Annotated in this window: 98 protein-coding genes, 3 tRNA genes and 2 pseudogenes (2 of these 103 running past the window's edge); 44 read left to right on the top strand and 59 right to left on the bottom strand. The window is 66.0% G+C overall.

Annotation, left to right across the window (positions count from 1 at the left end):
* The 15 genes and pseudogenes from MRBLAR12_RS13430 to MRBLAR12_RS13500 form a co-directional block, all read right to left on the bottom strand.
* Positions 1 to 368: pseudogene (locus tag MRBLAR12_RS13430) on the bottom strand (intradiol ring-cleavage dioxygenase); it reaches 554 nt to the left of the window's first position.
* Positions 369 to 800: 432 nt separating this feature from the next.
* Positions 801 to 2,291 carry an amino acid permease gene (locus MRBLAR12_RS13435; RefSeq protein WP_364746616.1) on the bottom strand — a complete coding sequence of 497 codons (1,491 nt, stop codon included), beginning with the start codon at positions 2,289 to 2,291 and terminating at the stop codon, positions 801 to 803.
* Positions 2,292 to 2,575: 284 nt separating this feature from the next.
* Positions 2,576 to 3,340, bottom strand: a complete 765-nt coding sequence (locus tag MRBLAR12_RS13440) for a response regulator transcription factor (protein WP_364746617.1) — start codon at positions 3,338 to 3,340, stop codon at positions 2,576 to 2,578.
* Positions 3,300 to 4,679, bottom strand: coding sequence for a sensor histidine kinase (locus MRBLAR12_RS13445; RefSeq protein ID WP_229991883.1), 1,380 nt, complete (start codon positions 4,677 to 4,679; stop codon positions 3,300 to 3,302). The genes MRBLAR12_RS13440 and MRBLAR12_RS13445 overlap by 41 nt, the downstream gene beginning before the upstream one ends.
* 35 nt (positions 4,680 to 4,714) lie before the next feature.
* A complete protein-coding gene (locus tag MRBLAR12_RS13450) occupies positions 4,715 to 5,605 on the bottom strand; it encodes an ABC transporter permease (protein ID WP_229991882.1) in 891 nt (296 codons plus the stop codon).
* Between the two features lie 3 nt (positions 5,606 to 5,608).
* The gene (locus tag MRBLAR12_RS13455; RefSeq protein WP_229991881.1) at positions 5,609 to 6,550 is read right to left on the bottom strand and encodes an ABC transporter ATP-binding protein; all 942 of its coding nucleotides are present in this window, start codon (positions 6,548 to 6,550) and stop codon (positions 5,609 to 5,611) included.
* A 149-nt stretch (positions 6,551 to 6,699) separates the two neighbouring features.
* On the bottom strand, positions 6,700 to 8,196 hold the full coding sequence (locus MRBLAR12_RS13460; protein ID WP_364746618.1) for a bifunctional phosphatase PAP2/diacylglycerol kinase family protein: 1,497 nt from the start codon (positions 8,194 to 8,196) through the stop codon (positions 6,700 to 6,702).
* Between the two features lie 52 nt (positions 8,197 to 8,248).
* Positions 8,249 to 9,436 (bottom strand): MFS transporter, encoded by a 1,188-nt coding sequence (locus tag MRBLAR12_RS13465; RefSeq protein ID WP_229991879.1) that lies wholly within the window; start codon positions 9,434 to 9,436, stop codon positions 8,249 to 8,251.
* Complete coding sequence (locus tag MRBLAR12_RS13470; protein WP_364746619.1) at positions 9,433 to 10,206, bottom strand: DeoR/GlpR family DNA-binding transcription regulator; 774 nt, start codon at positions 10,204 to 10,206, stop codon at positions 9,433 to 9,435. The genes MRBLAR12_RS13465 and MRBLAR12_RS13470 overlap by 4 nt, the downstream gene beginning before the upstream one ends.
* A gap of 129 nt (positions 10,207 to 10,335) precedes the next feature.
* The gene (locus tag MRBLAR12_RS13475) at positions 10,336 to 12,018 is read right to left on the bottom strand and encodes an ABC-F family ATP-binding cassette domain-containing protein (protein ID WP_229991877.1); all 1,683 of its coding nucleotides are present in this window, start codon (positions 12,016 to 12,018) and stop codon (positions 10,336 to 10,338) included.
* A 47-nt stretch (positions 12,019 to 12,065) separates the two neighbouring features.
* Positions 12,066 to 13,505: an amidase gene (locus MRBLAR12_RS13480; RefSeq protein ID WP_229991876.1), complete on the bottom strand. Its 1,440-nt coding sequence runs from the start codon at positions 13,503 to 13,505 to the stop codon at positions 12,066 to 12,068.
* Entirely contained in the window at positions 13,502 to 14,767 is a 1,266-nt protein-coding gene (locus tag MRBLAR12_RS13485; RefSeq protein WP_364746620.1) for a M20 family metallo-hydrolase, read from the bottom strand. The genes MRBLAR12_RS13480 and MRBLAR12_RS13485 overlap by 4 nt, the downstream gene beginning before the upstream one ends.
* A 45-nt stretch (positions 14,768 to 14,812) precedes the next feature.
* Positions 14,813 to 16,183: an MFS transporter gene (locus MRBLAR12_RS13490; protein WP_229991874.1), complete on the bottom strand. Its 1,371-nt coding sequence runs from the start codon at positions 16,181 to 16,183 to the stop codon at positions 14,813 to 14,815.
* 376 nt (positions 16,184 to 16,559) lie between these two features.
* Complete coding sequence (locus MRBLAR12_RS13495; RefSeq protein ID WP_364746621.1) at positions 16,560 to 17,477, bottom strand: LysR family transcriptional regulator; 918 nt, start codon at positions 17,475 to 17,477, stop codon at positions 16,560 to 16,562.
* A gap of 35 nt (positions 17,478 to 17,512) precedes the next feature.
* A complete protein-coding gene (locus MRBLAR12_RS13500; protein ID WP_364746622.1) occupies positions 17,513 to 19,207 on the bottom strand; it encodes a PucR family transcriptional regulator in 1,695 nt (564 codons plus the stop codon).
* Positions 19,208 to 19,319: 112 nt separating this feature from the next.
* Here MRBLAR12_RS13500 and MRBLAR12_RS13505 point away from each other — a divergent pair, with 112 nt between their 5' ends.
* On the top strand, positions 19,320 to 20,807 hold the full coding sequence (locus MRBLAR12_RS13505) for a CoA-acylating methylmalonate-semialdehyde dehydrogenase (protein WP_364746623.1): 1,488 nt from the start codon (positions 19,320 to 19,322) through the stop codon (positions 20,805 to 20,807).
* Between the two features lie 27 nt (positions 20,808 to 20,834).
* Positions 20,835 to 22,208: an aspartate aminotransferase family protein gene (locus tag MRBLAR12_RS13510; protein ID WP_364746625.1), complete on the top strand. Its 1,374-nt coding sequence runs from the start codon at positions 20,835 to 20,837 to the stop codon at positions 22,206 to 22,208.
* A gap of 88 nt (positions 22,209 to 22,296) precedes the next feature.
* Here MRBLAR12_RS13510 and MRBLAR12_RS13515 read toward each other — a convergent pair whose 3' ends face one another.
* The 3 genes from MRBLAR12_RS13515 to MRBLAR12_RS13525 form a co-directional block, all read right to left on the bottom strand.
* Entirely contained in the window at positions 22,297 to 24,321 is a 2,025-nt protein-coding gene (locus MRBLAR12_RS13515) for a penicillin-binding transpeptidase domain-containing protein (protein ID WP_364746626.1), read from the bottom strand.
* Between the two features lie 89 nt (positions 24,322 to 24,410).
* Positions 24,411 to 25,067, bottom strand: a complete 657-nt coding sequence (locus MRBLAR12_RS13520) for a response regulator (RefSeq protein ID WP_229993536.1) — start codon at positions 25,065 to 25,067, stop codon at positions 24,411 to 24,413.
* Entirely contained in the window at positions 25,064 to 26,452 is a 1,389-nt protein-coding gene (locus MRBLAR12_RS13525) for a sensor histidine kinase (protein WP_229993535.1), read from the bottom strand. The genes MRBLAR12_RS13520 and MRBLAR12_RS13525 overlap by 4 nt, the downstream gene beginning before the upstream one ends.
* 189 nt (positions 26,453 to 26,641) lie before the next feature.
* On the opposite strand from MRBLAR12_RS13525, the gene MRBLAR12_RS13530 reads away from it, so the two are divergent.
* Both MRBLAR12_RS13530 and MRBLAR12_RS13535 read left to right on the top strand, forming a co-directional pair.
* Positions 26,642 to 27,742 (top strand): ABC transporter permease, encoded by a 1,101-nt coding sequence (locus tag MRBLAR12_RS13530; RefSeq protein ID WP_229993534.1) that lies wholly within the window; start codon positions 26,642 to 26,644, stop codon positions 27,740 to 27,742.
* A gap of 45 nt (positions 27,743 to 27,787) precedes the next feature.
* Positions 27,788 to 28,570: an ABC transporter ATP-binding protein gene (locus MRBLAR12_RS13535; RefSeq protein ID WP_229993533.1), complete on the top strand. Its 783-nt coding sequence runs from the start codon at positions 27,788 to 27,790 to the stop codon at positions 28,568 to 28,570.
* On the opposite strand, the gene MRBLAR12_RS13540 is transcribed toward MRBLAR12_RS13535, so the two are convergent.
* The 5 genes from MRBLAR12_RS13540 to MRBLAR12_RS13560 all read right to left on the bottom strand — a co-directional run bounded on the left by MRBLAR12_RS13540 (position 28,567) and on the right by MRBLAR12_RS13560 (position 34,704).
* Positions 28,567 to 30,015, bottom strand: a complete 1,449-nt coding sequence (locus tag MRBLAR12_RS13540; protein WP_229993532.1) for a phytoene desaturase family protein — start codon at positions 30,013 to 30,015, stop codon at positions 28,567 to 28,569. The genes MRBLAR12_RS13535 and MRBLAR12_RS13540 overlap by 4 nt on opposite strands.
* Positions 30,012 to 31,490: a glycosyltransferase family 87 protein gene (locus MRBLAR12_RS13545; RefSeq protein ID WP_229993531.1), complete on the bottom strand. Its 1,479-nt coding sequence runs from the start codon at positions 31,488 to 31,490 to the stop codon at positions 30,012 to 30,014. Before MRBLAR12_RS13545 ends, MRBLAR12_RS13540 begins: the two co-directional genes overlap by 4 nt.
* Before the next feature lie 271 nt (positions 31,491 to 31,761).
* Positions 31,762 to 31,986, bottom strand: a complete 225-nt coding sequence (locus MRBLAR12_RS13550) for a hypothetical protein (RefSeq protein ID WP_229993530.1) — start codon at positions 31,984 to 31,986, stop codon at positions 31,762 to 31,764.
* A 654-nt stretch (positions 31,987 to 32,640) separates the two neighbouring features.
* Positions 32,641 to 33,225, bottom strand: a complete 585-nt coding sequence (locus MRBLAR12_RS13555; protein ID WP_091560715.1) for a histidine phosphatase family protein — start codon at positions 33,223 to 33,225, stop codon at positions 32,641 to 32,643.
* A complete protein-coding gene (locus tag MRBLAR12_RS13560; protein WP_364746631.1) occupies positions 33,226 to 34,704 on the bottom strand; it encodes a CCA tRNA nucleotidyltransferase in 1,479 nt (492 codons plus the stop codon).
* A gap of 171 nt (positions 34,705 to 34,875) precedes the next feature.
* Here MRBLAR12_RS13560 and MRBLAR12_RS13565 point away from each other — a divergent pair, with 171 nt between their 5' ends.
* The 5 genes from MRBLAR12_RS13565 (at position 34,876) to trxA (ending at position 40,842) form a co-directional block, all read left to right on the top strand.
* Positions 34,876 to 35,424, top strand: coding sequence for an NUDIX hydrolase (locus MRBLAR12_RS13565; RefSeq protein WP_229993528.1), 549 nt, complete (start codon positions 34,876 to 34,878; stop codon positions 35,422 to 35,424).
* A gap of 62 nt (positions 35,425 to 35,486) precedes the next feature.
* A complete protein-coding gene (gene murJ, locus MRBLAR12_RS13570) occupies positions 35,487 to 37,535 on the top strand; it encodes a murein biosynthesis integral membrane protein MurJ (RefSeq protein ID WP_364746633.1) in 2,049 nt (682 codons plus the stop codon).
* Positions 37,536 to 37,705: 170 nt separating this feature from the next.
* On the top strand, positions 37,706 to 39,262 hold the full coding sequence (locus tag MRBLAR12_RS13575) for an ABC transporter substrate-binding protein (RefSeq protein ID WP_229993526.1): 1,557 nt from the start codon (positions 37,706 to 37,708) through the stop codon (positions 39,260 to 39,262).
* 259 nt (positions 39,263 to 39,521) lie between these two features.
* Entirely contained in the window at positions 39,522 to 40,478 is a 957-nt protein-coding gene (gene trxB / locus MRBLAR12_RS13580; RefSeq protein ID WP_229993525.1) for a thioredoxin-disulfide reductase, read from the top strand.
* A gap of 37 nt (positions 40,479 to 40,515) precedes the next feature.
* Positions 40,516 to 40,842, top strand: a complete 327-nt coding sequence (trxA, locus tag MRBLAR12_RS13585) for a thioredoxin (RefSeq protein ID WP_091248528.1) — start codon at positions 40,516 to 40,518, stop codon at positions 40,840 to 40,842.
* Positions 40,843 to 47,226: 6,384 nt separating this feature from the next.
* On the opposite strand, the gene MRBLAR12_RS13590 is transcribed toward trxA, so the two are convergent.
* The 8 genes from MRBLAR12_RS13590 to rpmH form a co-directional block, all read right to left on the bottom strand.
* Positions 47,227 to 48,468 (bottom strand): ParB/RepB/Spo0J family partition protein, encoded by a 1,242-nt coding sequence (locus tag MRBLAR12_RS13590; RefSeq protein WP_364746636.1) that lies wholly within the window; start codon positions 48,466 to 48,468, stop codon positions 47,227 to 47,229.
* Positions 48,469 to 48,536: 68 nt separating this feature from the next.
* Positions 48,537 to 49,604 (bottom strand): ParA family protein, encoded by a 1,068-nt coding sequence (locus MRBLAR12_RS13595; protein ID WP_229993523.1) that lies wholly within the window; start codon positions 49,602 to 49,604, stop codon positions 48,537 to 48,539.
* Positions 49,605 to 49,691: 87 nt separating this feature from the next.
* Positions 49,692 to 50,342, bottom strand: coding sequence for a 16S rRNA (guanine(527)-N(7))-methyltransferase RsmG (gene rsmG / locus MRBLAR12_RS13600; RefSeq protein ID WP_229993522.1), 651 nt, complete (start codon positions 50,340 to 50,342; stop codon positions 49,692 to 49,694).
* 16 nt (positions 50,343 to 50,358) lie between these two features.
* A complete protein-coding gene (locus MRBLAR12_RS13605; protein ID WP_229993521.1) occupies positions 50,359 to 50,961 on the bottom strand; it encodes a protein jag in 603 nt (200 codons plus the stop codon).
* A complete protein-coding gene (gene yidC, locus MRBLAR12_RS13610) occupies positions 50,961 to 51,941 on the bottom strand; it encodes a membrane protein insertase YidC (RefSeq protein ID WP_229993520.1) in 981 nt (326 codons plus the stop codon). Before yidC ends, MRBLAR12_RS13605 begins: the two co-directional genes overlap by 1 nt.
* Positions 51,942 to 51,957: 16 nt before the next feature.
* Complete coding sequence (yidD, locus tag MRBLAR12_RS13615) at positions 51,958 to 52,353, bottom strand: membrane protein insertion efficiency factor YidD (protein ID WP_229993519.1); 396 nt, start codon at positions 52,351 to 52,353, stop codon at positions 51,958 to 51,960.
* On the bottom strand, positions 52,346 to 52,756 hold the full coding sequence (gene rnpA, locus MRBLAR12_RS13620; protein WP_364746640.1) for a ribonuclease P protein component: 411 nt from the start codon (positions 52,754 to 52,756) through the stop codon (positions 52,346 to 52,348). The genes yidD and rnpA overlap by 8 nt, the downstream gene beginning before the upstream one ends.
* 41 nt (positions 52,757 to 52,797) lie before the next feature.
* Complete coding sequence (gene rpmH, locus MRBLAR12_RS13625; protein WP_003800212.1) at positions 52,798 to 52,935, bottom strand: 50S ribosomal protein L34; 138 nt, start codon at positions 52,933 to 52,935, stop codon at positions 52,798 to 52,800.
* A gap of 462 nt (positions 52,936 to 53,397) precedes the next feature.
* Here rpmH and dnaA point away from each other — a divergent pair, with 462 nt between their 5' ends.
* The 11 genes from dnaA to MRBLAR12_RS13680 all read left to right on the top strand — a co-directional run bounded on the left by dnaA (position 53,398) and on the right by MRBLAR12_RS13680 (position 65,830).
* A complete protein-coding gene (dnaA, locus tag MRBLAR12_RS13630; protein WP_018775671.1) occupies positions 53,398 to 54,819 on the top strand; it encodes a chromosomal replication initiator protein DnaA in 1,422 nt (473 codons plus the stop codon).
* 586 nt (positions 54,820 to 55,405) lie between these two features.
* A complete protein-coding gene (gene dnaN / locus MRBLAR12_RS13635; protein ID WP_364746642.1) occupies positions 55,406 to 56,530 on the top strand; it encodes a DNA polymerase III subunit beta in 1,125 nt (374 codons plus the stop codon).
* Positions 56,531 to 56,634: 104 nt separating this feature from the next.
* Entirely contained in the window at positions 56,635 to 57,519 is an 885-nt protein-coding gene (gene gnd, locus MRBLAR12_RS13640) for a phosphogluconate dehydrogenase (NAD(+)-dependent, decarboxylating) (protein ID WP_229993517.1), read from the top strand.
* 45 nt (positions 57,520 to 57,564) lie between these two features.
* Positions 57,565 to 58,821 carry a DNA replication/repair protein RecF gene (gene recF, locus MRBLAR12_RS13645; RefSeq protein WP_229993516.1) on the top strand — a complete coding sequence of 419 codons (1,257 nt, stop codon included), beginning with the start codon at positions 57,565 to 57,567 and terminating at the stop codon, positions 58,819 to 58,821.
* Positions 58,818 to 59,378 (top strand): DUF721 domain-containing protein, encoded by a 561-nt coding sequence (locus MRBLAR12_RS13650; protein ID WP_229993515.1) that lies wholly within the window; start codon positions 58,818 to 58,820, stop codon positions 59,376 to 59,378. Before recF ends, MRBLAR12_RS13650 begins: the two co-directional genes overlap by 4 nt.
* Before the next feature lie 412 nt (positions 59,379 to 59,790).
* On the top strand, positions 59,791 to 61,893 hold the full coding sequence (gyrB, locus tag MRBLAR12_RS13655; RefSeq protein WP_414645512.1) for a DNA topoisomerase (ATP-hydrolyzing) subunit B: 2,103 nt from the start codon (positions 59,791 to 59,793) through the stop codon (positions 61,891 to 61,893).
* A gap of 60 nt (positions 61,894 to 61,953) precedes the next feature.
* Positions 61,954 to 64,692, top strand: coding sequence for a DNA gyrase subunit A (gyrA, locus tag MRBLAR12_RS13660; RefSeq protein ID WP_229993514.1), 2,739 nt, complete (start codon positions 61,954 to 61,956; stop codon positions 64,690 to 64,692).
* Complete coding sequence (locus MRBLAR12_RS13665) at positions 64,689 to 65,324, top strand: DUF3566 domain-containing protein (RefSeq protein WP_229993513.1); 636 nt, start codon at positions 64,689 to 64,691, stop codon at positions 65,322 to 65,324. Before gyrA ends, MRBLAR12_RS13665 begins: the two co-directional genes overlap by 4 nt.
* A gap of 98 nt (positions 65,325 to 65,422) precedes the next feature.
* Positions 65,423 to 65,496 (top strand) — tRNA-Ile (locus MRBLAR12_RS13670).
* 69 nt (positions 65,497 to 65,565) lie between these two features.
* Entirely contained in the window at positions 65,566 to 65,682 is a 117-nt protein-coding gene (locus tag MRBLAR12_RS13675; protein WP_216699097.1) for a DLW-39 family protein, read from the top strand.
* 72 nt (positions 65,683 to 65,754) lie between these two features.
* Positions 65,755 to 65,830 (top strand) — tRNA-Ala (locus tag MRBLAR12_RS13680).
* A 60-nt stretch (positions 65,831 to 65,890) separates the two neighbouring features.
* Here MRBLAR12_RS13680 and MRBLAR12_RS13685 read toward each other — a convergent pair.
* The gene (locus tag MRBLAR12_RS13685; protein WP_364746646.1) at positions 65,891 to 66,259 is read right to left on the bottom strand and encodes a cupin domain-containing protein; all 369 of its coding nucleotides are present in this window, start codon (positions 66,257 to 66,259) and stop codon (positions 65,891 to 65,893) included.
* Between the two features lie 132 nt (positions 66,260 to 66,391).
* On the opposite strand from MRBLAR12_RS13685, the gene MRBLAR12_RS13690 reads away from it, so the two are divergent.
* Positions 66,392 to 67,336 (top strand): DMT family transporter, encoded by a 945-nt coding sequence (locus tag MRBLAR12_RS13690; RefSeq protein WP_229993511.1) that lies wholly within the window; start codon positions 66,392 to 66,394, stop codon positions 67,334 to 67,336.
* 44 nt (positions 67,337 to 67,380) lie between these two features.
* On the opposite strand, the gene MRBLAR12_RS13695 is transcribed toward MRBLAR12_RS13690, so the two are convergent.
* Positions 67,381 to 68,253: a glycosyltransferase gene (locus MRBLAR12_RS13695; protein WP_229993510.1), complete on the bottom strand. Its 873-nt coding sequence runs from the start codon at positions 68,251 to 68,253 to the stop codon at positions 67,381 to 67,383.
* A gap of 153 nt (positions 68,254 to 68,406) precedes the next feature.
* The gene (locus MRBLAR12_RS13700) at positions 68,407 to 69,405 is read right to left on the bottom strand and encodes a hypothetical protein (protein ID WP_229993509.1); all 999 of its coding nucleotides are present in this window, start codon (positions 69,403 to 69,405) and stop codon (positions 68,407 to 68,409) included.
* A 155-nt stretch (positions 69,406 to 69,560) separates the two neighbouring features.
* On the opposite strand from MRBLAR12_RS13700, the gene MRBLAR12_RS13705 reads away from it, so the two are divergent.
* Complete coding sequence (locus MRBLAR12_RS13705; protein WP_229993508.1) at positions 69,561 to 70,106, top strand: peptidylprolyl isomerase; 546 nt, start codon at positions 69,561 to 69,563, stop codon at positions 70,104 to 70,106.
* A 9-nt stretch (positions 70,107 to 70,115) separates the two neighbouring features.
* A complete protein-coding gene (locus tag MRBLAR12_RS13710) occupies positions 70,116 to 70,985 on the top strand; it encodes a rhomboid family intramembrane serine protease (protein ID WP_229993507.1) in 870 nt (289 codons plus the stop codon).
* A gap of 1,151 nt (positions 70,986 to 72,136) precedes the next feature.
* Here the strand turns inward: MRBLAR12_RS13710 and MRBLAR12_RS13715 are convergent.
* Both MRBLAR12_RS13715 and MRBLAR12_RS13720 read right to left on the bottom strand, forming a co-directional pair.
* Positions 72,137 to 72,742, bottom strand: a complete 606-nt coding sequence (locus MRBLAR12_RS13715; RefSeq protein ID WP_290369353.1) for a DNA-3-methyladenine glycosylase I — start codon at positions 72,740 to 72,742, stop codon at positions 72,137 to 72,139.
* Between the two features lie 103 nt (positions 72,743 to 72,845).
* On the bottom strand, positions 72,846 to 73,100 hold the full coding sequence (locus tag MRBLAR12_RS13720; RefSeq protein ID WP_091560774.1) for a cell division protein CrgA: 255 nt from the start codon (positions 73,098 to 73,100) through the stop codon (positions 72,846 to 72,848).
* Between the two features lie 135 nt (positions 73,101 to 73,235).
* Between MRBLAR12_RS13720 and MRBLAR12_RS13725 the strand changes: the two are divergent.
* A pseudogene (locus MRBLAR12_RS13725) lies at positions 73,236 to 73,688 on the top strand (sortase domain-bontaining protein); the annotation flags it as partial.
* Between the two features lie 170 nt (positions 73,689 to 73,858).
* On the top strand, positions 73,859 to 74,500 hold the full coding sequence (locus MRBLAR12_RS13730) for an anthranilate synthase component II (RefSeq protein ID WP_364746649.1): 642 nt from the start codon (positions 73,859 to 73,861) through the stop codon (positions 74,498 to 74,500).
* 108 nt (positions 74,501 to 74,608) lie between these two features.
* Here MRBLAR12_RS13730 and pknB read toward each other — a convergent pair whose 3' ends face one another.
* Genes pknB through MRBLAR12_RS13765 form a run of 7 tightly spaced genes read right to left on the bottom strand, consistent with a single transcriptional unit; the run spans position 74,609 to position 84,332 of the window.
* A complete protein-coding gene (gene pknB, locus MRBLAR12_RS13735; protein WP_229993505.1) occupies positions 74,609 to 76,585 on the bottom strand; it encodes a Stk1 family PASTA domain-containing Ser/Thr kinase in 1,977 nt (658 codons plus the stop codon).
* Positions 76,586 to 76,591: 6 nt separating this feature from the next.
* Entirely contained in the window at positions 76,592 to 78,430 is a 1,839-nt protein-coding gene (locus tag MRBLAR12_RS13740; RefSeq protein WP_364746651.1) for a protein kinase domain-containing protein, read from the bottom strand.
* Positions 78,427 to 79,884: a peptidoglycan D,D-transpeptidase FtsI family protein gene (locus MRBLAR12_RS13745; RefSeq protein ID WP_229996076.1), complete on the bottom strand. Its 1,458-nt coding sequence runs from the start codon at positions 79,882 to 79,884 to the stop codon at positions 78,427 to 78,429. The genes MRBLAR12_RS13740 and MRBLAR12_RS13745 overlap by 4 nt, the downstream gene beginning before the upstream one ends.
* Positions 79,881 to 81,329, bottom strand: a complete 1,449-nt coding sequence (locus MRBLAR12_RS13750; protein ID WP_229996075.1) for an FtsW/RodA/SpoVE family cell cycle protein — start codon at positions 81,327 to 81,329, stop codon at positions 79,881 to 79,883. The genes MRBLAR12_RS13745 and MRBLAR12_RS13750 overlap by 4 nt, the downstream gene beginning before the upstream one ends.
* On the bottom strand, positions 81,326 to 83,101 hold the full coding sequence (locus MRBLAR12_RS13755) for a PP2C family protein-serine/threonine phosphatase (protein WP_364746654.1): 1,776 nt from the start codon (positions 83,099 to 83,101) through the stop codon (positions 81,326 to 81,328). Before MRBLAR12_RS13755 ends, MRBLAR12_RS13750 begins: the two co-directional genes overlap by 4 nt.
* A gap of 2 nt (positions 83,102 to 83,103) precedes the next feature.
* Positions 83,104 to 83,586 carry an FHA domain-containing protein FhaB/FipA gene (locus MRBLAR12_RS13760; protein ID WP_091560792.1) on the bottom strand — a complete coding sequence of 161 codons (483 nt, stop codon included), beginning with the start codon at positions 83,584 to 83,586 and terminating at the stop codon, positions 83,104 to 83,106.
* Positions 83,583 to 84,332, bottom strand: a complete 750-nt coding sequence (locus tag MRBLAR12_RS13765) for an FhaA domain-containing protein (RefSeq protein WP_229994283.1) — start codon at positions 84,330 to 84,332, stop codon at positions 83,583 to 83,585. Before MRBLAR12_RS13765 ends, MRBLAR12_RS13760 begins: the two co-directional genes overlap by 4 nt.
* Before the next feature lie 110 nt (positions 84,333 to 84,442).
* On the opposite strand from MRBLAR12_RS13765, the gene MRBLAR12_RS13770 reads away from it, so the two are divergent.
* A complete protein-coding gene (locus tag MRBLAR12_RS13770; RefSeq protein WP_290369371.1) occupies positions 84,443 to 84,577 on the top strand; it encodes a hypothetical protein in 135 nt (44 codons plus the stop codon).
* Positions 84,578 to 84,716: 139 nt separating this feature from the next.
* Positions 84,717 to 84,799: transfer RNA gene (locus MRBLAR12_RS13775), tRNA-Leu, on the top strand.
* A 308-nt stretch (positions 84,800 to 85,107) separates the two neighbouring features.
* Here MRBLAR12_RS13775 and MRBLAR12_RS13780 read toward each other — a convergent pair.
* Positions 85,108 to 85,779: a hypothetical protein gene (locus MRBLAR12_RS13780; RefSeq protein WP_364746657.1), complete on the bottom strand. Its 672-nt coding sequence runs from the start codon at positions 85,777 to 85,779 to the stop codon at positions 85,108 to 85,110.
* A 53-nt stretch (positions 85,780 to 85,832) separates the two neighbouring features.
* Here MRBLAR12_RS13780 and MRBLAR12_RS13785 point away from each other — a divergent pair, with 53 nt between their 5' ends.
* On the top strand, positions 85,833 to 86,885 hold the full coding sequence (locus MRBLAR12_RS13785) for a hypothetical protein (RefSeq protein ID WP_364746659.1): 1,053 nt from the start codon (positions 85,833 to 85,835) through the stop codon (positions 86,883 to 86,885).
* Positions 86,886 to 87,329: 444 nt separating this feature from the next.
* On the opposite strand, the gene MRBLAR12_RS13790 is transcribed toward MRBLAR12_RS13785, so the two are convergent.
* A complete protein-coding gene (locus tag MRBLAR12_RS13790; protein ID WP_364746661.1) occupies positions 87,330 to 87,545 on the bottom strand; it encodes a hypothetical protein in 216 nt (71 codons plus the stop codon).
* 429 nt (positions 87,546 to 87,974) lie between these two features.
* Positions 87,975 to 88,685 (bottom strand): TetR/AcrR family transcriptional regulator, encoded by a 711-nt coding sequence (locus MRBLAR12_RS13795; protein ID WP_229994280.1) that lies wholly within the window; start codon positions 88,683 to 88,685, stop codon positions 87,975 to 87,977.
* A 181-nt stretch (positions 88,686 to 88,866) separates the two neighbouring features.
* Here MRBLAR12_RS13795 and MRBLAR12_RS13800 point away from each other — a divergent pair, with 181 nt between their 5' ends.
* The 5 genes from MRBLAR12_RS13800 to MRBLAR12_RS13820 all read left to right on the top strand — a co-directional run bounded on the left by MRBLAR12_RS13800 (position 88,867) and on the right by MRBLAR12_RS13820 (position 96,447).
* On the top strand, positions 88,867 to 90,255 hold the full coding sequence (locus MRBLAR12_RS13800; RefSeq protein WP_364746663.1) for a flavin monoamine oxidase family protein: 1,389 nt from the start codon (positions 88,867 to 88,869) through the stop codon (positions 90,253 to 90,255).
* A 43-nt stretch (positions 90,256 to 90,298) separates the two neighbouring features.
* Positions 90,299 to 91,213 carry a universal stress protein gene (locus MRBLAR12_RS13805; protein ID WP_364746665.1) on the top strand — a complete coding sequence of 305 codons (915 nt, stop codon included), beginning with the start codon at positions 90,299 to 90,301 and terminating at the stop codon, positions 91,211 to 91,213.
* A gap of 14 nt (positions 91,214 to 91,227) precedes the next feature.
* Positions 91,228 to 92,760 carry an APC family permease gene (locus tag MRBLAR12_RS13810; protein WP_364747063.1) on the top strand — a complete coding sequence of 511 codons (1,533 nt, stop codon included), beginning with the start codon at positions 91,228 to 91,230 and terminating at the stop codon, positions 92,758 to 92,760.
* Between the two features lie 346 nt (positions 92,761 to 93,106).
* Positions 93,107 to 95,305, top strand: coding sequence for a multicopper oxidase family protein (locus tag MRBLAR12_RS13815; RefSeq protein WP_364746667.1), 2,199 nt, complete (start codon positions 93,107 to 93,109; stop codon positions 95,303 to 95,305).
* On the top strand, positions 95,302 to 96,447 hold the full coding sequence (locus tag MRBLAR12_RS13820; protein WP_364746669.1) for a hypothetical protein: 1,146 nt from the start codon (positions 95,302 to 95,304) through the stop codon (positions 96,445 to 96,447). The genes MRBLAR12_RS13815 and MRBLAR12_RS13820 overlap by 4 nt, the downstream gene beginning before the upstream one ends.
* A gap of 59 nt (positions 96,448 to 96,506) precedes the next feature.
* Here MRBLAR12_RS13820 and MRBLAR12_RS13825 read toward each other — a convergent pair whose 3' ends face one another.
* Positions 96,507 to 97,145, bottom strand: a complete 639-nt coding sequence (locus MRBLAR12_RS13825) for an NADPH-dependent F420 reductase (protein WP_229994275.1) — start codon at positions 97,143 to 97,145, stop codon at positions 96,507 to 96,509.
* 52 nt (positions 97,146 to 97,197) lie between these two features.
* Positions 97,198 to 97,830 carry a hypothetical protein gene (locus tag MRBLAR12_RS13830; protein WP_364746671.1) on the bottom strand — a complete coding sequence of 211 codons (633 nt, stop codon included), beginning with the start codon at positions 97,828 to 97,830 and terminating at the stop codon, positions 97,198 to 97,200.
* A gap of 186 nt (positions 97,831 to 98,016) precedes the next feature.
* On the opposite strand from MRBLAR12_RS13830, the gene MRBLAR12_RS13835 reads away from it, so the two are divergent.
* A complete protein-coding gene (locus MRBLAR12_RS13835; RefSeq protein WP_229994273.1) occupies positions 98,017 to 98,394 on the top strand; it encodes a VOC family protein in 378 nt (125 codons plus the stop codon).
* A gap of 33 nt (positions 98,395 to 98,427) precedes the next feature.
* On the opposite strand, the gene MRBLAR12_RS13840 is transcribed toward MRBLAR12_RS13835, so the two are convergent.
* Both MRBLAR12_RS13840 and MRBLAR12_RS13845 read right to left on the bottom strand, forming a co-directional pair.
* Positions 98,428 to 99,036 carry an NADPH-dependent FMN reductase gene (locus tag MRBLAR12_RS13840; RefSeq protein ID WP_364746674.1) on the bottom strand — a complete coding sequence of 203 codons (609 nt, stop codon included), beginning with the start codon at positions 99,034 to 99,036 and terminating at the stop codon, positions 98,428 to 98,430.
* Positions 99,037 to 99,177: 141 nt separating this feature from the next.
* Positions 99,178 to 99,582, bottom strand: a complete 405-nt coding sequence (locus MRBLAR12_RS13845; protein ID WP_229994271.1) for a DUF5997 family protein — start codon at positions 99,580 to 99,582, stop codon at positions 99,178 to 99,180.
* Between the two features lie 135 nt (positions 99,583 to 99,717).
* Between MRBLAR12_RS13845 and MRBLAR12_RS13850 the strand changes: the two genes are divergently transcribed.
* Positions 99,718 to 100,473: a LysR family substrate-binding domain-containing protein gene (locus MRBLAR12_RS13850; RefSeq protein ID WP_229994270.1), complete on the top strand. Its 756-nt coding sequence runs from the start codon at positions 99,718 to 99,720 to the stop codon at positions 100,471 to 100,473.
* A 24-nt stretch (positions 100,474 to 100,497) separates the two neighbouring features.
* Here the strand turns inward: MRBLAR12_RS13850 and MRBLAR12_RS13855 are convergent, their stop codons facing one another.
* Positions 100,498 to 100,833, bottom strand: coding sequence for a hypothetical protein (locus MRBLAR12_RS13855; RefSeq protein ID WP_364746676.1), 336 nt, complete (start codon positions 100,831 to 100,833; stop codon positions 100,498 to 100,500).
* A gap of 97 nt (positions 100,834 to 100,930) precedes the next feature.
* On the opposite strand from MRBLAR12_RS13855, the gene MRBLAR12_RS13860 reads away from it, so the two are divergent.
* Complete coding sequence (locus MRBLAR12_RS13860; protein WP_229994268.1) at positions 100,931 to 101,251, top strand: DUF6221 family protein; 321 nt, start codon at positions 100,931 to 100,933, stop codon at positions 101,249 to 101,251.
* Between the two features lie 101 nt (positions 101,252 to 101,352).
* Here MRBLAR12_RS13860 and MRBLAR12_RS13865 read toward each other — a convergent pair whose 3' ends face one another.
* From MRBLAR12_RS13865 to MRBLAR12_RS13890, 6 genes are all read right to left on the bottom strand, one after another.
* The gene (locus tag MRBLAR12_RS13865; protein WP_364746679.1) at positions 101,353 to 101,862 is read right to left on the bottom strand and encodes a flavin reductase family protein; all 510 of its coding nucleotides are present in this window, start codon (positions 101,860 to 101,862) and stop codon (positions 101,353 to 101,355) included.
* A 159-nt stretch (positions 101,863 to 102,021) separates the two neighbouring features.
* Positions 102,022 to 102,513: a DUF1097 domain-containing protein gene (locus MRBLAR12_RS13870; protein ID WP_364746681.1), complete on the bottom strand. Its 492-nt coding sequence runs from the start codon at positions 102,511 to 102,513 to the stop codon at positions 102,022 to 102,024.
* A 90-nt stretch (positions 102,514 to 102,603) separates the two neighbouring features.
* Positions 102,604 to 103,875 carry a metal-dependent hydrolase family protein gene (locus MRBLAR12_RS13875; protein WP_229994265.1) on the bottom strand — a complete coding sequence of 424 codons (1,272 nt, stop codon included), beginning with the start codon at positions 103,873 to 103,875 and terminating at the stop codon, positions 102,604 to 102,606.
* A 44-nt stretch (positions 103,876 to 103,919) separates the two neighbouring features.
* The gene (locus tag MRBLAR12_RS13880) at positions 103,920 to 104,828 is read right to left on the bottom strand and encodes an alpha/beta fold hydrolase (RefSeq protein ID WP_229994264.1); all 909 of its coding nucleotides are present in this window, start codon (positions 104,826 to 104,828) and stop codon (positions 103,920 to 103,922) included.
* On the bottom strand, positions 104,825 to 105,697 hold the full coding sequence (locus MRBLAR12_RS13885) for a fumarylacetoacetate hydrolase family protein (RefSeq protein ID WP_229994263.1): 873 nt from the start codon (positions 105,695 to 105,697) through the stop codon (positions 104,825 to 104,827). Before MRBLAR12_RS13885 ends, MRBLAR12_RS13880 begins: the two co-directional genes overlap by 4 nt.
* Before the next feature lie 132 nt (positions 105,698 to 105,829).
* Entirely contained in the window at positions 105,830 to 106,471 is a 642-nt protein-coding gene (locus MRBLAR12_RS13890) for a GntR family transcriptional regulator (protein WP_229994262.1), read from the bottom strand.
* A gap of 248 nt (positions 106,472 to 106,719) precedes the next feature.
* Here MRBLAR12_RS13890 and MRBLAR12_RS13895 point away from each other — a divergent pair, with 248 nt between their 5' ends.
* The 8 genes from MRBLAR12_RS13895 (at position 106,720) to MRBLAR12_RS13930 (ending at position 113,103) form a co-directional block, all read left to right on the top strand.
* A complete protein-coding gene (locus MRBLAR12_RS13895; protein WP_229994261.1) occupies positions 106,720 to 107,022 on the top strand; it encodes an urease subunit gamma in 303 nt (100 codons plus the stop codon).
* Between the two features lie 9 nt (positions 107,023 to 107,031).
* Positions 107,032 to 107,397, top strand: a complete 366-nt coding sequence (locus tag MRBLAR12_RS13900) for an urease subunit beta (protein ID WP_229994260.1) — start codon at positions 107,032 to 107,034, stop codon at positions 107,395 to 107,397.
* Positions 107,394 to 109,172, top strand: a complete 1,779-nt coding sequence (gene ureC, locus MRBLAR12_RS13905) for an urease subunit alpha (RefSeq protein ID WP_364746685.1) — start codon at positions 107,394 to 107,396, stop codon at positions 109,170 to 109,172. The genes MRBLAR12_RS13900 and ureC overlap by 4 nt, the downstream gene beginning before the upstream one ends.
* Before the next feature lie 19 nt (positions 109,173 to 109,191).
* On the top strand, positions 109,192 to 109,674 hold the full coding sequence (ureE, locus tag MRBLAR12_RS13910; protein ID WP_229994258.1) for an urease accessory protein UreE: 483 nt from the start codon (positions 109,192 to 109,194) through the stop codon (positions 109,672 to 109,674).
* Positions 109,655 to 110,344 carry an urease accessory protein UreF gene (locus MRBLAR12_RS13915; RefSeq protein WP_229994257.1) on the top strand — a complete coding sequence of 230 codons (690 nt, stop codon included), beginning with the start codon at positions 109,655 to 109,657 and terminating at the stop codon, positions 110,342 to 110,344. The genes ureE and MRBLAR12_RS13915 overlap by 20 nt, the downstream gene beginning before the upstream one ends.
* A gap of 46 nt (positions 110,345 to 110,390) precedes the next feature.
* Positions 110,391 to 111,008: an urease accessory protein UreG gene (ureG, locus tag MRBLAR12_RS13920; RefSeq protein WP_229994256.1), complete on the top strand. Its 618-nt coding sequence runs from the start codon at positions 110,391 to 110,393 to the stop codon at positions 111,006 to 111,008.
* A gap of 200 nt (positions 111,009 to 111,208) precedes the next feature.
* Positions 111,209 to 112,039 carry an urease accessory protein UreD gene (locus MRBLAR12_RS13925; protein WP_290369372.1) on the top strand — a complete coding sequence of 277 codons (831 nt, stop codon included), beginning with the start codon at positions 111,209 to 111,211 and terminating at the stop codon, positions 112,037 to 112,039.
* 17 nt (positions 112,040 to 112,056) lie between these two features.
* Entirely contained in the window at positions 112,057 to 113,103 is a 1,047-nt protein-coding gene (locus tag MRBLAR12_RS13930; RefSeq protein WP_229994285.1) for a HoxN/HupN/NixA family nickel/cobalt transporter, read from the top strand.
* Positions 113,104 to 113,123: 20 nt separating this feature from the next.
* Here the strand turns inward: MRBLAR12_RS13930 and galK are convergent, their stop codons facing one another.
* Both galK and galT read right to left on the bottom strand, forming a co-directional pair.
* Positions 113,124 to 114,296 carry a galactokinase gene (galK, locus tag MRBLAR12_RS13935; RefSeq protein ID WP_364746688.1) on the bottom strand — a complete coding sequence of 391 codons (1,173 nt, stop codon included), beginning with the start codon at positions 114,294 to 114,296 and terminating at the stop codon, positions 113,124 to 113,126.
* On the bottom strand, positions 114,293 to 115,343 hold the 3' portion of the coding sequence (gene galT / locus MRBLAR12_RS13940) for a galactose-1-phosphate uridylyltransferase (RefSeq protein ID WP_364747065.1). It continues 50 nt past the right edge of the window; 1,051 of the gene's 1,101 nt are visible here — the last part of the coding sequence; its start codon lies beyond the right edge, outside the window — the gene reads right to left on this strand; it ends in the stop codon at positions 114,293 to 114,295. Before galT ends, galK begins: the two co-directional genes overlap by 4 nt.

The following is a 115,343-nucleotide window of genomic DNA, read 5'->3' on the forward strand; positions in this document are numbered from 1 at the left end:
CCTCGAGGACGTTGGGCCCGTTGGATCCGTCACCGGGGTAGGGGCCGGCGGTTTCCTGCGGGATTTCAATGCCGCATTCGGCGATCGCACGGGTCAGGGCCGGAGTGGCCGATGACGAGGCGGACGCCGCTGCCGCGGCCGACGTCGTTGCTGTCGCGGGCGCTGCTGCCGCCGAAGTCGCTGCGGCCGGGGCCGACGTCGAACTGCCGCTAGTGCCGCCAGGGGTGCAGGCCGCCAGGGCGGCAGCCGTGCCCGCGCCGAGGAACATGCCCAGGGATCGGCGGCTCATGAGGGTGGAGAGATCGAAATTCCAGGCCGCGGTCATGGTTGGGGTGCGGCTCGTGCGGGGGCTGGGGCCTATTTGTCATAACCCCATCGAACCCGGCAGCGCTATGGGCTGGCTAGTCCCTTCCTGTGAAACGGCTGTGCCGCGGCTGGACATGCCCTCCTTTCGGGCCGGGGAATGGACATGTCCCCGCGGCAGGCATGGGCATGCCCTCCCCTCGCGCCGAGCAGTGGACATGGTGGCGCTATGTCCACTCGTGGGAGCAGAGGGAGGGCATGTCCGGATTTCAGACCTCAGAAAAGGCTCTCTGACCACGGCCAAGAACGGACATGTCCCTTCTCGGTACCGCCGGACATGCCCTCCCCTCCGCCAGGGGAATGGACATGTCCCCGCGGCAGGCATGGGCATGCCCTCCCCTCGGGCCAAGGCATGGACATAATGCCACTATGTCCGCTGGTTGGCGCCGGGGGAGGGCATGTCCGATGGTCCGGGGTCGCCGAGCGAGTCCTGGAAGCTATGCCCCCGGTCGGGCGCCCACCGTGGCGTCCTCGGCACGAGCCACAGTGGCGTCCTCGGCAGCTTCAGCCTGAGCCTCAGCAGCTTCGGCGCTCCCGGCAGGAGCCTCGGCGACACCTGCTGCGGGAACGGTGGCCTTGGAGCCGTTCCTGCGGTAGCGGAAGACCCCGATCCCCACCACGACGGCGGCGAGAGCCAGCGAGAGCAGGAGTGATTCCCGCGTGGATTCCAGGATCACCATGCCGATCAGCAGGGCCACGATGCTGACGATCGACGCCCAGGTCAGGTACGGGAAGAGCCACATTTTCAGCTGGAGATCCTTGGCGGCGGCGCCCATGCGGCGGCGCAGGATCAGCTGGGAGGCGGCGATCACGAGCCACACGAACAGGGCGATAGCGCCGGAAGTGTTGACCAGGAACAGGAAGACGGTGTCCGGGGCGATGTAGTTCAGGCCGACGGTGATGAAGCCGACCACCGTGGAGGCCAGTACCGCGGAAGAAGGCACGCCGCGCTTGGAAATCCGCATCCATGACTTGGGGGCATCGCCGCGGCGGGAGAGCGAGAACAGCATGCGGCTGGCGGTGTAGAGGCCCGAGTTCAGGCAGGAGAGCACAGAGGTCAGCACCACAATGTCCATGATGGTTCCGGCGCCGGGGATGCCGAACAGCTCGATGACCGCAACGTAGGGGCTCTTGGCGACGGAGGCGGAGTTCCAGGGCAGCAGGGTGACCACAATGGCGATGGAGCCGATGTAGAAGACGAGGATGCGCCAGACGGTGGACTTCACGGCCTTCTTGACGGCGTCGACAGGGTTTTCGGATTCACCGGCGGCGATGGTGGCAATCTCCGCGCCGAAGAAGGAGAACACGACAACGAGGATGCCGGCCAGGACGGCGCCGGGACCGTTGGGCATGAACCCTCCGTTGCCGATCAGGTTGTCCAGACCGGGTGCCGGAACGCCGGGGATGAGGCCGAGGATCGCGGCGGCGCCAAAGAGCAGGAAGAGCACGATTGCCGCCACCTTGATGGAAGCGAACCAGAACTCGAACTCGCCGTACGACTTCACGGACCCGAGGTTGGTCAGCGTCAGCAGTATCATCAGGGCAAGCGCCCACACCCACTGGTCAATGCCGGGGACCCAGCGGTGCATGATCGCAGCCCCGGCCGTGGCCTCGATGCCGAGGACAATGATCCAGAACCATGCGTAGAGCCAGCCGATGCTGAACCCGGCCCAGCGGCCCAGGGCCTTGTCCGCGTAGGTGGAGAATGAGCCGGTTTCCGGGTTGGCCGCAGCCATCTCGCCCAGCATTCTCATGACGAGGATGACGACGAGTCCCGCCGCGGCGTAGGCAACCAGGATGCCCGGGCCGGCCTGCTGGATCGCCGCACCGGAACCGACAAACAGTCCGGCGCCGATCACGCCGGCGATGGCGATCATGGACAGATGCCTGGGTTTCAGGGATTTTGAGAGCTGCTGGTCAGCGGGCATGGAAGCGCCGTCCTTTGTGGGGGTTCAGGCCCGCTCTTTGCCGGCACGGAATCGAATCCCTGCTGTGCGGCGGACCACAATGTCGTTTCACACTAGACCGCGCGGCACAGGCCCCGTCTTGTGCAGTCCCACAAATGACGGCCCGCGAGACCGGGCCATCCCCCAACAGGGAGGGCTTCAGCGCAACTAAAGTTGCCTCATAGGCAACTCGGCAATGTGCCTGAAACCACTGCTTCAGGCCTACCCGCCGGTAGCCGGCTCCCACGGCCGGCGGGCCGTTCCCGTCAGTAGTCCGCGTTGCTCGGCACCACGAGGCCGGTCTCGTACGCGTACACGACGGCCTGGACACGGTCGCGGAGGTGGAGCTTGGTCAGGATCCGGCGCACGTGCGTCTTGACGGTGGCCTCGGACAGGAAATACCTGTGCGCGATTTCGGCGTTGGAGAGCCCCTCCGCCATCGCCCCGAGCATCTCGTTTTCGCGGGGCGTCAGGTCCGCCAGCAACGGATCCCTCGCCGGGCGTGCCGTGCTGGCGGCGCGCTGTCCGCCGCCGTCCTCCGCCCCGGCGCGCTGTCCGCCGCCGTCCGCCCCGGCATGATCCATGCCGGCTCCGGCGCCGCGGACGTAGGTCTCCAGCAGCCGCTGCGTAACGCGCGGGGCCACCACTGCGTCGCCGCTGGCCACCACCCGCACCGCGCTGATCAGTTCCGCCGGCGCCACGTCCTTGAGCAGAAAGGCCGAGGCCCCGGCCCGCAGCCCGGCAAAGGCGTATTCATCGAGGTCAAAGGTGGTCAGGATGATGATCTTGGCGTCCGAATCCGAGGCCGCGATGGCCCGGGTGGCCTCGATCCCGTCCAGCACCGGCATCCGCACGTCCATCAGGACGACGTCGGGCGCGAGCTCCCGGACGTGGCTGACCGCTTCGGCACCATTGGATGCCTCGCCCACGATGCACAAATCATCTTCGCCCTCCAGGATGAGCCGGAAGCCCATCCGAAGCAGCGGCTGGTCATCCACCAGCAGAACGCGTACCGGTCCTTTGTCGAGCATTGTTCCCCCCTGTATCCGTGGCATTCTCGCCATTGCAGTTCAGTTCCGTGTGCACGCGCCAGCCGCGCTCACCAGTGCGCCCGGCGTGTACAGTGCCTGCGTAAATCCTGGCCCGCTCCCGCATCCCGGCGATTCCATGCCCGGTGCCGAAGGTATCCAGTGAGTCGGGCTTCGCCTGCGCGGCGGCCCCGGCACTGCCGGGGTCAACGGTGCCCCTGCCGTCGTCGACCACTTCGATGGTGACGCGTGAACCGTTGCGGACAATGCTGACGTCCACGCGGCTGAGCGCACGGCCGTAGCGCAGCACATTGGTCAGCGACTCCTGCACAATCCTGTACACGGTCAGCTGGAACGCCGCATCGGAGGGCAGGGACGGGCCGGTGTGCGTGTAGTGCAGCGGCAGTCCCGCGGTGCGGAAACCCTCAAGCAGTGTGGCCAGGCTGCCTCCGGCCACCAGCGGCTCGCGCGGGGCGTGCCCTGCGGCGGCGTCCTCGCGCAGCACGCCGAGCACCCGGCGCATGTCGGCCAGCGCGGTGCGTCCCGTCCGGGAGAGTTCGGCCAGGACGCCGGCGGCGCGCGCCGGATCCTTCTTGACCACGACGGCGGCGCCGTCCGAAAGGCTGATCATGACCGTCAGCGAGTGCGCCACGACGTCGTGCATTTCGCGCGCGATCCGGTTCCGTTCCGTGACCGAACCGAGCTGCTGGGCGCGGGCGGCCCATGCGGCGATCTCGTACTCGTGCTCGCGCCGCTGCCGCACCGAGATCCCGATCCCCGTGGCGATCACGTTGGAGAGCGTGATGCCGATGCCCGCCGCGATGCCCGTGAGCAGCTGGAAATTCTCCGGCGTGCGGACCGCCATGTCCGGGAGCCGCCCGTCCAGCGGACCAACGGCCAGCAGGAAGTACAGGAGCAGGAGCGGGGCGGTGGTCAGGGCAAGTGTTGCAAGGGCGAACCGCCGCGTGCGGACGACGGCGACGGCGTACAGCGAAAACCAGAGCCCGGCGGAGACATTGGATCCCCACGGATGCAGGAAGGTGACGGCCAGCTCCAGTGCCGCCACGGCGGCCGCCACCCGCACGGGATAGGCCCGCCGGAACAGCAGGACGGGCGCGGCCGCGGCGAGCAGGACGGCCACCGGCCAGTCGCCATGCAGGATCGACTCGATGGCCGTCGGCGTGACCAGGACCAGGTAGCAGAGCACCACCAGGACATCCATGACTCGCGGATTGGCCAGCAAGTAGCGCCGGAGCCGGCCGCGGCGGCGGGCGGTGAGTTCGGCGAGGGACGCGTCGGCCGGTCCGGCCGACGCGTCCCTCACAGGTACTGCATCGATCATGCTCTGAGCCTAGACGCTGGGCCTGTGCGCCCGGCTTAGACGTCCCGCTTCTTGAGCAGGATGGCGGCCAGGAGCACCGGGACCACAACCCAGGCGCCCAGCACCAGGCCGGCCTGCCAGGCCTCGAGCGTGTCCGGGACGTGCTCCACGGCGGTCAGGGGATCCACGGTGTTGCCGGGCAGGTACTTGCGGGCCTCCACGAAGAAGTCGCCCGGAATGAGCTGGAAGGCGATGGGCGCCACGAAGAACAGGCCGACCAGGCTCATGATGCCGCCCGCCGAGTTGCGGATCAGGGTGCCCAGCGCCATGCCGATCGCCGCGACCGCCGCCACATAGATGCTGTTGACAACGAGCAGCTTGACCGACTGCGAGCTGCCCAGGTCCAGGCCGAGGCCGTAGTTATCCAGGATCGGCACCGACACCAACCCGGCCACCAGGGTGGAGGCGGCGGTGATGACGAAGGAGGTCAGCACTACCACCACGAGCTTGGCCGCGAACGCCGGAATCCGTTTGGGCACTGCCGCGAACGTGGACCGGGCCATGCCCGTGGTGAACTCGGAGCTCATCAGCAGCACACCGAGGGAGCCCAGGATCAGCTGGGCAAACGCGATGCCGGAAGTCGGCACGCTGACGGCGATGTCGCCGCCCTGCGCCGCGAGCCTGGCCGCCACCTCCGGGTCCTGGGCCGCCGCCTCGGAGAACTGGCCCGTCCCCCAGGCCGAAAGCGCCCCGAACCCGACCATGACGACCACTGTGGAGCCGAGCAGGATCAGCGTGGAGAGCAGGGTGCGGAACTTGATGAATTCGGAGTTGAGGACCCGCAGGAAGCTGGGGCCGGGGCCGGAACTGCTGCCGTTTCCGGACCGCTGCGCGCGGGATTCGGCGCCGCGGGGCGATGGCGTGGATTCAACGGTTGTGGAGCTCATGGCTTAGTTGCCTCCGGCTTCGACGGGAACAGCGCCCGTGGTGATCAGCGAGTGGTATTCGACCTCATCCTTGGTCAGCTCCATATAGGCCTCCTCGAGGCTGGCCTGCAGCGGGGTGAGTTCGTAGATCATGACGTGGTTCTCCAGCGCTGCGGTGGCGATCTGCCGCGGGTCCAGGCCTGTGACTTCGAGGAGCTCACGCTCCTGGGCCTCCACGGAGACGCCGGTTCCGGCCAGCAACTGCATGAGCCGGTCCGGCTGGTCTGTGCGGACCCGCGTGCGGCCCTGGCCCTTGCCGGTGATGATTTCCTGGATCGGGGCGTCCGCAATGATCCTCCCGCGGCCAATCACGATCAGGTGGTCCGCCGTGACGGCCATTTCACTCATGAGGTGGCTGGAGAGGAAGACCGTGCGGCCCTCGGAGGCCAGATACTTCACCAGGTTCCGGACCCACACCACCCCTTCCGGGTCGAGACCGTTGACGGGCTCGTCCAGGATGACGGTCTGCGGGTCGCCCAGGAGCGCGGCGGCGATGCCCAGCCGCTGGCCCATGCCCAGTGAGAAGCCGCCGACCTTCTTGCGGGCCACCTCGGCCAGCCCGGTCATCTCAATGACTTCGTGGACCCGCTTCTTGGGGATGCTGTGGGTCGCGGCCATGGCCAGCAGGTGGTTGTAGGCGGAGCGGCTCGTGTGGACGGCCTTGGCGTCGAGCAGCGCACCGACATCGCGCAGCGGCGCGGCGTGCCCGGTCAGCGGCGACCCGTTGACGGTCACTGAGCCCGACGTCGGCCGGTCCAGTCCCATGATCATGCGCATGGTGGTGGATTTTCCGGCCCCGTTCGGACCCAGGAAGCCGGTGACCCGGCCGGCTTCGACGGTGAAGTTGACGCCGGCGACGGCGGTCTTGTCGCCGTAAACCTTGGTCAGGCCTCGTGCTTCGATCATGGAAGCTTTCCTTTGCGTAGCGGGAGATTATCCGGGGCTCCGCAGTCACGGGCCCGTCTGCACACCACGCTACCGAGGCCGGCGGCGTATTTCGCCGGTCTCAGGGATGATTCAGGGGCCAATCAGGGTAGTCCGGGAGGATGACAGGCTCAGTCGAGGGGCGAGTAGTAGGTCAGGGCGTCGCGGCGGACCGTGAACTCCACGCTCCGCACTCCTGGCATGACCTCCCCGTCGACGGCGAGGACCATGGGCCCGTTCCCGGGTTCCACCGTGATCCGGTCCGTTTCGCTGAGGTGGGTGATCCCGGAAGTGGCCACGGTGCCCGTGAGCACGGCCCAGAGCAGCCGCAGCCGGGCAAACGGCTCATCGGCAGTAATCATCCGCAGGTCCAGGACCCCGTCCGCCAGCACGGGGCGCACCAGCGGCGCGTGGTCGCTGGGGTAGTAGCGGCCGCGGCCGATATACAGGATCCACAGCCGGTGCCGCACCCCGTTGACGATCAGGGTGGTGGGGGTACCGGCCGCGAAGGTCCGGAACATGGCCACCACTCCGGCCAGGGGTTTTCCCAGAGCCGGCTGGAGCTGTTCGCGCCGGCGGACCAGGTTCGGGTAGAGACCGATGCTGGCCGTGTTGAGCATGATCAGTTCGAGGTGCTCCGGGCTGTCGGGGAGCCCGCGTTCGACACTCACGTGGCCGATGTCGGCCACTGCGGCCTCGCCGTGCGAGGCCGCCTGCACCGCCGCCCCCAGCGTGGGCGTCCCGGCGTCGCGGGCAAAGTGGTTGAGCGTTCCGCCGGGGAGCACCAGCAGCGGGAGGGAGCGTTCGACGGCGGCGGCCGCCGCGGCGCCCACGGTTCCGTCGCCGCCCCAGACGCCCAGGGCCGCAATGCCCGGCCGCGTCGCGACCTCGGCGATGCCCGCGTCAACGGCCTCATCATGCCCAATTTTCTTTATATACGCTTTGGGGAATGTTTTTTGCAGGGCGTCAACGGTCTCGTCGGCATAGGACCCGCCGAGGGTGTTGACGGCGATGCAGAGACCCTGTCCGTCCGGGAGTTCCGCGGCCCGGACGGCGCCACGGCGGGTTTCCGGGAAGGGCGGCCGGACGGGCCACCACTTCCGCGTCACCATGGCCGCGCCGGCGCCGATCGCGGAACCGAACAGCACATCCGAGGGCCAGTGGGCCCCGGTGTGGACCCGGGAGTAGGCCACCCCGGCCGCGACGGGGGCCAGCGCCGCACCGAGTGCCGGCCGGACCATGCCGACTCCGAGCGCGAAGGCCACCGCGGAGGCCGAATGGCCCGAGGGCATCGACGAACTCGTCGGCTGCGGATTGACGAAGCGGAAGACCGGAAGGTGTTCGGGCAGGGGCCGCGTCCGGGGCAGGAGGGTCTTGAACACCACGTTCGTGACTGCCGAGGCCACGCCTTGGGCCAAGAGCCCATGCAAGGCTGCCCGGCGCGTCCTTCCGGGCACCAGGGCCATGGCTCCGGCGACGCCGAACCAGAGTTTGCCTTTGTTGGCGGCGGCGGAGAGACGGCGGAAGAACTCGTCATGGCCTCCGCCCGGCAGATTGGAGACGGCGCGCACCAGTTTGAGGTCGAATTTCGACAGGCGGCCGGGGGCCTTCCTCAGCATGGTTCGCATTTGACCACCATACTGCCGGACGGCCCGCCGGAGGCAAGGGCGCGGCGGGCACCTACCTCGCGCGCAAGGGCTTCGCGGCGCCGGCGAGCACCAGGGCCACCAGAATCGGAATCCCGATCGCCAGCAGGGCGGCCCTGATACCGGTGACATCGCCCAGGTAGCCCAGCAGCGGCGGCCCGGCGAGGAAGGCAATGTAGCCCAGCGTGGACACGACGGACACCCGGGCGGCCGCCTTCCGGGGGTCATCCGCCGCGGCGGACATCCCGATCGGAAATGCGAGGGCGGCGCCCACGCCCCAGAGCACGGCGCCGGCAGCGGCCAGCCAGATGGTGCCGGCGAACACGAAGAGGCAGAGGCCCGCGGCTGCCGCGGCCATGCTGGCGCGCAGCACAGCCACGCGGCCGTAGACGTCGATCGCGCGGCCGCCGAAGAAGCGCATGGCGGTCATTGCCAGCACAAAGGCGGCGAACAGCAGCGCCCCCGTGGATTGTTCAGCGCCCAGGCCGTCAACCGCGGCCTTGGCAATCCAGTCATTGCCGGCGCCTTCAGTCAGGGTGGCGCCGAGAACGACGACGCCGATCAGCAGCGTGCGCCCGTCCCGCCAGGCCGACCCGCCCTTGCCGTGGTCCGGGTCCCCCGCGGCGGGCGCCGCGGCGGGCAGATGGGGCAGGAAGTACCGCGGGGCCACCGTGGTCAGGACGGCGACGACGGCGGCTATGACCAGCAGATGCTCCGGGAGCCCGACCCCCAGGGTGGACAGGCCGGCGCCGATCAGGGCCCCGATGAATGCGCCGCCGCTGAAGGCCGCGTGGAACTGCGGCATGATGGTGCGCCCGAGCCGGTGCTCGACGTCGGCACCTTCAATGTTCTGCGAAACATCCCAGAGCCCGACGCCGATCCCGAAGAAGAACAGGGCAATCGCCGTCCCCGGGACGGAGGCCGCCATCAGGGACAGCGCGACGCCGACGCCGGCCGCCGCGGCCACAAGTCCGGCGCTCCGGACGGTGTTGGCGGTGCCGATCCGGCCGACGACAAACCCGGCCGTGGGCAGGGCGATCAGCGAGCCGACCGCCAGGCACAGCAGCAGCGTTCCCATCTGGCCCGCGGTGATGTGCAGGATCTCTGTCACCGCGGGGATGCGGGCAGCCCAACTGGCGAAGACTAATCCGTTGATCCCGAAGACAAGGAAAGTCGCCCCGGTGGCAGCCTTCAGTTGCGGGACGGTTGCGGTACTGGTCATACGATCACTGCTTCCACCGAGCGTTGTGAGAGTTGGTCAAGTTCTTCCAGGCTGAGCTGCCGGTCGGTCACGACGGCATCGACGGCGTCCAGGGATGCGACGAGGGCGACGGCGCTGGCGTTCCATTTGGATCCGGCGCAGGCGACGATCACCCGGGCCGCGGATTCCAGGCCAGCGCGCTTGACGGCGGCGTCGTCGAGATCGTGGGCCAACAGCCCGTCCTTGAGGTTCAGGGCGCAGGGCGTGACCACGGCGGCGTCGAAGCGCAGCGAGCGGATGTTGGATTCCGTCATGGGCCCGCGGAAAGACAGTTCACCGGGAACGAGGCTGCCGCCCGGCATCAGGAGCTCGGGGCGGCGGCCGGCAGGCACATCTTCCAGGGACAGCGCGGTGACGGCTCGCAACGACATCGGCATGATCGTCATCTCGCGCTGGCGCAACTGGCGGGCGATCTCCGTAGCGGTGGTGCCGCTGTCCAGCCAGACGTGACTCCGGTCCTGGAGCATGGCCGCCACACCGGCGGCGATCCTCACCTTGGCGGTGTGGTCCTCCAGCTCGCGCTGCCCGTATTGGGGGTTTTCACCGCCGAAAACCAGGCTCTTGGCTCCGCCGTGGACCCTCCGCAGCACGCCGTGCAGGGCCAGGATGTCGAGGTCGCGCCGGATGGTGGCACCGGAGGCGCCGCAGGCGGCCATCAGGTCGTCCACCGTCACCTGCTCGCGGTTGCGAAGCAGTCCGCCGATCAGGCGGTGCCGCTCATCAGTGTTCATGATCAAATGCTAACGGTTTGTGATCATTTAATCATTTGTTGCGCGACCCAAAGAGCAAACGCGGGGTCACTTGGCGCCCCAGAAACCCCTCGGGGATGGGCGTTAAGTGACGCCGCGTTGCTTGTTGGCTTAGCGGGCGCGCTCGACGCGCTTTTCGTCCCAGACCGGTTCGGCGGACTCGTAGACCCTGCCGTCGGAGCCGAAGACCAGGAAGCGGTCGAAAGTGCGGGCGAACCAGCGGTCGTGGGTGACTGCCAGGACGGTGCCTTCGAAGTGGTCGATCGCCCGTTCCAGGGCCTCGGCCGAGTGCAGGTCGAGGTTGTCCGTGGGTTCGTCAAGCAGCAGCAGCGTGGCGCCGGAGAGCTGCAGCAACAGGATCTGGAACCGCGCCTGCTGGCCGCCGGAGAGGGACTCGTACTTCTGCTCGGACTGCGCTGCCAGCCCGTAGCCGTCCAGCGCCCCGGCGGCGGCTTCGCGGCCCATGCCGGAGCGGTGCTCGTCGCCCCGGTGCAGGATTTCGAGCAGGGTCTTGCCCAGCAGGTCGGGCCGGACGTGGGTCTGGGCGAAGAAGCCGGGCCGGATCCGGGCGCCGAGTTTCACGGTGCCCTCATGCGGCACCTCCGCGATCTCGACGTCGGACACCGGCAGGTGCTCCCGTTCCGGATCCGTGCCGCCGGTGGCGAGCAGGCGCAGGAAGTGGCTCTTGCCCGAACCGTTGGAACCAAGGACGCCCACCCGGTCGCCGAACCAGATCTCGGTGGAGAACGGCTTCATCAGGCCCGTCAGTTCCAGTTTCTCCGCCACGACGGCGCGCTTGGCGGTGCGCCCGCCCTTGAGCCGCATCTGCACATTCTGCTCGATCGGCAGGGCCTCGGGCGGACCGGCCTCGAGGAACTTCGCGAGCCGGGTCTGGGCCGCGTGATAGCGGTTGGCCATGTCGGAACGGAAAGCGGCCTTGTTCTTGTACATGTTGACGAGTTCCTTGAGCTTTACGTGCTCCTCGTCCCAACGCTTGCGCAGCTCCTCGAAGCGCGCGTTCCGGTCGGCCCGGGCATCCACGTAGGAACCGAAACCGCCGCCGTGGATCCAGGCCCCGGCGCCGTTGATGCCCGGTTCCAGCGTGACGATGCGGCCGGCGGCGTTGTTGAGCAGTTCACGGTCGTGGCTGATGAAGAACACGGTCTTCTTCGACTCGTTCAGCTTGGCCTCGAGCCAGCGCTTGCCCGGGACGTCGAGGTAGTTGTCCGGCTCGTCCAGGAGCAGCAGTTCGTCCGGGCCGGCGAAGAGAGCCTCGAGCACCAGCCGCTTCTGCTCGCCGCCGGAGAGGCTCGACGCCGGGCGGTGCTGCGCCCGGTCAAACGGCAGGCCGAGGGCGGCCATGCAGACCTCGTCCCAGACGGTCTCGACGTCGTAGCCGCCGGCGTCTCCCCAGTCCACGATGGCCTGGGCATAGGCCATCTGGGTGGGCTCGTCGTCGTGCTCCAGCATGGCGAGTTCTGCCTCGTCGACGGTGCGCGCGGCGGCGGCCAGGGCGGGCGGGGCGGCGGAGACCAGGAGGTCGCGGACGGTGGACTCATCCCGGACCTGGCCCACGAACTGGCGCATGATCCCCATGTTGCCGGAGCGGCCGATCACGCCTTCATCCGCAACGAGGTCGCCGGAAATGATCCGGAACAGCGTGGTCTTGCCGGTTCCGTTGGGCCCGATCAGCGCCGTCTTGGTGCCGTCGGGGACCTTGAACGTCACGCCGTTGAGCAGCTGGGTGCCGTCGGAGAGGAAGTAGTCGATGCCGGAAACGTCAATATGAGCCACGCGTTCAATCTTCCCATGGACGGACGGACCGGCCGGGGCCCGGGCGCCTAGCTGTTCACCAGGAGCTCCGGACGGCGTCCTGCCCAGGGCCGCACCGCCTCCACGGCGGCACCCACCGTGAAGACTGTGGCGTCCTCGAATGGATGGCCCACGATCTGCACACCCGTGGGGATGCCGCAGTCGGCCATGCCGCTCGGCACGGCCAGGACGGGGCAGCGGTTGCTGATGTTGAAGGGCGCCGTCATGTGCCCCTGCCAGTAGTGCCCGAGCCGCTCGCCCCCGGCGTCGATCCCGTCAAGGTACATGCCGTCCGCGTCCAGGGCGGCCACGGCCGAGGCCGGGCAGAGAAGGGCGTCGAAGCCGGACATCGCCGCGGCAAGCTCGGCCTGGATTCTGGTTTCCGCCCGGATGCCGTCGACGAACCGGTTTTCCGCGGCGGCTTTCCGGGCGTCCGCCATGAACCGCCGTGTGTACGGGGCCAGCAGCTCGGGAGACTCCGAGGTCTCGTCCTCCATGGCCGGACCGAGGAGGTAGCCGAAATGTGTGAACATTGTCCGGCTGATGTCCTCGGTGGTCCAGGGCAGCTCGATCTCTTCCACCACGGCGCCGGCATCACGCAGGGCCGTTGCCACGCCGCGCGTATTGGCCTCAACATCCGCGGCGACGGGATAGTTCCCCAGCCGGATGCAGAGAGCGATGCGCATGCCGGCCACTGCCGAGGCGGTGTCAGCACCCGGCGGGCAGGACAACGCCGGACTCCCGGCGAGGGAGGTGTGGTCGCCCGGATGACGGCCCGCCATGACGTTCGCCAGCAAGGCTGCGTCCGCCACGGTCCGTGCCATCGGGCCGTCGCCGCGGTAGTGGTCCGCGGAGAGCGGGGCCAGGCCGGGAATCCTTCCGTAGGGCGCCTTGTAGCCGACGGTCCCGGTGAACGACGCCGGCAGGCGGGTTGAACCCGCGATGTCGGAGGCGGTGGCCAGCGGCGCCAGCCCGGCGGCCAGTGCCGCCCCGGAACCGCCGGAGGAGCCGCCCGGGGAATACTGCCGGTTCCAGGGATTGCGCGTGACTCCCCACAGGGGACTGTGGGTGACGGTGGCGCAGCTGTATTCGGGCGTGGTGGTGCGGGCATGGATGATGCCGCCGGCACGCCGGATTCGGTCGATGACGGGATGGTCCGCGTGCGCGAGCTCCCCCTTGCGGGCTACGAGCCCCTGCGAAAGGGTGCGTCCCCGGAGCCCGTGCTTTTCCTTGGCGGCCACCGGCAGCCCCAGCAGGGGTGTGAGGTCCCTGCCCCGCGCATACCGGGCAGCGGCCTGCCGTGCTGCCGGGAGCGCCTCTTCGAACAGGGTCTCCGTCAGGGCGTTGATGCCGCCGTTGACGGCCTCGGTCCTGGTGATCACCGCTTCCATGAGCTCCACCGGCGAGAGCTCCCGGGAGCGGAAAAGCCGCAGGGCCGTGCCGGCGTCGAGGTAGTGCAGCTCGGTCATGCCAAGGCCGCTGCCGGCTCGGAGGAGGCTTCGGCCAGGGCGCCGGCAACCAGGTCCCGGGCCACCCCAGTGAGCATGTCCACGCCGGCAACCATGTCCTCGTCGGTGCTGAACTCCCGTTCGCAGTGCGAGACGCCGTCCACGCTGGGGATGAAGAGCATGACCGACGGCGCCACTGTGTTCATGGCAACGGAATCGTGGCCGGCCATGGTCTGGATCCGCCGCGCGGAAAGGCCCAGGTCTGCAGCCACCTTGTCCGCGAGTTCGATCCCGCCTTCGGGGAAGCGGCGGATCGGCCGGATGTCGAAGTCCTTCACATTGACTTTGATGTCGTGCTCGCGTGCCAGCGCATCGATGTCCTCGATGAGTTTGGCGCGGGCCGCCTTGACGATGTCCGGATCGCCGGAGCGGAGGTCGGCGACGAGGTGGACCCTACGGGCCACCACAATGGGCGAGTTCGGTTCGAGGGTCAGCTGGCCCACGGATGAGACGAGGGCCTCCTCGGCGAACTCAGCCGTGACGTCGTGCACCATAAGAATGATCTTGGAGGCTGCCACCAGGGCGTCGTGCCGGTCGGCCATGGCCGTCGCTCCGGTGTGCGACTGTTCGCCGAGCACTTCGATGTCCAGTTTCTGGGTGTACCAGCTGCTGTCCACCAGGCCGATGGAGATGCCCTCGCGTTCCAGGATCCTGCCCTGCTCGATGTGGATCTCGGCGTAGCCGGCGGCCTCGGGCCCGTCAGAGGTGCCGAGGTACCCGATGCCATCCAGCGCCTCACGGACTGTGACGCCTCGCAGGTCCGCCACATCCAGCATCTGTTCCCGCTGCAGGAGTCCCGCAAACACCGAACTTCCCATGATGCTCGGCGCGAACCGGCCGCCCTCCTCGTTGAACCAGTTCACTACGGCCAGGTTGAACCGCGGCGCGGGCCCGCCCTCCGCAACCTCGGCGTCCAGACGCCGGGCCGCGTGCAGGGCGGCGACGACACCGTACGCGCCGTCGAACCGGCCCCCGAGCGGCTGGCTGTCCAGGTGGGATCCGATCAGCACATAGGGCGCCCCCGGCGTCCACTCCAGCAGCCCGAACATGTTGCCGATCCCGTCCACCCGGAGTTCCCATCCGGCGTCACGCACCCACCCGGCGAACCAGTGGCGTGTCTGCGCATCCTCCGGGGTTGCCGCCTGGCGGTCGACGCCGTTGTCGGGGGTGGCGCCGATGGTGGCCACGTGGTGGAAGTCTTCGAGGAAAGCTGCTGAAGTCATGGGAAATCCTTTGTAGGTTGCGGTGGAGAGGGTGGGGCGGCGGGCTTAGCCCATGCGGCCGCGCGTCTCGGGAACCTTGGTGAAGAGCACCAGCAGGAGCACGACGGCGGCGGCCGCGGCCATGTAGAAGCCGGGCGCGTGAGGCACTCCGGTGCCGCCGACCAGGGCGGTCCCGATGAACGGTGCTGTGCCGCCGAAGAGCGCGTAGGCGCCGTTGTAGCTGATTGCCGCCGACGTGAAGCGGGTGCGGGTGGTGAAGATTTCAACGAAGAAGGTGTAGCAGCCTCCGCCGTAGATGCAGAGCGCCACCACGAAGAGGGACTGGCCCAGGAGGGCAAGAGGGAGGCTTCCGCTGGTCACCAGCATGAAGCTCGGCACTGAAAGCAGGGCCAGCGCGGCTGAACCGGCAATGAGCATCGGTTTGCGGCCGAAGCGGTCGCCCAGCCGGCCACCGAAAGGAAGCAGGACGGCGTAGAGCGCGAGAGCGGCGGCGTTGACCAGGAGGGACTGTTCACGGCTCAGGTGGCCCGTGGTCTGGACATAGGAGACGAAATAGGCCGAGAGGAAGTAGAAGCCCATTGCGGTCAGGCCCATGACGAAGATGACCTGGACCATACGGAGCCGGTTTTCGCGGAAGGCTTCGCGGACCGGGCTGAATTCCTTGGTCCGGGCAGCCTTGGCCTCATTGAACGCATCGCTTTCCACCGTCCGGCTGCGGATCCAGACGCCGAACAGGGCGAGCGGCAGTGCCAGCAGGAACGGCAGGCGCCAGCCCCACGCCATGAAGGCCTCGTTGGGCATTGACTGGCTCAGGATGAGGATCATCGAACCGGCGACGACAGAGGGCAGCGCAGTGGCGGCGATGGTGATGTTGAGCCAGAACCCGCGGCGGCTGACCGGGGCGTGCTCGAAGACAAACGAGGGTGCTCCCACGGATTCGCCGCCGGCGGAGAAGCCCTGGATCAGCCGGCAGAGGACCAGCAACACCGGTGCCCAGGCGCCGATCTGGCCGTAGGTCGGCAGCAGCCCCATCAAGGCGGTGGCCCCGCCGATGGCGACGAGCGTGATGGTCAGGACCCGGCGGCGGCCGATCCGGTCGCCGAGCGCGCCGAAGAACAGGCCGCCGATGGGACGGACCACGAAGGCGACGCCGAAGGTGGCGAACGTGGCAAGCATGGCCGTGACCGGGTTGCTGCCGGGGAAAAACAGTTGGGAGAAGATGACGGCGGTGAGGCCGTAGAGCGTGAAATCGTAGAATTCGATGAACTGCCCGATGCTGCCGCCTGCGAGGACCCGCTTCTGCATCTTGGTGATGCCGAGAGGTCCGGACCGCGGAGCGTCCTTGTCCAGGGCCGGGGCGGACGGTGTGGTCTGGGAAGCGGACACCGGCTGGTCCTTGATGTCGTTGATCGTCATGACAGCCACGCTAGAGGCGCCGTGTTTCCGAAGTTCCCTGCCGTGTTACGGGCCCGGGAAATGAAATCTGCTGATGTTGCCGCTGTGTTGCCGGCAAGCCACGGTCCGGACATAAGTCGGACACCTGGGGCGTGAATCGGAACCATTGAATCTCCTTTGATCAACATGGTTGTCGCGCTTCGGGACTCGGCCAAGGGCCGTCATTGCGCGGGATTTGCCGTTGGACTCCCGCCGGCACCACCGCACTGGACCAACTTTGTGTGATCCGGTTCACATCTGTCCAATTGATTGTTTTGGCCAAATCAATCGATTTCATCGATGCCAATCGCTGCGGATTTTCGCAGTCACAGTCGGTGGGCACGGGGAATCCGCCGGGCTAGTGCCGGGCGGCACCGTAGAGCCGGATGCAGGTCTCCTCAAAGGCCAGTGCCCGGCGGGTGGGTTGCACTCCCTCGGGCCGGACCAGCATCACCTCGATTGGCGGGAAGTCATCCGTCAGGGTCAGGGCAACCACCCTGCCGCCGGAATACGTCATGTCGCTGTGGAGCCGCTGGTTCAGCATGGCGTAGCCGTGGCCCTTCGCCACAAACGAGCGCACCGTCTCATACCCGGCAAAGCGGTGCCGGACATTGGGAAGCACCCCCGCGATCGCGTACAGCTGCTCGTAGTATTCCCGGCTGTGCGGCAGATCCAGCACCACCGCGGGTTCGCCGTCGAGATCCTTCAGTGCGATGCTCCGCTCGGGCCGGGACGCCGCGGGGTGTTCAGCATGGACCAGCACATGAGGGGGCACGCGCTCGAGCACCGTGTGTGTGAAGCCCCGGCCCAGGCCGAGACCGTACATCAGCGCGACATCGCACTGCCCTTCGAGGAGGGCCGTCTGCAGGCTCGCCAGATCGGCTTCCAGGAAGGAGACCTCGACTCCCGGATGCTGAACTTCGAAGGTCTGCAGGATTGCCGGAAGCCTGAAGGGCGCCAGGGGCGAAAACACGCCCACTTTGAGCTCTCCGACCAGGCTTGTCGCAAGCCCGCGGGCTGACTCGTACAGCGAGTCCGCATGCTCCAGCAGCACCTTGATGTCCTGGGCCAGCTGCCGGCCGGACGGCGTCAGGCGCAGGCCGCGCGTCCTGAGCCGGACAAACAGCTGCGTCGACAAACTTGCTTCGAGCTGGGCCATGGCGGTGGACAGGGTGGACTGGGTCACGAGCAGCCTTTCGGCCGCCGCAGTCATGTTTTCGAGCTCGGCCACCACCGCGAAATACCGCAGCTGGGTCAAGGTAAAGGGCTTCGCCATTCGTCAATGCTCGCATTCTGCGCGGATCCGCGCGGTCACAGGCCCCGGAGCCGGTGCAGGAGTAGGGCGACGTGCAGCGACGTACGGGACTCCGCGTCGTCGAGGTCCACGCCGAGGAGCTCTTCAAGGCGGGCCAGCCGCGCGTACAGTGTCGGGCGGCTGAGATAGCCGGTGCGGGCCAGAGCCGCTTTGTTGCCGCCGGACTCGAGGTAGCGGCCCAGCAGCTCCAGCTGCCCGCCGCCGTCCCGGGCGTCGGCCTGCAGGACACCCTCCAGTTCTGACTCCGCGAACTGCTGCACCCGCGGATCCTTGCGCAGCAGGGCCAGCAGCCCCCGAAGCCGGACGTCCGTCGCCCGGTAGAACGGCTTCCGATCACCCCGCAGCGTCGCCGCGGTTTCGGCGACGTGGGCGGCTTCGTCAATGCCCGCCGCCGCTTCGAGCAAGGAACCCCTCAGGTGCCCCACGCCGATGCTCCATGTCGCCTCCGCCGGATTGCCGGCCCAGCCTCCGCCGGGCCGGGCTCCGCGGACGGGTGGGCCGGGTGGCGTGTCGCTGCCCGCGAGGGCATCGGCGAGACGCTGGAGGGTCGGGTCCTCCAATTGCTTCGCAGGAACGGCCAGGATCATGCCGACCGATCCGGACCGGATGCTCGCGGTCAAAGCGCTGCCTGACACGGTTTTGAGGGCCCGGGCGAGCTGCTCCAGCAGGGCACGTTCCTCCTGTTGCCCAGCCAGTGGATCGATTCCGGCTCCCGCTGCCCCTGCTGAGGGACCATAGGCTGCTCCGCCGCTCCGGAACACAATTGGCAGGTAGTGCGGCGACCGCCTGAGTCCCAGCGCCGCGGCGCGGGCCTGCGCCTCGTCCTCGCCCAGCCCGCGGGGCTGACGGAGGGCGTTGAGAAGCCCCGCCTGCGCCTGGTGGCTGAGCTCCCGCCGGTCCCGTTCGGCGAGCCGGTTGATCGCCAGGGTCTGGGCCGCGCGTTCCAGCACCATGGCCGCTGCGTCGTCGTCGTCGAGGGGGACCGGCACCACCAGCCGCCCCCAGACGTTTCCGCGCACGCCAACCGGCGTCTGCAGCCAGGCCTCGGGCCCGGTGCGGCCCGTCCCGGGCGGCGCCGGCGTGGTCCTGGACCGCCGCTCCCAGTCCTCCAGCAGTTCGATGGTCCGCAGCTGCCCGGCCGAGTAAGCGAGGACGAGGTGCGAGAGGTCCTCCAGGACCACCGGGGCGCCGATCATGGCGGCTGCCTGGTCCACCACCTGCCCGGTCCCTGCGCTTTCCAGGCTCAGCACCGTGAAGGCCTCGTGGACGTCGCGGGCGCGTTCCACCCGCTCCAGCTGTTCGGCGACGATGATCCGGTGCACGATTTCGGTGACCTGCACGAACCGCACGCGGCGCTCCACCACGATCACGGGCATGGCCGTGGCCAGCGCGGCCGCGCGCAGCGCATCCAAACTGGGCTTCCTGTCGCCGACGAGTTCAACAATCAGGCCGGACGCCGCCGCCTGCTCCAGGGACCTGATGAACGACGCCGTAAGCCCGGGTTCCTTTTCCAGCTCCAGTCCGGTGGTAAGCACCAGCTCCCCGCCAGACAGCAGCCCGGAAATGTCGAGCAATTCGCTCACGTGGACCCAGCGCACGGGGTTGTCGAGGGCCCCGGCGCCGCCGAGCAGGAGCGGCGCGGCCTCGCGGAGAACGGGAAGGTCAAGGATCGAGCCGACGGTGGGCAACATTTACACAGTGTAAACCAAGCTGTGATTCTCCTTACACACTGGCACTTATGGTGCCGTCTCCCGGTAGGGACACTGGACTCAACGCACCCCGAATACCGCATGAGGAGAAACCTTGAACATCATCGAGCACTGGATCAACGGCAGCTACGTTCCCGCCGGCGCGCGCACGGCCCCGGTGACCAACCCGGCCACGGGCAAGGTCACCGGCCAGGTTTCGCTCGCGAGCCAGGACGAGAGCCACGCCGCCATTGCCGCGGCTAAGGCCGCATTCCCCGCATGGCGCGACACCTCGATTGCCCGCCGCACCCAGATCCTCTTCGCCTTTCGCGAACTGCTCAACTCCCGCAAAGGCGAACTCGCCGCCATCATCACCTCCGAGCACGGAAAAGTCCTGGACGATGCCCTCGGGGAAGTCACCCGGGGCCAGGAAGTCGTCGAGTTCGCCTGCGGCATCCCCCATCTGCTCAAAGGCAGCTACACCGAGAACGCGTCCACCAACGTGGACGTCCACTCCATCCGCCAGGCCCTGGGTCCGGTCGCAGTCATCAGCCCGTTCAACTTCCCGGCCATGGTGCCGATGTGGTTCTTCCCGCTTGCCATCGCCGCCGGCAACACGGTCGTCGTCAAGCCCAGCGAAAAGGACCCCACGGCGGTGAACTGGATGGCCGAACTCTGGAAAGAAGCCGGCCTGCCGGACGGCGTGTTCAACGTCCTGCACGGCGACAAGGTGGCCGTCGACGCCTTGCTCAACCACCCGGACATCAAAGCCGTCTCCTTCGTCGGCTCCACCCCGATCGCCAAGTACGTCTATCAGACCGCGACGGCCAACGGAAAGCGCGTCCAGTCCCTTGGCGGAGCCAAGAACCACATGATCGTGCTGCCCGACGCCGATCTGGACTTGGCCGCCGACGCCGCCATCAATGCCGGATTCGGATCGGCGGGCGAACGTTGCATGGCCATCTCTGCCCTGCTCGCGGTGGGCGAAATCGCCGATGAACTGGTGGACAAGATTGCCCAGCGTGCGGCTTCCCTGCGCACCGGCGACGGGCTGCGCGGCTGCGACATGGGCCCGCTGGTGACGGCCCAGCACCGGGACAAGGTTGCCGGCTACATTGATGCCGGCGAAGCTGCCGGTGCCCAACTCGTCGTCGACGGCCGCAACATCGCCGCCGACGCGGAAGGTGACGGCTTCTTCGTCGGACCCACGCTTTTCGACAAGGTGACTCCGGACATGTCCATCTATCAGGACGAGATCTTTGGACCGGTCCTGTCCGTGCTCCGCGTTGACAGCTACGACGAGGCGCTCGAGATGATCAACGGCAACCCATACGGCAACGGCACCGCCATCTTCACCAACGACGGCGGCGCGGCGCGGCGCTTCGAGAACGAAGTGGAGGTGGGCATGGTGGGCATCAACGTCCCCGTTCCGGTCCCCATGGCCTACTACTCCTTCGGCGGCTGGAAGAACTCGCTGTTCGGGGATACCCACGCCCACGGCACCGAGGGCGTCGGTTTCTTCACCCGCGGCAAGGCCGTCACCTCCCGCTGGCTGGATCCAAGCCACGGCGGCATCAACCTCGGCTTCCCGCAGAACGCCTAAGCCACCCGTATCCGAAAGGCAGCTGTCATGACCTCGACCCTTGAAAACGAAACCCTCCCGCAGCAGGAGGCCGCCGAGGGCGCCCGCCGCGCCTACGAACTGGACCGCAAGCACGTCTTCCACTCCTGGTCCGCCCAGGACCTCATCGACCCCATGGTCATCTCCGCGGCCGAGGGCTCCCACGTCTGGGACGGCGACGGCAACGAGTACCTGGACTTCTCCTCGCAGCTGGTCAACACCAATATCGGCCACCAGCACCCCGCCGTCGTATCCGCCATCGCAGCACAGGCCACCAAGCTGTGCACGATTGCCCCGAGTTACGTCAACGACGCGCGCTCCGAAGCTGCACGCCTGATTGCCGGGCGCACGCCCGGCGGACTGGACAAGATCTTCTTCACCAACGGCGGGGCGGACGCCAACGAGCACGCCATCCGCATGGCCCGTCTGCACACGGGCCGCCACAAGGTGCTCTCCGCCTACCGTTCGTACCACGGCGGCACCCAGCTGGCCATCAACGTCACCGGCGACCCCCGGCGCTGGCCCAGCGACACCGCCAGCACCGGCACCGTCCACTTCTTCCCGCCGTACCTGTACCGCACCGCCTTCCACTCCACCACCGAGGAGGAGGAAAGCCAGCGCGCCCTCGAACACCTGGAACAGCTGATCAGCTTCGAAGGCCCCTCCACCATCGCCGCCCTCATCCTGGAAAGCATCCCGGGCACGGCCGGGATCTACGTGCCGCCCCCGGGATACTTGCAGGGCGTCCGCGAGCTCTGCACCCGGCACGGCATCATCTTCATCGCCGACGAAGTCATGTCCGGCTTCGGCCGCACCGGAACCTGGTTCGCCGTCGAGCACTTCGACGTCGTTCCGGACCTGCTGACCTTCGCCAAGGGCGTGAATTCCGGCTATGTTCCGATGGGCGGGGTGGCAATCAGCCCGGAGATCGCAGCCACGTTCGGCAAGCGTGTCTACCCCGGCGGCCTGACCTATTCGGGCCACCCGCTCGCGGCGGCTGCCGCCGTGGCGACCATCAACGCGATGGAGAACGAACAGATCGTCCAGCACGCGGCAGCCCTCGGCGAGACGGTGATCGGACCGGCCCTCCGTGGATTCACCGAGCGCCACCGCTCCGTTGGTGAAGTCCGCGGCAAGGGCGTCTTCTGGGCGATCGAACTCGTCAAGGACCGGAAGACCCGCGAGCCCATGGCCCCGTACGGCGGCTCAAGCCCGGAAATGAACCAGCTGGTGGCGGCCTGCAAGTCCCGCGGGCTGCTCCCGTTCGCGAACTTCAACCGAATCCATGTTGTCCCGCCGTGCAACACCAGCGTGGAAGACACCCAAAAGGGCTTGGCCGTACTGGACGCCGTGTTGGACATTGCGGACGGCTTCGCCGCCTGAGGCGCTCCCGCACTATTGACACCCGAACGACGGATGCTCCCCCGCACAACAACGCGGGGGAGCATCCACCATTTTCCGGTCCGGCGTCTCAGCTGGCCCGGGTGAGGAACTCCTTGAGCAGCGGTCCGGACGTGGTGGCTCCAAGGCCGCCGTCCTCCACGAACACGGCGACGGCGAGGTCACCGTGCGCCGCCACGATCCAGGCGTGGGTCTTGGGCGGGGTGTCGTTGCCGAACTCAGCCGTTCCGGTCTTCGCGCCGACGGGCTCGCCCGGGACGGCGGCCAGGAACCCGGCATGCCCGCTGGTCACGACGGCACGCATCATGTCAGCCAACGCCGCGGCTTCCGCTGCCGTTACCGGCGTTTCGGCCGCCGTAGCCGGTGCCGCGGCCGACGCCGACGCCGACGCGTCACCGGAGGGCGGGGCGGCAGGCGCCGTGCCTGTTCCGGTGCCGGCAGTGGGCGTGCTCTCGGCGCCCGGTGAAGTGACGCCCTCATTCGGATTCAAGACCAGCTGGGCGGCCACCGGGGCTCCCTTGGCTACCGAGCCGGCCATGATGGCGGCGGCCAGCGGGGACAGGAGCACTTTGCCTTGGCCGATCATGGAGGCGGCGTGTTCGGTTCCTGCGGCTTCCCCGGGGACGGAGCCGAGGAACGCTGCGGCGCCGAGCGCGGGCGCTTCGACTGCCACGCCCAGCGAGGTCGCGGCAGATTCGAGTTGCGCCTGGCTGACGGTGTCGCGGGCGTTGATGAAGGCGGTGTTGCAGGAGTGCGCAAAGGCGTCGCGCAGCGTCACGGAGCCCAGGGAGGACTCGGGGTATCCCTCGGCGTTCTTGAAGGTGCGGCCGTCCACCGTGAGGGTTGCCGGGCAGTCCACCTTGGAATCGGGGGTCATCCCGTTGCGGAACATGGCCAGGGAATCGACCATCTTGAAGATCGATCCGGGGGCATACTGTCCCAGCATTGCGGTGTCGTAGCCGTTGCTGCCCGGCCCGGACGCGGCGGCCAGGACGGCGCCGCTGGAGGGCCGGAGCGCCACGATGGCCGACGCAGGGCCGACCTTGCCGAGCACGTCTTCCGCGAGTTGCTGCAGCTTCGGGTCCAGGGTGGTTTTCAGCGGGGTTCCGGGTTTGATGCCGGTCTCGAACAGCACCCGCCTCGGGTCGGGAGACGCCGCCTGGATTTCCGCGGTGGTGAGTCCGGCTTTCTGTGCCCGGATCACGATCCCGTCGGTTCCGCGCAGCTGCGCGTCGTACTGCTGCTGCAGGCCCCCGGCGCCGGCGGTGTCCCCGGGCTTGAGCGCGCCGCCGGACTTCTCGATTTGCTCCGCGTTCGCCTCGGAGACTGTACCCAGAAGTGCCCGCGCAAACGTGCGGGTGGGTGCCAGCGGCAGGCTGTCCGGGACGGCGCGGCCGCCGGGGATGGCGGAGATCTGCTCGTCGGTGATGGTCCGGGAACCGTCCTCGCGGAAGGTGATGGCCGGGACGAAGGCGTCCGGACCGGCCGCCGCGACCTGCTGGGCGTAGGCTGCCGGGTCCACGCCGACCAGTTGGGCAAGCTTGGTGGCGGAGTCGGAGGGGTCCGCGCCGCCGAGCGCTGGCTTGTCGATGCCAACGTTGACAACGGGCCGGTACGTGACCAGCGGGGCCCCGCCGGCGCCCAGGATGGAGGCCCTCTGCGGCGTCTGGGTGGCCCGGGTGATGATCTCCCCGTCAGCGAGGTCGGGAACCAGCATGGCCGGCTTCCACACCGTGAGCCACTTGTCCCCGGATTTCTTCAGCTGTGCGGAAACGGTGTATTTCCATTCCTCCGCGCCGACTTTCCAGGTGTAGTTCAGCGGAAACGTGGCCGTGTCCGACTCGAAGGTCAGCTGGCCGGCCTGCACGGCTGGTTTGTCCGGGTCCAGTCCCTGGAAAATTTCCTTGAGCTGGTCGTTGGCGGCGCCCGACTCCTTCCCCTCGAAGGCGACGGATCCGACGTCGAGCGCGGACACCGCGCTGGCGAGCTGCTGGGCGGCGCCTTCCGCGCCGTCCCGGCCGTCTCCGCAGGCGACCAGCGAGGCGCCAAGAACCAGACCCACAAGGGCCAGTGCAAGTTTTGATGAGTTCCCCATTGCGACATTATGCCCCGGACCACTGACAACCCCCGTGTCACAAAGCGGCGGCACGTGACACAGGCACGGACTTCCCGTGCCCGGAACGCCTAGGGCCGCCGGATGATCCTGCGCTGCGCGGCAACGGCGATCGCGGCAGTGCGGTTGTCCACGCCGAGCTTGCCGTAGATATGCACCAGATGGGTCTTGACCGTGGCCTCGGAAATGAACAGCTGCTTCGCGATGGCCCGGTTTCCCATCCCGGTGGCCAGCAGTTCGAGCAACTGGATCTCGCGGACGGACAGGGCCGGCTCCGGGTTCCTGATCCGGCCCATCAGCCTGGCCGCGACCTCGGGCGCCAGCGCCGTACCGCCGGCCGCGGCGGAGAGCACCGCCTGGCGGATCTGCTCCGGCGGGGCATCCTTGAGCATGTAGCCGCTGGCGCCGGCCTCGACGGCAGCGAGGATGTCGGCGTCGGAGTCAAAGGTGGTGAGGATGAGCACCGGAGGCGCCGGCTGCCCGGCCTCTCCCGCTTTGATCCGGCCGGTCGCGGTGACGCCGTCCATTCCCGCGCCCATCTGCAGGTCCATGAGCACCACGTCCGCAGGCTCGCCCAGGGTATGGAGCTTGGCCAGTCCGGCCAGGGCGGCGCCGCCGTCGGCCGCCTCGGCCACCACTGTGATGCCCTGCAGATCACCCAGCATCGCCCGCAGCCCGGCCCGGACCACCGGGTGGTCGTCCACCAGGAACACCCGGATGTTGTTCATTGCCGGTCCCCGCTGGCTTGCGCCGGCACGGCATTGGAACCGGGCGCGGTGCCGGGCTCGTCGCCCAGTGGCAGCCGGATGGCCACCACGGTCCCCTCACCCGGGGCAGACTCGATGTCCAGCTGGCCGTGGAGGGCGGCCACACGTTCCCGCAGCGACGTCAGCCCATAACCGGAACCGTCCGGACGGGCCGGCAAGGCGGCGGGGTCGAACCCGGTGCCGTCGTCGTAGATGTCCATGGCCACTTCCGGGCCCAGGAAGGAAAGGGTGACGACGGCGGTGCTCGCCTGCGCGTGAATCCGGACGTTGGCCAGGCTCGCCTGTGCGGCCCGGAGCAGGGCGGTCTGGTGGGCCGCGGGGAGTTCCACGGGCACGCCTTCGACGTCGAGGCGGCAGCGCAGCCCGGTACCGCGCGCGGCGGTCTCCGCTTCGGTCTTTTCACACAGCCGGAGGAGGCCGGCCACGAGGGAGCCGTCCTCGAGGTCGGGGGACTGGAGCGCCCGGACGAAGTTGCGGGCCTCTGCAAGATTCGCGGCGGCCGTGTCCCGGACGATGCGGAGCCTTTCCCGTGCCACGGCGGGTTCGCCGTCGTCCAGGGCTTTCTCGGCCGCGCGCCCCATCAGCACAATGCTGGACAGGCCCTGGGCGAGGGTGTCATGGATTTCGCGGGCCAGCCGGGTGCGCTCGGCCAGGGTGCCGGCATTGTGCTGGGTTCGGGCGAGTTCGGCACGGGTGCGGCGGAGCTCTTCGGCCGCCAGCCGCTGGTTTTCCGCCTCCAGGAACAGCGCCCGGTAGGCCAGCCCTGTGACCACAGCGAAGGCTGCGCCGAACGCGGGCCCGAGCACCATGGGCAGCTCCGGCGGTGCGATACCGCCGTTGTGGAACCAGAGCGCCCCAATGACAAAAAGGGTGCTGAGTGCGATCGCGGGCAGCGCCAGCCGGCGCCGGAGCACGTGCAACTCCAGGAAGAACAGCGGGAAGGCCAGCCAGACGAAGTCGGCGCTGGTCCAGATCAGCAGCAGCCACAGGACGCTGACGCCGCCCAGCCACCAGGCCGAGTAGGGCCGCGGATCGAACCGGGTCCTGTGGGCTGCATGCCTTTTCTCCAGAACGGTGCCAGCGAGGTAGAAGGCGGCGAGCAGCAGGGCCAGCAGCAGGGTGACCCAGCCCTGACCCGTGATTCCGCCGGCCACGAGCCGGACCAGCGCCACCAGGAGAAGTACCGCGAAGCCGACGTGAAGGCTCACGCGAAGGACGCGCAGAATGACGGCCGCCCCGGTGGGCTCCGTGCCCGCGTGCCCCGTGGCCCCGTGGGGTGTGCCAGCGTGTCGTGTGCCCTCGTGTCCAATGCCCTCGTGGACCGTGTTGCCGGCGTTGCCCTCCATGCTTCCAGCGTAGTGCCGGCGGGGCAGGGGCAACTGCGGAAATCGGCCCGCCACCGGCGGAATCAACCTTTTGGTTGATCGCAGGGCAGTCCTTGCGGTGCCCGCGATCCAACCGGGCGGCCGATGCCCCTGGGACTGGCGGAGGGAAGGCTGGAAGCAACGCCACAAACGTCACGAAAAAGGACAACCATGTATCTCGCCATCCGCGATATCCGCTTTGCCAAGGGCCGGTTCGCCCTGATGGGCGCGGTCGTCGCGCTCATCACCCTCCTGCTCGTCATGCTTTCCGGGCTGACGGCCGGACTCGGCAACCAGTCGACGTCGGCCCTTGCTGCCCTCCCGGCCGACCAACTGGTCTTCGGCGCCCCGGCAGGGAGCACGCCCAAGGCCTCGTTCACGGAATCCGAAGTCTCGCGCGCCCAACAGTCGCAGTGGTCGGCACGCGACGGCGTCGCCCGGGCCGATGCCTTAGGGATCAGCCAGAGCCGCTTCCAGGCCCTCGGCGACGGAGGCGTCCCGGCACGCACGGCAAGCGTTGCGGTCTTCGGCACCGAGACCGGCACGCCACTGGCCCCCGCCCCGCTGACAGAGGGAACCATCGCTGTCGGAGCGGGACTGGCGAAGGACCTGGAGCTCAGCACCGGCAGCCGCGTCTCGGTGGGCGGCACCGGCCTCGTTGTGACGGCCGTGGTTCCGGAGCAGTGGTATTCACACACCGGAGTCGTGTGGACCACGTTGGCCGATTGGCAGAAGCTGGCACACCTGCCGGACGCGGGCGCCGCGACGGTGCTGGCCGTGACCTTTGACTCCACGGCCGGACCCGGGGTGGATACCGATGCCGCCAATGCAGCCGCGGGAACCGTCAGCACCACCGTCGACGGATCTTTCCAGGCCCTCGGCTCCTACAAGAGCGAGAACGGCTCGCTGCTGCTCATGCAGGCATTCCTCTATGGCATCTCGGCCCTCGTGATTGTCGCCTTCCTGACGGTCTGGACGGTCCAACGCACCCGGGACATCGCCGTTCTGAAGGCACTCGGCGGGTCCGCCCGCTACATCCTCCGGGACGCCATGGCGCAGGCAGCCGTGGTCCTGCTGGCCGGCGCCGCGGCAGGCGGGCTGGCCGGCGTGGCCGGCGGGGTCCTCGCGTCCCAGGCGGCGCCGTTCCTCATCACGCCCTGGACAACGCTGCTGCCCATCGCCGGGATCGTGCTCCTGGGCCTGGCCGGGGCAGCCCTCGCGGTCCGCAGCGTTGCGCGCGTCGATCCGCTGATCGCCCTCGGCGGCAACTGACCGGCCCCAGGCCCGGTCCCGTATATTCTTCGAAAGGCATATCTCGTGAATTCCGCACTGAACAAGTCCATCGTAAACAAGTCCGCCCTGAACAACGCTGCCCTGAACCTTGTCAACGTCACCCTGGAGTACCCGGACGGAGACGGCACCCTCAAAGCCCTGGACGACGTGAGCCTCAAAGTTCACCCCGGGGAGTTTGTGTCCCTCATCGGCCCGTCGGGGTCCGGAAAGTCGTCCCTGCTGGCCGTCGCCGCCACCCTCGTCCGGCCCTCCGCCGGCCTGGTGGTGATCGACGGCCAGGACGCCGGCGGACTCCCCGACGCCGGGCGCACCGCACTGCGCCGGGACAAGATCGGGATCATCTTCCAGCAGCCCAACCTCCTGCCCTCCCTCACGGCGATGGAGCAGCTGGTGATCACCCAGCGTCTGCGCGGCGGGGCCGCCCGCGCGGCCGGGGAACGCGCGGCCGGTCTGCTGGACCTCGTGGGTCTCGGCCACGCCTTGGCCAAGCGGCCCCACCAGCTCTCCGGCGGGCAGCGGCAGCGTGTCAACATTGCCCGGGCACTCATGGGAAATCCTGCCGTGCTGCTCGTGGACGAGCCGACGGCGGCTCTTGACCACCACCGCAGCGAGGCGATCGTCCGGTTGCTGCGGCAGGTCACGGACGAATTCAGCGTGGCAACCGTCATGGTCACCCACGACACCGACTTCGTCCCGATCACTGACGCCGTGGCGAGCATGCGCGACGGACGGCTGTCCTCCATGGTGGCGACGCCGGCCGCGTCGGCGGCGGCGGACACGGGCTTCGGGGCCCCGCGGTTGGGTTAGGGGACCCGGTTCCCGAGGTCAGGTACGCCGAGCCCGAACATGTCCTGGAGGGCATACCTGGCGGCGTGGAAGCCGGGCATCCCGGTGACGCCGGGACCCGGCGGGGTGGACGAGGAACACAGGTACACGCCGGGCAGCGGCGTCCGCCATGGAACGGGGCTCAGCACCGGGCGCCGCAGTATGCCCCAAAGGTCCATGCGGCCGGCGCCGAAGTCCCCGCCGACGTAGTTCTCGTCGTACGCCGCCAGCCCGGCGGCCGTCGTCACCTTGAACTGGACCACCAGGTCCCGGAAGCCGGGTGCGAAGCGCTCCAGTTGCGCCATGACCGCGTCGCTCATATCCACGGCAGAGCCGGCCGGAACATGGCAATAGGTCCACAGGATGTGCCGGCCGGCCGGGGCGCGGCCGGCATCGAAACGCGAGGGCTGGGAGACCAGTACGTAGGGCCGGTCCGGATGCCGTCCCGATGCCACCTGGCGCTCCGCTTCGGCGGTTTCCGCCCTGGTGCCGCCTACGTGCACAGTCCCGGCATCGGCGAGGCTGGCCGCCGCCCACGGCACCGGTCCGGAGAGGATGAAGTCGACCTTGCAGACCGCGTTCCCGAAGCGGAAGGACGCCAGGGCGCTCCGGTAGCGTGCCGGGAGCCTGCCCTCCGCCAGGTGAAGCAGCGCGGGGGCCGCCACATCCAGCAGGGTGGCCCGGGCCGGCGGCAGCTCCGCGAGTGAAGCGATCCGCCTCCCGGTCTCGATCACGCCGCCATGGGCTTCGATATCGGCGGTCAGCGCCCGGGCAATCGCGGCCGATCCGCCGCGCGGAACAGGCCAGCCGCCGGCATGCGCCAGGGCGCCCAGCATGAGGCCGGCGCCGGCCGAGGTGACCGAGGGCAGGGGCGCCACGGTATGCGCGGCGACCCCGCTCAGCAGTGCGGGAGCCAGGTCCTGACTGAACCTCGCATTCCACAGCGGCGAGCCCTGTTCGAGCGCCCGGAGACCGAATGCAGCGGCTGCCAGAGGATCTCCCGGAATCCGCAGCAGCTGGTTCAGGGTCAGGTCTGCGACTCCCTCCACCCGCCGCACCAGGGGCTCCATAAGCCGGCGGTAGGCGGCGCCGTCCCGCCCGAGTTCCGCAACAGTGCGGTCCAGGGAGCGGTAGGCCAGCGCCGCACGGCCGCCGTCGAGCGGGGATCCGTACGAGAGCTCCGGCACTTCCAGGGGCACGCGCCGGGCCAGCTCGAACCGGCGGAAGAAAGGTGAGGCCAGAATCATGGGGTGCACGGCTGAACAGACGTCGTGGAAGTGGCCCGGTTCCATCAGTTCGGCGGTGCGGAGTCCGCCGCCGGGGGTGGCAGCCGCCTCGAACACGTGGACTTTGAGTCCGGCCCGCGCCATGGTCGCCGCCGCGGCCAGCCCGTTGGGGCCGGAGCCGACGACGGCGACGTCAGTCATGGGCGGTGGCCTTCCGCCACGGCACTCTTCCGCCACGGCACTACGGACGCCGCAGGCCGGCGGAGATCAATCCGCAGCCAGTCCGGGGCACCGTCGAAGGGGCCGCCATGCGGATCATCGATCCGGTGCCCGCGGATCACGTCGTGGGACGGATCCCAGATGTCCCAGGCGACGCGCGCCATCAGGTAGGCGGTGGCGAGCATGTGGGCCACCACTGCCAGGACGTAGTAGGGCATATCGATGTTGTGCTGGGTCGAACCGCCGCTGGTCGCCTGCCCGAGGTACATCCAGACGGCGCCCCAGTGCAGTGCTTCGATGGCCTGCCAGATGAGGAAGTCACGCCAGCGGGGCCGGGCGAGGGCGATGAGGGGGATCAGCCACAGCACGAACTGGGGCGAGTACACCTTGTTGGTCAGGATGAATGCGGCCACGATCAGGAAGACCAACTGCGCGATCCTCGGGCGCCGGGGTGCTGTCAGTGCGAGGACCGCAATCAGGATGCAGGCCAGGAGGAACAGGTCCAGTGCGAGGGAGTTGATGGCTTCGGCCTGAAGCGGGTTCAAGCCCAGCCGGCCAGCCACCAGGTTGTAGGCGAACCAGGGTGAGCTGTAGCCCGCCGGCCGCTCCTGCGTGAACTGGTAGAAGTACTTCCAGCCGTCCGGATTTGCCGCGGCTGCCGGGACATTGACCGCCAGCCAGGCCGCGGTTGCGGCACCAGCGGTGATCAGGAGCGCCCGGATGCGCCCGCTCCGGAGCGCCAGCAGCAGGACGGCACCGAGGATCAACAGGGGGTATAGCTTGGTGGCCGTGCCCAGGCCGATGAAGATTCCGGCGAGGACCAGCTTGTTTCGCGAAAAGAAGTACATCCCAAGAGCCAGCATGCACACGGCCCACATGTCCCAGTTAATGACGCCGGCGAGGACGATGCCCGGGGCGAGGGCAACCATCGCCGCGTCCCAGGACCGCCGCCGGTCCGTCCGTGCCGTGGCCAGCACGGTGATAATCCAGACCGCGGCGATCAGGGTGGCATTGACGTCGAAGTAGCCAAGGACACGGGGGTCTCCGGTGCCGGCACCGGGCACCAGAAGTGCCGTGGCGCCCGCGATGAGCCCCATCAGCACGGGGTACTCAAAGAGGCTTCCCTGGGTGATGAAGGGGAAGGCGCCATCGCCGAGGCCGCGGTTGCGGAACAGTTCCGGAAAGTCCGAGTAGCACGTGGCGTAGAACTGCCCGGGCGTTTCCCAGCCGTTGGTGCGGCAGAAGTTCTTGAGCAGAATCCCGGCCAGGGCGGCGAGGACTGTGAGGATCACCAGAACACGCTCCACCGTGAAGAATCCTGGCGAAACGATCCCGGGCGCCGAGCGCTGGCCCAACGGACCACCTACCAGTTCCGTGAAGTTTCGGAGAAAAGGGTCGCTGCGGCTCGGGATGACCAATCGGACCCGTTTGCGCTCCGGCGGCTTTGTCTCCTGCATGCCCTCGAGCTTACCGGGGGCCGTTGCCCCACGCCGCGCTGCGGAGTTCCTGGCACGTCGGATCGCCCGCCCCACGGCAACGGGGGAGACGAACGGGGCTTAAAAGAAGGAGCCCGCGCGTCGCCGCACGGGCTCCTCTGGGATCGGTTCCGATGTCAGTCACAGGTTCTCCTTCGCTGCGAACAGTCCTGCCGGTAACGGGCTTCGTGCCTGCACGGGATTGGTCCATGCACCAGTGGCGGAAGTGTCCGGCAGTCAGCAGATCAGGGGTTCAGCGAATCAGGCCGGCCTGATACATGGCGAGGAAGGTTTCGTTTCGTCTTTGGTCCAGGAGTTGGCCGTTGAAGCGGGTTGACTCCCTGTGCGCCAGTTTCCTGAACAGGACCGTATAGAGCTTGTTCATCATGGTTTTTACCTCCCCTCGGTGGCTGGATCGGTGCGTCTTGGCGGCGGGTACGGCGGTGCGATGGGTTGAAGCGGTGGTTGCGGTAGCCACGGGGTCCTTTCATTGGTGGGGGATTTGCAGACCGGTTCGGTGCGACTTAGTGGGGAATGGCCGGGTGAAACGGACGGCATATTTTGGGCACGGCAAATAAAGCCATAGGTGCGATGAATTCGAACAGCCGATTCCGGGCGCGACAATTAGGCGCGAAATTCTAGGGCTCTAAATTAAGCCGGAATTCCGGATACGGGGAATTTATTCGATGGAGAGTGGCCCCAGGACGCAGCAGCGCTGAAACCCCAACAAGAAGCTGGGTTCCGAACTATGGGGAGGCTGCGCAACCGCGTGGTTCCGCGTGTTCAGGCTGCTGTCACCAGGCGTTCCGTTGAGGAAGCCGGCTGCCGCCCGTCCCAGCTTGCATTACCTGGGACGGGAAAGCGGTCAGGAAACAGTCAGTCCGACATTTGGGCGCGGCTCAGCGAACGAGGCCGGGGTGGCGGTGGTGCAGTACATCCATCCGCTAGTCAAAGTAATCATCATTTCCCCAACCTCCTTTTCTGTCCTGCCGTGGCTCCGGCTGACTGGCCGGGCGACGTGCGCCGTGACCCCGGCAAGTCGCTCTGGGGTCAGAAATAAAAATACACTATGAATGCGGCAGTTGCCTACCGAATTCATAAACTTTCTTTGACTTTGTTTTAAAAACCGGTTTTAGAGTCCCCAGCGCACGATTGCCGGTGTCTTCTTATCCCATCCCAGCGTGCAGACTTTGGCCGTCCCCAACACGAAATGCCGGCCCTCGCGGGGGTCGAGTCCAAGCCACCGGGCGGTCAGGATGCGGGAGAAATGTCCGTGCGCGACGATCAGCACATTGTCCAGGCCCGATTCCAGTACCCGCGCCACGATCTTGTCCGCACGGGCGGCGACGTCGTCGAGCGCCTCACCGTTGGGCACGCCGTGCGTCCAGATCAGGTATTCCGGGTTGTCCTTGCGGATGAGGTCTGAGCTGATGCCCTCATAGTCGCCGTAGTCCCATTCCACCGCCAGCGGTTCCAGCTGGGCGTCGGGGTAGCCGGCGAGCTCGGCGGTCCGGCGGGCGCGGCGCAGGGGCGAGGTCAGCACGAGGTCGAAGTCGACAGTCTCGAGCACCCTGCGCGCCTCCACGGCCTGCTGCTCGCCTTCGACCGTGAGGGGCATGTCGGTGAGCCCGGTGTACTGCCCGCTCTTGGACCACTCTGTTTCGCCGTGCCGCAGGATCCACAGTTGGGGGCGGGGGCCGTTGGATGGTGCAGTCACTTAGGACTCCTCAGTGGTGGAAAGTTCGGCGCCGGCGGGCGCCGCCTCGGGCTGGGCCGCCCACCAGTCCCGCAAGCGGGATTCGGCGACGGCGGGATCGAGCGGACCGTGCTCCATGCGTTCTTCGAGCAGAAATTTGTAGGCGCGGCCCACCATGGGACCGGGCTTGAGACCGAGCAGGGCCATGATCTGGCCGCCGTCAAGGTCCGGGCGGACGGCGTCGAGGGATTCCTGCTCCCGCAGGGCCGCGATCCTGTCCTCGAGGTCGTCGTAGGCGAAGGACAGCCTGTCCGCCTTGCGCTGGTTCCGGGTGGTGACGTCGGAGCGGGTGAGCCGGTGCAGACGCTCCAGGAGGGGCCCGGCGTCGGTGATGTAGCGGCGGACCGCGGAATCGCTCCAGCCGGCCTCACCGTAACCGTAGAAGCGCATGTGCAGCTCCACGAGCCTGGCCACGGCCTTGATGGTGTCGTTGTCGAAGCGGAGCGCCTTCATGCGTTTCGCGGTCAGCTTGGCGCCCACCATGTCGTGGTGGCGGAAGCTCACCGCACCGCCCGGTTCAAAGCGCCGCGTGGCCGGCTTGCCGACGTCGTGCATCAGCGCCGCGAACCGCAAAACAAAGTCCGGGCCGGGAACCGGGCCGTCCGCCTTCGATTCCAGGGCGGCGGCCTGTTCCAGGACCTGGAGCGAGTGCTGGTATACGTCCTTGTGGCGGTGGTGTTCATCGGATTCGAGTCGCAGGGCCGAGACTTCAGGCAGCACCAGGTCCGCGAGTCCGGTATCGACCAGCAGGTCCACGCCGGCCCGCGGCTGCGCGGCGCATATGAGCTTGATCAGTTCATCGCGCACACGTTCGGCCGAGATGATGCTGATCCGTTCCGCCATCCGGACCATCGCCTCGCGGACTTCGGCGTGCACCGACACCCCCAGTTGGGCCGCGAACCTCGCCGCGCGCATCATGCGCAGGGGGTCATCGGAGAAGGACGTTTCCGGCGGTCCCGGCGTGTTGAGGATCGAGGCGTGCAGGTCGCGGACGCCGCCGAAAGGATCGACGAGCTCCAGCATGGGCAGCCGCAGTGCCATGGCGTTGATCGTGAAGTCCCGCCGCAGCAGGTCATCCGTGAGGGATGTTCCGAAGGCCACTATCGGCTTGCGGGACTCCGGATCGTAGGCGTCGGCCCGGTACGTGGTGATTTCGATCTGGAACTCGCCCTTGCGCATCCCGATGGTGCCGAAGGCGCGCCCGATCTCCCAGTAGTTATCCGCCCACTTCTTGATCAGGGCAACGGTCTGGTCCGGCGTGGCGTCAGTGGTGAAGTCGAGGTCGGGCGAGATCCGGCCAAGAAACAGGTCACGGACGGGCCCGCCCACGAGGGACAGCTCGTGGCCGGCGTCGACGAAGCGCTGCCCGAGCTCCAGAACCACCGGATCCACCTGGAAAGAAACGGTGTGGGAGTCAGTCTTGTGATGTGCGTGCGCCATAGTTACTTAAGCTTGTCAGAAAACCGCGCCAGCACCACACCGGAACCCACGAGGATCCGGCCGGTTCGTCACGATTGCGTACGAACTGCTGCGGGCCGACTTTCCCGGCCGTCCACTTTAGGGCCATGTTTAGGTCATCAACAGCGGGCAAGAGTCGTTAGAGTGGACCTCATGGCCCATCCCGTACCGAGCGCTCCCGGCAGGAGGACAAACGCACCGTTGCCGTCGGCAATAGGTGCCAATGTCGCGCCTGTCCAGCACACGGGCCACGCTTCCCTGCCCACCGTGGAGGAAATCTCCGCCGGGGGCGTCGTGGTGGACATGTCCGACTCCGACCTGCGGGTAGCGATCATCGCGCGCCTCAACCGCGGCGGCCGTCTAGAGTGGTGCCTGCCGAAAGGGCACCCGGAAGGCAAGGAAAGCAACGAGGAAGCTGCCGTCCGCGAGATCGCCGAGGAAACCGGGATCGAAGGCCGGATCCTGGCACCGCTGGGAAGCATCGACTACTGGTTCACCGTTAGCGGGCACCGCGTCCATAAGACCGTGCACCACTACTTGTTGCGGGCCACGGGCGGAGAACTCACCATCGAGAACGATCCGGACAAGGAAGCAGTCGACGTCGCGTGGGTTCCTATCCAGGAGCTGGCCCGCAAGCTGTCCTTCCCGAATGAGCGCCGCATCGCGGATCTGGCCAAGGAAGTCCTCCCGGAAGACCGCTAAGGGCCGCAGGAGCGGCCGGTCCCGGCCACCGATAGCGACTAATGCCCCGCACGGGTGAGACGATGAAGACGATGTCATCTGCCAAACCCGCCCCCGTACCCTCCGGCCCCGCCGATTCCAAAGCTGTCCAGTCCGGTGAAGCCCGTTCCAGCGCCATCATGGCCGCCGGAACCCTCGTTTCGCGTTTCCTGGGCTTCGCCAAGACTTGGATGCTGGCGGCCGCCCTGGGCTTGGGCTCCTCCGTCAATGACACGTTCATCAACGCCAACAACCTCCCCAACCTGATCTTCCTGCTGGTGGCGGGCGGGGTGTTCAATGCTGTTCTGGTACCGCAGATCATCAAGGCCAGCAAGGCGCCGGACAAGGGTGCGGATTACATCAGCCGGCTGCTGACGCTGGCGGTCCTGGTACTGCTGGTGCTCACACTGCTGGTCACGCTGCTGGCGCCTACGGTCATTCAACTGACCACCCAGGGCTACTCGCCGCAACAGAAGGCCCTCGCGGTGTCGTTCGCGTTCTGGTGCCTTCCGCAGATTTTCTTCTACGGCCTGTACGCCCTGCTGACCCAGGTCCTGAACGCCCACGGGGCCTTCGGGCCCGCGATGTGGGCGCCGATCGTCAACAACGTCGTGGCGATCGCCGGGCTGGGCATGTTCATCGCCATCATGGGCGCCAATGCCGCCAATCCCCACACGATCGACAACTGGGGGTCCGCCCAGACCATTCTCGTGGCCGGGTTCTCCACGAGCGGCGTCGTCGCCCAGACTGCCGTCCTGCTCATTCCCGTGTTTAGGCTCCGGCTGGGGCTGCGGCCGCGCTTCGGCTGGCGCGGCGTCGGGCTGGGCCATGCCGCAAAGCTGAGCGTCTGGACCCTGGCGACGGCCGCCGTGGGGCAGCTGGCATTCCTTTACGTCATGCGCATCGCCACGATCCCGGGCGCGGAACGGGCGCGCCTCCAACAAGCGGGGGACCCCGCGGCGGCCACCATTCCGGGCAACGCAGTGCTGGAGGTGGCCAGCCAGCTGTACCTGCTCCCGCACTCCATCATTGCCCTGTCCCTGGCCACCGTGCTGTTCAACCGGATGACCCGGGCATCGCAGGACGGCGACCGGGCCGGGCTGCGCAGCGCGCTCTCCCACGGGCTGCGGACCATGGCCGTGGCCACCGTCTTCGGCGCGCTGGCGCTCTTCGCGCTGGCCGGGCCGCTGGGCATGTTCTTCTCCGGCAACGTGCGCCAGGACGGCGTCATGCTGGCCCAGACCCTCACCATCCTGGCCCTCAGCACCCCGTTCATGAGCGCCAACTTCATGATGTCGAGGGTGTTCTACGCCAACGAGGACGCCCGGACGCCGTTCTTCATCCAGCTGGTCCTGGCGCTGGTCAACGTGGCGGCCGCGTTCGCGATCCAGTTCCTGCCGTTCGACCAGATCATCTTCGCCATCGCCATCCTCTACACCGGCGGCAATATCCTCTCCGTGATCGTCAGCGCGATCTTCCTGCGCCGGCTCCTGGGCCACCTGGACGGACCCCGCATCGCAAGCTCCTACATCCGTATGGGCTACGCGGCCCTGGGTTCGGCTCTGGCCGGAGCCGTGGCGCTGTGGATGCTGGGCAGCTACAACCCGGACGGCTACGCCTGGAGCGACCGGATCGCCGCTCTGGTGACGATCGTCGTCGTCGGTCCCGTCATGCTGGCCGCCTACTTCGTGCTGCTGAAGCTCTTCCGGGTGACCGAGCTGCAGGATCTCCTGCAGCCGCTGCTGGGGCGGCTCCGGCGCCGCGCCCCCGAGCCGCAGGCAAGTGGCGCACCGGAGGTGCGAAGGGCGCCGGAGCGGGCCACCACCTCGGTGGATACAGGCCTGATTCCGCGAATTTCCGGCGGGTTCGACGCCGAGTCGTTCCGAGCAGGCCCCGACATCCGGGAAGAGGACTCGTTCCCTTACGGGCGTCCGTCCGGTCCGGAGGGCGGATATCTGCCGGCCGAGGACCTCCCCAGCACCGCGCAGGGCGGTCTGGGCCGGGGCGATGTTCCCTTGCCGGGCCGGCGGACCTACCAGGGCCCGGCCGGTCACAACCCCTATTTCCCGTTTAGTCGGAAAAAGAAAAAATGAGCCGGCCCCGTTTCGAACCGCCGTGCTCACGCGGCCCGGACAGAGCATCGGCTAGGATCGAAGACTAACAAGGGAAGTTGCGGACCAGCGGTCAACCGGCTTACCGGAGGGCACACGGTCGCTCTCAGAGTGACCACGTCGGCAGGTCCCGGACAGTCTAGGAGGAGCCCGTGTCCCACCCGATCGATGTCGGATCAGTACTCGGTGGCCGCTACAAGGTCACTGCCACCGTACTGACCTCACATGACCAGGATCTGGTGCTGGACGGTGTGGACCAGGTGCTCAACCGTCCCGTGAGTATCCTTGTCGCCGGCCCGGGCAACGCCGATCAGGTGGCCCAGAGTGCCCGTGAAGTGGCCACGGGCGAACGTCCCGGCAGTGTGCAGATCCTTGACCTCGGCGTCAGCGATTCCACCACGTATCTGATCACCAACCACACCTCGGCCGCGGACCTTCTGGATCTTGTGGTGTCGTCCAACCCGCCGTACGTGGAACCTTTCTTCACGGACACCCTGGGCAGCGAAATCTTTGGGCAGGCCCGCTCCCACGAACCCGAAACCTACGACGGACTCTACGACGACGAGGAAGTCGACGCCGGGTACATCAACTATGGGCAGACCCAGGCCGCAGCCGGACACCCGCCGGTTTCCCCCGCGGCACCTCCCGCCGGAGTACCGTCCCGGCCGACGTCGGCGCCCGCCGCCGCGACTGGCGCTGCTGCGGCAGCCGGGGCTGCAGCAGCAGCCGCCAGGGCCCCCAAAGCCCCCACAACCGCACCGCAAGAGACCGCGGCACATACGACGGCGCCGCAGCCCGCCCAGGGCGGCACGGCGTCCCGCCAGACCGACCCGGCAGCGCAGCAGCCGGCAACCGCCGCTGCACCTAAAGTTTCCTTGTGGTCCGACGACGACTACACCGGCGATGACCAGCGTGGTGCCGAGCACCACGGCGGCGCCGCAGCGGCCGCCGGACTGGCCGGAGCCGGTTTCGACACTGCGGATCGGGCTCCGGGCAACTTCCCCGCCTCCGCCCGTGCCGCCATCGACGAGGATGAGTACGAGTACGAAGACGAGCCCAGCCGGGAACCGCGCTCCATGCGCTGGCTGGTGGGCGGGCTCCTGGCTGCCGTATTGGTGGTGGGCCTCATCTTCGCGGTCACCAACCTTGGCAGCCTCTTTAAGAGCAGCCCGCAGACCACCGCCGCACCGTCCGCGTCGTCCAGCACGCCGGAACAGTCCACGGGGCAACCGTCGTCGACCGCCAGCGAGGCACCGGCCGCCGGGCCGCCCGTCATCGAGGACGTGACGCGAGTCGGCAACTTCGATTTCGCCGGAAATTACGACACCGACCTCGCCAAGACGTTTGACGGGAACGGCGCGAGCTTCTGGTCCGACATGGAATTCGCCACGGAGGACTGGGGCGGACTTGCCTCCGAGGTCCCGCTCGTCGTCAAGCTGAAGGACCCCTCCAAAGTCTCTTCCGTCACCCTGAGCCAGCTCGGCGCCTCGGGCGGCAGCATCAGCGTCTTCACCAATGACAGCCCGTCCCTGGACGGCGCGAAGCAGATTGGCAGCAACAGCTTTACGTCGCCGGACCTCACGATGCCTCTGTCCGAACCTGTTACGGCGCAATACGTGATCGTGTCCATCAAGACGCTTCCCAAGCTGGCCGCTCCCAAGACCCGCTACGGGTACGGCCTGCGCCTTGCCGAGATCAAGGTACAGTAGCGGACCCTGGGCAGTAGCGGACCCTGGGCAGTAGCCGACCCTTGGCAATAAGGGGCCCTGGGCGGTAAGGGGCCCTGTGTAGTTGCGGCCCTGTAATCCGGGGCCGCCTCCGGCCCCGGCCGCGGCAAACCGGTACCCTGAGTAATGGTGTTGCTTCGTGACGCCCATTTCGGCCGGAATATTCAATGCCCGGCAATAGTTGTGCCATGTGGCCGGCCATCGAGGCGGGCGCTCGACAAAGGAAGAGGTTCACCGTTCAGTGAGCAACGCAGAAAACACTGCCTCCGAAGTACGTGATGTCATCATCGTCGGCTCCGGCCCGGCGGGCTACACCGCAGCGGTGTACACGGCGCGCGCGAACTTGAAGCCGCTGCTCCTGGCAGGCTCGGTCACGGCCGGCGGCGAACTGATGAACACCACGGACGTAGAGAACTACCCTGGGTTCCCGGACGGCATCATGGGCCCGGACCTCATGGAGAACTTCGAGAAGCAGGCCGCGCGCTTCGGCACGGAGATCCAGTTCGAAGACGTCACCGAGATGGACCTCGACGGCGACGTCAAGACCGTCACCATCGGCACAGGGGAGACGTTCAAGGCCCGGTCCATCATTCTTTCCACCGGCTCGGCCTACCGTGAGCTCGGCCTGCCGAACGAGAAGCGGCTTTCAGGCCACGGTGTCAGCTGGTGTGCAACCTGCGACGGTTTCTTCTTCAAGGATCAGGACATCGCAGTAATCGGCGGCGGCGACTCCGCCATGGAGGAGGCCCTGTTCCTCACCAAGTTCGCCAAGTCCGTCACCGTTGTGCACCGCCGCGATACTCTCCGCGCTTCAAAGATCATGGCCGACCGCGCCTTGGCCCACGAGAAGATCAACTTCGTGTGGAACAGCGGCGTGGAGGACGTTTTGGGTCAGGACAAAGTCACCGGATTGCGGTTGAAGAACCTGCTTGACGGCGCGGAATCCGAACTGGCCGTGACCGGAGTGTTCGTTGCAATCGGCAATGATCCTCGCACCGATCTGGTCAAGGGCAAGCTCGAACTGACCGCAGAGGGAACCATCGCGGTGGACGGCCGCACGTCAAAGACCAGCGTCCAGGGTGTTTTCGCCGCCGGCGACGTGATCGATCCGACATACCGCCAGGCGATCACCGCATCCGGTTCCGGTTGTGTGGCCGCCCTCGACGTAGAGCACTACCTCGCAGATTTCCACGCCTAAACGGCGCGCAGCAACCAACGGAAGAGAGACAAAGGTTATGAGCAACGCAAAAGACGTAACGGACGCCAGCTTCAGCACTGATGTACTGGCCTCCGACAAGCCGGTCATCGTCGATTTCTGGGCCGAATGGTGCGGCCCCTGCCGCAAGCTGGGACCGATTCTTGACGAGATTTCGGTCGAATACAGCGAGAAGGTTGATGTGGTCAAGGTGAATGTTGACGACAACCCGGCCATCGCAGCCGAGTACGGCATCACCTCCATCCCGGCCGTCTACCTGTTCCAGGGCGGCGAGGTCAAGAGCACCGTTATCGGTGCCCGGCCCAAGCAGTTCTTTGAGAAGGAATTTGCGGACGTCCTGTCCTAGGCACACTAAAAGTGGCCCCCGCCTTCTGGCGGGGGCCACTTTTTTTGTTGTGGTCCAGGGTTCACAGAGGGGGAGGGGGGACTGACAGAGGGTGGTAGGGGCTGCCCGGGTCACGGCGACGTCTTTCGAACTGATAAGGCAAGTTTCAGGGGTTGCCCGCTGATGCAATTTTCTCTCGGCTGGCCACTCTCGCTGTATTTCTCGATTCCCGCCCCGGAAGGGACGCTTCCGCCTGCTGTCGGGGGCGCTCCAATGCGCGAAAAGTACTGTAGCGACGGTTTACCGGTGCACCGGTTGTCGCGTTCACATAATGCCCATGTTTCACGTGAAACATGAGGATCAGAACGCTCATGCGCGCTTCTGCGGTCCATGCCAGCCGTTCTGCGGCCACGAGAAGTTTCCGGGAAACCGGCCTCCCTCTTGCCGCTGCGGCTATGGTACTAGTCGTGGCTAACCGCAGCCTTCACTGTCGCCGGACATTTATGGTGACTTGGTGACCCGAGGGGTCGCTAGCGCGCCGCACCCGGCCGGTTTCACGTGAAACATTGAATCCGGGTGGGGGTTCCAGATCGCCGGGCTTTAGGCGAAGTGGTGCTGGCGGGATGCGATGCCCTATTGCGCAACTCACACAGTCAGCGCCTTGAATGGCCTATGAGTGGCAGGTTGGGGCGTCATCAAAGGGTCCTGACTGCATTCCGCGCGGGCATTTTGACTGAATCCCGCCCTGCACAGCAACGGGTCAAAGTTTGGACGCTGGGGAGGCTATTCCGCCACTGCCGGGATACGTGATTTTCCCCCGCGGCTCCTCCACAGAACCGAGAGCCAAGCTAGTGGCGAAAGCAGTCTGGTAGGCGCTGACGTGCCGACCCCTGAAATTCACGAGAGCAGCCGTTCCAATCCCTGGCGTCATCTAGCTCTACGTTTGGTTCCCGGTCATTCTTGGCGGCCGCCAATCACACGCAGGCCTCGGACCCGTCCACCTGAGCGCTGCCCAAGCGTGGAATCGGGCGGGTAGGCCGCCGTCATGGTGTTTCACGTGAAACCGAACCTACGCTGGGCATCGACGACGGCCGAAAAATGGCGATCCGACAGTGGACTCTCGGATATTCCTTTGGATACGGCGCTGACTTCCCCTTTACCGTTCACCAGGGGGCCCAAACAGTGACGTCTAAGTGTTGCCCCTCCCGGCCTGCGTCGTCATCCATAGCGTCCTTGAGCACCGACCGCGGCGAGGCAGCAACTACACAGGCGGAGGGTCGCCGCGGCATAGGGCCTAGCCTGTCACTCCCTGCAGTATCGTTCGGCTGACTGCGGGCCCAATTCCGTTCATGTCCCACGCTCCATCTCAATCCCCACGTAGGCCCCAACGGGACCTGGCCCAGCTCCAGCATCGCCAGGTTTCACGTGAAACATGGCAACGGATTGCGCGCTATCCGAGGGGATGCCGTAACCAGGGCAATATGGTTCCTGACGGGGGATGGAACCCCTTCCAGCTCCCACCAGCCGCGCGACCCATCGGCAGGTCTGATTGGAAAGCGTAACCGAGCAGACTCCCGTCATCGGGTGAGCTGGATAGACTCCATAACAACCCGGCATGGCAGCCCACAGGCAACTGTCCGAGAGCCTAAGAACTTGCTCGACAGGCGGAGGGCGTGCTGCTGGGGCCGGCCCCACACGGTCAATCGCGGTTCGACTGCACGCGGTCCGGCGGGGGAGAAGGCCAACAGGATCTCCAAGGCACACTGATATCTCGATGGCTCATGTTGTCTGATTTATGGCACGCGCCCAACCCCGGCGGTCGAATTCCGGGTTGGGTCGTCAGTAGGCCACGGCAAGAGGTCTCCACGTTCAGTCCACGGCAGGCGCATAGAAGACAACTCAACGACCTATTGAAGGCAAGGGACGGAGCCCCCTGCCACTGGCAATGGCTGGCCACCCCGAGTACGGCGACGATATTTCTCGCCGCGCCGGGTCCGCAATCGGCTCCCGCTCCTGGCGGATCCCGTCAGCCGGCCTATGAAGACTCCCGATTATTCGCCGTCTTGCCCCAGCCAGTGATCCCTCGTACCGGCGGTCCAGCAACGGGCAGGCTCAGACATTCGTCCGTACGTCGCCGCCTCGTCTAAGTCACATTGCAGTCTCCGGTCCGTACGTCGCAGCTCGCCCAACGCCTGCTGAACCGGGCTGCCCATCTCCGGCCAGGCTCCATCGAGAGCTCCCCTCAAGCCCTTGGCGACGCTCCAACTACCCGGGCTAGTGGCAACCCGCACCACCTTGTCTGCTGAAGAGGGGACCGGTAGGCAGTGGTTCTGTTCCCGCCGATTGTCCGCAGACTATTCACGCGGGGGACAGGAGGGAATGCGCGTTCTCCCGAACCGCAGGTTCGTGTCAGTGCGCTACTAGTCGTATTGTTGTAGCGGTCGGCAGGTGGGCAACGTCCCCTTCGCTTCCGGATCTCCTGGAGCTACCGACTGTAGTCACTGCCGCCTCCCGCGGAAGGAGATCCTCGATCCCTCCGTGTCCTTGAGCTTTTCGACAGTGCTCTGACGACACCGCCTTGAGGACCCACCGTCACAGTATCCGCCATCTAAGCGGCTGTCCGCGTCGACAAATAGAGGTCAAAAGCACTCCCGATTCATGCGCGCCCAGCACGTGCACTGGCCCGCAGGAACCGTCGCGTCCGCGATATCCACCGCGTTCTCCACAGAAGTTATTCACACAGTTATCCACAGGCCCTGAGAGATTATTCACACCCACGTACTGACGCTCCGAGAAGCGTCGCTAGGTTCTCAGGCCATGACCTATTGACCGGCTACTCGCGGTGCCTTGGTTCTGCCGCGAAGAATCATTCAAGCCCTGGGGATCCGGACGGAAAAAGAAGCCAAGTACCCTGAAAAATTAACCCTAGAGCGGAGATTTAATACATCTTCACCAATGCTTCCGGCCCCGTTCCCGCCGTGAATGATCATGTTTCACGTGAAACGGATCACGAGCATCCATCAAAGCATCAAGGCATACGGTACGACCGCAGCTGGTGTCCCATTCAGCCGCTCCCACGGAGCTTCAGTCCGAAACTAATCCACAAAGTTATCCACAGCAATATCCACTGCTCTATCCACCGTTCTATCCACCGGGCACTGGCCGGAACCAGTAGCCATGGACGGCTCCGAGAGCGCTCCTCCTGACACCGTTCAGCTGCCGCACCGCAGCGCCTGGAAGGGGTGTCCCTCACCTCGCAGGAAACCAATGCTGTTGGCCGAACCACGTCACTTCGAACGACCAGACCATTCACCCACATACACCACCCACCACTTAGGGCAGAGCGTCCAGCGCGTGCACGAATGTTGAGAAGCACCCGGGGAGCGCCGCCGCTCCCCGTCTGATCACCCGGCTTCGGCAATTCGCCATGGGGCCAAGTCGAATTATCATCTTGCGCGGACCGGCTGCCGCGGACCGGGTCTACGGCGACGGCACGTCGTCGACACGTGGGGCCTGAAAGCGAGGACGACCGCCGGGGTTAGTGGAGCCGATCCGTTCACGCACTTGTCACTCGGAGGTCCTCGTCTCCCACCCGCCGCCGTTTGGACGGCTCATGGAAGCTGCCTGATGGTCGACCGCGTGGCGGCCGGCCGCTCGTATTGCGTCGGAGCCAAACGTGTTCCGGCCGAGCCGCACGTCGATATGTCGGAAAGTCCCGGGCCGACCGAGCCTCATGTCCATGGGTCGGGAAGTCCTGGGACGGGCGAGTGGCCGGACTTCCGAACGGCATGAGCCGGCGCAGACCAACGCTCAACTCACTGGCTCAGGTGCCGAAGGTGAACAGGCCATCCGGGACGCCGACGGTCATTACGCTGGAACCCCGGCGGGTCGCGACCCTCGTCGGGTGCCGGCGCAAAGAGTGGGCCGGAGCCTACAGCGTACGGGGATCGCACGGCGCATGGATTGTGATCCGCAGATTGAAGTTCCGATTCGTCTACCCTGACCACGGCTAACCGCTACGAACGCGCAAGCACAGGGGACTCGTCCATCTGAACGTGAAGACGCTGGGGCGCATCCCCGACCGTGGCAGCTGGCGGACTCATCACCTCGGGCGATCCCGCCCAGACCGACGCTGCTGCAGGCGAGACCGTCCAATATTCTGAATCGACAGGGCACTGACGCGTCCTCCGGATACGATTCGCCGGCATTCCGTATCGGGAGCCCCACGCACCGCGGCTCCTGGCAGCAGGGGCTCCCGAGGCCTGCCGGGAGTGAGGGTGGCTGGCGTCCCGTGACGGATCAATGTCGCTGCACTCTCGTATAGTCCGTAATGACAGGCTGACGGGCACGGCATACTCTGCGAACTCGGTGGGGGAGCCGGGTACCCGCGTGCCACGGTGCCGGAGTACGGCCCGGAGTACGACGCCCGGCGTGCGGCGTCCGGGGTGCCTGGGTACCGCCGCGCCACGGTGCCGGCGTACGGCGCCCGGGGTGCCGGCGTGCCGCGGTGCCGGAATACGGCGTCCCGGGGTGCCGCGGTGCCGGAATACGGCGCCCGGGGTGCCGGCGTGCCGAGGTGCCGAGGTGCCGAGGTGCCGGGGTGCCGGGGTGCCGGGGTGCCGCAGCAAGCTGACATGCGCGGCCCGAACGGTTACTGGAGGAGGGGATGGGATCACGGGCATGCTGTCGAATACGGTAAGGCCAGCGAGTAGGGACCCGGAGGGCTTGGAACTCCGTGATGCCAGGCAATTCTGTCCAGCATCCCAAGAGGAGTGCTCCGTCGCATCGCTGCGAGGTCGGGTACTCCTGCGGCGTCGGCGCCACATCAACTCCATATCGAGGCCCACGTTGCGGCCCACAGGCCGCCAAGGAGCCCAAGCCCAACAGGCCAATCCCGCCGCTCCGCCTTCACGAAACAGTGCCGCTCGGCCCTGGGTCCCGGGACCGTCGGCGGTGGACGGAGCGCGTCGAAAACATAGGCCACGCCACATCGCCGGGGAACCCATGCTCAGGGACTTTGTGGCAGCGACATTGCCTGATCAAAGCGTGACATTCGAATCTCCGCGGTTGCCTTCCAGAGGACGCCTCAACGACTAGACATCGGAATCAGAGGGTACAGGCACTCTTTCGAATTCCCGCGAAAGCAGGAAGACCCCAACCCACGATAAACCGACCGATCGGAACTTCAGCGGCACGCCAGCCCGCTCTGCATTCATTCGACTATTGCCCCCCATGCAGCGCTGCAACGGGACCCGACACTGCTTTCAAGGCCGCCACAACAGGCTGCACGTCCACAGTTCGCGCAGCGAGGTACGTTGCCGCCGAACTCGAAAGTCGTCAGCTCTTACCGTGGGCTAACGGCGGACCCGGGAGCTGGCCATGCCTCGAAGGCTGTTCCTGCCTGCTGCTGGTGGCGAAGATGGAGCGATGTGATCGACTGCCCGCACCACCATCCGGGCCGGACGCGGAGGCCGGGAGTTTGAACAACCAGGGATGGACACCTTCCTTTGGGCGGCTCAACCTTCGATATTCAGCCCGCGGACATCTCGTGGATCATCTCCAGGAGGTCGACCCCCCGGCCCAGGGCCACCCCCGATTCCCAGCTCTATTGCAGTCGCACGGCCCCGTTGAACTCGCACCGTCGGAATGCCGAGTCCCCGGCGATGTTGACCGCCGGGGCGACGGACGTCCGGTCTTCGAGCCGGTACTAACGCCCCATCCGCTCTGATCGGCTATCGTCCATCGTCCACTGCCTGGCCTACGGGATAGGCCTGAGGGCTCGGTGAGTGCTGTGGCATGGATTTGCTGGCCCTGTTTCACGTGAAACATTGATCCGCAGCTCCGGAACAGGTTCTCCTATGGGCACAGAAAGGGACGGTAATGGCGGCTTCGGAGAGACGTGGTCGCGGCGGCATGGACTCTGCAGGGTCATTAGGAACGCACGAGATCCGTTCAGCGACTCCAAGAGCCCCGCGGCATACCTCCCCGCTCACGCCCCGTACGGCGATGTGTTACCCATTTCGCGGACGCCGGCACAAGGTCTGGACCGTACACTGCGCATTCCGCGTGCACCTACGCTGAGAACCAACAGTATTCATCAGGCCAGTTCACTATTCCGGCGGTAGGGGCGAATGCCGCCTTACCCGCGGTGAAGCGCCCCAAAGACTCCGCCCCAAAGACTCCGCCACTAAACACGGTGACGTACCGCTCCCACGACCCGAGCCCTCAATCCGCGGCCGGCCCAGGCCCGGCCCCGGGCCCGGCCGAAGGATAGTGGAATCCCACCCGGCAGTAATCCCCGGCACGAGCAGCGCCGGCATTTGCAAAGGGCACCGGCATCGACAAAAAAGGAGGGTCTGTTTCACGTGAAACAGACCCTCCGGGAAACGCTCAGCGAGAGGCGACCTAGCTGGACGCTCCAGGCGTCAGGACGTCCATGATGCGGTTCAGGTCCTCGACGCTCGCGAACTCAATGCTGACGCGACCCTTACGGGCACCGAGCGAAATCTTGACGTTGGTATCAAGGCGGTCAGACAGCGACGACGCCAGGTAGTCCAGCCGTTCGTGGCGGGCTCCGGGGCGCGGGATGTTGTTCTTGGCCGGCGAGGCGGGGCTCTGGTACAAGGTGACGGCTTCTTCGGTCGCCCGGACCGACATGCCCTCCGACACAATTTTCTGCGCCAGTCGTTCCATGGCCGCGGCGTCCGGGAGTGCCAGCAACGCACGGGCGTGACCTGCCGAGATAACGTTTGCGGCAACCCGCCGCTGGACCAGCGGGGGAAGCTTCAGCAGCCGCAGGGTGTTGGACACCTGGGGCCTCGAACGGCCTATCCTGTCCGCCAGCTGCTCGTGGGTAGTTCCGAAGTCCTCGAGGAGCTGCTGGTAGGCCGCAGCCTCTTCAAGCGGATTCAGCTGGCTACGGTGCAGGTTCTCCAGCAGCGCATCGCGAAGGAGGTCGTCATCGGTGGTGTCACGGACAATCGCGGGGATAGTTTCCAGGCCCGCGGCCTGTACTGCACGCCACCGCCGTTCACCCATGACGAGCTCGTAGGGTTCGCCACCCTCTTCGGTTGAGGTACGGACCACAATTGGCTGGAGGACGCCGATTTCCCGTACGGAGTGCACCAGCTCCGCCATGTCGTCCTCATCGAAGACCGAGCGGGGCTGTTTGCGGTTGGGATGGATATCAGTGACCGGAATTTCGGCAAACCTGACACCGGGCACCTCTACAAGCTCAACCGATCGCTCATCGCCCTGCTCCGAGGTGGACTCGAAGGCCAACTGCTCGCCGGCGTCGGCCGCGGCCGGCTTGGCAGCAGCAGGCGAGGACTTCGGCAGAGCCGTCTTCCGGGCGGGAGTTTTCTTGGACCCAGAGCCGGCAGCGCCGGCAGCTGCGTCGACGTCGGCAGCTGCGCTGGCATCAGTGCCGGCAGCTCCGGTCTTGGCGGGGGCGGACTCCGGCGCCTTGGCCTGGGCGGCGTTGACGTCCGGGACCGAGTCGGCGTCGGAAATCTTTTTTCGGGCTTCGGGAAAGAAGAGGTCCACGGGCCGGGATGGGGCAGCGCCGTTTCCGGAGGCGTTAGCCGCGGCGGAACTTGGAATGAGTGCGCCAAGTCCACGGCCGAGGCCGCGTCGCTTATCGCTCATGGATAAATCCCTCCAGTGGAAGAGCCGGGATTCACCTGGCTCTGGCTAGTGCAATTCTTGAAAAGATTCTAACGTTCCGCGATTTCCGCTGCGGCTTCCAGGTAGGACAGGGCGCCGCTGGAAGAGGGATCATACGTCATGACAGTTTGCTGGTAGCTCGGTGCTTCGGAAATACGCACCGACCTCGGCACCACGGCACCGAGCACCTGCTTCGGGAAGTGCTCCCGGACCTCGGCTGCCACTTGGGCAGCGAGATTGGTGCGGCCGTCATACATGGTCAGCAGAATTGTGGAGACAACCAGATCGGCGTTCAGGTGCTTCTGAATCATCTCGATGTTCTTCAGGAGCTGGCTGAGGCCTTCAAGGGCGTAGTACTCGCACTGGATCGGGATGAGGACTTCGCTGGCCGCACAGAAGGCATTGACTGTCAGCAGTCCGAGGCTGGGCGGGCAGTCAATGAAGATGTAGTCCAGCCGATCCTCGCCATTCTTGGCGCGCTCCTTGGAGTACACATCGATGGCGCGGCGCAGCCGCTGCTCGCGGGCCACCAGGCTGACGAGTTCAATCTCGGCGCCGGCAAGGTGGATGGTGGCGGGCGCACAGATCAGGTTATCGATGTCGGGGCACGGGGCCACAACGTCCTTCAGCGGGACATCGTTAATCAGGACATCGTAGATGCTGTCGACGTCGGCGTGGTGCTCGATTCCCAGGGCTGTGGAGGCGTTGCCCTGCGGATCGATGTCGATCACGAGCACTTTCAGGCCTGCCGCCGCCAGCGCGGCGGCGATATTGACGGTCGTCGTCGTTTTGCCGACGCCGCCCTTCTGGTTGGAAACGGTGAAGACCCGGGTTTTTTCCGGTTTGGGCAGTTGCCGGCCGAGCAGCCGTTCGCGGCGCTTGTTCTCATGCGCGAGTTCCCGGGCGATGGGGCTGGAATCGTCGATGGAGTCCAGCACGTTCCCGGTGTGCGGAAGAGAGGTTTCACGTGAAACACCGGCCATCCCGACAGCCTTGGCAACCGAAGCCGTGTGATTTCCGGAGTAGTCAAAAGCTACTGCAGGAGCCGTAAACGCCCGTGCGGACCCCAGGGACACAAACGGCGGGATCCGCTGTGTGGAAGCTTCGCTACTGCTCACTATGACACGCTCACTCTCATTCGGCTTTTACTGCCGGTTACTAGCCTAACCTCTTCCCCTCAGACTCCCCGGGCACCGGGGCCGGTGCTAGGTAATCTTTTGAGGCTTGTTCACTACGATTCGCACAACAGTGGTGGGTTCCTCGAGCAGGTCCTCGCCCACCACCACCACGGACGTCTTAGTGCCGCCCAGCTTGCGAATAATCTTGGCCGCCTTTTCGATTTCTTCGCCGGCGCTGCGTCCCTTAATGGCAACGACTTCGCCCTTGCCGGCCAGGAGCGGAATGGTCAGTCCGGCGAGATTGGACAACGCGGATACCGCGCGGGCCGTAACGACGTCGGCGTTCACGAGTCCCACTGCGAGTTCCGCGCGGGTGCGCATGATCGTGACGTTCTCGAGGCCAAGGTCATCCACCACCTCCTGGAGCCAGATGACGCGGCGCTCCAACGGTTCGATCAGCGTCAGCTCCAGGTCCGGCCGGGCGATGGCCAGGCACAGGCCGGGTAGGCCGGCGCCGCTGCCGACGTCGGCGACATGGCTTCCGTGGGCAATCTGGCTCTCGATGACGGCGCAGTTGAGCACGTGCCGGCTCCACAGCCGGGGCACTTCCCGGGGCCCGATCAGGCCCCGTTCGGTCCCGGACGTCGCCAGGTGCTCGACGTAGCGCGTCGCCAGTTCCAGGCGGTCACCGAAGATGGACTCTGCTGCCTTGAGTTCATGGGCGGTAATTTCAACCATCAAGCTAGTCAACGGTTCAGTCTGCGGAGACAACGATGTGCCGGTCGGCGCCTTCGCCTTCGGACTCGCTGACGAGCCCCAAATCGGCGACGGCGTCGTGCACGATCTTGCGCTCGTAGGCGCTCATCGGAGCCAGGGCAACGGCCTCGCCGGAATCCTTGACCGCGGCGACGGCGTCTTCAGCGATCTTCTGCAGGTCGCCGGCACGCTCCGCACGGTACCCGTTGATATCCAGGACCAGGCGGGACCGGTTCTCCGTCGCGGAGAGCACGGCGAGCCGCGTCAGTTCCTGGAGCGCCTCAAGGACTTCGCCGTCACGGCCCACAAGGCTTTCCAGCCCGGCCGATTCTTCTTCGGCGACGATCGAGATATACGTGCGACCGTTGCGGACCTCGATGTCGATGTCGCCATCGATGTCCGCGATGTCCAGCAGCTCCTCAAGGTAGTCCGCAGCGACGTCGCCTTCTTCTTCGAGGCGGCTTGCGGAAACACTCTTGCCGGTGCCGGCCTGTGCTCCCTGGGCGTCGTCCTGCGACGAGTCCTGGGCCGCATCCTGGGCGTCGTCCCGGTCCTCGTCAAACTCGGCGGAAATAGCGTGTTCGGTGCTCTCGGCAGACATTACTTCCTCTTCCTGTTCTTACGTTGCGGCTGGACGCGCTGGGTCTTGGCTTCCACGGCGGCCGCGGCGGAGGCCTCGGCTGCCTCGGCGTCGACCTTCTTGCCGCCCAGGAGGGGCAGTGCGGGCAGGCCCTTGGCTGCCCGGCGCTCGGCGAGAGCCTTGGCGGCGGGGGAACCCGGCGTAGGCATCCGGCGGATCACGAAGAACTGCTGCCCCATGGTCCAAAGGTTCGTGGTGGTCCAGTAGATCAGGACGCCGATGGGGAAGTTGATGCCACCCACACCGAAGACGACCGGCAGGATGTAGAGCATCATTTTCTGCTGGCGCATGAACGGGCTCGCCAGGGCCTCTTCGGACATGTTCTTGGCCATGATCTGCTTCTGCGTGATGAACTGCGAGGCCGTCATGGCCAGGATCATCACGATGGAGAGGACCCACACCGCAACGACGTTGCCGCCCTCGGGGGTGCCGTGGAGCAGCGTCGCGGAGAGCGGGGCACCGAAAATGGTCGACTGATCGAACTGCACGACCTGTTCGTGGCTCATCGCCCCGATGCTCTTCCCGCTGGTGGCCGCGGCCGTAATGCCGGAGAGGACCTGGAAGAGGGCAAAGAAGAAGGGCATCTGGATCAGCATGGGCAAGCAGGCAGAGAACGGGTTGGTGCCGTGCTTCTTGTACAGGGCCATCTGTTCCTGCGCCATGGCCTGGCGGGACAGCTGGTCGGTCTTGCCCTTGTACTTGTCCTGCAGCTTCTTCAGATCCGGCTGCAGCAGCTGCATGCCTCGCTGGGCCTTGATCTGCTTGACGAACACGGGAATCAGGGCGGCACGGATCACCAGCACCAGCCCGATGATGGACAGGGTCCACGTCCAGCCACTGGCAGCGGGCATGCCGATGGCGCTCAGGCCATCGTGGAAGACCACCATGATGGCTGAGACCAGCCACTTGAACGGAAACATGATTGTTTCAAAGAAGTCCATACGATATCCCTATTCGTTAGGCCGCAGAGCGGCCTTCTCCATCAGTCTGAGCAGCCAGGTACTTGTCCGGATTGTTCAGCACAACAATTGTGGGGGTGCGGTCTGCGGGCCACTCGCATTTGCCGGCGGGGACATGGTCCACGCCACCGGCGTTCCAGGGATGGCAGCGCGACAGGCGCCTCGCCGCCAGCCAGCTTCCTTTCACCGCGCCGTGGACCGTAATCGCCTCAAGGGCATAGGCCGAGCAGCTGGGAAAGAAGCGGCAAACCTGGCCGTACAGCGGTGAGATCACCTTGCGGTACGCCTGAAGCAACAGAATGAGGACATTGCGGGGCAAGTTCCAGACTGCCCGGCCCAACCATGCTGCTGCGGATTTTGCAGGAGGGACGACGGCGGCAGTTGAGTTACGCACGCGGGGTCCCTTCCTGTGTCGTCTTGTAAGAACCTGGTGAAGCAGCCTCTGGAAGGCGATTGCCCAGCCGTTTCATGGTCGTCTCCAAAGCGGCGTCATAGTCGGCGAGCAGCTGGTCCCAGCTGGCCCCCGCCGCAGCGGGCAGTGCCCGGACCACGATGGCGAACCCGCTGCCGTATTTCTGCAACGACAATGCACCGGCTTCTCTCAGTCTCCTCTTAACGAGGTTCCTGACAACAGCGTTCCCGACACTCTTGGAAACGATGAATCCGATCCGGCTTGGTTCATCGGCAGCGAGAGCTGCCGTATATAACACTACGTTCCGGCGTCCATTGCGGACACCGGAACGTACAGTTGTTGAAAAATCGGTTGATGTCCGCAGACGGTTCCTGGTGGCTAGCACCGTTCAACTCGCACAGGGATGTAGACCGACGAGTCAGTTATTTAGGCCGACAGTTCGGTGCGGCCCTTGCCACGACGGGCTGCCAGGATGGCACGGCCGGCACGGGTACGCATACGAAGGCGGAAGCCGTGCTTCTTGGCTCGACGGCGGTTATTCGGCTGAAAAGTCCGCTTGCTCACGTTAGTTACTCCAGTGGATCAAAGGTGCGCCCACCCGATCAAGGGGAAGAACTGGCCGACGCTAAGTTTTGGATGTGCCGCTTCCCTCGTAACTCGCACGACGCGGGGCGTCGGGAAAGATTCAGATGAGGCGAAAAGCGTACACATGGGACTTCACAACGTTAGGGCTTGCCGACCTCCCGAGTCAAACCGGGGGTTGCTTCTCAACCTTTCCCCAGCTGTGGCTAACCCGTCCGTCAGCCTGTGGATGAGCCCGGTCACAGGCCCCTTTTGAGAACCACAACGGTGTAATTATCCACAGGACTGAACCCAGCTATCTTCTAGCGTTTTGATCCCCTACAGTGTCTCAGTAACCCCTTATCCACGGACTGTGCATAACCCTGTGGATTGAGCCGGCCGGTGGACAGCTCCGGACCGCGTGGATGCACGTAATGCAGGCCAGCAAGTTTGAGGAACTGATTGATGACAGTAGACGAAGCCAACCAAGCCAACACTGTCGGAAGTTCCTGGCGGCGGGTTGTGAGCCTCCTGGAGAACGACCACCGTGTCTCTCCCCGGCAGCGCGGCTTCGTCATCCTGGCCCAGGCCCAGGGCCTGATCGGTTCCACCCTTCTGGTGGCCGTCCCCAACGAGCTCACCCGCGAAGTGCTGCAGACCCAGGTCAAGGAAGCCCTCGACGACGCCCTCCGCAGCGTGTTTTCCGACGAAATCCGCTGCGCGATCGACGTCGACACTGACCTGGTGCCCCTGCACACAGAGCCCGAACCCGCCGTCGAACTTTCCCTGGCCGCTGACCCGACCGTGGAGTTAAAGCCGCAGCCGATGCTGCCGAGCACCTCGCACGAATTCGGCCGCCTCAACCCGAAGTACGTCTTCGACACGTTCGTGATCGGTTCCTCCAACCGGTTCGCCCACGCAGCCGCCGTGGCTGTGGCGGAGGCGCCGGCGAAGGCCTACAACCCGCTGTTCATCTACGGCGACTCCGGCCTCGGCAAAACCCACCTGCTTCACGCGATCGGCCACTATGCGCGCCGGCTCTACAGCGGGATCCGGGTCCGCTACGTCAATTCCGAGGAATTCACCAACGACTTCATCAACTCCATCCGCGACGACGAAGGCACCAGCTTCAAGACCACGTACCGCAACGTGGACGTGCTGCTGATCGACGACATCCAGTTCCTGGCCGGCAAGGACAGGACGCTGGAGGAGTTCTTCCACACGTTCAACGCCCTGCACAACAACAACAAGCAGGTGGTCATCACCTCGGACCAGCCGCCGAAGCTGCTCGCCGGCTTCGAGGACCGCATGAAGTCGCGCTTCGAGTGGGGCCTGCTGACCGACATCCAGCCGCCCGAACTGGAGACCCGCATCGCGATCCTCCGGAAGAAGGCGCTCAGCGAAGGCCTCTCCGCCCCGGATGATGCCCTCGAATACATCGCCTCGAAGATTTCCAGCAACATCCGCGAGCTTGAGGGTGCCCTCATCCGCGTCACGGCCTTCGCCAGCCTGAACCGGCAGCCGGTAGATGTGGCCCTGGCCGAAATGGTGCTCAAGGACCTCATCACCGACGACGGTGCCCAGGAAATCACCTCGGCCCAGATCCTCACGCAGACGGCCGACTACTTCAAGCTCAGCATGGAGGAACTCTGCAGCAAGTCGCGCACCCGCACGCTGGTGACCGCACGGCAGATTGCCATGTACCTGTGCCGGGAGCTCACGGACATGTCCCTGCCCAAGATCGGGCAGGAGTTGGGCGGCCGCGACCACACCACCGTGATCCACGCCGACCGCAAGATCCGCGAACTCATGGCTGAGCGCCGGGTCATCTACAACCAGGTGACCGAGCTGACCAACCGGATCAAGCAGCAGCAGCGTAATTCCTGAGCCCTCGGCCGGCGCACTCTTACCTTATTAACAGGGCCCTGTGGACAACCCTGTGGATACTTAAGGGGACAACCGCGGTTAATGGGCTTAAAACCCTTAAGGCGCCTGTGGATCGGCGAATCGGCCAAAAAACTTGTCCCCATCCACACCCTGTTTAAAACCTGCTCCGCCCACAGTCCATGAACAGGGCTTAACCGCGGATTCGCACGGCAGGATCGAGTTATCCACAGTTTCCACAGCAGTTATTAACACTACTAATCCCAAGAAAATGAATTTCCCTCAAACAACAATCTCCTTCCGCCCCCCGAACAGTGCCCAGGCCCGTTCCGGACCGGCACAGGAGACCGGCCCCGCGAACAACACTCTTGTAACCCGGGGATGGGAGAAACGCTCACCTTGGGGCTAAGCTGTCAGCAGTGCGTCCGTCCCGGACATCTTTTGTGGTTCCCTACCGGGCCATGAGGCCCGGGGAGGGCGGACGATTCCCTTGTTGACGGAGTTCGGCATCCCTGCCGAGGTCCGCGGCAGCCTGAGCAGTCGTAGCGATTTCAGCACCAACAGCAGCAATGAAAGGCGGCACCCTTCCGTGAAGTTCAGAGTCGAACGGGACGTCCTGGCAGAAGCCGTGACATGGACCGCCCGGTCGTTGTCTCCGCGGCCGCCCGTTCCCGTACTTTCAGGCCTGCTCCTGAAGGCTGAAGCCGGTACTGTCAGCCTCTCGAGCTTCGATTACGAGACCTCCGCGAGGCTCGAAATCCCTGCTGACATCAGCACCGAAGGCACCATCCTGGTATCGGGCCGCCTGCTCGCGGACATCTGCCGCAGCCTGCCGTCCGCCCCCGTCGAGGTCGAAACCGACGGCAACAAGGTGACTCTCACCTGCCGCCGAAGCAGCTTCCACCTGGCCACGATGCCCGAGGCCGAATACCCGCCGCTGCCGGCCCTCCCCACGATCAGCGGCACCGTTCCCGGCGATTCGTTCGCCCAGGCGGTGTCCCAGGTGATCATCGCGGCCAGCAAGGACGACACCCTGCCGATCCTGACCGGCGTACGGATGGAAATCGAGGACGATCTCATCACCCTCCTTGCCACAGACCGTTACCGCCTGGCCATGCGGGAAGTTCCGTGGAAGCCTGCGACTCCCGGCATCTCCACGAGCGCCCTGGTCAAGGCCAAGACCCTCAACGAAGTGGCAAAAACCCTGGGCAGCAGCGGCGACATCAACATCGCCCTCGCCGACGACGACAGCAGGCTGATCGGTTTCGAAAGCGGCGGCAGGACCACCACCTCGCTGCTGGTGGACGGCGACTACCCCAAAATCCGCTCGTTGTTCCCGGACTCCACACCCATCCACGCCACCGTGCAGACCCAGGAACTGGTCGAAGCCGTGCGCCGCGTCTCGCTCGTGGCCGAACGCAACACCCCGGTCCGGCTCGCCTTCACCCAGGGCCAGCTGCACCTGGACGCCGGCACCGGCGAGGACGCCCAGGCCTCCGAAGAGCTCGAAGCCCAGTTGTCCGGCGAGGAGATCACCGTGGCCTTCAACCCGCACTACCTGATCGAGGGCCTGAGCGTCATCGAAACCAAGTTCGTGCGGTTCTCTTTCACCACCGCACCCAAGCCGGCCATGATCACAGCCCAGCAGGACGCCGAGGGCGAGGACCAGGGTGACTACCGCTACCTCGTCATGCCCGTGAGGCTGCCCAACTAGCTGACAGATGTGGGCCGTTTTGACCCCTCAAAACGGCCACAACTGCCAGTGACCTGGGTGACGTTCCCCAACGAAGCACCCCAGCGCAGAAAAGAGTTCATCCCGTGCACATCGGACTAATCGGCCTTGGAAAAATGGGCTTCAACATGCGCGAACGTCTGCGCAACGGCGGGATCGAGGTCACCGGTTTTGACCGCAACCCCGACGTTGCCGACGTCGCCACCTTGGACGAACTCATCGCCGCCGTCCCGGCGCCGCGCCTCATCTGGGTCATGGTCCCCTCGGGCGAGATCACCGACGCCGTGATCACCGAACTGGGCACCAAGCTCGACGCCGGTGACCTCGTGATCGACGGCGGCAACTCCCGGTTCACGGAAGACCAGAAGCACGGTGCAACGCTGGCCGAAAAGGGAATCCGCTTTGCGGACTGCGGCGTGTCCGGCGGGGTCTGGGGCCTCCAGAACGGCTACGGCCTCATGGCGGGCGGCGATGCCGCCGATATCGAACGGGCCCTTCCCGTCTTTGACGCGCTCCGTCCCGCAGGCGAGCGGGCCGACAGCTTTGTGCACGTCGGCGGTGTTGGTGCCGGCCACTACGCCAAGATGGTCCACAACGGGATCGAATACGGCCTGATGCAGGCCTACGCCGAGGGGTACGAACTCCTGGCCGCCAAGGAGATCGTCGCCGATCTCCCCGGGACTTTCCGGGCCTGGCAAAAAGGGACGGTTGTGCGCTCCTGGCTCCTGGACCTCATGGTCAAGGCCCTTGACGAGGACCCCGGACTGGAATCGATCTCCGACTACGTCGAGGATTCGGGCGAGGGCCGCTGGACCGTCGAGGAGGCAATTGCCAACGCTGTGCCGGCACCGGCGATCACGGCTGCGCTGTTCGCCAGGTTCTCCTCCCGCGAGGACAACTCGCCGGCCATGAAGATGGTGTCCGCCCTGCGCCACCAGTTCGGCGGCCACGCGACCCGGCCGGCCAAGTAATCCTGCCCAGCCAAGCAACCCAGCCTGTGAAGTCCTGAATCCCGCGTGTACCTAGAAAAACTCTCACTCACAGATTTCCGCAGCTACGCCCAGGTCGATCTAAGCCTTGAGCCGGGGGTCACCGTCCTGGTGGGCTCCAACGGCATCGGCAAGACCAACCTGATGGAAGCTATCGGGTATCTGGCCACGCTCAACTCGCACCGGGTCAGCACGGACGCACCGCTGCTGCGCTTTGGTGCCGAGCGGGCGATGATCCGGGCCAAGCTGGTCCGCGGTGAGCAGTCGACCGTGCTGGAACTGGAAATCAACGCCGCGCGGGCCAATCGCGGACGGATCAACCGGAGCAATCCGGTCCGGGCCAGGGACCTGCTTGGCATCTGCCAGACCGTGCTCTTCGCTCCGGAAGACCTGGCGCTGGTCAAGGGCGATCCCTCCAGCCGCCGCCGGTTCCTGGACGAGCTTCTGGTCAGCCTCATGCCGCGCCACGCCGCGACCAGGAGTGACTACGACCGGGTCCTGAAGCAGCGCAACGCACTGCTCAAGTCAGCCCGGGCCGGAAAGTTCAGCTCCGGGCATGAGGCAACGCTGGATGTCTGGGACCAGCACATGGCCCGGGCCGGGGCCGAACTGCTGCATGCGCGCCTCGAGCTGGTGGACCGCCTGCAACCGCACCTGAAAAACGCCTATGCGCAACTGACCGACGGCTCCAAGGAGGCCGCCGCGGTGTACCGTTCCACGCTGCAGGACAGCCTGGATGACGACGGCGCTGGGGCCAGTTCTGGGACCAGACCTGCGGGCGGCGCCACCGCCGCGGAAACCGAAACGGATGCGGCCGGCGCCGATGCCACCTCCCTCCTGGCGGAGGATCTGCGCCTGCTCTCCGTCGAGCAGCTCACCGACCGCTACATCCAGGCCTTTGCCGCATCCCGCCGCAAGGAACTGGAACGGGGCATCTCGCTGGTCGGACCGCACCGGGATGAGCTTGAGCTCGTGCTTGGATCGGCTCCGGCCAAGGGCTACGCCTCACACGGCGAAACCTGGTCCATGTGCCTGTCCCTGCGCCTGGCCTCCTACTACGTCATGCTCGACGATGCCCGCACCGGCGGGTCGCCCCCGATCCTGATCCTTGACGACGTTTTTGCCGAACTCGACGTCCAGCGGCGGCGTAAACTGGCGGCAATAGTATCCGGCGCCGAACAGGTGCTGGTCACTGCCGCCGTCGAGGACGATATCCCGGCGGAACTGACCGGACGGCGGGTGAAGGTCATCCCGGGAGGAATCGATGAGCAGGAAAATCGATGAATAAGGATACCGACGGCGGCCTGCAACCGGGCCGGGATCCCGACGACATCGATGCCGCGCAGGCGGCACTGAACAGGATGCGCGACGCCGCCGCGGCCCGGGGCGAAATCCGCCGGGCGCTCCCGCGCTCCGGTGCCGGGGCCCAGAAACCTGCCCGCGCCGCGCGGGGAACCCGCGGGTTCTCCCAGTTCCATGGCACCGGCCGGGATCCGCTGGGCCTGGGAAAGGTTGTGGGACGCCTCGTTGCCGAACGCGGCTGGAGCTCGCCGGTGGCCGTCGGCTCTGTCATGGCACAGTGGGCCGTGCTGGTGGGCCCGGAGATTTCGGCGCACTGCACCCCCGAGAGTTTTACCGACACCACCTTGCATGTGCGCACCGATTCCACGGCGTGGGCGACCCAGCTGCGGCTGCTGAGCAACAGCCTGCTGGAAAAATTCCGCACCGAGCTTGGCGACGGCGTCGTCACCAGCATCCAGGTGCTTGGACCCGCCGCCCCGAGCTGGCGCAAGGGCCTCCGGACGGTCAATGGCCGCGGACCCCGCGACACATATGGATAGCCCCGGGACCCCACGCGCCTCCGGATGTGAAGCACTTCTTGCAAAAACCCTTGAAAAATCCGCAAGCGGCGTGTAGGGCGCTCGAACGACCCGGAGTCGTATAGGCACCCTAGGGCCGGACCCCGAAAGCCTTGCAGGGGGAGCCAGCGGCCTCTCAGCGGCACTTTCCCGACCGTTTGGCGCCCTGGAATGCGGGTTTGGCTCCTATAACACGATAGAATCGGTGGAGATAACTGGGCGCCGGTGAAGCGTTGACTGAGTCCGTTTCCGACGCAATTTCAGCGTGCGGCGGACGGGATCCCAAGTCAGCGGAACACCCGGCGTCGTCAGTGACGTGCCTGTTGGCAGGAGCCTTTTCCACGGAAGAGGCAACGGCCGGCCTTCAACGAACATAGAGGAGTCGAAAGCGCCTGTGGCTAACGACAATGCAGAGATCCCGGCAGTGGAAGACGTAGCGGAAGCGGTAGTGCAAGTGGCGGCGGCAGCGGCGTCGTCGTCGGGAACCGCGACATCGCGCGAATACGGCGCCAGCGACATCACCGTACTTGAAGGCCTGGAAGCTGTCCGGAAACGTCCCGGCATGTACATCGGCTCCACCGGACCCCGCGGTTTGCACCACCTGGTCTACGAGGTGGTGGATAACTCGGTGGACGAGGCTCTGGCCGGCTACTGCACGCACATCGAAATCGTGCTGCAGGCCGACGGCGGGGTCAGGGTGGTCGACAACGGCCGCGGCATCCCCGTGGACATGCACCCCACCGAGCACAAGCCCACCGTGGAAGTCGTCATGACGATCCTGCACGCCGGCGGCAAGTTCGGCGGCGGCGGTTACGCCGTTTCCGGCGGCCTCCACGGCGTCGGCATTTCGGTGGTTAACGCGCTCTCCAGCCGCGTCGACACCGAGGTCCGCCGCCAGGGACACGTCTGGCGGATGTCCTTCGCCGACGGCGGCAAGCCGCAGGGCGGCCTGGTCCAGGGCGAGGAGGCCGCCGAGACCGGCACCACGCAGACGTTCTACCCCGATGCCACCATCTTCGAGAGCACCTACTTCGACTTCGAAACACTGCGTGCCCGCTTCCAGCAGATGGCCTTCCTCAACAAGGGACTGCGCATCACGCTGACCGACGAGCGCCGCGCTCCGGAGGAACCGTCCGAGGACGACGACCTGGACCTGGACACCGTCCCCACCGAAGGCGAAGTTCCGGCGGAATTCCACACCGTGGTCTACCAGTACGACGACGGCCTGCTGGACTACGTCAAGCACCTGAACTCCGGCAAGAAGGTTGATGTGGTCCACGAGGACGTCATCGCCTTCGAGACCGAGGACACGGAACGGCACATCGCCCTGGAAATGGCGATGCAGTGGACCAACGCGTACTCCGAGAGCGTCCACACCTACGCCAACACGATCAACACGCACGAGGGTGGCACCCACGAAGAGGGCTTCCGCGCCGCGATGACCTCGCTCATCAACCGCTATGCGCGGGAGAAGAACATCATCAAGGAAAAGGAAGACAACCTCACCGGGGACGACATCCGCGAGGGCCTGACGGCAGTCATTTCCGTGAAGCTCGCCGAGCCGCAGTTCGAGGGCCAGACCAAAACCAAGCTCGGCAACTCCGAGGTCAAGGGCTTCGTCCAGCGCGTGGTCACCGACGGGCTGGGCGACTGGCTCGAGCGCAACCCCGGCCCCGCCCGGGACGTGATCCGCAAGGCCATCTCGGCAGCCCAGGCGCGTATGGCCGCGCGGAAGGCCCGGGACAACGCCCGCCGCAAGAGCCCGCTGGAATCCTTCGGCATGCCCGGTAAGCTGTCCGACTGCTCCTCGAAGAACCCGGAGAGGTGCGAGGTCTACATCGTGGAGGGTGACTCGGCCGGCGGTTCTGCCAAGCGCGGACGCAACCCGGAGACCCAGGCCATCCTGCCGCTGCGCGGCAAGATCCTGAACGTCGAACGGGCCCGGCTGGACAAGGCGCTCGGCAACGCCGAGGTCCAGTCCATGATCACGGCCTTCGGCACCGGTATTGGCGAGGACTTCGACATCGCCAAGCTGCGATACCACAAGATCGTGCTCATGGCCGATGCCGACGTCGACGGCCAGCACATCACGACGCTGCTGATGACGCTGCTGTTCCGCTACATGCGCCCGCTGATCGAAAACGGCTACGTCTACCTCGCGCAGCCGCCGCTGTACCGGATCAAGTGGTCCAATGCGCCGCACGATTACGTCTACAGCGACCGTGAACGCGACGCCAAGCTGCTCTCGGGCCAGGCCGCGGGCCGCCGCATTCCCAAGGACAACGGCATCCAGCGCTACAAGGGCCTCGGCGAGATGGACTACACGGAACTGTGGGACACCACCATGGACCCGGACCACCGGACCCTGCTGCAGGTGACGATGGATGATGCCCTGGCGGCGGACCAGACCTTCTCCACGCTCATGGGCGAGGACGTTGAATCCCGCCGAAACTTCATTCAGCAGAACGCCAAGGACGTTCGGTTCCTGGACATCTAGAGGCTTCCTGGCCCCTAATATTCCAGAACTGATATATACCTGAAACGGAAAATATAGACTATGAGTGACGAAACACCCGAGGTGCCGGCCGGCTCCGAGCCCGTCCTTGAAGGCGCCATCCTCGACGGCGACGTACTGACTGACCGGGTCGAGCAGGTGGACCTGCAGACCGAAATGCAGCGCTCCTACCTCGACTACGCCATGGCCGTGATCGTGGGCCGCGCGCTGCCGGACGTCCGCGACGGCCTCAAGCCCGTCCACCGCCGCGTGCTCTACGCGATGTTCGACGGCGGCTACCGCCCGGACCGCTCCTTCAACAAGTGTGCCCGCGTGGTGGGAGAGGTCATGGGCCAGTACCACCCGCACGGCGACACCGCGATCTACGATGCCCTGGTCCGCCTGATCCAGGACTGGACCATGCGCTACCCGCTGGCGCTCGGCCAGGGTAACTTCGGCTCGCCCGGCAACGACGGCGCGGCCGCCCCGCGGTACACCGAAACCAAGATGGCGCCGCTCGCCATGGAGATGGTCCGGGACATCGACGAGGAAACAGTCGACTTCCAGGACAACTACGACGGCAAGAACCAGGAGCCGACCATCTTGCCGGCCCGGTTCCCGAACCTGTTGGTCAATGGCTCCTCGGGCATCGCCGTCGGCATGGCCACCAACATCCCGCCGCACAACCTCCGCGAAGTCGCCGACGGCGTTCAGTGGTACCTCGCGAACCCGACCGCCAGCCGGGAGGAACTGCTCGAAGAGCTCCTGGTGCGCATCAAGGGACCGGACTTCCCGACCGGCGCCACCATCCTCGGCCACAAGGGCATCGAGGATGCCTACCGCACCGGCCGCGGTTCCATCACCATGCGTGCGGTGGTCAGCGTCGAGGAACTCCAGGGCCGCACGTGCCTGGTGGTCACCGAGCTGCCGTACCAGGCCAACCCGGACAACCTGGCCATCAAGATCGCCGAACTGGTCAGGGACGGCAAAATCTCCGGCATCGCCGACCTCCGCGATGAGACCTCGGGCCGCACCGGTCAGCGCCTGGTGATTGTGCTTAAGCGCGACGCCGTGGCCAAGGTGGTGCTGAACAACCTCTACAAGCACACCCAGCTGCAGGACAACTTCGCCGCCAACATGCTCGCCATCGTTGACGGTGTGCCGCGCACGCTCAGCCTCGATGCGTTCATCCGCCACTGGGTCACCCACCAGATGGACGTCATCGCCCGGCGCACGCGCTACCGCCTGCGCAAGGCCGAGGAAGAAGCGCACATCCTCCGCGCCCTGCTCAAAGCGCTGGACATGCTCGACGAGGTCATCGCCCTCATCCGCGCCTCCAACACCACTGAGGCTGCACGCGACGGGCTGATGGAACTGCTCGACATCGACGAGCTGCAGGCCCGGGCCATCCTGGACATGCAGCTGCGCCGGCTTGCGGCGCTGGAACGCCAGAGGATCCAGGACCGCCATGCCGAGCTTGAGGCCCTGATCGCCGAGTACAACTCGATCCTAGCCTCTGAAGCGCGCCAGCGCGAGATCATCAGCACGGAACTGGCCGAAATCGTGGCGAAGCACGGCGATGACCGCCGCACCAAGGTGCTGATGGGCTTCGACGGCGACATGTCGATGGAGGACCTGATCCCTGAAGAGGAGATGGTGGTCACCATCACCCGCGGCGGGTACGTCAAGCGCACCCGCAGCGACAACTACCGCTCCCAGCAGCGCGGCGGCAAGGGCATCAAGGGCGCCCAGCTGCGCGGGGACGACGTCGTGGAGCACTTCTTCGTCACCACCACGCACCACTGGCTGCTCTTCTTCACCAACCTCGGACGCGTCTACCGGGCCAAGGCCTACGAGCTCGCCGAAGCCGGACGTGACGCCAAGGGCCAGCACGTGGCCAACCTGCTGGCCTTCCAGCCGGATGAGCACATCGCCCAGGTGCTGGACCTTCGGGACTACCAGCACGCCCCGTACCTGGTGCTCGCCACCAAGCGCGGCCTGGTCAAGAAAACCCGGCTGGAGGACTACGACACCAACCGGTCCGCCGGCGTGATCGCCATCAACCTGCGCGACGGCGACGAGCTCGTCTCGGCCCAGCTGGTCTCCGAGACCGATGACCTCATGTTGGTCTCCCGCAAGGGCCAGTCCGTCCGGTTCACGGCGACGGACGATGCACTGCGCCCGATGGGCCGCGCCACCTCCGGCGTGACCGGCATGAAGTTCCGGGAGGACGACGAACTGCTGGCGGCCGACGTCGTTCAGGACGGATCGTACGTCTTCATTGTCACCGAAGGCGGCTTCGCCAAGCGGACCGCGGTGGAGGAATACCGGCTCCAGGGCCGCGGCGGGCTCGGCATCAAGGTCGGCAAGTACCAGGAGGAGCGCGGGCACCTTGTCGGCGCCCTCATTGTCCAGGAAGAGGATGAAGTCCTGGTGGTCATGGAGGGCGGCAAGGTGGTCCGCTCCTCGGTCACCGGCGTGCCCGCCAAGGGCCGCGACACCATGGGCGTTATTTTTGCCAAGCCGGACAAGAACGACCGCATCATCGCCGTTGCACGCAACACCGAACGCGGGCTGGAAAGCGACGATTCGACCGAAGGTCAAGACGACAGCGAATATGCAGGCGGGGATGCCGGCGGGGACGCCGAAAATCGGGCTTCCACGCCGGATGACGTAACGTTGGCTGAAGATGGCGGATTGCATGAGGAGTCCGCAGCGGCAGAATCAGTACCGGCCCCGGAGTCAGATGAGTCATCAGGCAATGCCGAGCTGGACGAAGAAAACACCGGAGGTAACGAGTGAGTAATTCGGACTCATATCCCAACCCGAGCAGCGGCGTGCCTGGCGGAGTGCGGCAGCCCACCGCCGCGCCGCGCGTAAGCGGCGCTCCCTCGCGTCCGCAGCAGCGCCCGGGCGTGTCCGGCGCAGCCGCAGGAACGGGACAGCGTCCCCCCGCACCCGGCCAGCGCCCCACGGTCCCCGGCCAGCGCCCCGCAGTCCCGGGCCAGCGGGCCGCCCAGTCCGGCGGGCAGGGCACCGCCGGGCTGATCAAGCCGGCTCCGAAGGCCAAGGTGCGCCGTGCCAGGCTGCTGGTCAGCAAGGTAGACCCTTGGTCCGTGCTGAAAATGGCCTTCCTGCTCTCCGTGGCGCTGGGAATCGTCACGGTCGTGGCGGCGATCGTGCTCTGGACCGTTTTGGACCTTACCGGGATCTTTGACCAGGTGGACAGCCTGCTCGGGACCCTGGCCGGTTCTGAGGGTGGCGGCTTTGAATTGAAGAAGGTGGCGTCCCTGGGGCAGGTGGCGTCGTTCGCGACCATCATCGCCGTGATCAACGTGGTGCTGCTGACAGCCCTGTCGATGCTTTCGGCGGTGCTGTACAACATTGCGGCGACGCTCGTGGGCGGCATTGGCGTGACCCTCACGGACGACTAATTCCCGTACTTTTCCGCGGAATCCCGCGGGAAAGGGCCTCGATTTGAGATCGGGCCGGGATGTGCTGTACAGTCATATCTCGGCCCGATGAGGCATCGGGGCGTATAGCTCAGGCGGTTAGAGCGCTTCGCTGATAACGAAGAGGTCCCAGGTTCAAGTCCTGGTACGCCCACGGAACCAGTACTGGTTCTGGCAGAGGTTAGTGAAGGTTCGTCGATGACTGAACCGGAACGGGGAGCATGTGAAGAAGTTGCTGGTTATCGCAGCCACGGTCGCAGGCGTCCTCCTCTACAGGAAAGTGCAGGAATCCGAAGCCCGGAAAGTGATCTGGAGCAATTCAACCGATACGGTTGACTAGCCCGGAGCCTGGGAGTGGAAGCTGGAAATCAGCTGTCCGGACCTAAGGTATGATTGACGGGTTGCTTCTTATGGGGGCATGGCGCAATTGGTAGCGCACCTGCTTTGCAAGCAGGGGGTTCGGGGTTCGAGTCCCCGTGCCTCCACCATAGAATGAGCCCCGGACCGCGGAAACGCGGCCCGGGGCTTTTTTCATGCCCGTGCCTCACTCACTCCTTCGGCTTGGCGTAGTCCGCCATCCCCTGCCAGTCGATAAACACGTAGGGCTCGTCGCCGAGTACCCAGGCGTCGTGACCCGGCGGAATGACGCCGAAGTCGCCGAGCCCGAATTCGAGTTCTTCGCCGTCATCCATGACGACTTTGATGCGGCCGGAAATCGTGTAGCCGGTATGGCTGGCCATGCAGCTGTCCGTTTTGGCGATCGGCTTGACGTGATCTGACCATTTCCAGCCTGGGAGGAAAGTGGCCCGTCCAACCGGGCCGGAGTCCAGATTGACGAGATCCACCCTGCCCATGCCTTCGGCAACAGGACGTGTTTCTTCGGGATTGTCCAGGCTCTTGCGGATCATTGACGCCATGATGGTCTCCTTCTTCGATGATGGCGAGACCGAGATGTGAGACCGCGGTTTAAGGTTGGCACCGCGGTATGCACCGGTCAAGGAGTAGCGGCTGTAAAGGGCCACCACGGTCCGTCCCATTAGTGTTGGAGCGTGAACTTCTTACTTGCAGCCGTAGGGGTGCTGGGTGTGGCGTCGTCCGGGCCGCTTATTGCAGCCACACTGGGCGCCACGTCGGTTAGTGCCCTCGCCATTGCTTTCTGGCGCAACGCCATTGGAGCGGTCGTGATGGCCGGTCCGGTTGTGGTCCGCAACCCCCGTCAGTTCAGCCACGTGACCGGAGCCGAGTTCCGCTGGTCGCTCGCCGCTGCCGTGGCCCTGGCCCTGCACTTCGCATGCTTCATCACCTCCCTGCAGTTGACGTCGGTCGCGGCGGCGACGGCACTGGTGTGCCTTCAGTCAGGCTGGATCGCGATCTTCCAACTCTTCCGGGGAGTCCGGTTCCGCTGGCCGGTCCTGGTAGGGCTGGGGCTCGCCTTCGGCGGTGTAGTGACGATTACCGGCTTTGATATGGGCACCTCGCCCGAGGCGCTCGTGGGCGATCTCCTGGCCGTGGCCGGCGGCGCCCTGGCGGGCGTCTACACGCTCGCCGGAGGCAAGGCCCGGCAGAGCATGGGCACCGGCGTCTACACGACCCTGTGCTACGGCATGTGCGCCGCGATTGTGGCGGGGATGGCGCTGGTGGCCGGAGCGCCGCTGGCAGGGTTCGAAGCCACCGGCTGGCTGGGGATCCTCGCCATCACCGTGTGCGCACAGCTGGTGGGGCACACCGCGTTCAACTATCTGCTGGCGACCATGAGCCCGCTGCTGGTGTCCATGATCATTTTGCTGGAAATCCCGGGAGCGGCGCTTTTGGCTGCGGCGTTCCTGGGCGAGACGCTCCCGGCCGGGACCTATGCCGGACTGGTGATGATCCTGGTGGGGCTCGCCGTCGTGGTCCTGGGGCAGCGCGGCTCACGCTCCACCCGGGGCGCTGCTGAGGGGCGCGCTGCGGAGGGCCCCGGCGCAGAGCGGCTGGCGGAGCTTGGCACCGACTAGGAGCCGGCGGGGCCGCTCTGAGCGGCCGCGCCTGTTCGCCGGGCCTATTGGCCGCCGCGGCGGGCTGGCTGGGCCACGTTGACCGTGTGAATGGCGCGGAGCAATTTCGCGGGGAAATACACCGAGAAGAAGACCACCATGGGTGCCTTCAATGCCATCTTCTTGACGTTGTGGGCCTTGTAGGTGCGGTCAAAGCGCGTCACGTAGTAGCGGTAATCCCGCGGCGAGTCCTCCAGCCGCCGCGCCGACATACCCGAGATCATCTGCGGCCAGTACTGGATCCGGAGTTCGTGGTCGGCCAGATGCAGCGAAAGATCGATGTCCTCGTGCATCTCGTCCCGCTCGTCGCGGCACGCCTCTGCACGGATGGTTTCCCAAGCCGAGCGACGCAGTGCCATGTTGGAGCCGAAGAGGAAGTGATACTGGTGCTTAGCAAGCCTGAGCATTAGCTGACGCATTTTGTCGTCTGCCTTGAGCCCAAACCGGCGCATGGGCATGTCGTAATAGACCACCGGACCGGTCGCAGCGTGCACCGACTCGTCAGCGAAGGCTTTCTGCACCTGCTCCACCCAGTCCGGTTCCAGCACGGAATCGGCGTCGATCCGGCCCAGGATGTCACCGGTGGCGTGGTCAAGACCGAAATTGCGTGTGGGGATGAGCCCCTGATCGCGGTCCTGGCTGAGCAGGATGATGGGACTCTCCGGATACTCCAGCTGCATCTGCCGCACGATCTCTGCCGTGCGGTCCTTGGACAGGTTGTCCACCACAATGATTTCGTGGGCAGGCACCGACTGGTATACCGCGGCGATCAGACACTGCCGGATGACGCTTTCCTCGTTGTACGCCGGAATCACAATAGATACAGCCGGTGGCGGAGCAATGAGCAAGGCATCCTGGGGTGATCTATGGGGTGACATCACCACAAATTTAGCATCTAGCCTGCCGTTTGAAGGCGGACCGCGACGCGCCTCCCCAGTCCGAGCAAACCCTGCCGCGGGAAACACGCCGTGTGAAACAAAAGGAGGGATCCCGCCGTAGCGGAATCCCTCCTTGGGAGAATACAGCCGGAGCTACTTATTCGGCTTGTCTGCCCCGTTGTTCAGGTTGGACGCGATGTTGCGGACGGCCGTCTTGGCATCGGTGGCAACCTTGGCGGCAGTCTTCGCGGTGTCGTCGGCAACGTCCTTGGCCGCTTCTGTCGCTTTGTCCGCCGCGGCAGCTACGGAACCGGATGCCTCGGTGGAAGCCTCGGCCGCAGAGTCCGCTGCCGCAACAGCCGCGGAGCCGGCCTTGTCGGCGGTGTCCTTCAGCGCTTCGCCGGCAGGAGCGGCCGTCGGGGCAGGCGTTACCGGCGTCGGCACCTTCCAGGGGTCCTCCACCGGCCTGGAAGCCCTCCAGGCGGCGACACCGGCGGCAGCTGCGGCAGCGATGATGCCGAAAATCAGCAGGCCGCGGTGCTTGGGCTTCTGCTGCTTGGCGAGCTTGGCATTGGCTGTCTTGCTGACTTCGGTGGCGGCCGCCTTGATGTTCTTTCCTGCAGTCTTCGCGTGATTCTTCGCATGTCCCTTGGCAGTCTGGGCCTGTGCCTGGACGCCGTGGACCACGCCGGAATCAACAAGCTTCTGTGCGACGGCGTCCACGTGGGCCGGAGCGTTTTCCAGCGTGCGGTGGACGGCCACGGAAGCCTGTCCGATCTGGTCCGAAAGCCTGGGAAGGTACTCGACAACCACCCGGTCGCGTGCGTTGAGGATCACCGGTGAGGCCTTGTCCACAGCCTCGTGCAGGCGCGGGGTCGCGCTTTCCGCGGCGTCGTGGATTTTCGGTGCAAGCTGGGCCAGGCCATCCTGAAGGCGAGGGGTGACAGTGGCAACGCTACCGGCCAGATTGTGGGCCGCTGACTTGAGCCCCTCCTGGATTTTGGGAGAGGCGGTATCCAGCCCATACTGCAGGCGGGGAACAGCCCAGTTCACGGCAGCCTCAACCCGCGGAGCCGCCCAATCCTTGGCGCTGTCTACTCCGGTGCTGACTGACTGCTCCAGGTCACGGGCAATACGATCCGTTTTCTTCACAACTACCTCCCGATTAATGTGACGGTTCTGCTGTTAGCCTACGTGTCTAGGAACGCACCGGCTATTCTTCAGACCGATTTCCAGTGGATTTCACCCAGCGCGGAACTGACTGTGCGGCCCTATGGGGGCGGAGCCGTCATGGAAGAATAGGCGCTATGACTGCCAACGCAACCGCAAAAGCCACTATCCACACGAGCCTCGGCGACATCGTCGTCAACCTCTATGGCAACCACGCGCCGAAGACTGTCGACAACTTCGTCGGGCTGGCCACCGGTGAGAAGGCCTGGACCCACCCGGAAACGGGCGAGGACAAGACCGGCACGCCGCTCTACAACGGCACCATCTTCCACCGCATCATCAAGGACTTCATGATCCAGGCCGGCGATCCCCTGGGCCGCGGCACCGGTGGACCGGGCTACAAGTTCGACGATGAAATCCACCCGGAACTGACTTTCAACGAGCCGTACAAGCTGGCCATGGCCAACGCCGGTGTCCAGATGGGGCGCGGCACCAACGGTTCGCAGTTCTTCATCACCACCATCCCCACCGGCTGGCTGCAGGGCAAGCACAGCATCTTCGGTGAAGTCGCCGATGAGGATTCCAAGAAGGTCGTCGACGCGATCGAAGGCGTCCGCACCGGCATGGGCGACCGCCCCGTCGAGGATGTCACCATCAACAGCATTGACATCGAAAAGCTCTAACCCCACACCATGAGCTACGGAGTTCCGGCGGCAGAGCCGTCCGCAGAGGTCCCGGTATGCCCCAGGCACCCGGACAGGCCTGCCTATGTGCGCTGCCAGCGGTGCGGGCGCCCTGCGTGCCCCGACTGCCAGCGGGCGGCCGCCGTCGGATTCCAATGTGTTGACTGTGTCAACGAAACCAAACGCACGACGCCGACAGTCAGGACCGTCTACGGCGGTGCCGTGACCGCCGGCAAACCCGTGGTCACTTTCGTGATCATCGGGCTGTGCGCCCTTGTCTATGCCCTGCAGTGGATGGTTCCCAACGACGGGATCTACCAGCAACTTGCCTACGCGCCCGCCCTGACTGATGTTGAACCATGGCGGCTGCTCACCTCGGCGTTCCTGCACTCGCAGGGATTCCTGCTCCACATCGTCCTGAACATGTATACGCTGTGGATTTTCGGCCAGATCCTTGAACCGCTGCTGGGCCACGCCCGCTTCCTGGCCATCTACCTGCTCTCGGCCGTCGGCGGATCCGTCGGCTTTCTCCTGCTGACCCCGGTGTATCCCGTGAACGGCCCCGTGGGACTCGTGGGCGCCTCCGGCGCCATCTTCGGCCTGTTCGGCGCGCTGCTGGTGGTCCAGCGTCAACGCGGCGGAGAAGTCCGCCAACTCTTGGTCCTGATCGCCATCAACGGGGTCATCGGTTTCATGGTGCCCCAGATCGCGTGGCAGGCCCATCTCGGCGGCCTCGTCACCGGCGCCCTGAGCGCCGCAGTCATTGCCTATACCCCGCGCGGCCCCCGGCAGACCCTGCTGCAGGCCATCGGCCTTGGCGGGGTCCTTGCCTTGGTGATCGTCGCGTCCGTCGTCCGGATGGCCGGCGCCGGCGCCTAGCCCGCTCCAGCCCATGTTCCCGGCCGCATGTTGCGGCCCGGTTTTGCTGTCCGCAGTGCCCTCCGGTCCTTTCGGTCCCCCTCCCCGCTGCCCAGAGGTGGGGACTTTCCGTGCGCAAACTCCGGCCGAGCCCCAACCTCTGAATTCAGAGGTGCGGCCTCGAAAGTTTTCCACAAGGGTTATCCACATTGTTAATAACTTACAAGCGTGTAGTTCAACGTGGCGACCCGGATCTGACCGCCTGAGCTGGCGATTTTCCGGCGCAGAGGCGCTGCGTCCTGCCTGATCTCCACACCTGTGGATAACTTCTGTGGGTTGCCCTGTGCGTAAGTGGACAACTTTGATCGCTGGCCCGACGCTTCTGCCAGCCGGCACCATTGCCTGCAGTGCCTCCCTGCACCGCGACGGTTTCCAGGCGCCGGCCCCCTCCAGGCCATGCCACGCCGTCACCGGCTATCCACTGCATCTGTACGCGGCATTCCAGGTCGCGCCAGCTCTGACGCGGGGCCGATCGCGCTCTCTGTGATGCGGCCACTGCCGCGCTGTCTCTGTCCGCTGCCTCCAGGTGTCGCCGCCGCAGGCGGATGAGCCGCGACACAGCGACACAGCGCCACAGTCCGCCCGGTGCGGAGGCAGGGACCCGGGGACAGCGGCGGTGTGTTTCAACAGGGTTATTCACAGTGTTAATAACTTGATGGTCTGAGTTTCCGTGGGAACTAACCCGGCTCATGGCCCCGCAGCAGGGGTTGCGGGGCCGGGGCGCGGGCTGTTATCCCCAGCTGTGGATAACTTGTGGGTAGTGGGGTGTTATTAAGTGGATAACTCATCTGGTGCCCTGCCTGTCCGGCCAGGCGACTTCATTTCGGGACTGGCCATGCCCACTAAGGGTGCAGCAGTGCCGTCCACGGTCTGATGGGGTCTGACTGATGGGCCTGCCGTACTTGTCCACAGACAATCCACACTGTTAATAACTTACAAGGCTGTAATTCGCGTCCGCCCGGGGATCCCGTCATCGGCCTTGGACCCGGCAGTGGCCTTTAAACTGGGCCGAAACGCGCCATTAGCCCGGGAACTTATAAACAGTGTGGATAAGTTTCCCCAGACTTGTGCACAGCTGTGGATAAGGTTGGGGCAGGGTGTCGCCCGACTGGTCAGTGCGGCCAGACGCCCGAAGTTCCGCGCCGGTGGCTGTCCAGCAGATGGGTGTCCACCATTCCGGTAGCCTCCATGAGCGCGAACATGGTGGTGGGCCCGACGAAGGCGAAGCCCTTCTTGCGCAGCGCCTTCGAGAGCGCGATGGACTCGGCCGAGGTGGTGGGGACCTGGTCGAGGGAGCTGGGCCGGGGTGTGGCCACCGGCTGGAACCCCCATACGAAGTCAACCAGGCCGCCGTCGTCCCTCAACGCCAGAGTAGCCCGGGCATTGGTGATGGTTGCCTGGATCTTCAGCCGGTTCCGGACGATCCCGGCGTCGAGCATGAGACGCTCCACATCGGTGTCCGTGAAGAGGGCCACCAGTTCCGGGTCGAAGTCCTTGAATGCCGCGCGGAAGGCGGGCCGCTTGCGCAGAATCGTGGCCCAGGACAGCCCCGCCTGGAACCCCTCGAGGCTGATTCGTTCGTAGAGGCCCTGCTCATCCCGGACGGGCATGCCCCACTCGTTGTCGTAGTACTCGCGCAGCATGGGATCCACGGATGCCCACGCCGGCCGCGCCAGTCCGTCGTCGCCTATGGTTGAGCCGCTCACTGCCGGAGTCATCTGGGTTCCTTCGCTGGGCCGGGAATTAGGGCCGGGGATTAACGACGACGGCCGGCACACTGTGTGTACCGGCCCGTCAGGGATGTGCGCCGCGCGGGCCTGTTCAGGAACGCCAGCGCGTGGTCATTAGGAAGCCGATGATCGCGATTCCGAATCCGGCGACAATGTTCCACGACGCCCATGACTGCACCGGGAAGGCGCCCTCGGTGATGTAGAACGTGATGATCCACAGCAGGCCAATGATCATCAGGCCAAACATGACCGGCTTGAACCAGACCGGATTGGGCTTGTAGGCCTCCGCAGCAGAAGTCTGCGGGGCCACACGGGCAGTCCTTTTACGCGGCTTCGACTCGGGCACTGATCCTCCTTGGCGGGCTGGAACAAGAGCGGCAATGTGGCTTTATATCCTGCAGGACAGGAGCCCCCGCCGGCCAACGCGCTCTTGGTCAAGTTTGAATTCTTTTTGCTCGCACAATTCTAGCTGTAGTTCCGGCCACACCGTGGACCCCGCAACCGCCCCATCGGTCAGGCAACCACGACGGCGGTGTTGGACACTATGGGCATCGGGCACCATCAGGGCACGGCCATGCCAGGGGCTGCGGGAAACTTCGCCGTGGCCGGACACCGGCAGGCTCACGACGCGGTCCTGGACCATGTCGACGCCTTAGTGCCCGGGGACTGGATCTACGTCCAGACCCGCGAGGGCTACTATGTCTACGTGTTCCGGAACAGCCAGACAGGCCTCCCCTCACGGACCGATGAGCCGGTGCCGACGCGGCCGGGCGCCGCGCCGACGGAGAGCTATCTGACCCCGACGAGCTGCAATCCGCGGTTTGGCTCCCAGGAACGCTTTGTGGCCTACACGCTGCTTGAAAGGTGGCAACCTGTTTCCGCAGAGCCGCCGGCTGAAATTATCCAGGCGGCCCGCGCGGCCAGGGAAGGCTGACGGATTTATGGCTGGTTTTTCCGCCACCTTCCCGGTCCCTTGTGGCTCAGGATTGCGACTGCGCTGGTGCTGGCGGCCGGAGCACTGGTATTGATGGTTCAGTTCCTTTTTCCTTGGCTGGCGCAATTCACCCAGTTAACAGATTCAACGATTGGTTCAGCAAAGCACCCATGAGTACAACCAAGATCCTGGTCGTAGACAACTACGACAGCTTTGTCTACACCCTGGTCGGCTATCTCCAGGAACTCGGTGCCGAGACCACCGTGGTCCGCAACGACGACGTCACGCTCGCCGAGGCGATCGAAATGGCCGAGGCACGGGACGGTGTCCTCATCTCTCCCGGACCGGGGAATCCCGCCGGGGCCGGCGTCTGCATTGAGCTGATCAAATGGTGCGGCAGCCATGACAAGCCCATGCTGGGTGTGTGCCTGGGCCACCAGGCGCTGGCGGAGGCCTACGGCGGAACCGTAACTCACGCTCCCGAACTGATGCACGGCAAGACTTCCCTCGTCGAACATCACGGAACCAGCGTGTTTGCCGGGCTGCCCTCCCCGCTCACGGCCACCCGCTACCACTCTCTGGCCGCCGTCCGCGAGAGCATCCCGGAAGTCCTGGAGATCACCGCGGAAACGGGCACCGGTGTTGTGATGGGCCTGCAGCACCGCACCGCCCCGCTGTGCGGTGTCCAGTTCCACCCGGAATCTGTCCTGACCGAAGGCGGCTACCAGATGCTGGGCAACTGGCTCGAGTCGCTGGGCATGGCCGGCGCCGCTGAGCGGGCAGCGGAACTCAGCCCGCTTATCAAGCACTGACTCTTTAGGTACAGCATGCTCCTGCCCTGACCTTGCACGCACTGCATGCGCGAGCTCTGCACGCGCCGGCTCGGCGGTAGCTGGCCCTTACCCGCTGTCCCGCCCGGCCTAGGGGAACAGTCCGTCCAGGACCGCGCCCTCCTTTGTCGTGGTTTTGGTGGGCGTTGGCGTGGGCGTGGGCGTCGGTGAGGGGGGCGGCGCTGGCGCCTTCGCCACGGTCACGGTGATGGTCTTACCCTGTTCCACGAGCGAATCCGCGGCATCGGCCTGGCCTGTCACCTTGCCCGGGGCCACCTGGGAATTCTCCACTTCGGTGACGTTGAGCTTCAGACCCTGCTCCGTCATTTTCGCCTCCGCCTCCGCCAGCGGCAGCCCGATCAGCTGGGGCACAGCAACCTTCCCGGTGGAGACGACGATTTCGACGGTGTCCGCGACGGCCACAATTTGTCCCGGGGCCGGGTTGGTGGTGATGACAATGCCGACAGGGACCGTGGGGTGGTTGGACATCTTGGTGGTGAGGGACCCGGTCAGTCCCTTTTGGTGCAGGAGATCGCGGGCCGCCGCCTCCGTCCGGCCTGGGAGGTCGGTGGGGATGGTGACCGCGCTGGGGCCTTCGGAAATATTGAGGATGATGTCCGAGTTGGCGTCCATGGAACTTCCCGACGTCGGCACCGTGCCAATGGCTGCGCCCTTGGGGATGCTCTCGTGCTGCAGCCGTTGGAGCTGTGGCTTGAAGCCGGCGTTGTACAGCCTTTGCAGGGCCTCTGATTCCGTCAGGGACGTCACCGTGGGAACCAGAACCTTGGTTGCCTGCGGCGGGGCCTGGTTCATGAGGTTGTAGAGCCACAGACCGCCCCCGGCCAATACCAGCATCGTGAGGACCACCAGGGTCGCGATCCACGTGCGGCGGCGCGACTTCTGGCGCGGCGTGTGCTCGCGTTCGACCGGCAGCACCAGGGGCAGGCTGCCGGTGTCGTCCGTGTCATAAAGTTCGGTGTCTGCGGGCTGCAGCAACTGCTCGTCGTCGGGCGTTTCTTCAGCGGGCCGCAGCCGGCCGCCCGGGGAATCGTCAAGGAACTTGGCCCCGGTCAGCGTGAACGCTGCCGTAGGCGCCAGGGGGTCATGCCGGGGAACGGCGTTGGTGGGGTCCGTGGGGGCTTCACTGGCGGCCGGTGCTGCCACCGGAACGCCGCTGCGCGCGGCCCGCAGGGCACGGCGGAAGGCGGCCGCGTCCTGGAACCGGTCCGCGCGGTTCTTTTGCAAGGCCTTCATCAACACGCTGTCCAGCGCAGCGGAGACCTCGGGGTTGAGGCTGCTGGCGGGCTCCGGGATCTCACGCACGTGCTGGTAGGCCACGGAGACTGGGCTGTCGCCGATGAACGGCGGCCGGCCGGCCAGCATCTCATAGAGAAGGCATCCTGCGGAGTAGAGATCGCTCCGTGCATCGACGGTTTCGCCCCGTGCCTGTTCGGGGGACAGGTACTGGGCGGTCCCCACGACTGCCTGGGTCTGCGTCATGGTGGCCGAGGAGTCCGCCATGGCCCGGGCGATCCCGAAGTCCATGACCTTGACGCTGTTCGAATCCGGGCAAAACATCACGTTGGCGGGTTTGATGTCGCGGTGCACGATTCCGGCCTTGTGACTGTAATCGAGCGCGGACAGCACGCCCAGCGTGAAGTCGATCGCCTGATCGATGGTGACGTCCTTGGCCCGCACCAGATCGCGGATCGTCTTGCCGGAAACGAATTCCATCACGATGTAGGGCACACGGACGCTGTCGTCGTGGTCACCGGGGACCGCGTGGTCCCCGGTGTCGAAGACAGCCACAATCGAAGGGTGGTTGAGTGCCGCGACAGCCTGGGCCTCGCGCTTGAACCGGGCCTGGAACTGGGGGTCCCTGGCCAGGTCAGGGCGAAGCAGCTTGACGGCCACTGTACGTCCCAGCCGGGTATCGACGCCGCGGAAAACATCCGCCATGCCGCCACGGCCGATCAGCTCACCCAGCTCATAGCGCCCGCTGAGGACGCGCTGCGTGTTCGCCGGGCGTTCCTCCCTGTGCGACGGAGTGCGGGGTGTATTGCTCATGATTCTTTAGGGTCCGGACTTGGTAGGTGAAGGTGTTGTGGCGGTGGCTTCGGCGAGGTGATAGGTCACAACGCTGCCGGCGGGCACCTTGGACCCGGAAGGAGGCTCCGAGCTCACGAAGGTTCCGGGATCTTCGTTCTTGTTCGTGGGACTGACGTCGGCTCCCTTGGCCCAGCGCAGCCCGGCGTCCTGGATGGCCTGCTGGACCTTGGCCTCGCTTGAGCCTGCCTTGATGGACGGGACGGAAACCATTTCCGGTCCCTTGGAGTAGCTGACGGTGATGGTGGTGCCGGGCTGGACCGGACCGGAAGGGTCAATGTTGGTGACGGTGCCAGGTGTCGCCTCGTTGACCACCTCGACGCCGGTGACTTGCAGCCCCTGGCCGATCAGCTCGTTGCGGACATCGTTGAAGGGCCTCCCCAAATAGGCATCCGGGATCAGGTTGACCGCTGCCGGGGTGGACTCGGTCGGTGTCGCGGAGCTGGGCGTGGGGGTGGGGGTCTCGGACGCGGACGCGGACGACGCCGAGGGGGTGGCGCTGCTCGGCTTCGCAGAACTGGAGGTCACATTGTTGCTGGCCGGCGCCTGCGAGGGAAACAGATTGCCGGCCTGGCTCACGACCAGACCGACCAGGGCGAACACCACCAGCAGGATCAGCGCAATAAGCGGCCAGGTCCACGGGCTGCGTCCGCGGCGCTTCGGCTCTTCCTCCGGTTCGTCGTAATCTTCCGCTTCCTCTTCCTGCACCCAGCTCCGCTCGGCCGCGAGGGCATCGGCGCGGTTGAGCGCGTTGCGGGCGCCGTAGCCGCTGGCGGCGGCTGCACCGGCTGCCAGGCCGGCCGCCGCGCCGGCACCTGCAGCGCCAACGACGGGCAGCGCGGATGTTGCGGACGTCGACTTGTCCTCCGCGGCGCTGGAGCCAATGACGCTGGTGGCCGCTGTGGGGACGTCGACGGGCGCCGTGATGGGCCCGGTGGCTGCCTCGAAAAGCAGCATGCCCGGCACAGCTGCATGTGCGGCGGAGATGTCACCGTTGCGGATGGCCTCGGCTGCCTCGGACAGCTTGATGGCGTCCGCCGGGCGGTTCTTCGGATCCTTGGCCAGCATGGACATCAGCAGGGCGCGGACCGGCCTGGGCAGCGTGTCAGGCAGCGGCGGCGGCGCGTCGTTGACCTGGGCCAGCGCGATGGCGATCTGGGATTCCCCGGAGAACGGCCGGTGGCCCGTGAGGCACTCGTAGCCGATCACGCCAAGGGAGTAGATGTCCGAGGCCCCGGTGGCAGTCTGCCCCGTGGCCTGTTCCGGTGCCAGGTACTGGGCCGTGCCCATCACCTGGCCGGTCTGGGTCAGCGGAACCTGATCGGCCAGGCGCGCAATGCCGAAGTCGGTGACCTTGACGCGGCCGTCCGGGGTGATGAGCAGGTTCCCCGGCTTGACGTCGCGGTGCACGAGGCCCTGCGCGTGGGCAACAGCCAGGGCACGCGCTGTCTGCGCGATCATCGAAAGGGTGCGGTCCGGGGAAAGCACCTGTTCGTGCTCGATGATGCTGCTCAGCGGCTGGCCCGGAACCAGTTCCATGACCAGGTAGGCCGATCCCTCCTCCTCGCCGTAATCGAAGACGTTGGCGATGCCCACGTGGTTCAGCAGGGCGGTATGGCGTGCTTCGGCGCGGAAGCGCTGCAGGAACCCGGGGTCACCGGTGTATTCCTCCTTGAGCACCTTAATGGCGACAATGCGGCCAAGGATCAGGTCTTTGGCTTTCCAGACTTCTCCCATGCCGCCGATCGCAATGCGCGTGGTCAGCTGGAATCTGCCGCCGAGGGTGATTCCCGAAGTAGGCCTCACTTATTCAACACCGCCTCAAAAATCTTCTTCGCGTTCGGACTGGTTAGGTTTGCGCCTGTGGTGATGTCTACGCCTTCCATGACGATGGTGACAGCCACTTGCGGGTCATTTGCCGGGGCAAACCCGGTAAACCATGAGTTGTTCAGGCCGTTGCCGAGTTCGGCGGTACCGGTCTTGCCGGCCACCTGGACACCGGGCACAGCCGCACGGCTGGCGATGCCGTCGTCGACGACGCTGACCATCCACTCGTTGATCTGCCGTGCGATCTCCGGAGTCGTGGCGGTGCGCAGGGCCTGGGGTTTCGGTTCGTTGATCGCCCGCAGGTCAGGGGCGCGCACGGCCTTGATCAGGTTCGGCTGCATCTGCACCCCGTCGTTGGCGATCGCGGCTGTCATCGTGTTGATCTGGAGCGGGGTTGCCCGGACGTCCCGCTGGCCGATCGAGGACTGCGCCAGGCCGGCGTCGTCCAGCGGCTCGGTCGGGAAGAAGCTCGGGGCGCTGTCCAGCTTTAGCTGGTCACCGAAGTCCTGTCCGAAGCCGAACTTCTCCGCCTGGTCCGCAATGGCCTGCTGCTTCAAATCCAGCGCGATGCTGGCGAACGGCGTGTTGCAGGACTGCTGCAGTGCGAACGCGAACGACGCCGTGCTACGGGTATAGCAGTTGCCTCCCGCGTAGTTGGGGAGCGTGTAGTCGATGCCGGGGAAGGGCATTTCCGCCGGGTTGGGCAGGACGCTGTCCTTGTTGTACTTGCCCGAATTGAGCGCCGCCGCCGTGTCAATGAGCTTGAACACCGAACCTGGTGCCAGCAGCTCGCCCGTGGGTCCGCTGACATTTTGGTTGAGGTTGATCCCGGGGATCTGGTTCAGCTCGTTGTAATTGGCCTGTTCGGCGGCCGCGTCCTGGGTGGCAATCAGGTTGGGGTCATAGGACGGTTTGGAAACCATGGCCAGGATCGCGCCGGTCTTCGGGTTGGTGACCACGATCGACCCGCGCTGGCCGTCCGGGATCAGGTCATAGGCAAGCTTCTGGATCTTGGGGTCCAGGGTCAGTTCCACGGACGCCCCCTTGGGCTGGTTGCCGAGGAACAACTGGCCCACCCGGTCCAGGAACTGCTGGTCCGAGCTGCCGGCCAGCACATCGTTCATGGACTTCTCCAGTCCGGTGAGCCCGTAGTTCTTGGAGAAGTACCCCGTGACGCCGGCGTAGAGCTCGGGCTGGGAGTACGTCCGCTGGAACTTGCAGCTCTCGGTGGCGGGAACGGACTCTGCCACCGGGCTGCCGCCGACAATGATCGCGCCGCGGTCGTTGCAGTAGTTCTGGAGGATGGCGCGCCTGTTCCAGGCGTTGGCTTTGAGCTCGTCGGCGCCAACCACCTGCACGTAGCTGAGCGCACCGAAGACCAGCACGAACATTGCGATCGCGGCGAGCCAGGAATTGCGGATGGCCTGGTTCATAGCTGTTTCACCGCCTCGGTGGGTGCGTCGGGACTGGTTCGGGGGTGGTCCGGGGCCGGCTTGGACGGCATTGCGGGCAGTTTCCGGCTCACGCCCGGTTCCTGGCCGGGCGGCAGCGGCGTCGTGTCCACTGGACCGCGGGCGGAGTGGGAAATCATGAGCAGCAAGCCCACAATGATCCAGTTCGCCAGGAGGGAGGACCCGCCAGCGGCGAGGAACGGCGTCGTAAGTCCGGTCAGCGGGATCAGGCGCGTGACGCCGCCGATCACCACAAAGCACTGCAGCGCGATCGCAAAGGAGAGCCCGGTGGCGAGCAGCTTTCCGAACGCGTCGCGGGTGCCCAGCGCGGCGCGGAAGCCGCGGGTAAACAGCAGCAGATACATCAGGACGATCGCGAAGACGCCGATCAGCCCGAGTTCCTCACCGAATGAGGCGATGATCATGTCGCTGTTGGCGAAGGGGACGAGGTTGGGTCGGCCCTGGCCGAGGCCGGTGCCGACCAGGCCGCCGTTGGCCATGCCGAACAGGCCCTCGACAATTTGGAGGCTGCCGCCGAACTGCCGGCCGTAGACCTCATCGGTGAAGGCGTTGACCCAGCCGTCAATCCGCAGGGCCACGTGTGAGAACACGCGGGCTGCGATGAAGCCACCCACGATAATCAACACGAGGCCGATGATCACCCAGCTGATGCGGCTCGTGGCGACGTAGATCATGACGAGGAACAGGCCGAAGAACAGGATCGAGGAGCCGAGGTCGCGCTGGAAGATCAGCACGCCGATGCTCACGAGCCAGGCGGTGAGCATAGGGCCCATGTCCTTGAACCGCGGGAACTGCACCGGGCCGATTTTGCGGCCAGCCAGCAGGATCAGGTCCCGGTTCGACGACAAATATCCAGCGAAGAAGATGGCCAGCGTGATCTTGGCTATTTCACCCGGCTGGAACGTCATGGAACCGATCTTGATCCAGACGCTCGCGCCCAGGATTTCTCCGGCCGAGACGCCGGGAACCAGCGGAAGGATGAGGAGCACGGCGCTGATGGCCAGCGAAATGTAGGTGAAGCGTCGCAGGATGCGGTGGTCCTTGAGGAACCAAATGACTGCGATCGCGACCCCCATGGCCACCAGCGTCCAGCGCAGCTGGTTGTTGCCGGTGTCCTCGCCCACCCTGTCCAGCCGGTGGATCATGGCAAGGCCCAGCCCGTTGAGGGCCACCACGAGCGGAAGTATTACCGGGTCGGCATATTTTGCGCGGATCCGCAACACCACGTGAAAGGCGAGGGCGGCGGCTGCCAGGAGGCTGGATTGGAACCAGAAGTCGGTATCGAACGCTTTTTGCCGGTCCACGCCCACGAGGGCCTGGGCTCCAATCCCGACGGCGAGGGCAAGGATCAGGAGGACCAGCTCCACGTTGCGTCGTGGCCTGGGCACGGGGTCGATGGGTGTCATTTGGCCCCCTCGCAATTCGTAGTCGGGGTGGCGGATGGTGACGGCTTGGCCGTTCCAGGGGAGGCCGTGGCATTTGGCGTTGCCGTGGAGCCTGGCTTGGCCGTTGCGCCGGGGGTGGCGCCGGCGGCCGTCGCTGCGGGGGACGGGGTGAGGCATTCATCGGCCGGGGCGGTGGTGCCGGTGCGTTCCAGATTTTTGACGATCCGCTGCGCGTCGTAGAGATCGCGGGCGGGCACGGTCTGACGCACCCGCTGCTGCGAAAATTCGGGAAGGTCGGACATCTTGATATCGGTCACCGCTTCGAGAGTGGAAAGCTGGATGGGCCCGAGGCGTTGGGAGACGCCGTTGAAGATGGCCACATGCTGATCGTGCTCGCCGATGTAGTAGCGCGTCTGGGTCCAGGCGTAGCCAAGCCACAGGCCCACGGCGAGCAGCGCGACGATCGCGGCGGCAATGGACACCGTGAACCAGCGGCGCGGCCGTCCGGTGGGCCTGAAGTCCTCGGTGTCCTCGCGGTCCTGTTCCGACTTGTGCGTGAGTACAGTGGCCGCGCGCCGGGCCACGGTGCGTCCGGCTATAGACGGAATGGACCCTGATTCCGCTGCTGCGGCGGCGGCCCCGACGAGTTCGTGGGGGCGCATGGAGAGTTCTTCACGCAGGACTTCGGCCGAGAGGTGTTCGCCCAGATGCGGGTCGGTGGTGGTCTCGGGTTCCTTGCTCCCGGCAGTCTTCTGCGCGGCAGTGGCCGGCGTGCCGTCGGCCGGGGCTCCAGGGGCAGGGTCGGCGGGCCGCGGGCCTGACGCATCCCCGGCCACAGCCCGGGCAGCGGCCCCGGCGTCGTTGCCGGAGTGGTCCTTCTTCGCGGACTCACCGGCGGACGTCGTGGCACCAATCGTGCTGCCGGTCAGCCGTCCGGCTGCCGCGGCGGTCGCCGAGGTCCCTGCGGCCGACGCGGGTACGACGTTGACGGCGGCGGTCCGGACGTCGTCGCGAGTCGGCTCGGCGATGTCGAGCACCACCACCGTCACGTTGTCCGGGGCGCCGGCCTCCAGCGTCAGTTCAATCAGCAGTTCGGCGCATTCGTTCAGATCCTTCGTCTCCCGAACCGTGCGCTCAACGACGTGGCCGGCTACGTAGTTCAGGCCGTCCGAGCAGAGCAACCAGCGTTCCCCGGCCTGGACAGCCAGGGTGTCGAGATCCAACTCCGGGCTGGCATCGACGTCCCCCAGCACGCGCATGAGGACGTTTTTGTGTGGATGCGTTTCGGCCTCTTCGGGGCGCAGGCGGCCCTCGTCGATGAGCCGCTGGACAAAGGTGTGGTCGATGCTGACCTGTTCGAACTCGCCGTCGCGCAGCCGGTAGGCCCGGGAGTCGCCAATGTGGGCGAAGTGGAGCTTGCCTTCGGCCAGGAGCAGGGCTGTGACCGTGGTGCCCATCCCGGCGAGCTTGGGATTGATGTGGACCAGCTCGGACAGCAGGGAGTTTGCCGTCTGGATTTCGTCGGCGAGGACGGTGCCGGCCTCGCCGTCGTAGTCATCATGGTCCAGGTGGATCATGTCCAGGACGGTCGCGGCGGAGGCGACGTCGCCGCCGGCATGGCCACCCATGCCGTCGGCAACGACGGCGAGGTGCCGGCCCACGTAGGCGGAGTCGTCATTCTTGGCGCGTATGCGCCCGACGTCTGAACGCGCGGCGTAGCGCATGATGAGCGGCCGCTTCGGGGCCGTTGTTTTGCCTTCGGCCCTGTCTGCGGGGCGATCCGGGGCAGCCACGGCTACGGCCTCAATTCAATGACCGTCTTGCCGATTCTCACGGGGACGCCCAGCTCCACCGGGAGGGCCCGGGTCAGCTGCTGGTCTGCCAGATAGGTGCCATTAGTGGAGCCGAGGTCCTCGATGAACCAGCGGCTGCCCTGCGGGAACAGGCGGGCGTGGCGGCCCGAGGCGTAGTCGTCCTCCAGGACGAGGGTGGCCTCCTGTGCCCGGCCAAGGAGGATGGGGCTTGCCGCGAGGGGGATGGTGGTGCCCTTCAGTGGTCCCTCGGTCACGATCAGCTGGCGGGCCTGCTGTTTGACGGGGGCGGGCGGGGGCTCGGCGAGGGCCGGATTCTTGCGTACCTGGCGTGCCGTCGGGGCCCCGGCCGCCGCCTTGCGGCCGATCATCAGATCACGGCGCATGGCAGAGACAATGCTGAAGATCAGCACCCACAGGAGGATAAGGAACCCGAAACGCAGGGCCGTGATGGTCAGTTCGCTCATGCGCGGCCGCCTGTGTTGGCGGGCAGTAGGCGGAAGATAATTTTAGTCCGTCCCATCATGATCGTGGCGCCGTCAGCAAGTTCCGAACTGCCCACGATCTTTTGGCCGTTGACGTAGCTGCCGTTCGTGGAGCCGAGATCGATCGCCTGGGCCGTACCAGGCCCGGTCCGGATTTCCAGATGGCGGCGCGAAACACCGGTGTCGTCAATGAGGATGTCTGCTTCCGAGGACCGGCCGAGGACGATCGACGGCGCGTTCAGCGAGTAGCGCTGGCCGTCGATGTCCAGGACGGGTTGAAGCTGTGCCGGCTGGCGTGTCGGGGCCGCCGGTAAGTTGCCGTGAACTCCCGGCTGCGCAGGGGCGGAAGGGGCGTTGGATTTCTCGGTCCGCGAGGAGATGTCGAAATCCCCGGCGCGGTGCTCTTCATCGCGGCGGAAACTGATCCGGACCGGCCCCTGAAGGGTGTAGCCCTGGCTGCGGACATGGTTAATGACGACGTCGCACAGTTCTTCCGCGAGGGGTGTGCCCCATTCCTGGGCGCGCTGGAAGTCGTCGCTGCTAAGAAGGACGTCAAAAACGTTGGGGGCCAGGGTGCGTCCCGCGGCGATTGTGATGGCCTTGTTGTCGACCTCGGTGCGGAGCCGGCTCGCGATCTCGACAGGCTCAACCTGGGCGCGAGAACCGGTGGAGAAGACTCCGCGGACGGCCTTTTCGATGCCGCGCTCGACTTTGTCCAGCAATCCCATGGTCCTTCTCCTTTCCTGTTGGCTGCAGAGCAGCGCTCGTTCCGGAACTCGGTTTCCAACTTTTGCGAGCCCGCGCTCAGCAGACACTCCTACATCAGATACTACTGGGCGTGTCTGGGAATGGCCTCAACGGACGCCGCCGGGCCGACGTCGAAATATGCGCCGACTGCGCCCTGACGTGCGCGGACATCGCCTCCGCGGCTGGCCCGGCGGGCGCCGACGTGACGTCCGGCGACCGGGTATGACTGGCCGGGAATACACCGCAATCCGGGACCTGTCCGGCTCGATTGGTGTTTTCGCGCAATTGTCCGTTATGCTTGATCTCGCTGCTTTTACGAGGTTGGCGGTCCGGGAAACCGGCCCTATCCGAGTGGAAGAAGTTGCGCGCGAGTGGCGGAACGGCAGACGCGCTGGCTTCAGGTGCCAGTGTCCGAAAGGGCGTGGGGGTTCAAATCCCCCCTCGCGCACGCAAATCGAAAGAACCCCGGTCTTCGGACCGGGGTTCTTTCGTTTAACCCCAGGCGACTAACCCACGCGACGTCAGGTTTCGCCCACGCGACACGACTACGGGGCTGGCTCAAGACCAGAAGTGCGATGACTGCGCACAAGCGCTGGCTTGACGGCGAGCCGGTCCAGTCCGTCACGGGCCGCGATGTGCCCCCGAGGTTGTCCTGGCCGGCGCCGCGGTCGAACAGGCCGCCCACTACCGAAGCCCTCCCGCACCGGCTGTCACCTGCGCGGGAGGGCTTCTTCATGTCTGCGTGCCGCGGTCCGGTTACCTGAGTGCCCGCACCGAAGCCAAGACGGTGGTCTTGAAGCCGGTCCTAGAACCGGTCGCCTTACCCATGATGGTCTTGCCTGCGTCGGAGGCGGTGAGCTTGTAAGACTTCGCAGTAGCGCCCGGAATCCTGACGCCGGAGCGGTACCACTGGTAGGCGAAGGCGGAGGGCGTCGGCTGCCAGCCCCCGACATGCACGGTCAGGGTGGATCCGGGCTTGGGTGTGCCCTTGATGATGGGCGTCGCCACCAGGGGGAACGTGCCGGGGCCGATTTTCGCGGACTGTACGGCCGGATGGATGAGGCCGGGGCCGGCCTTGAAGCTCAGCACGGCATCGGCATCGGCCGGGACAGGCTGATACCCCAGGGATGTCGCACCCTTGATCGGAGTTCCGTTGCGGTACCACTGGGGTGCGGCAATGTCTTTGACGGCGTACTGGTCCAGGCCGGCCGGGACGGAAAGGGTTGCCGTCAGGTATCCGTAGACCTTGGCGTTCCCTGTGATGGTGACGCCGGGGGCGGGGAGCTTCACGGCGGGGACACTGACCCATGCCGACATTGACTCCGTGTAGCCGTACTGGCCCCAGAGGGAGGCACTGACGACGACACGAATCTGTCCGCCGACGTCGTCCGCCCCCACGGTGACCGCCGAAAACAGCAGGCAGGGCACTACTATCAGCAACAGGGCCGGGGGGACCGGCCCGCTGACCCTGGGGGGAACAATTGAACAAGAAGGCCATCCGTCTCGGCGCCGCCGGGGCCCTTAACGCCCTGTCGCTGGCCGGTTTCGCCGTTCCGGCGCACGCAGGCTTCGTGCCGTCCTGCGGCCCGATCGTTGATTCGGTCAAGCTCTGCACGGCGCCGGACGGAAGCCAGGAGCCGGTGATGGTCAACAGCCCGGTTGCCGGCCCGCGGCCGATTATCGGGGGCGCCCTGCTGGTCGGCAACACCCTCACCGTTTATGACGGCGCCTGGGATCCCTCCAACGCGACGCTCACGCACCAGTGGCTGCGCAACGACGTACCGATCCTGGGCGCCACCGGTACCACGTACCGGCTGACCAGGTCGGACCTCGGAAAGGGCATCCGGGTCAAGACCACGGGCCGTGCTCCGGAGTACAAGGCAACCACCGTCCAGTCCACCAAGACGCCGCCGGTCACGGACGCCGCCGGCGCCGTTCCGACGGTCCGGGCGGGGTATGTTGGCTTCGAATCCCTGGGCGCAGAAGAGGGTGAATACTGGCCCGTCGTCGTCGCCCAACTGGGGGACTGGGGCCCGAGTGGCGTCCAGTTCCAGTATCAGTGGCTCCGTGACGGCTCGCCCATCCCTGGTGCCACCGCCCCAAGATTTGATAGGACAACGTGGGGTCCGACGGGGCTGCTCAGCCTCCGGGTCACCGGCTACGCCGCCGGCCTCGATCCGGTCACCGTGACCTCTGCAGCCAGCCGCGGCACCTTCACCCCCGAGAGGCCCGGCGCTGTGGTCACCGGCGGCACCGAGGTGGGGGACGTCCTCACCGCTGTCGACCTTCGCTGGTTTGACCACACCGATCGGAACACCAGCGATTGGAATGAGCACCGCTTCCAGTGGACGCGCGACGGCATCTGGATTCCCGACGCTACCGAACTGACCTATACGATCACCGCCGAGGACCAGGGCCACACCCTGGAGCTGGTGACCGAATCTGGCGGGCTCGAGGCCAGCTCCAACTCAGTGACCGTCCCCCCCGGCCGCGGGCACGGTCATCCCGGCGCCCCCGGAGCCCCCGAAGGTTGAGCTGAAGCCGCTGACGAACGTCACCAAGCCGGTCCTGACCGGTACCGCCGTGATTGGCACGGCGATGACGGCGACGGCCGGCACCTGGTCCGAACCTGCCGAAAATCTGACTGTCATCTACTACTGGCAGTCCCCGGACGGGAAGGTATCGGCCACCGGCCCGACGTTCACCCCCAACATGACCCAGCTTGGGACGACGGTCACGCTCATAGCGACCGCCACCGCTCCCGGATACACCACCGCCTGGGCAAAGGTCACCGCGCCCAAGCCCGTGACCGCGCCGGACCCGACCCAGACCAAAGCCCCGGCCATCCGGGGCAACGCGACAGTGAGGGAGAAGCTCACCGTCTCCACCGGCACCTGGTCCGGCTATGCCCCGGGAATGACAGAGACCCGCCAGTGGGTGCGCGACGGCGTCCCGATCGCCGGGGCCACCGGCCGGGACTACACACTGGTGGGCGGCGACTTCGGCAAGAAAATCTCCGTCAAGGTCACGTCCACGATGGGCGGCAGGATCCTGAAGACCCAGACGACCGATACTACGGCGAAGGTGGCTGCTGCGGCGCTGAGCTCGGCCACGCCGACGATCGCCGGCACCGTCAAGGCCGGGACAGTGGTGACCGCGAAGCCCGGCACCTGGACCTGGGGCACTGCCTTCAATACCGCTGGCTGCGCAACGGCGTCCCGATCTACGGCGCAACAGAGTCGACCTACAAGGTCCGGACGGCCGACCGGGATAAAAGGATTACCGTCCGTGTCACAGGCTCCCGGCTCGGCTATACGACCGTCACTCGGACCAGCGGAGCGTACTTCGCCCGCTGACCGCAGGCCTCCCCGGCCATTGCAACGGCACGCCGCGAAGGGGTACAAATCCCCCGCGCACGCAATTGAGAGAACCCCGGTCTTCGGACCGGGGTTCCCTTGTTTAACGTCCAGCTGTAGTCCGGCGTCGGGCTATCCCCATCTTTGCAGGCTCGGGCCGGCGTGTTGCACCGAACCGCAGGCTTGTGGCGGCGTCGTGCCGTTGAAGGTGGGGAACCCGCGGCGGAAATCTGCCTGCCGGCGAACTGCCTGCCCGGCGACGGACCGCTAGGCCGCCCGCAGCGCCCCGAGTCCGGCGAGAAGTGCCTCAAGTCCCAGGCTGAAGGCGACGTCGGCCGGTTTGTCATGGCTGTCCTCGGCCAGACGCTGGACGGCAGAGGTGAAATGCGGCGTCGAGGCGGCCATGGTCCCGGAATCGAAGATGTCCGCCGGTGCCGTGACGTCGTAGGCGGAGCCAAAGATAAACGATTCGAACGCCACGATGGCCGGGATGATGCGCTCCTGGGGAAAACCCGCGCGGCTAAAACCGGCACTGACGGCCTCATACATGGCCAGCGTCTTGGGTGCATCCGTCACGGGGAGTACGGCGATGACCGGGATCAGCGGCGTGTGCTTGGAGAAGACATCGCGGTAGCTCCAGGCCCAGTCCCTCACCGCTTGCTCCCAGGGCCCGGCCTCGAACGCGGCGACGTCCACGAAAGAGGTCAAGTGGTCCTGGACGAGCACCAGCACGTCCCGCTTGGAGGAGACGTGGTTGTACAGCGCCGAGGGCGCCACGTTGAGGGTCCTGGCCAGGGCAGCCATAGTGAAGCCTTCGTAGCCGCTCTTGCCAATCAGCTGCAGGGCCGCCGCAGTGATGCCGTCCTGGTCCAGCACGGCCGCGGCGGGCCGGCCCACGCGGCGGCGGGGCTTGGCGGCGGGGCCGTGCTGGTCTGCCGGGCTGTGCGGATCGGCGGGGACGCTGGTTGCTGCCGTCATTCCGGGCCTTTCTTCTAGCTCTGCTGTCGGTTCCGGGACTTAGCCCATTCTGCCCCCAACTTTACGGGCGAAATTCACCAGGCAGTGGGTCTTCCCTGAAGCGTTGGAAAGGTCTATCATTCTAAATGAACGGCATTCATTTAGTGGTCCGCATCACTCTAGCGGCCACGGGGAGGACATCATGCTGAATCTTGACCGCGACGTCGTCATCGTAGGGGCCGGCCCCTCCGGGCTGACCGCCGCCCGCGAACTGAAGAAGGCCGGACTGAGCGTGGCAGTGCTCGAGGCACGGGACCGCGTGGGCGGCCGGACCTGGACCGACACGATTGACGGGGCAATGCTCGAAATCGGCGGCCAGTGGGTCTCGCCGGACCAGACGGCACTTCTGGGGCTCCTGGATGAGCTCGGATTGCAGACCTACTCCCGCTACCGCGACGGCGAGTCCGTTTACATCGGCGGAGACGGCAAGCGCACCCTGTACACCGGTGACACGTTCCCCGTCGGCGAAACCACCGCCGCCGAAATGGACAAGCTCACGGCGCTGCTCGATTCCCTCGCCGCGGAGATCGGCGCCGAGGAGCCGTGGGCACACCCCAAGGCCCGCGAGCTGGACACCATTTCCTTCCACCACTGGCTGCGGCAGAACTCAACCGATGAGGAAGCCTGCAACAACATCGGCCTGTTCATCGCCGGCGGCATGCTGACCAAACCTGCCCATGCCTTCTCCGCCCTGCAGGCCGTCCTGATGGCTGCCTCCGCCGGGTCCTTCAGCAACCTCACGGATGAGGACTTCATCCTGGACAAGCGGGTTGTCGGCGGAATGCAGCAGGTTTCGCTGCTGCAGGCCGCCGAACTGGGCGGGGACGTGGTCCTCGACAGCCCGGTCCGCACCATCAACTGGGCCGAGGACGCGAGCGGGGGATACCGCGTCACCGCAGTCTCCGAACGCGCCACCGTGAACGCCCGCTTCGTCATCATGGCCGTGCCGCCGAACCTCTACTCCCGGGTTTCCTTCAACCCGCCGCTGCCCCGCCGCCAGCACCAGATGCACCAGCACCAGTCCCTTGGCCTGGTCATCAAGGTCCACGCCGTCTACAGCACGCCGTTCTGGCGCGAGGACGGGCTCTCCGGGACCGCCTTCGGCGCCGGCGCCATTGTGCAGGAGGTTTACGACAACACGAACCATGAGGACCCCCGCGGCACGCTGGTGGGCTTCGTCTCGGACGAGAAGGCCGACGCGATGTTCGAGCTCAGTGCCGCGGACCGCCGCCGCGCCATCCTCGAATCGATTGCGTCCTTCTTGGGCGAAAAGGCCCTGGATCCCGAGGTCTACTACGAGTCCGACTGGGGCTCGGAGGAATGGACCCGCGGAGCCTACGCCGCCAGCTACGACCTCGGCGGGCTGCACCGGTACGGGAAGGACCAGCTGAAGCCGGTCGGACCCATCTACTGGTCTTGCTCCGATCTCGCGGCCGAGGGCTACCAGCATGTCGACGGCGCCGTACGGATGGGGCAGATCACGGCCGCCCGGATCGTCGCAGCAGCGGACCGCGCGTCCGTCGCATCGTAGAAAACCCCAACAGTCAGTTCAATCTAGTTAGGAGAGCGGCCAGATGCGTTACGTAGTGGGGTACTCAGCCAATGCCAGAGGCCATGATGCGGTCAATCTGGCCGTCTCCCTGGCGCTCGGGCGTGGAGCGAGCCTGGACCTTGTGCTGGTGGTGCCCGAAGTGCAGCAGTCCGGGCACGCCGTCGCGCCGAAGGCTGGCTTCGAAAATCTGCTCAATGAGCAGGCCCAGGAGTGGCTCGACCAGGCCCTGGCGCTGGTTCCATCCAGTGTCCCCGCGCAGGCCCACATCCGCAGCCATGATTCCGACGCGCACGCGCTGATCGAGGCGGCCGAGGAACTGGGCGCGGACATGCTCATCATCGGCGCAACCAGCACCGGGATCTTCAAACGGTTCACGATCGGATCGGTGGCCAGCGCCCTGCTCCACGCCTCGACCGTTCCGGTGGCTCTGGCACCGCACGGCTACCACCGCCAGGAGGCCCTGACCCGGATCAGCTGCGGGCTCGGAACCCGGGCCGGCGCCGAGAAGCTGCTCGATTTTGCCCTCGGCATGGCCGTGAACCGGCAGGTTCCGCTGCGGGTGGTGTCGCTGCTGGCGCTCGACGGCGGCGATGCGGCCGGCGCCGCGGAGGCGGCGCGGGAGTACGCGGCGAAGCACCTGGCCGCCGCCCTGCCCGGCGGCGGGCAGGAGGTCCGGGAAGAGGCGAAGACGGAAGTCGTCGTCGCACAGGGCCGCAGCATCGAAGAAGCGGTGGACCGCCTGGGCTGGGAAGACGGCGAGGTCCTGCTGATCGGATCCAGCAGGCTGGCCACGAGCCGGTCCATCTTCCTTGGCAGCACGGCCAACCGCATTCTGCGCGCCCTGCCGGTGCCGATGATCGTGGTCCCCAGTGACTATGAACTGAAGCACCTCAACCAGTCAGCGTCGAATGACACCCCAGGAGAGGCACAACAATGAGCGCAGACCATGCGATGTCCAAGCCATCGCACACAGGACAGCAAACAGGACATCTCAGGGAACAGCAACACGGACTGAGCGAGAAGGGCCTGAAGGCCGGATCCGTGGGGCTCATCGGCGCTGTCGTCATCGGCATTTCCTGTATCGCCCCGGCATACACCCTCACGGCGGCCCTGGGCCCCACCGTCGCCGAGGTCGGCGTGCAACTGCCGGCGATCTTCCTGGTGGGCTTTGTCCCCATGCTGCTGGTGGCGTTCGGCTACCGAGAACTGAACAACGCCATGCCCGACGCCGGCACCTCGTTCACGTGGGCCTCGCGGGCGTTTGGCCCGTGGATTGGCTGGATGGGTGGGTGGGGGCTCATTGCGGCGACGATCATCGTGCTCTCGAACCTGGCCGCCGTCGCAGTGGACTTCTTCTACCTCATGCTGGCGCAGCTCACAGGCAATCCCGAACTCGCCGACCTCACCACAAACCTGCCGCTGAACATCGCCACCACGTTAGTGTTCATCGCCCTCGCGTGCTGGATTTCTTACCGCGGCATGGAAACCACCAAGTCCGTCCAGTACGTGCTTGTGGGCTTCCAGTTGCTGGTCCTCGGTTGGTTTTCCGTGGCTGCGTTCAGCCACGTCGCCAACGGGACCGCCTTCGACGCCACTGCCATCTCCCCGGAGTGGTTCAACCCCTTCGCGGTGGGATCCTTCTCCGCCTTCGCCGCCGGCGTGTCGCTGTCCATCTTCATTTACTGGGGCTGGGACGTCACGCTGACCATGAACGAGGAGACCAAGAACCCGGAGAAGACCCCGGGCCGTGCCGCCACACTCACGGTGCTGGTCATCGTGATCATCTACATGACCGTTGCCCTGGCCACACTGTCCTACGCCGGCGTCGGCGAAACCGGGCTGGGTGCCGGCAACCCGGAGAACCAGGGCAGCATTTTCGCGGTCCTTGCGGGGCCGGTGATGGGCCCCTTCGCCATCCTGATGTCCCTGGCCATCCTGAGCAGCTCCGCCGCGTCCCTGCAGTCCACGTTCGTTTCCCCGGCGCGCACCCTGTTGTCCATGGGTCACTACAAGGCCCTGCCACAGAAATTCGGCAACATCAGCCCCACGTACAAGTCCCCGAGCTATGCCACGATCGCCTCGGCAGTGGCTGCCGCCGCGTTCTACGTCATTACCCGGACGACGTCGGAGAATGCGCTGTGGGACACGATCACGGCACTGGGCATGATGATCTGCTTCTACTACGGCATCACCGCGTTGGCCTGTGTCTGGTTCTTCCGCGCCGAGGCGTTCAGCGGAGCGAGGGCGTTCTTCTTCAAGTTCCTCGCACCTCTCCTGGGCGGCGTCATCTTGCTGGTCATGTTCTTCAAGACCGCCTACGACTCCATGGATCCCGCGTACGGATCAGGTTCGTCAATCGGCGGCCTGGGGCTGGTCTTCATCCTCGGCATGGGCGTCATCCTGCTGGGCGTGGTGCTCATGCTGATCATGGCCAAGATCCGCCCCGAGTTCTTCAGGGGTAAGGTCCTGACCCGCGGGCATTGAGTCTGCCGACGGTTTCAGGAGGGTCTCCGTCCGGCAGCCATAGGAAAGCAACCACGCTTACCGATGGGCTGTCCGGAGGGGGACCCTCCTGCGTTGGAACCGCGAAAGCGGAACGGTCGAGCTTTAGGCCCGCTGAAGGGAGGAGTCCCGCTCCGGAAAGCCCAGTGTTTCCAAAGGTCTGCCACGCATAGTGATGTGGTCAGCGGCGGAGGGCCTAGCGAAGCTGAGCCCACAGGGTAGGGAGTTTCCTCGTGATCACTCTTCAACTTAGGGAACGACGTGCCTGGGATGGCGGCCCCGGGGCGCAGGGCGGCCTTTCGGCCCCATGCGAAGGGGGCGCGGACTGATGGGCGAGGAATCTGCCGACGCAGGCCGGGTGTCCCGTCGAACCGTTTTGAGGCTGGGTGCGGCAGGGGGTGCCGGTGCCGCGTTGGTTGCCGCGCAGGGCCTGGGGGTGCCGTTTCTCGCGCAGAGGGGTCTGCTCACGGCCGACGGCGCGTTCGCCGCCACGTCCGCAGCGCTCGGTGACACCCTGTTCTACATTGAGAAGTTCCCGACGAGCCCGCTGATCCTCTCGCCGTTCAGCGACCGGCTGCCCATCCCGAAGGCACTCGCCCCCGTGCCGAAGTCGGTGTACAGCGCCTGGCCGAAGCCGCCGGGGCCCGGACCGGGCCAGCAGAACTCGCTGCGCAACGAACGGCATCAGATCTGGCCGAGCCAGATCGGCTATCCGGATCCGATCGTCTACAAGATCGACGTGCAGCTTCGGACCCACTCCTTCACCACGTCGCAAGTGCTGCCGATCGACTCGGACGGAGAGCCGACGGAGTCGTTCGACTCATCCGGCAGGACGTACGCGGCCGGCACGAAGCGCACATTGCCGCCGAGCACGATCTACGGCTTCAACGGCACCTTCCCCGGCCCGATGATCAACGCCGAGTACGGCAGGCCGGCGCTCGTCCGCTTCGAGAACCACCTGGACGAGAACCCGCTCAACCTCGACCGCCAGGATTTTGGCGCCCCGGACTGGTCCTTCCTGACCCACCTGCACAACGGTCACACCGCGCCCGAGAGCGACGGCAACCCGCACTACTCGATGGTGTCCGGGCCGAAGCACCCTGGCTTCAGGCCGCAGATGTTCGTCGACAACCTGTACCTGAACTGGCCGGCCGGTGGAGACGACCGGGAGAAGCAGAGCTTCTTCTGGTTCCACGATCACACGATGGATCACACCGGCTCGAACGTCTACAAGGGCCTGGTCGGCCTGTACCCCATCTACGACCCGAAGAACGGTCTGGACATGGGGGACGAGCGGCGGGGCCTCCGGCTTCCCGGCGTCCGCACAAACAACTCGGACGGTTCCTTCGACGTCAAGTACGACATCCCGCTGGCCTTCTCCGACTTCCGCCTTGACGACGGCGACACGGTGCACAAGGACATCCATGACGTGCAGGGTGAGTTCCCGGACGCCAAGAACCCGGCCAAGCACCCCGAGTGGTGGGGCAAGACGTTCTACAAGCACTTCCCCAACCACGGTTTTGTGGGCGACATCTGCACAGTCAACGGAACGGCCTTCCCGGTACTGGAGGTGAAGCGGCGCAAGTACCGCTTCCGCTTCCTGGACGCCTCGGTCTCGAGGATCTACGAATTCAAGCTGATGAGCTCGACGCAGGGTCCCAAGTCGTCGGCGTCGCTCGGCTACGTCGACGACGAGCTCCAGGGCCAGTACCGCATCCCCGACGCCCAGCAGTGCATGAAGTTCACCCAGATCGCCTCGGACGGTGGGCTCCTGCCGTTCCCGATCAAGCGGGACTCGTTCGAACTGTGGCCGGCCAAGCGGCGCGAGGTCATCGTCGATTTCACCAGGTACCAGGACGGCACGCCGACCACTAAGGGCGACGTCGTCTACCTCACCAACGTCATGAAGATGCCCAACGGGCGGATGTGGTCCAACTCCTCCCGCTTCTTCCCCGATCCGGCCTACAAAGTGCCGCTGCTGAAGTTCGTGATCGGCGACAGCGCGCCGGACGACAGCCGGATCCCGGCGGCTCTGACTCCTCTGCGTCCGCTTCCGCCGCTGCCGAGCAACTGGCGGAACCTGTTGGACAACCGCCTGATCTTCGAGGTGAAGCGGGGCGCCCTGGGCGGCGAGACCGAGTGGCTCATCAACGGCAAACCCTTCGACCCGACGACGGTGGCGACGAGCCTGAGAAACAAGGCCGGCGCGACGCCGCTGGCCGCGCCAAAGAAGAACAGCTTCAACCTCTGGGAGGTCCGCAACGGCGGCGGCGGCTGGGTGCATCCATTCCACCTGCACATGGAGGAACACCGAACCGTCATGCGCAACGGCAAGGACGTGACTGTTACGCCGGATACCGGGCATCCCGACGACGTCTCGAAAGAAGACCTGGCGGCGCTCGACCCGAACGAGTCGGTGATCCTTTACCGGGGATTCCGGGACTTCGTGGGGCCGTACGTGGCGCACTGCCACAACCTTGCGCACGAGGACCACGCCATGATGTTCGGCTGGGAGATCAGACCATGACGCTGCGGGAGATGATCGAGAACACAAAGCTCGCCAACGCCGGGATCGAACGCAGCGGCTCGATCCCGGGCCGGCCAGCTGTTCCGTGGCTGACGGTTGTATCCCTGTCTGTTGTGATGGCCTACGCTGACGGCTTCTGGATGATGTCGCTGCGCGGTGCCGTAGGGGCCATTGAACGCACGGAGGAGCCATTCGCGAGCTGGCTGCGTGAGTCCACCCTGGTCCTGCCGGTTTTCGTCTTCGCAGTGCTGGGCGCCATGACGCTGGCGCTCCATCTATTCGGGCCGGAACTGCGCAAGTCGAGCACGGTTCTGACGGCACTGCTGATCGTTGCGGCCGGAACCGCCGCCGGCATCGCATTCATCACGCTCAACTCGGCCTACGATTATCAGCTGCAGTCAAATCAGCTGCAGCTGATTGATTCGATGAGCCATACCTGCGCCGAGGGGAGCTGCCTCGCGCTGCAACAGCAGGCGTCTCTCGGGCTTCAGATGCGCGCTGTGGGCTACGGCAGCGGGATACTCCTGGCCACCAACCTCGTCCTGGTCGGCTGGGTTGTGGCGATTCGGGGCGGCCGATTGGACGTCAGCAGGACCCGGCGGCGAACTGCTCGCGGCAGGGGAATTGACCACCGACGGCTGTTTCTAGCTGCAGCGCTGGTCGGCAGCGCCGCCATCCACGCTGCAGTCGTACCGGAGCATTTTGGCGAGTGGGCCGCAGCCGGTGCCTTCTTCGCAATTCTCGCTGCAGCCCAGCTTGCCCTTGGCCTGTTGTCGCTAGGCAGGCGGCACCGTGCCCTGCTCAAGGCTGTCGCGGCCGTCTCGATTGTTCCGCTGGCGCTGTGGTTGTGCTCCCGGACCGTCGGACTGCCTTTCGGACCCGCCGCCGGCTCCCCTGAATCGGCCGGTATGCCGGACATTGCTGCCGGCGTCCTGGAGTTGGGCACACTGCTGGTTGCCGTCGCCCTGCTCCGTGACAGGGACCGGCTCCCCAGACGCCCCTTAGTGTCAGCCCACATCCGCTCGCTCCCGGTTGTGGCGGCGATCGCCATTGGCGTCCTGGGTCTCGCCGGAACCGCCCCAGCCTGGTTCGGCAACCCGGGTAGCTCCGGGAACGAGTCTGTAGAGTTCCCCCACCACTGAGGTGCACGGGTTTCCCCTGACCGGGCATAACGGACTACTCCATAACGGCTGAGTTTCCGCTAGTCGATGATTTTCAGGCCGGTGCCCCAGTTGAAAGTTGGATACGCGGGGTTGGCCTGCAGCGCCATCACCAGCAGCATGAAGCCCTCCAGTTCACGGGCGTGGCGTAGTCCGCCCACTTGGAGCGGACGCAGCCCGGCGGCTTCGGCGAAGGCCGCGACCTCGTTGCGGGCCTGTTCGGAGTCCGAGGCGATGAACACATCCATCGGTGGGCCTCCGGCCGTACCGGAGCCGAGTGGGCCGGCGAAGGTGGTGTTGAAGGCTTTCACCACCCGTGCGCCCGGCAGCAGTGCGGCGATTTCCTCGGCCGCCGACGTCCCCGGGGCGACAACGAGCGAATCGAAAGTCTCGGTGTCGATGGGATTGCTGATGTCCACCACGGTCTTGCCGCTGAGCGTATCGCCGAAGTGTGTGGCAACTTCCTTGGCCGGGCCGAAGTACAGCGCCAGGATGACGATGTCGCCCTCGGGAACCTCGCTCAGGGCGCCGGGGCTAGTGTTGCCGCCAAGTTCAGCAGCGAGCTTGGCGGCATTCTCCGGAGTCCGGTCCAGAACCTGGACGGAACGACCGGCGGCGACAGCCCGGGTGCCGATTGCCCGTGCCATGTTGCCGCTGCCGATGATCGTGATGTCAGTCATGATGGAACCTTTCCGAGGTTGCCGGGAATTGCCGGATCGGCAATTCCGGGAATCAGCTGTGCGCGTGGTCCGGACCAGAGAACCCGGCGGTGCCCACGCCGGCCGCGCGTTCGGCGGCAGCCAGGGCATCTTCCAGGCGCTCCACAGCCGGGGCGTAGGCGGCATCCGTGCATGCACGATCCGTGCGGCCGCCGAGGCGCTCGGCGGCCTTGATCGCCCGGATAAGGGCCGCCGTTTCCGGCTGCCGGGGATCGCTCATCGCAGGGTAGTCAATCGAGAACCCCGGATCCAGTTCGTACCGCTGCCACCGGGCGAGGGCGCTCCGGTGCCGTGCGGCCGCCGCCTCGTTCTTGAGCTGGGTCTCCCGGCTGGCCCGGCGGGCATCCTGCCGGGCCAGCAGCCGGGGTGCCGCTGCCAGCGCCGCCCAGGCCGCCCCTGCGGCCAGCATCCCGAGCGCCAGACCGGCCCAGGGCCAGGTTGAGGAGGCAAGGACTATGACGGGCACAACGATGGCGAGTCCGGCGAAAACGTCCCAAAACGCGCCGTCTGCGCCTTCTGAGGTTCCGTCTTTGGCTGCCAGATGCTTGCGGGCGAAGTAGACCGCGGCGAACGTCGCCCCGGCAACCAGGATGGCGAGGGCGAGGAACTGCCCGGCCGCGAGGGCACCGGATAGTGAAAGCGTCATTGCACACCTCCCCGGAACGGTCCCGGGCGGGCGCTGTTCCGCTAGTTCCATTGGAATCCCTGGCGGCGGGGCCGTCAATGCCCTGCCCGGCAGGGGCTATGCCGCCCGCCGGCACCGGCCGCCAAGGCTGGCGCGAAGGCCCCGCCACGGTTCCGTCACGGATCCTCCCGGCGTAGCCTAGGGGCCATGCGACTGAAAATGTGCAGTATCCACGTCAAGGATCCAGCCTCGGCCCATGAGTTCTACACCGGCACGCTGGGCTTCGAGACCCTGATGGCCATGCCGGAACACAACCTGTTCATCGTCAAGGATCCGGACGGTGCCGGGGGTGCCGGACTGCTGCTGGAGCCCAGTGACAACCCGATCGGCGCGGCCTACATGAACGGCCTGCACGATGCCGGAATTCCAGCGATCGTCTTTGGCGTGCCGGACGTGCGCGCCGAATATGACCGGCTGGCGGCCAAGGGCGTGATGTTCCAGGCGGAGCCATCCGAGGGCCCCGCCGGGACCAGCGTGGTGATGGATGACGGGTGCGGGAACTTCGTGCAGCTGCACCAGGACTAGTTACCGGACCAGCCACGTCCGCGGGCGCGGGGCCTAACGGCTCACTTTGTCCTTGTCCGGGTGCTCGTCGCCGATATGGCCTGGCGCGTTGGCGGCCAGGACCCGCGCCACAAAGGAGCCGTATTCCTCCATGTAGTGCCGCAGCAACCCGGCCGTGGCTTCGTCCTTGACCTCGCCGTCCTCGCCGTAAACCTCCGGAACAAAGCGGATGTACGCCTCCGGCGCATTCAGCTGCGGCGCGTCGAGGAAGCTCAGCACGCTGCGGAACGAGGACTGCATCACTGCGGTCCCGATGCCGCCCGGGGAGGCGCCGATGATCCCGGTGGGCTTGCGGGCGAAGGAGTTGGTGCCCCAGGGCCGGGATCCCCAGTCGATGGCGTTCTTTAGCGCTCCGGGGATGGACCGGTTGTATTCAGGGGAGACGAACAGGATGCCGTCGGAAGCTGCGACGGCATCCTTGAGGGCCTGCCCCTCAGGCGGAAAAGCGGCATCAAAATCGGGGCTGTACAACGGCAGGTCTTTGATGGGGATCTCCGTGAACTCCAGTTCCGCGGGTGCAAGCCGGATCAGGGCCTTGGACAAGGTGCGGTTGATGGAATTGCTCGAGAGACTCCCGACAAAATATCCGATCTTGAAGGCCATGGCCTTTTCCTTCCCGATGATCCGCCGGCGGCTGGTGGATGGGGACTCGGAGGGGGATCGGGCCGGCGGTCCCGACTCACTCCGCGAGCATAGTCCTGGGTCCGCGGGATGAAAATAGGGGCCGGAAGAAAGTGCGTGCGGCTATTCGGCCCTGGCGCGGGCTTTCTTGGCGTCCTTCTTGGCGGACTCGTCCTTGACCCGCTGGGCCTCGGCACGGACGGCGGCATGGGTGGCGCGTTCGGCGACAAGCCATGCCGGGGGAGCCTGGAGCAGTGCGGTGATTTCCGCCGTCGTCAGCGCTTCCTCAACACCACCGCGGGACAGGCCGCTGATGGAGACGTTGAGCTTCTGCGCCACAACGGGCCGCGGGTGCGGGCCGTTACGACGCAGTTCCGCCAGCCACTCCGGCGGGTTGGCCTGGAGCTCGGCGAAATCAGCGCGGGTGATGGCCGAATCCTGGAACTCCTGGGGTGTCGCCGGCAGGTAGATGCCAAGCTTCTTGGCAACGGTGGCCGGCTTCATGGACTGGGAGTTTGCAGAGGTCATAGTTCAAGGGTATCCGGCGGGATGCCCGCAGGGCACCAGCTCAGCACGAAACCCAGTACCAATCCGGCACCAACTCCGGCACGGTGCCGACACCGGGGCGGACCCCGGCGCCAGCGGTGGCGGTACTGTGAACATGTGTCCGCAGCAGAAGAAGCACCCCAGACCCCCGACGAAACCGCCGTCGTCCCAGCCGTTGCAGTTGGGCGCGAGCTGCGCTTCGCGTACGTCGCCGGTGTGACACCGGGAAAATGGATCCGGCGCTGGGAGGAGCGGATGCCGGACGTGCCGCTGCACTCCTTTATGTCCGACGACGGCGCGCAGTTATCCGTGCTCCGCGACGGTTCCGCGGATCTGAGCTTTGTCCGGCTCCCGGTGGAACGCGAGGGCCTCAGTGTGATCCCGCTCTACGAGGAACAGCCAGTGGTGGTGGCACCCAAGGGGCATGAGATCTCTTTGTTTGAGGAAGTGGACCTGGCGGACTTGTCTGCCGAGACCTTCCTCGACGCGCAGGAACTCGGCGGCGCCGCGATGGCCCTGCAGGTGGTGGCATCCGGTGCCGGGCTGGTGATCCTGCCGATGTCCGTGGCCCGGCATTTCAACGTCAAGGACACCGTGGCGCGGAAGCTCACAGGTGCGCCCGGAACGGAGATCGCCCTGGCCTGGCCCAGCGACACCACGGACGAGGTCATCGAGGAATTCATCGGGATTGTCCGCGGACGCACCGCGGCGAGCTCCCGCCAGCCCTCGGCGCAGCAGGAGAAACCCAAACGAGAGCCCAAGCCGGACCGGCGCGGCACCGGAGCCGCCAAAAAGCCCAAGGTGGCGCAGCGTTACGCACCAAACCCGGACAAGGGCCGAGGCAAGGGATCCCGGAAAAAGGGGAAACGCTAGGGCGCTGCCCGCTCCCAGCGTGGGTTACTTGGCGCAGGCGTCCTGAAGGGCCTTGACGGGTTCGGCCGGAACCTGGTCACCGGAGTCAGCGATCTGGCGCAGCAGGGTGGTGATCTCTGCGGGTGCACCCGCGGTTTCCGCGCCGGCGACAAGGCCGCCCAGCAGTTCTTTGTCCTTGACGCTGACCAGGCCGTCCTCCACCAGGGCGCAGGCCTGCTTCTTCACTTCAGTGCCGGCCGCCGCGGCAACCTGGGATGCCCCGTCGTTGACGGCTTTTTCGGCAGCGCCCTGCACTTGGCCACAGCCGCTCAGGGCGACCAGCGAGGCGGCAGCGGCAAGGGCGGCGAGACGTCGTTTCATTCATCCACCCTAACAAGCGCGCCCGGTGCCGCGATCCCGGAAAATGGGGAAACGCTAGGCGTAGCCGCGTGAGCGCCGCCGCGCATAGGCTCGGTTAGTGGACATCGTCGAGTTTTTGACCGCACGGATAAAGGAAGACGAAGCTGCCGCCCTGAAGCTGCTCGGCGACCCCACGCTGGCCGTGTCCGGCGAGTGGTACGAACGCCGCCTGCTTCGCGAGTGCGAGGCCAAGCGCCTGCTCATCGGCATTATCGAATCCGCCCGCCAGTCCGTGCTGGCCGCGCTGGTCAGCCAGGATTCCGCCGACGCCGGATGGGTTCCGGATGTCATTGAATGGACCACACTGTCGCTGAATACGTTGGCCCTGCCGTACGCCGACCACCCGGAATTCCAGGCCCACTGGCGGATGCCCGGGTAGGGGTCAACCGGGAGCCGTTGACGGGTGCCGGTCCCGCCCCGTAGATCAGGGGGCACGTGCGCGACATCATGTTCTCCACACCAATACGCACACAGATGGCGTCAGCGGGGGAGGAGGCCTGAGAATTCGTGGTTTTGGAAGACAAGGGGGTCTGTCGTGCTACTCGCGCTGAGGCCGAGGACGGGTGCCAGGACGAAGGCGTGGTCACCGACGGGCGTGACGTTCTCGAGCTGGCACTCCATGGATGCCAAAGCGCCTGTGACCAGCGGAGCGCCGAAATTGCCCCGGGTCCAGAATTCGTCGTCGAAGCGGTCTGCGTCCTTTTTGCCGAGTTTGCGGCAGAACTGTTTTTGGGTTGAGGCCAGGATGCTGATGCCGAGCACTGTGGCTTTGTTGAGTTGTGGCCAGCTCGTGGATTCGTGGCTGACGAAGAAGCCGACAAGACAGGGGTGCAGGGAAATGAAGACGAATGATCCCACGATCATGGCGGCGCGTTCACCGGTGAGTTCGGGCTGCCCGGCGACGACGGTGACGCTGGTGGGCACCTTGGACATCACGTCCCGGACATGAGTGGGATCGATGGTGCTGAGCTGTTCGGTGACGATGGTCATGGTGCCTCCTTTGGCTACCGGTGCTGCTGTGGACGGCGTTGTTCCTCGGTCGTGGAGGCCTACGGGAGTTGATGGATGGCTCAGGGTGCCACCAGCGTCGTAAATCTGGCCGGTGGCAACTGACATGTAGGGATGCCATGGAAGGGCCGCTCTTGACGTTTAGGCGACAGGTTGGGTTTCTGTATGCGGCGCGGGTGCCTGGGCCTTCTTGCCGGCGTTGGTGAGGAGGCTTGCGGTGTATTCGGAGAGCCAGCCGAGGCTGGCGCCGGCGATCAGGGCCATGCAGGTCCCGGCCGCATCGAAGGTTGTGCCGAAGTACGCGGCACATCCGGCGAAAGCTCCGGGGATGAAGCCCAGAACGGTCCAGCGTGCCTGCACGCACATCCCGAAGGCGGCGATGGCGACGGAGATGCCGAGCGCGCCCGGGATGGGGAGGTTCGCCGCTCCCAAGACGATGGCTGCGCCCCACAGGATGCCGGAGAGGTTGGCGGGGATGGTCTTGAGGAGCCCGGCGCGTTTGCCTCCGGCGGCGAAGAAGCATGCCCAGGAGAGGAACCCGACCCAGGTGATGAGGCCGAAGAGGGTGCTGAACTGGGTCCAGAGTCCGGCGAGGATGCCGGCGGTGATTCCGATGGTGACGAGGGGCTTCATTTGGTGTTCCTTCAGGTCAAAATGGCGTCATTGTCTTTTGAAAGGAATGAACTGAGCACGGCCCCGGCCAGAAGCCGGGGCCGTGGCGGGTTAGAGGTGGGTCAGTGCGAGGTCTGGTGCTGCTTCCGGGGTTGCCGGGCTGTGTTCGGCCGGTGCGCGGTGGAATTCGCCGTTTTTCATGACGGCGGTGATTTTGGTGATGTCCTGCAGAATCGTGATGTCCTCGAGCGGGTTGCCGTCGACCAGGATGAGGTCGGCGTAGAAGCCGGGCAGGACCTTGCCGAGCTCGTTGGGCTTTTCGAAGAGTTCCCCGCCGAGGGCGGTGGCGGCGATGATGGCCTCCATTTCGGTGTAGCCGAAAAGCTTGACGAAGTGGTCCAGGTCGCGGGCGTAGGTGCCGCGGGGTGTCCAGGCGAAGCCGTAGTCTCCGCCGGGAAGGACGCGGATGCCGCGGCGGCGCATTTCCTGGATGGCCTTGCAGGCGATTTCGAGTTCGCGGGCGTAGCCGGCTTTTTCGGCGGCTTCGTGGGAGTAGCCGAAGGCGGCGGCGTCGTTGAGGGTGGCGACGATCCAGTTGATGGCCGGGGCGACGAAGACGCGGTCTTTGGCGGCTTCGAGCATGTCCATGCCTTCGTCGTCGATGTAGGAGGCGTGGTAGATCATGTCCACGCCGGTCTTCAGGGAGATGATGACGGAGTCGCGGCTGCGGGCGTGGGTGCAGACGCGGACGTGGCGGCGGTGGGCCTCATCGACGGCGACCTGGAGTTCTTCTTCGGTGATGTAGGTGTCGGTGGCTGCCTTGGAGCCGGTGATCTCCTCGCCGGAGATGCTGAGTTTGATCTGGTCCACGCCCAGGCCGATGGTTTCGCGGACGACCTTGCGCATTTCTTCGACGCCGTCGGCGATCTGGGTGATGCCGGGGACGAGGTCCCCTGCGGTGGTGGCGATTTCCTGGCCGTTGGCCAGGTAGCGGGGGCCGGGGATGTCGCCGGCGTTGATGGCGTTGCGAACGACGACGTCGAGGCGCTTTTTGGCGCTGGCTGCGCCGAAGCACATGGTGTAGCCGTAGTCGATGTAGGTTTTGGCGGACTGCACGGTGTGCAGCAGATGCTCTTCGACCTGCATGGTTTCCAGGCCGTTGAGGTCCCCGTCGTTCCAGGTGAAGTGGGTGTGTGCATCGCACAGGCCCGACATCAGGGTCTGGCCGCGGCCGTCAACGACCTTGACGCCCTCGCGGGGAAGGTTTCCTGAACCGGCGCGAACGTCGGTGATGCGCTCATCGGCGATCAGCACTTCGCCCAGGAAGGGCTGGGCTCCGGTGCTGTCGAGGATGTTGACGTTGGTGAAGAGGGTTTTCGACATGACTTCGTTGTCCTTATTTTGAGATGGAGAGGGTGGAGCGGTTGTTAGGGGGCTTTACGGATCTGCATAGTGATGGTCTGCTGACGACGTGACTGGCAGCCCGGGCTGGCGTTGCTGCACGCGCACGTCTTCTTCGTCTCCGACGTGAGCGTTGTGCTGGTGAGGAAGTCGAGGACGGCGGCGGTGACGAAGTCCGGCGCCTCGGGTACCGTCCAGTGGCCAGTTCCTGGTGCGACCAGAAGTTCGGCGCTGCCCAGTTCTGCGGCCATGGCCTCGTTGGAGGCCGGCGTGCTGACTTTGTCCTCGCTGCCGGTCAGGAGCAGAACCTTGGACCGGATCGTGGTCAGGTCCGGATTGGTCGCGGCAGCGAGGACTTCACAGGCCTGGGCGTAGGCTTCCGGGTCCTGGCCGAGGAGCAGCTCGCGGACGAAGGGCCGGACGAGCGGGTTCCCGATTGCTGCGTGGTCGGCGGTGGCGGCGTTGGCGACAGTGTCGGCTACGGCAGCCATGCCCTTCTCCCTTACGAGGGCGGCGCGTGCACGGGTGGCGTCCTTCGCGGCCTGGGCCTGTTCGCGGACCGGGCCGAGCAGGACGACTTCCCGGACCAGGTCCGGGCGGGTCGATGCCAGCTGCTGGACGATGAGGGTTCCCATCGAGTGCCCGACGAGGTGCGCCCGGCCTGCGGCTGTCTGGGATTCGATGACCAGGGCCAGTTCGGCGGTCAGGGATTCGAGGGTCAGTTCCCCGGCCCGGGGTGAGCGTCCGTGTCCGCTGAAGTCATAGCGGGTGACCAGGAACCGTTCGGCCAGCGAGGCGACGAGGGGTTCGTAGAAGCTGGTGGTGCCGCCGAGCCCGTGGACCAGGACGACGTCGGGCCCGGTGCCGGTGGTTTCGACGAAGAGCTGTTTCGTGCCGATGGCGGTCAGGCCGGCGGCGACGGTTGCGGTGCTCATCGTCCTTCTCCGACCCGGTTGCTCAGGGTGCCGAGCTTGCTGATGCTGATTTCGACGACGTCTCCGGTGGTCAGGAACCGCGGCGGGGTGAAGCCGATGCCGACGCCGACCGGGGTGCCGGTGGCGATGATGTCGCCGGGCTGGAGGGTGATGCCGGCGCTGATGGTTTCGATGATCGTGGGGATATCGAAGATCAGGTCGGCCGTGGTGGCCTTCTGCCGGGTTTCGCCGTTGACGGTGCAGAGCAGGTCCAGCGGCCCGTCGCCGACCTCGTCGCGGGTGACGGCCCAGGGGCCCATCGGCGCGTGGGTGTCCAGGCTCTTGCCGAGGAACCACTGCTTGTGGTCTTTCTGCAGGTCGCGGGCGGTGACGTCATTGATGATCGTGTAGCCCCAGACGTGGTCCAGCGCCTCGGCCTTGCTGATCCCGCGCCCGCCCTTGCCGATGATGACCCCGAGTTCGGCTTCGTAGTCGAGTTCGGAGGTGACGCCGGTGTGGGGGTCGATATCGGCGCCGGTGCCGATGACGGTGGAGGGGGCCTTGGTGAACACGACCGGGTATTCGGGCTGAGGGGTGGCGCTGGCCGTGGCGTCGTAGCCGGAGTTCGCGAATTCCTTGGCGTGTTCGACGTAGTTGCGTCCGACGCAGAAGATGTTGCGGCGGGGGAGCGGGATCGGGGCGAGAAGTTCCACCTCTGCGACGCTGACCGCCGGCCCGATGGATGCGGCGAGCTGGGCGGCAACCTCGTCCCAGTTGTCGATGAGTGCGAGCAGATCCTGCGAGCCGGAAACGGCGGTCACGGTCGAGGCGTCGTCGCTAAGAACGCCGGTCTGCTCGGTTCCCTGGTGGCGGAAAGTTACGAGTTTCAAAGTGATCTCCCTTGATCGATTATCGATAATTGATGAATAAGACGATACATGAGGGTGATCGGCATCACAAGGGGAAGGCTCAAGAATCCATCGCCGGCAGTCTTTGGATCCGGGTTAGCCCTTAGGGAGGGTCTACTCCTGGGGGAGGATGGAGTATTCGTGCTGGTGCTCGATGACGAGCCTGGTGCAGAGTTCCGGCGTACCGTTTTCGAACGCTTCCAGGATCGGGACATGGGCTTCGGCAGCGGCGTGCAGGTCCACGTGGCCACGGACGACGGTGGCCATGGTCCGGGCCTCGACGTACAGGGAATCCCAGATTTCCGCCATGAGCCGGTTCCCGGTGGCGACAACAACGGCGCGGTGAAAAGCTGTGCTGTATTTGGCGATGCCATGGGCATCGTTCGCTGCAGCGGCTTCGCGCATGCCTGCCAGCGCTTGGCGTAGCGGTGACGGGTCGGCGTGCAGGGCCGGATAAGCAGCTGCGGCGGCCGTTCCCTCCAAGGCCAGGCGGACAAAATAAACCTCCGCAAGGTCATCCTGGGAAGCAGACCTGACGAAGGTTCCGCGGCGGGGGATGTTTTCGACCAGCCTGGTGGAGGACAGTTCCCGGAGGGCTTCGCGCACTGGAGCCTGGCTGACACCGAACTCCTTGGCGAGCTGGAGTTCCACGAGGCGCATGCCGGGAGGGTAGGTGCCGTCGACGACGCGGTCCACGATGGTCCTTCTGACCTTTTCCGAGAGGCTCTCGTTATCGAATGCTGCTGACACCGCCATGACATAAGTCTTTCACAGTGCGTCCTTCGCACCTGCTGCTTCAGAGTCGCTCCAAGCTTGTTCATGTTATAGGCCTTGCAGTGCAGGCTCCGGGTCCCTGAAGGCGGGCGCGCGGGCTCGAGCGCCGGCAGCGACAAGGTAACGACACATGTGGCCCCGGAAACCTGCAGGAAATCTCACCGGCCTAGTCTGGTCACACCGCGGCATCTGCGGTCCGCCAGCCGGCCGGTTCTTGAAGGGATTCCGTCATGCACCTCTTGCCCCGTGAACAGGAAAAGCTCATGATCGTGGTCGCCGCGGACCTCGCCCGCCGCCGCCAGGGCCGCGGACTGAAACTGAACTTCCCCGAGGCCGTCGCCGTCATCAGCTACGAACTGATGGAGGGCGCCCGGGACGGCCGGACCGTGGCGGAGCTCATGAGTTACGGAACCACCCTCCTTAGCCGCGACGACGTGATGGAGGGCGTACCGGAAATGATCCACGACGTCCAAGTCGAGGCCACCTTCCCGGACGGCACCAAGCTCGTCACCGTCCACGATCCCATCCGCTAGGGGGCTTTCATGATTCCGGGAGAATACGTTCTCAGCGCCACGGCGCTGGTGATCAACGCCGGCCGCGAGGCGGTGACCGTCGCCGTGACCAACACCGGTGACCGCCCCGTCCAGGTGGGCTCGCACTATCACTTTGCCGAAGCGAATCCGGCGCTGCATTTTGACCGGCAAGCCGCCTACGGCCGGCGCCTGGACATTCCCGCCGGCACCGCCGCACGGTTCGAACCGGGGGACAGCAGGACTGTCCGGCTGATTGAACTCGCGGGCAGCCGTGAAGTGCACGGCCTCAGCAACGCTGTCAACGGCGCCCTCCACAAGACCGGACTCCATGTTTCCGAACTCCACGTTTCCGAACGGATAGGTGACGCACCGTGACTTTCGAGTTGTCCCGCAGGCAATACGCGGACCTCTACGGCCCGACGACCGGCGACGCGATCCGCCTGGCCGACACCGATCTGTTCCTTGAGATCGAGAAAGACCTCACCGTCTACGGCGAGGAAGTGGTGTTCGGCGGCGGCAAGGTGATCCGCGACGGCATGGGCCAGAACGGCCAGTTGACCAGGGACGGTGACGTCCAGGGGGGAACCATCCCGGACACCGTGATCACCAACGTGGTGGTGCTGGACTACACCGGCATCTACAAGGCCGACGTCGCGATCCGGGACGGCCACATCTTCCGGATCGGCAAGGCCGGCAACCCGCAGATCACCGACGGCGTGGACATCGTGATTGGCGCGAGCACCGAGATCATTGCCGGCGAGCGGAAAATCCTGACGGCCGGCGGGGTGGACTCCCACATCCATTTCATCTCCCCGGACCAGGTTCCCGCGGCCCTGTGCAGCGGGGTGACCACCATGGTGGGCGGTGGCACCGGTCCCGCCGAAGGCACCAAGGCCACCACCGTCACGCCCGGAAAATGGCACATCCAGCGGATGCTGCAGGCTGCCGAAGGGCTCCCGATCAACATCGGCCTGTTCGGCAAGGGGCACGCGTCCGCCGTCGAGCCTCTGGCCGAGCAGATCCGCGCCGGCGCGATCGGGCTGAAAGTCCACGAGGACTGGGGTTCGACCACGTCCTCCATCGACACCGCGCTACAGGTCGCAGATCAATACGACGTCCAGGTGGCCCTCCACACCGACACCCTGAACGAGTGCGGCTTCGTGGAGGACACCATCCGGGCCATCGGCGGCCGCGTGATCCACACCTTCCACACCGAGGGCGCCGGCGGCGGGCACGCCCCGGACCTCATCAAGATCGCGGGGCTGCCCAACGTCCTGCCGGCATCCACCAATCCCACCCTGCCGTACACGCGGAACACGATCGAAGAGCACCTGGACATGCTCCTGGTCTGCCACCACCTGAACCCGGACATCCCGGAGGACGTGGCGTTCGCGGACTCCCGCATCCGCGCCGAGACTATCGCCGCCGAGGACGTCCTGCAGGACCTGGGCATCTTCGCGATCACGTCCTCGGACTCCCAGGCCATGGGCCGGGTGGGCGAAGTGATCATCCGCACCTGGCAGGTGGCCGACAAGATGAAGAAACAGCGCGGCGTGCTCAAGGACCCCGACGGCTCAGGCGACACCGCAGCCGGTGTGCACGGCGCCGCTGCGGGTCTGGGGGCGGAGAGCGACAACTTCAGGATCAAGCGCTACGTGGCGAAGTACACCATCAACCCGGCCATCGCGCAGGGCATGGCCGACTCGATCGGTTCGGTGGAGGTCGGAAAGTTTGCCGACCTGGTGCTCTGGGACCCGGCATTCTTCGGGGTGAAGCCGGAGCTGGTGCTCAAGGGCGGCCAGATTGCCTACGCCCTCATGGGGGACGCCAACGCCTCGATTCCCACCCCGCAGCCGCGGACCATGCGCCCGATGTTCGCCGCCTACGGCAAGGCGCTGCAGCAGTCCTCTATCACCTTCCTCTCCCAGGCCGCCATCGACGCCGGGGTTCCGGCGGAGCTCGGACTGGAGAAAGTCATCCGGCCGGTGTCCGGCATCCGCAGCCTCACCAAGGCGGACCTCAAGTTCAACGGCGCCACCCCGGATATCGAGGTGGACCCGGAAACGTATCAGGTGACGGTCGACGGCGAGGACGTCACGTGCGAACCGTCGGACGTCCTGCCCATGGCGCAGCGCTACTTCCTTTTCTAGGCTTCCAGAGGAGACGACCATGATCATTGAAAAGGTCCTCGGCAACACCCACGACCTCCCTCCCGGCCCGGACCCGTATATAGGGCTTCACCGGGAAAAAGTGGTGCTGCCCAGCGCCCAGCTGGTCAAGCGCATCCAGCGCGTCACCACCGACCACGGGAAGGAACTCGGCATCCGCCTCCCCACCGGTTCCGGGGACCTGCGCGACGGCGACATCCTGCACGTGGCCGGAACCAACATGATCGTGGTGTCGGTGCTGCCTACAGATGTCCTGGTGATCGCCCCGCGCTCCATCCATGAGATGGGCGTGGTGGCGCATTCCCTGGGCAACCGCCACTTGCAGGCCCAGTTTTTCGACGCGTCCTCGGAGTATGGGGCAGAGGTGATGGTCTGCCAGTACGACCACACCGTCGAGGACTACCTGAAACACGTCGGAGCGCCCTACGACCGCCAGGAGCGCGTGATGCCCGTCCCCTTCCGCCATGCCGAACACAGCCACTAGTTCCGCGTCCTACCAGTTGGCCTTGCAGCAGCTGACGGATTCTGCGCTGCCTACCGGGGCGTTTGCTCACTCGCTTGGGTTTGAGACTTATATTGAGCGCGGGCTGGTGCGGGATGAAGCTAGCTTTTGGGTGTGGCTGGCTGCGTTCATTTCGCAGCAGCTCACCTACTCGGATGCTCTGGCCATCCGGTTCCTGTATGAGGGTGTTTCTGTTGCCGAACTCGATGCGTTGATGACTGCTCAGCTCCTTCCGCGGCAGCTGCGCGAGGCCAGCATCAAGATGGGGAACCGGCTGCTGGAGATCGGGGCCGAGATTTTTCCGTCCCCTGCACTGGCCGAGTACCGGGAACTGGTGACTTCCGGCCGTGCCGCCGGACACCAGCCGTTGGCGTTTGCTGTGATCGCCCGATCCCTGGCTGTCCCGCTCGGCGATGCCTTGGGCGCGTACTTGTTCGCTACGGTCACGTCGTTGACTCAGAACGCGGTGCGGGCAATTCCGCTGGGGCAGAACGCCGGCCAGCGGCTCCTGCGGAAGGCGGCCGACGACGTCGCGGCCGCGGCCGAGCGCGCCGGCCACCTCACGCCTGACGACTTTGGGGCCGTCAGCCCCGGACTCGAAATTTCGCAGATGCGGCACGAACGCCAGCGCGCCCGCATGTTCATGAGCTAACTGATCTGTACGCAAAATGCTTCAAGAAATATGTCTGGAGAAGAATATGTCTGAGCCCGTCAAGATCGGCATCGGCGGCCCGGTGGGTGCTGGCAAGACCCAGTTGGTGGAGCGCCTCACCCGCCACATGAGCCGGGACATCTCCATGGCGGCCATCACCAACGACATCTACACGATCGAGGACGCCAAGATCCTCGCCGCCAACGGGATCCTCCCGCTGGACCGGATCATCGGCGTCGAAACCGGCGGCTGCCCGCACACCGCCATCCGCGAGGACACCTCCATGAACACGGCGGCCATCGAGGAGCTGAAGAAGCGGCACCCGGATCTGCAGGTGATCTTTGTGGAATCCGGCGGCGATAACCTCTCCGCCACCTTCAGCCCCGAACTGGTGGACTTCTCCATCTACATCATCGACGTGGCCCAGGGCGAGAAAATCCCGCGCAAGGGCGGCCAGGGCATGATCAAGTCCGACCTCTTCATCATCAACAAAACCGACCTCGCGCCGCACGTGGGCGCGGACCTCTCCGTCATGGAACGGGACTCTCGCGAATTCAGGGGCGAGAAGCCGTTCTGCTTCACGAACCTCAAGACCGACGAAGGGCTGGAGCGCGTCATCGAATGGGTGCGGCGCGACGTCCTGATGCTCGACCTGGCGTCATGAGCGCACTGGGGCTGAATCCTGGCGAGCTGATCGCTGAGGCGGCGAGGCCGGATTTTGGGGCCGCGGCGTGGTGGGCACCGCGGGGGGCCCACTACCGCGAGGGCCCCGGCTCGAGCTTGCGAGAGTTGGGAGCGGTTGGAGACGGGCACGGCCCCAACTCCGGTGAAGCCGCCGGAGCCAACCAGAGCGTCCGGGAACCGATGGGGGAGCTCGAACTCGTCGTCACTGAACGTGCGGGAAAGTCTGTGGCGTCGCATCAGTTCCATCGGGGGGCCTTGAGGGTTTTGCGGCCGCACTACTTGGATGACTCCGGGCAGGTTTGTTATGTCATTGTGAATCCGGGTGGGGCCTATTTGGGGGCTGATCTTTATGTGATTGATGTGGAGGTGGCGGACGGGGCGGAGTTGCTGCTCGCTACGCAGTCGGCCACCAAGATCTACCGGACTCCTGGATCCTTCGCCGAGCAGCGGATGAGGCTGCGGCTTGGGGAGGGGGCGCGGTTGGAGTTCGCCCCGGACCAGGTGATCGCCTACCGGGAGGCCAGCTACCGACAGAATACCCGCGTGACGGTGCGGCCGTCGTCGAGCCTGATCATGGCCGAAATTATCACCCCGGGGTGGTCGCCGGACGGCGACTCGTTCCGGTACGAGGAGCTGCGGTTGCGGACCGAGATACGGGTCGAGTCCGGGGGCGCGGCCGGGCTGCTGGCCCTGGACAACGTGCTCCTCCGCCCGTCCCTGGGCGATGTCACCGGTATGGCGTTCATGGAGGGCTTCAGCCATCTGGGGTCGCTGATCGTGGTGGACCCGCGCGTGGACCAGGCCCTCGCCGACGAACTCCACGAGATCACGGCGGGGTTCGGCGCCCACACCGGCATTTCGCTCACGGCCGCCGTGCTGGGAACGGCCGGGCTGGTGCTGAGATCGCTCTCCAACAGCACGGAGGAACTCCAGCGCGTTGCTGGAGCCGCCACGGCCCTGCTACGCAAACGCTGGTACGGCCAGGATCCGCTGGATCTGAGGAAGTACTGATGGCCGCGATCGGGCAGATGACGGCGCTGTACCGGCTCTACCGCCGGCGGGCGCACCTGCCGCTGAGGACTCGGCTGCTGGTGACCTTCGGCGCGGTGGCCGCACTGCACGCCGCCGCCGTCGTGCTCCTGGTGGCCGGTGCGGCCGGGGGCGGACCGCCGCTGGGGATCGGACTGGTCCTGACGGCCTACCTGGCGGGGGTGAAACACAGCTACGACTGGGACCACCTCGCCGCGATCGATAACTCCACCCGGAAGTTCGCGGCCCAGCACCGCGATCCAGTCAGCGTGGGCTTCGCCTTCAGCCTGGGCCACAGTTCCGTGGTGGTCCTGGCCGGGGTGCTCGTGGTGGCGGGAGCCTCGCTGGTGGAGAATTTCATGGTGGAGGGGACTGCCGGGAACCTGCTGCTGGGGCTGGTCGGCAGCGGGATATCGGGGCTGTTCCTGCTGGCCATGGGCGCCTTCAACGGCTCCGCCTTCCTCCGGACACTCAAGGTGTACCGCGGTGCGCGCAATGGTGCCGCGATCTCCCACGAGGACCTTGCCGCGAAGGGCTTCGTGACCCGGCTGCTCGCGCGTCCGCTGGCCCGGGTCCAACATCCCAGGAACATCTACGTGATCGGATTCCTCTTCGGGCTGGGTTTCGATACCGCCACCACCATCGGGCTGCTGGTCATGGCGACGGCGGCTTCCCTGGCCGGCGTTTCCCCGCTCGCGCTGCTGGCCCTTCCGCTGGCCTTCGCGGCCGCCATGACGCTGTGCGACACCATCAACGGCGTGGCCATGATGCGGATGTACCGTTCGGCCCTGACGGATCCGCGGCGCAAACTTGGCTTCAATGCCGTTATTACGGGCATTTCTGCTGTTTCCGCCCTCTTCATTGCGGTCATCACCCTGGCCGGTGCCCTTCACCAGGTGTTCGGGCTTGGCGACCCGCTGACCAGTTGGCTCGGGTCCGTGGACCTGGGCGACGCCGGGCTGCTGTTGGTGGCACTGCTGATGTCCGCCTGGGCCGCGGCCGCGCTGCACGGGCGGACATCCTCACGCGCCGGCTACGGACGTTGACCACCCGGCCGCCGGGCTGATCACAGCCGCCGCGCCCCCTCTGCCGGCAGGACGGCGAAGACGTCCGGTGCCGGCAGCCCACGGGCGGCGAAGCCGGCAAGGACCGCGGACCGGGCCCGATCGGCGTCGTTGACCGGAACCAGGGCGATGGCCGAGCCGCCGAACCCGCCGCCGGTCATCCGGGCCCCGATGGCCCCGTTGGTGCGGGCGGCGTCAACGGCCAGGTTCAGTTCCGGGCAGGAGATCTCGAAGTCGTCCCGCATGGAGCGGTGGCTGGCGTCCAGGAGTTCCCCGATGGCCAGCGGCCCAAGGGTCCCGAGCAGTTCCGCGGTCCGGGCGACCCGTGCGTTCTCGGTGACGATGTGCCGGACCCGGCGGAACGTCTTCTCGTCGAGGATCCGCTCGGCACTGGGCAGATCGGCGGCGCCGAGGTCGCGAAGGGTGCCCACGCCCATGGCCCGGGCGCCCCGGACGCAGGAGGCCCGGCGCTCGGCATACCCGCCGCTGGCGTGGGCGTGCGAGACCTTGGTGTCGATGACCAGGCAGAGAAGCCCGGCTTCCTCCAGGCCGAGCGGTACCGGGCGGGAGCTGAGGTCACGGCAGTCCAGGTAGACGGCGCAATCCTTGGTGCCGAGCATCGAGGCAGACTGGTCCATAATGCCGGTGGGTGCGCCGACGACGTTGTTCTCGGCACGCCGCCCTATATCCGCCAATTCGGCGCGGCCCAGGCCGGCTCCGGTGAGATCGGACAGGGCCAGGGCGACGGCGCACTCCAGGGCTGCGGAGGAGGACAGCCCGGCCCCAACTGGTACATCGGAGGACACAAACAGGTCAAAGCCCGGCACCGTGACCCCGGCGCGTTCCAGCTCCCAGGCCACGCCGGCCGGATAAGCGGACCAGCCCGCAGCCTGGTCCGGGGTGAACGTGTCGAGATCGAATTCTGCGGGTTCAGCGCCCGGGAACCCGGAAGCCAGGCGCACGGCGCGGTCCTCCCGGGCTGCCACGGCCACGGTGGTGCTGCGGTTGATGGCGAAAGGCAGGACGAGTCCCTCGTTGTAGTCCGTGTGCTCGCCGATCAGGTTGACCCGTCCCGGTGCCTGCCATACGCCGTCGGGGTGCCGGCCGAAGAGGCCGGCGAAGGCGCCGGCCAGCGCGTCCGCCGGGCCCGTTCTTGTGGTGTCGGTGGTGGTCATCGCGCTCCCGTCCTGGCGTCCCGGAGCCGGGCGGCGACCTCTTCGGGCGTGGTGTCGTTGATGAAGGCGCCCATGGCGGCCTCGGAGCCGGCGAGGAACTTGAGTTTGTCCGCGGCCCGCCGGGGCGAGGTGAGCTGCAGGTGCAGGTAGCCGGACCGGCGCAGCACCGGGTCAAGGGGGGCCTGGTGCCAGGCGCTGATATACGGCGTCGGGCTGCCGTACAGGGCGTCCAGCCGGCCCAGCAGGTCCGGGTACAGGACGGCGAGCTCGTCGCGTTCGGCGCCGTTCAAGGCCGCCAGGTCAGGAACCTGGCGGTGCGGGACGAGATGGATTTCCAGCGGCCAGCGCGCCGCGAACGGCACGTAGGCGCTGAAGAACTCGCCCTCCACCACCATCCGGGCGCCGTCGGTCCGTTCGCTGGCCACAATGCTTCCGGTCAGGGTGGCCGTGCCGCCCGCTGCCTCATGGAACCGGCCGGCGGCCGCGGCCATCACGGCGGCCCGGGGCGTGACATAGGGGTAGGCGTAGATCTGGCCGTGCGGGTGGTGCAGTGTCACGCCGATGTCCTGGCCGCGGTTCTCGAAGCAGAACACCTGCGCCACGCCGGGCAGGGCGCTCAGTGCCTCGGTCCGGTGGGCCCAGGCGTCGATCACCGTGCGCACGCGCCGGGTGCTGAGGGCGGCGAACGTTCCCGTGTGCTCGGGCGTGAAGGCCACGACCTCGCACCGGCCGCCGGCGAGCCCGCGGCTTCCCCAGCCCGGCGCTGCCGGGGCCGCGGCGAAATCCGGGCCGAGCGACGGGAAGCGGTTTTCAAAAACGGCGACGTCGTAATCCGCGGCCGGGATCTCCGACGGCCGCGCGTCTGTGCTCGGGCACAGCGGGCATTCGTCCGCCGGCGGAAGGTGCGTCCGGTGTTGCCGGTGCGCGGCGACCGCCACCCAGTCCCCGGTCAGCGCGTCGTACCGGATTTCCCCGGACGGGCCGCGTTCGGGAAGTTCGCGGCGGTCCCTGGAGGGGCGCTGCCGGGGATGGGTGGTGTCGTCGAAA

Origin of the sequence: Arthrobacter sp. LAR12-1-1.1, from assembly GCF_040676555.1 — a bacterium.
Lineage (GTDB): Bacteria > Actinomycetota > Actinomycetes > Actinomycetales > Micrococcaceae > Arthrobacter.

Bases quoted from the DNA above. Each gene is read 5' to 3' on its own strand.
- MRBLAR12_RS13685 (WP_364746646.1), bottom strand. From the start codon at position 66,259: ATGGCGTCAATGATCCGCAAGAGCCTGGACAATCCCGAAGAAACACGT.
- ureE (WP_229994258.1), top strand. From the start codon at position 109,192: ATGATCATTGAAAAGGTCCTCGGCAACACCCACGACCTCCCTCCCGGC.
- MRBLAR12_RS13890 (WP_229994262.1), bottom strand. From the start codon at position 106,471: ATGGCGGTGTCAGCAGCATTCGATAACGAGAGCCTCTCGGAAAAGGTC.
- rsmG (WP_229993522.1), bottom strand. From the start codon at position 50,342: ATGGTTGAAATTACCGCCCATGAACTCAAGGCAGCAGAGTCCATCTTC.
- MRBLAR12_RS13650 (WP_229993515.1), top strand. From the start codon at position 58,818: ATGAATAAGGATACCGACGGCGGCCTGCAACCGGGCCGGGATCCCGAC.
- ureG (WP_229994256.1), top strand. From the start codon at position 110,391: ATGTCTGAGCCCGTCAAGATCGGCATCGGCGGCCCGGTGGGTGCTGGC.
- MRBLAR12_RS13855 (WP_364746676.1), bottom strand. From the start codon at position 100,833: ATGAAACGACGTCTCGCCGCCCTTGCCGCTGCCGCCTCGCTGGTCGCC.
- dnaA (WP_018775671.1), top strand. From the start codon at position 53,398: ATGACAGTAGACGAAGCCAACCAAGCCAACACTGTCGGAAGTTCCTGG.
- MRBLAR12_RS13530 (WP_229993534.1), top strand. From the start codon at position 26,642: ATGTATCTCGCCATCCGCGATATCCGCTTTGCCAAGGGCCGGTTCGCC.
- MRBLAR12_RS13830 (WP_364746671.1), bottom strand. From the start codon at position 97,830: ATGACGCTTTCACTATCCGGTGCCCTCGCGGCCGGGCAGTTCCTCGCC.
- MRBLAR12_RS13440 (WP_364746617.1), bottom strand. From the start codon at position 3,340: ATGCTCGACAAAGGACCGGTACGCGTTCTGCTGGTGGATGACCAGCCG.
- MRBLAR12_RS13495 (WP_364746621.1), bottom strand. From the start codon at position 17,477: ATGGCGAAGCCCTTTACCTTGACCCAGCTGCGGTATTTCGCGGTGGTG.
- MRBLAR12_RS13705 (WP_229993508.1), top strand. From the start codon at position 69,561: ATGACTGCCAACGCAACCGCAAAAGCCACTATCCACACGAGCCTCGGC.
- MRBLAR12_RS13915 (WP_229994257.1), top strand. From the start codon at position 109,655: ATGCCGAACACAGCCACTAGTTCCGCGTCCTACCAGTTGGCCTTGCAG.
- MRBLAR12_RS13695 (WP_229993510.1), bottom strand. From the start codon at position 68,253: ATGTCACCCCATAGATCACCCCAGGATGCCTTGCTCATTGCTCCGCCA.
- MRBLAR12_RS13540 (WP_229993532.1), bottom strand. From the start codon at position 30,015: ATGACTGACGTCGCCGTCGTCGGCTCCGGCCCCAACGGGCTGGCCGCG.
- MRBLAR12_RS13815 (WP_364746667.1), top strand. From the start codon at position 93,107: ATGGGCGAGGAATCTGCCGACGCAGGCCGGGTGTCCCGTCGAACCGTT.
- MRBLAR12_RS13465 (WP_229991879.1), bottom strand. From the start codon at position 9,436: ATGACCAGTACCGCAACCGTCCCGCAACTGAAGGCTGCCACCGGGGCG.
- MRBLAR12_RS13480 (WP_229991876.1), bottom strand. From the start codon at position 13,505: ATGACCGAGCTGCACTACCTCGACGCCGGCACGGCCCTGCGGCTTTTC.
- trxA (WP_091248528.1), top strand. From the start codon at position 40,516: ATGAGCAACGCAAAAGACGTAACGGACGCCAGCTTCAGCACTGATGTA.
- MRBLAR12_RS13545 (WP_229993531.1), bottom strand. From the start codon at position 31,490: ATGCAGGAGACAAAGCCGCCGGAGCGCAAACGGGTCCGATTGGTCATC.
- murJ (WP_364746633.1), top strand. From the start codon at position 35,487: ATGAAGACGATGTCATCTGCCAAACCCGCCCCCGTACCCTCCGGCCCC.
- yidC (WP_229993520.1), bottom strand. From the start codon at position 51,941: ATGGACTTCTTTGAAACAATCATGTTTCCGTTCAAGTGGCTGGTCTCA.
- MRBLAR12_RS13525 (WP_229993535.1), bottom strand. From the start codon at position 26,452: ATGGAGGGCAACGCCGGCAACACGGTCCACGAGGGCATTGGACACGAG.
- MRBLAR12_RS13840 (WP_364746674.1), bottom strand. From the start codon at position 99,036: ATGGCCTTCAAGATCGGATATTTTGTCGGGAGTCTCTCGAGCAATTCC.
- MRBLAR12_RS13590 (WP_364746636.1), bottom strand. From the start codon at position 48,468: ATGAGCGATAAGCGACGCGGCCTCGGCCGTGGACTTGGCGCACTCATT.
- gyrA (WP_229993514.1), top strand. From the start codon at position 61,954: ATGAGTGACGAAACACCCGAGGTGCCGGCCGGCTCCGAGCCCGTCCTT.
- MRBLAR12_RS13805 (WP_364746665.1), top strand. From the start codon at position 90,299: ATGCGTTACGTAGTGGGGTACTCAGCCAATGCCAGAGGCCATGATGCG.
- MRBLAR12_RS13825 (WP_229994275.1), bottom strand. From the start codon at position 97,145: ATGACTGACATCACGATCATCGGCAGCGGCAACATGGCACGGGCAATC.
- MRBLAR12_RS13560 (WP_364746631.1), bottom strand. From the start codon at position 34,704: ATGGCGCACGCACATCACAAGACTGACTCCCACACCGTTTCTTTCCAG.
- MRBLAR12_RS13460 (WP_364746618.1), bottom strand. From the start codon at position 8,196: ATGCGAACCATGCTGAGGAAGGCCCCCGGCCGCCTGTCGAAATTCGAC.
- MRBLAR12_RS13515 (WP_364746626.1), bottom strand. From the start codon at position 24,321: ATGGGGAACTCATCAAAACTTGCACTGGCCCTTGTGGGTCTGGTTCTT.
- MRBLAR12_RS13485 (WP_364746620.1), bottom strand. From the start codon at position 14,767: ATGACTTCAGCAGCTTTCCTCGAAGACTTCCACCACGTGGCCACCATC.
- MRBLAR12_RS13490 (WP_229991874.1), bottom strand. From the start codon at position 16,183: ATGACGATCAACGACATCAAGGACCAGCCGGTGTCCGCTTCCCAGACC.
- MRBLAR12_RS13500 (WP_364746622.1), bottom strand. From the start codon at position 19,207: ATGTTGCCCACCGTCGGCTCGATCCTTGACCTTCCCGTTCTCCGCGAG.
- MRBLAR12_RS13925 (WP_290369372.1), top strand. From the start codon at position 111,209: ATGGGGGAGCTCGAACTCGTCGTCACTGAACGTGCGGGAAAGTCTGTG.
- MRBLAR12_RS13870 (WP_364746681.1), bottom strand. From the start codon at position 102,513: ATGAAGCCCCTCGTCACCATCGGAATCACCGCCGGCATCCTCGCCGGA.
- MRBLAR12_RS13930 (WP_229994285.1), top strand. From the start codon at position 112,057: ATGACGGCGCTGTACCGGCTCTACCGCCGGCGGGCGCACCTGCCGCTG.
- MRBLAR12_RS13795 (WP_229994280.1), bottom strand. From the start codon at position 88,685: ATGACGGCAGCAACCAGCGTCCCCGCCGATCCGCACAGCCCGGCAGAC.
- MRBLAR12_RS13710 (WP_229993507.1), top strand. From the start codon at position 70,116: ATGAGCTACGGAGTTCCGGCGGCAGAGCCGTCCGCAGAGGTCCCGGTA.
- MRBLAR12_RS13800 (WP_364746663.1), top strand. From the start codon at position 88,867: ATGCTGAATCTTGACCGCGACGTCGTCATCGTAGGGGCCGGCCCCTCC.
- pknB (WP_229993505.1), bottom strand. From the start codon at position 76,585: ATGAGCAATACACCCCGCACTCCGTCGCACAGGGAGGAACGCCCGGCG.
- MRBLAR12_RS13865 (WP_364746679.1), bottom strand. From the start codon at position 101,862: ATGACCATCGTCACCGAACAGCTCAGCACCATCGATCCCACTCATGTC.
- MRBLAR12_RS13835 (WP_229994273.1), top strand. From the start codon at position 98,017: ATGCGACTGAAAATGTGCAGTATCCACGTCAAGGATCCAGCCTCGGCC.
- MRBLAR12_RS13880 (WP_229994264.1), bottom strand. From the start codon at position 104,828: ATGAGCACCGCAACCGTCGCCGCCGGCCTGACCGCCATCGGCACGAAA.
- MRBLAR12_RS13745 (WP_229996076.1), bottom strand. From the start codon at position 79,884: ATGAACCAGGCCATCCGCAATTCCTGGCTCGCCGCGATCGCAATGTTC.
- MRBLAR12_RS13435 (WP_364746616.1), bottom strand. From the start codon at position 2,291: ATGCCCGCTGACCAGCAGCTCTCAAAATCCCTGAAACCCAGGCATCTG.
- MRBLAR12_RS13760 (WP_091560792.1), bottom strand. From the start codon at position 83,586: ATGAGCGAACTGACCATCACGGCCCTGCGTTTCGGGTTCCTTATCCTC.
- MRBLAR12_RS13875 (WP_229994265.1), bottom strand. From the start codon at position 103,875: ATGTCGAAAACCCTCTTCACCAACGTCAACATCCTCGACAGCACCGGA.
- MRBLAR12_RS13565 (WP_229993528.1), top strand. From the start codon at position 34,876: ATGGCCCATCCCGTACCGAGCGCTCCCGGCAGGAGGACAAACGCACCG.
- MRBLAR12_RS13900 (WP_229994260.1), top strand. From the start codon at position 107,032: ATGATTCCGGGAGAATACGTTCTCAGCGCCACGGCGCTGGTGATCAAC.
- MRBLAR12_RS13765 (WP_229994283.1), bottom strand. From the start codon at position 84,332: ATGGGATTGCTGGACAAAGTCGAGCGCGGCATCGAAAAGGCCGTCCGC.
- MRBLAR12_RS13445 (WP_229991883.1), bottom strand. From the start codon at position 4,679: ATGATCGATGCAGTACCTGTGAGGGACGCGTCGGCCGGACCGGCCGAC.
- MRBLAR12_RS13895 (WP_229994261.1), top strand. From the start codon at position 106,720: ATGCACCTCTTGCCCCGTGAACAGGAAAAGCTCATGATCGTGGTCGCC.
- MRBLAR12_RS13810 (WP_364747063.1), top strand. From the start codon at position 91,228: ATGTCCAAGCCATCGCACACAGGACAGCAAACAGGACATCTCAGGGAA.
- MRBLAR12_RS13605 (WP_229993521.1), bottom strand. From the start codon at position 50,961: ATGTCTGCCGAGAGCACCGAACACGCTATTTCCGCCGAGTTTGACGAG.
- MRBLAR12_RS13470 (WP_364746619.1), bottom strand. From the start codon at position 10,206: ATGAACACTGATGAGCGGCACCGCCTGATCGGCGGACTGCTTCGCAAC.
- MRBLAR12_RS13750 (WP_229996075.1), bottom strand. From the start codon at position 81,329: ATGACACCCATCGACCCCGTGCCCAGGCCACGACGCAACGTGGAGCTG.
- MRBLAR12_RS13715 (WP_290369353.1), bottom strand. From the start codon at position 72,742: ATGACTCCGGCAGTGAGCGGCTCAACCATAGGCGACGACGGACTGGCG.
- MRBLAR12_RS13450 (WP_229991882.1), bottom strand. From the start codon at position 5,605: ATGAGCTCCACAACCGTTGAATCCACGCCATCGCCCCGCGGCGCCGAA.
- MRBLAR12_RS13845 (WP_229994271.1), bottom strand. From the start codon at position 99,582: ATGACCTCTGCAAACTCCCAGTCCATGAAGCCGGCCACCGTTGCCAAG.
- MRBLAR12_RS13520 (WP_229993536.1), bottom strand. From the start codon at position 25,067: ATGAACAACATCCGGGTGTTCCTGGTGGACGACCACCCGGTGGTCCGG.
- MRBLAR12_RS13510 (WP_364746625.1), top strand. From the start codon at position 20,835: ATGACCTCGACCCTTGAAAACGAAACCCTCCCGCAGCAGGAGGCCGCC.
- MRBLAR12_RS13820 (WP_364746669.1), top strand. From the start codon at position 95,302: ATGACGCTGCGGGAGATGATCGAGAACACAAAGCTCGCCAACGCCGGG.
- MRBLAR12_RS13455 (WP_229991881.1), bottom strand. From the start codon at position 6,550: ATGATCGAAGCACGAGGCCTGACCAAGGTTTACGGCGACAAGACCGCC.
- MRBLAR12_RS13730 (WP_364746649.1), top strand. From the start codon at position 73,859: ATGAGTACAACCAAGATCCTGGTCGTAGACAACTACGACAGCTTTGTC.
- galK (WP_364746688.1), bottom strand. From the start codon at position 114,296: ATGACCACCACCGACACCACAAGAACGGGCCCGGCGGACGCGCTGGCC.